95 protein-coding genes (2 of these 95 cut by a window edge) are annotated in these 115,343 nt (G+C 54.3%); 55 read left to right on the top strand and 40 right to left on the bottom strand.

Annotated elements, in window-relative coordinates; all coding sequences use genetic code 11:
- Positions 1-574, top strand: the 3' portion of a protein-coding gene (locus AC5DDB_RS18630; RefSeq protein ID WP_491741261.1) for a mechanosensitive ion channel family protein. 428 nt of this gene lie to the left of the window's left edge; 574 of the gene's 1,002 nt are visible here — the last part of the coding sequence; its start codon lies off the left edge, out of view; it ends in the stop codon at positions 572-574.
- A 50-nt stretch (positions 575-624) separates the two neighbouring features.
- Here AC5DDB_RS18630 and ruvA read toward each other — a convergent pair whose 3' ends face one another.
- The 9 genes from ruvA to AC5DDB_RS18675 form a co-directional block, all read right to left on the bottom strand.
- Positions 625-1,251, bottom strand: a complete 627-nt coding sequence (ruvA, locus tag AC5DDB_RS18635; RefSeq protein ID WP_491741262.1) for a Holliday junction branch migration protein RuvA — start codon at positions 1,249-1,251, stop codon at positions 625-627.
- A gap of 26 nt (positions 1,252-1,277) precedes the next feature.
- Positions 1,278-1,802, bottom strand: coding sequence for a crossover junction endodeoxyribonuclease RuvC (gene ruvC / locus AC5DDB_RS18640; protein ID WP_491741263.1), 525 nt, complete (start codon positions 1,800-1,802; stop codon positions 1,278-1,280).
- A gap of 49 nt (positions 1,803-1,851) precedes the next feature.
- The gene (cysS, locus tag AC5DDB_RS18645; protein ID WP_491741264.1) at positions 1,852-3,402 is read right to left on the bottom strand and encodes a cysteine--tRNA ligase; all 1,551 of its coding nucleotides are present in this window, start codon (positions 3,400-3,402) and stop codon (positions 1,852-1,854) included.
- A gap of 82 nt (positions 3,403-3,484) precedes the next feature.
- Positions 3,485-3,988 (bottom strand): 2-C-methyl-D-erythritol 2,4-cyclodiphosphate synthase, encoded by a 504-nt coding sequence (gene ispF / locus AC5DDB_RS18650; protein WP_491741265.1) that lies wholly within the window; start codon positions 3,986-3,988, stop codon positions 3,485-3,487.
- A 216-nt stretch (positions 3,989-4,204) separates the two neighbouring features.
- The gene (locus AC5DDB_RS18655) at positions 4,205-5,803 is read right to left on the bottom strand and encodes a DUF1080 domain-containing protein (protein WP_491741266.1); all 1,599 of its coding nucleotides are present in this window, start codon (positions 5,801-5,803) and stop codon (positions 4,205-4,207) included.
- Between the two features lie 175 nt (positions 5,804-5,978).
- Entirely contained in the window at positions 5,979-6,521 is a 543-nt protein-coding gene (locus tag AC5DDB_RS18660; protein WP_491741267.1) for a heavy-metal-associated domain-containing protein, read from the bottom strand.
- A gap of 104 nt (positions 6,522-6,625) precedes the next feature.
- Positions 6,626-7,711 carry an ABC transporter permease gene (locus AC5DDB_RS18665; RefSeq protein WP_491741377.1) on the bottom strand — a complete coding sequence of 362 codons (1,086 nt, stop codon included), beginning with the start codon at positions 7,709-7,711 and terminating at the stop codon, positions 6,626-6,628.
- A gap of 75 nt (positions 7,712-7,786) precedes the next feature.
- The gene (locus AC5DDB_RS18670; RefSeq protein ID WP_491741268.1) at positions 7,787-8,767 is read right to left on the bottom strand and encodes an ABC transporter permease; all 981 of its coding nucleotides are present in this window, start codon (positions 8,765-8,767) and stop codon (positions 7,787-7,789) included.
- A gap of 157 nt (positions 8,768-8,924) precedes the next feature.
- Positions 8,925-10,841, bottom strand: coding sequence for a peptide-binding protein (locus AC5DDB_RS18675; RefSeq protein ID WP_491741269.1), 1,917 nt, complete (start codon positions 10,839-10,841; stop codon positions 8,925-8,927).
- Positions 10,842-11,326: 485 nt separating this feature from the next.
- On the opposite strand from AC5DDB_RS18675, the gene AC5DDB_RS18680 reads away from it, so the two are divergent.
- The 7 genes from AC5DDB_RS18680 to AC5DDB_RS18710 all read left to right on the top strand — a co-directional run bounded on the left by AC5DDB_RS18680 (position 11,327) and on the right by AC5DDB_RS18710 (position 18,508).
- Positions 11,327-11,938, top strand: coding sequence for a prepilin peptidase (locus AC5DDB_RS18680; RefSeq protein ID WP_491741270.1), 612 nt, complete (start codon positions 11,327-11,329; stop codon positions 11,936-11,938).
- 54 nt (positions 11,939-11,992) lie between these two features.
- Complete coding sequence (locus tag AC5DDB_RS18685) at positions 11,993-12,415, top strand: TadE/TadG family type IV pilus assembly protein (RefSeq protein WP_491741271.1); 423 nt, start codon at positions 11,993-11,995, stop codon at positions 12,413-12,415.
- Between the two features lie 151 nt (positions 12,416-12,566).
- Positions 12,567-13,562 (top strand): Flp pilus assembly protein CpaB, encoded by a 996-nt coding sequence (cpaB, locus tag AC5DDB_RS18690; protein ID WP_491741272.1) that lies wholly within the window; start codon positions 12,567-12,569, stop codon positions 13,560-13,562.
- A gap of 101 nt (positions 13,563-13,663) precedes the next feature.
- A complete protein-coding gene (locus AC5DDB_RS18695) occupies positions 13,664-14,902 on the top strand; it encodes a pilus assembly protein TadG-related protein (RefSeq protein WP_491741273.1) in 1,239 nt (412 codons plus the stop codon).
- Positions 14,903-14,917: 15 nt separating this feature from the next.
- Positions 14,918-16,324, top strand: coding sequence for a TadA family conjugal transfer-associated ATPase (locus AC5DDB_RS18700; protein WP_491741274.1), 1,407 nt, complete (start codon positions 14,918-14,920; stop codon positions 16,322-16,324).
- A 71-nt stretch (positions 16,325-16,395) separates the two neighbouring features.
- On the top strand, positions 16,396-17,259 hold the full coding sequence (locus AC5DDB_RS18705) for a type II secretion system F family protein (protein ID WP_491741275.1): 864 nt from the start codon (positions 16,396-16,398) through the stop codon (positions 17,257-17,259).
- Positions 17,260-17,392: 133 nt separating this feature from the next.
- On the top strand, positions 17,393-18,508 hold the full coding sequence (locus AC5DDB_RS18710; protein WP_491741276.1) for a type II secretion system F family protein: 1,116 nt from the start codon (positions 17,393-17,395) through the stop codon (positions 18,506-18,508).
- Between the two features lie 148 nt (positions 18,509-18,656).
- Here the strand turns inward: AC5DDB_RS18710 and AC5DDB_RS18715 are convergent, their stop codons facing one another.
- Complete coding sequence (locus AC5DDB_RS18715; protein WP_491741277.1) at positions 18,657-19,925, bottom strand: DEAD/DEAH box helicase; 1,269 nt, start codon at positions 19,923-19,925, stop codon at positions 18,657-18,659.
- A 262-nt stretch (positions 19,926-20,187) separates the two neighbouring features.
- Between AC5DDB_RS18715 and AC5DDB_RS18720 the strand changes: the two genes are divergently transcribed.
- On the top strand, positions 20,188-20,772 hold the full coding sequence (locus AC5DDB_RS18720; protein ID WP_491741278.1) for a hypothetical protein: 585 nt from the start codon (positions 20,188-20,190) through the stop codon (positions 20,770-20,772).
- 180 nt (positions 20,773-20,952) lie between these two features.
- Positions 20,953-22,509: a serine/threonine-protein kinase gene (locus AC5DDB_RS18725; protein WP_491741279.1), complete on the top strand. Its 1,557-nt coding sequence runs from the start codon at positions 20,953-20,955 to the stop codon at positions 22,507-22,509.
- Between the two features lie 4 nt (positions 22,510-22,513).
- Here the strand turns inward: AC5DDB_RS18725 and AC5DDB_RS18730 are convergent, their stop codons facing one another.
- Positions 22,514-24,601 carry a prolyl oligopeptidase family serine peptidase gene (locus AC5DDB_RS18730; protein ID WP_491741378.1) on the bottom strand — a complete coding sequence of 696 codons (2,088 nt, stop codon included), beginning with the start codon at positions 24,599-24,601 and terminating at the stop codon, positions 22,514-22,516.
- 801 nt (positions 24,602-25,402) lie between these two features.
- Here AC5DDB_RS18730 and cax point away from each other — a divergent pair.
- Complete coding sequence (gene cax, locus AC5DDB_RS18735) at positions 25,403-26,611, top strand: calcium/proton exchanger (protein WP_491741280.1); 1,209 nt, start codon at positions 25,403-25,405, stop codon at positions 26,609-26,611.
- Here the strand turns inward: cax and AC5DDB_RS18740 are convergent.
- The 3 genes from AC5DDB_RS18740 to AC5DDB_RS18750 all read right to left on the bottom strand — a co-directional run bounded on the left by AC5DDB_RS18740 (position 26,608) and on the right by AC5DDB_RS18750 (position 29,602).
- Positions 26,608-26,850: a hypothetical protein gene (locus AC5DDB_RS18740; protein ID WP_491741281.1), complete on the bottom strand. Its 243-nt coding sequence runs from the start codon at positions 26,848-26,850 to the stop codon at positions 26,608-26,610. The genes cax and AC5DDB_RS18740 overlap by 4 nt on opposite strands.
- Positions 26,851-27,117: 267 nt before the next feature.
- Positions 27,118-28,809 (bottom strand): ATP-binding protein, encoded by a 1,692-nt coding sequence (locus tag AC5DDB_RS18745; RefSeq protein ID WP_491741282.1) that lies wholly within the window; start codon positions 28,807-28,809, stop codon positions 27,118-27,120.
- A 277-nt stretch (positions 28,810-29,086) separates the two neighbouring features.
- Positions 29,087-29,602 carry a hypothetical protein gene (locus AC5DDB_RS18750; protein WP_491741283.1) on the bottom strand — a complete coding sequence of 172 codons (516 nt, stop codon included), beginning with the start codon at positions 29,600-29,602 and terminating at the stop codon, positions 29,087-29,089.
- A gap of 194 nt (positions 29,603-29,796) precedes the next feature.
- Between AC5DDB_RS18750 and AC5DDB_RS18755 the strand changes: the two genes are divergently transcribed.
- Both AC5DDB_RS18755 and AC5DDB_RS18760 read left to right on the top strand, forming a co-directional pair.
- Positions 29,797-30,612, top strand: coding sequence for a BtpA/SgcQ family protein (locus AC5DDB_RS18755; protein WP_491741284.1), 816 nt, complete (start codon positions 29,797-29,799; stop codon positions 30,610-30,612).
- 258 nt (positions 30,613-30,870) lie between these two features.
- A complete protein-coding gene (locus tag AC5DDB_RS18760; RefSeq protein WP_491741285.1) occupies positions 30,871-32,328 on the top strand; it encodes a BBP7 family outer membrane beta-barrel protein in 1,458 nt (485 codons plus the stop codon).
- 93 nt (positions 32,329-32,421) lie between these two features.
- Here AC5DDB_RS18760 and AC5DDB_RS18765 read toward each other — a convergent pair whose 3' ends face one another.
- Positions 32,422-33,663, bottom strand: a complete 1,242-nt coding sequence (locus tag AC5DDB_RS18765; protein WP_491741286.1) for a L,D-transpeptidase family protein — start codon at positions 33,661-33,663, stop codon at positions 32,422-32,424.
- 334 nt (positions 33,664-33,997) lie between these two features.
- Here AC5DDB_RS18765 and AC5DDB_RS18770 point away from each other — a divergent pair, with 334 nt between their 5' ends.
- The 3 genes from AC5DDB_RS18770 (at position 33,998) to AC5DDB_RS18780 (ending at position 38,922) form a co-directional block, all read left to right on the top strand.
- The gene (locus AC5DDB_RS18770) at positions 33,998-35,410 is read left to right on the top strand and encodes a MotA/TolQ/ExbB proton channel family protein (protein WP_491741287.1); all 1,413 of its coding nucleotides are present in this window, start codon (positions 33,998-34,000) and stop codon (positions 35,408-35,410) included.
- 132 nt (positions 35,411-35,542) lie between these two features.
- Positions 35,543-37,732 carry a hypothetical protein gene (locus tag AC5DDB_RS18775; RefSeq protein ID WP_491741288.1) on the top strand — a complete coding sequence of 730 codons (2,190 nt, stop codon included), beginning with the start codon at positions 35,543-35,545 and terminating at the stop codon, positions 37,730-37,732.
- Complete coding sequence (locus AC5DDB_RS18780; protein WP_491741289.1) at positions 37,729-38,922, top strand: hypothetical protein; 1,194 nt, start codon at positions 37,729-37,731, stop codon at positions 38,920-38,922. Before AC5DDB_RS18775 ends, AC5DDB_RS18780 begins: the two co-directional genes overlap by 4 nt.
- 322 nt (positions 38,923-39,244) lie before the next feature.
- On the opposite strand, the gene AC5DDB_RS18785 is transcribed toward AC5DDB_RS18780, so the two are convergent.
- Genes AC5DDB_RS18785 through AC5DDB_RS18795 form a run of 3 tightly spaced genes read right to left on the bottom strand, consistent with a single transcriptional unit; the run spans position 39,245 to position 43,974 of the window.
- Positions 39,245-40,126, bottom strand: coding sequence for a tetratricopeptide repeat protein (locus tag AC5DDB_RS18785; RefSeq protein ID WP_491741290.1), 882 nt, complete (start codon positions 40,124-40,126; stop codon positions 39,245-39,247).
- Positions 40,127-40,160: 34 nt separating this feature from the next.
- A complete protein-coding gene (gene purL / locus AC5DDB_RS18790; RefSeq protein WP_491741291.1) occupies positions 40,161-43,082 on the bottom strand; it encodes a phosphoribosylformylglycinamidine synthase subunit PurL in 2,922 nt (973 codons plus the stop codon).
- 34 nt (positions 43,083-43,116) lie between these two features.
- Positions 43,117-43,974 (bottom strand): prephenate dehydrogenase, encoded by an 858-nt coding sequence (locus AC5DDB_RS18795; protein ID WP_491741292.1) that lies wholly within the window; start codon positions 43,972-43,974, stop codon positions 43,117-43,119.
- A 157-nt stretch (positions 43,975-44,131) separates the two neighbouring features.
- On the opposite strand from AC5DDB_RS18795, the gene AC5DDB_RS18800 reads away from it, so the two are divergent.
- The 4 genes from AC5DDB_RS18800 (at position 44,132) to AC5DDB_RS18815 (ending at position 50,286) form a co-directional block, all read left to right on the top strand.
- Positions 44,132-45,115 carry an aldose 1-epimerase gene (locus AC5DDB_RS18800; RefSeq protein WP_491741293.1) on the top strand — a complete coding sequence of 328 codons (984 nt, stop codon included), beginning with the start codon at positions 44,132-44,134 and terminating at the stop codon, positions 45,113-45,115.
- A gap of 163 nt (positions 45,116-45,278) precedes the next feature.
- Positions 45,279-48,032, top strand: coding sequence for a HEAT repeat domain-containing protein (locus AC5DDB_RS18805; protein WP_491741294.1), 2,754 nt, complete (start codon positions 45,279-45,281; stop codon positions 48,030-48,032).
- A gap of 8 nt (positions 48,033-48,040) precedes the next feature.
- Positions 48,041-48,841, top strand: coding sequence for a hypothetical protein (locus AC5DDB_RS18810; protein WP_491741295.1), 801 nt, complete (start codon positions 48,041-48,043; stop codon positions 48,839-48,841).
- A gap of 11 nt (positions 48,842-48,852) precedes the next feature.
- Positions 48,853-50,286, top strand: coding sequence for a sulfatase family protein (locus AC5DDB_RS18815; RefSeq protein WP_491741296.1), 1,434 nt, complete (start codon positions 48,853-48,855; stop codon positions 50,284-50,286).
- 13 nt (positions 50,287-50,299) lie between these two features.
- On the opposite strand, the gene AC5DDB_RS18820 is transcribed toward AC5DDB_RS18815, so the two are convergent.
- Positions 50,300-51,916, bottom strand: coding sequence for a calcineurin-like phosphoesterase C-terminal domain-containing protein (locus AC5DDB_RS18820; protein WP_491741297.1), 1,617 nt, complete (start codon positions 51,914-51,916; stop codon positions 50,300-50,302).
- A gap of 194 nt (positions 51,917-52,110) precedes the next feature.
- A complete protein-coding gene (locus AC5DDB_RS18825; RefSeq protein WP_491741298.1) occupies positions 52,111-52,857 on the bottom strand; it encodes a phosphatase PAP2 family protein in 747 nt (248 codons plus the stop codon).
- A 191-nt stretch (positions 52,858-53,048) separates the two neighbouring features.
- On the opposite strand from AC5DDB_RS18825, the gene AC5DDB_RS18830 reads away from it, so the two are divergent.
- Positions 53,049-55,286: a hypothetical protein gene (locus tag AC5DDB_RS18830; protein WP_491741299.1), complete on the top strand. Its 2,238-nt coding sequence runs from the start codon at positions 53,049-53,051 to the stop codon at positions 55,284-55,286.
- 167 nt (positions 55,287-55,453) lie between these two features.
- On the opposite strand, the gene pyrH is transcribed toward AC5DDB_RS18830, so the two are convergent.
- The 3 genes from pyrH to rpsB all read right to left on the bottom strand — a co-directional run bounded on the left by pyrH (position 55,454) and on the right by rpsB (position 57,956).
- Complete coding sequence (pyrH, locus tag AC5DDB_RS18835) at positions 55,454-56,215, bottom strand: UMP kinase (RefSeq protein ID WP_491741300.1); 762 nt, start codon at positions 56,213-56,215, stop codon at positions 55,454-55,456.
- A gap of 75 nt (positions 56,216-56,290) precedes the next feature.
- Positions 56,291-57,127 carry a translation elongation factor Ts gene (tsf, locus tag AC5DDB_RS18840; protein ID WP_491741301.1) on the bottom strand — a complete coding sequence of 279 codons (837 nt, stop codon included), beginning with the start codon at positions 57,125-57,127 and terminating at the stop codon, positions 56,291-56,293.
- Positions 57,128-57,218: 91 nt separating this feature from the next.
- Complete coding sequence (rpsB, locus tag AC5DDB_RS18845) at positions 57,219-57,956, bottom strand: 30S ribosomal protein S2 (RefSeq protein WP_491741302.1); 738 nt, start codon at positions 57,954-57,956, stop codon at positions 57,219-57,221.
- A gap of 530 nt (positions 57,957-58,486) precedes the next feature.
- Between rpsB and AC5DDB_RS18850 the strand changes: the two genes are divergently transcribed.
- Positions 58,487-60,463 (top strand): hypothetical protein, encoded by a 1,977-nt coding sequence (locus AC5DDB_RS18850; protein ID WP_491741303.1) that lies wholly within the window; start codon positions 58,487-58,489, stop codon positions 60,461-60,463.
- A gap of 60 nt (positions 60,464-60,523) precedes the next feature.
- On the opposite strand, the gene AC5DDB_RS18855 is transcribed toward AC5DDB_RS18850, so the two are convergent.
- On the bottom strand, positions 60,524-61,171 hold the full coding sequence (locus tag AC5DDB_RS18855) for a hypothetical protein (protein ID WP_491741304.1): 648 nt from the start codon (positions 61,169-61,171) through the stop codon (positions 60,524-60,526).
- Between the two features lie 210 nt (positions 61,172-61,381).
- Here AC5DDB_RS18855 and AC5DDB_RS18860 point away from each other — a divergent pair, with 210 nt between their 5' ends.
- The 3 genes from AC5DDB_RS18860 to AC5DDB_RS18870 all read left to right on the top strand — a co-directional run bounded on the left by AC5DDB_RS18860 (position 61,382) and on the right by AC5DDB_RS18870 (position 63,238).
- Positions 61,382-61,867, top strand: a complete 486-nt coding sequence (locus AC5DDB_RS18860) for a hypothetical protein (protein ID WP_491741305.1) — start codon at positions 61,382-61,384, stop codon at positions 61,865-61,867.
- 208 nt (positions 61,868-62,075) lie between these two features.
- Positions 62,076-62,729, top strand: coding sequence for a bifunctional 4-hydroxy-2-oxoglutarate aldolase/2-dehydro-3-deoxy-phosphogluconate aldolase (locus AC5DDB_RS18865; RefSeq protein ID WP_491741306.1), 654 nt, complete (start codon positions 62,076-62,078; stop codon positions 62,727-62,729).
- Entirely contained in the window at positions 62,726-63,238 is a 513-nt protein-coding gene (locus tag AC5DDB_RS18870; RefSeq protein ID WP_491741307.1) for an NUDIX hydrolase, read from the top strand. The genes AC5DDB_RS18865 and AC5DDB_RS18870 overlap by 4 nt, the downstream gene beginning before the upstream one ends.
- On the opposite strand, the gene rnhA is transcribed toward AC5DDB_RS18870, so the two are convergent.
- Together rnhA and infA are read right to left on the bottom strand one after the other, a co-directional pair.
- A complete protein-coding gene (gene rnhA, locus AC5DDB_RS18875; protein WP_491741379.1) occupies positions 63,232-63,735 on the bottom strand; it encodes a ribonuclease HI in 504 nt (167 codons plus the stop codon). The two genes, AC5DDB_RS18870 and rnhA, sit on opposite strands and share 7 nt — an antisense overlap.
- Before the next feature lie 40 nt (positions 63,736-63,775).
- A complete protein-coding gene (gene infA, locus AC5DDB_RS18880) occupies positions 63,776-63,994 on the bottom strand; it encodes a translation initiation factor IF-1 (protein ID WP_166825324.1) in 219 nt (72 codons plus the stop codon).
- 213 nt (positions 63,995-64,207) lie between these two features.
- On the opposite strand from infA, the gene AC5DDB_RS18885 reads away from it, so the two are divergent.
- From AC5DDB_RS18885 to AC5DDB_RS18895, 3 genes are all read left to right on the top strand, one after another.
- A complete protein-coding gene (locus AC5DDB_RS18885; RefSeq protein ID WP_491741308.1) occupies positions 64,208-64,381 on the top strand; it encodes a Flp family type IVb pilin in 174 nt (57 codons plus the stop codon).
- Positions 64,382-65,092, top strand: a complete 711-nt coding sequence (folK, locus tag AC5DDB_RS18890; protein ID WP_491741309.1) for a 2-amino-4-hydroxy-6-hydroxymethyldihydropteridine diphosphokinase — start codon at positions 64,382-64,384, stop codon at positions 65,090-65,092.
- A 160-nt stretch (positions 65,093-65,252) separates the two neighbouring features.
- Positions 65,253-66,698 (top strand): Gfo/Idh/MocA family protein, encoded by a 1,446-nt coding sequence (locus tag AC5DDB_RS18895; RefSeq protein WP_491741310.1) that lies wholly within the window; start codon positions 65,253-65,255, stop codon positions 66,696-66,698.
- 83 nt (positions 66,699-66,781) lie between these two features.
- Here AC5DDB_RS18895 and AC5DDB_RS18900 read toward each other — a convergent pair whose 3' ends face one another.
- The 5 genes from AC5DDB_RS18900 to AC5DDB_RS18920 all read right to left on the bottom strand — a co-directional run bounded on the left by AC5DDB_RS18900 (position 66,782) and on the right by AC5DDB_RS18920 (position 72,778).
- Positions 66,782-68,095, bottom strand: coding sequence for a DUF1501 domain-containing protein (locus AC5DDB_RS18900; RefSeq protein WP_491741311.1), 1,314 nt, complete (start codon positions 68,093-68,095; stop codon positions 66,782-66,784).
- 133 nt (positions 68,096-68,228) lie between these two features.
- The gene (locus tag AC5DDB_RS18905) at positions 68,229-70,937 is read right to left on the bottom strand and encodes a DUF1549 domain-containing protein (RefSeq protein WP_491741312.1); all 2,709 of its coding nucleotides are present in this window, start codon (positions 70,935-70,937) and stop codon (positions 68,229-68,231) included.
- A 55-nt stretch (positions 70,938-70,992) separates the two neighbouring features.
- Positions 70,993-71,616 (bottom strand): hypothetical protein, encoded by a 624-nt coding sequence (locus AC5DDB_RS18910; RefSeq protein WP_491741313.1) that lies wholly within the window; start codon positions 71,614-71,616, stop codon positions 70,993-70,995.
- Positions 71,617-71,618: 2 nt separating this feature from the next.
- Complete coding sequence (locus AC5DDB_RS18915) at positions 71,619-72,248, bottom strand: hypothetical protein (protein WP_491741314.1); 630 nt, start codon at positions 72,246-72,248, stop codon at positions 71,619-71,621.
- Positions 72,245-72,778, bottom strand: a complete 534-nt coding sequence (locus AC5DDB_RS18920; protein ID WP_491741315.1) for an RNA polymerase sigma factor — start codon at positions 72,776-72,778, stop codon at positions 72,245-72,247. The genes AC5DDB_RS18915 and AC5DDB_RS18920 overlap by 4 nt, the downstream gene beginning before the upstream one ends.
- Before the next feature lie 239 nt (positions 72,779-73,017).
- Here AC5DDB_RS18920 and AC5DDB_RS18925 point away from each other — a divergent pair, with 239 nt between their 5' ends.
- Both AC5DDB_RS18925 and AC5DDB_RS18930 read left to right on the top strand, forming a co-directional pair.
- Positions 73,018-73,731, top strand: a complete 714-nt coding sequence (locus AC5DDB_RS18925; RefSeq protein WP_491741316.1) for a hypothetical protein — start codon at positions 73,018-73,020, stop codon at positions 73,729-73,731.
- A 39-nt stretch (positions 73,732-73,770) separates the two neighbouring features.
- Entirely contained in the window at positions 73,771-74,814 is a 1,044-nt protein-coding gene (locus AC5DDB_RS18930; protein WP_491741317.1) for a DUF2891 domain-containing protein, read from the top strand.
- Here AC5DDB_RS18930 and gyrA read toward each other — a convergent pair.
- Positions 74,802-77,597 (bottom strand): DNA gyrase subunit A, encoded by a 2,796-nt coding sequence (gene gyrA / locus AC5DDB_RS18935; RefSeq protein WP_491741318.1) that lies wholly within the window; start codon positions 77,595-77,597, stop codon positions 74,802-74,804. The two genes, AC5DDB_RS18930 and gyrA, sit on opposite strands and share 13 nt — an antisense overlap.
- Positions 77,598-77,971: 374 nt before the next feature.
- Here gyrA and AC5DDB_RS18940 point away from each other — a divergent pair, with 374 nt between their 5' ends.
- Together AC5DDB_RS18940 and AC5DDB_RS18945 are read left to right on the top strand one after the other, a co-directional pair.
- On the top strand, positions 77,972-79,219 hold the full coding sequence (locus AC5DDB_RS18940; RefSeq protein WP_491741319.1) for a hypothetical protein: 1,248 nt from the start codon (positions 77,972-77,974) through the stop codon (positions 79,217-79,219).
- Positions 79,220-79,294: 75 nt separating this feature from the next.
- Positions 79,295-79,897 (top strand): hypothetical protein, encoded by a 603-nt coding sequence (locus tag AC5DDB_RS18945; protein WP_491741320.1) that lies wholly within the window; start codon positions 79,295-79,297, stop codon positions 79,895-79,897.
- Here the strand turns inward: AC5DDB_RS18945 and AC5DDB_RS18950 are convergent.
- The 3 genes from AC5DDB_RS18950 to glpK form a co-directional block, all read right to left on the bottom strand.
- Positions 79,852-81,510, bottom strand: a complete 1,659-nt coding sequence (locus AC5DDB_RS18950) for a serine/threonine-protein kinase (RefSeq protein WP_491741321.1) — start codon at positions 81,508-81,510, stop codon at positions 79,852-79,854. The two genes, AC5DDB_RS18945 and AC5DDB_RS18950, sit on opposite strands and share 46 nt — an antisense overlap.
- An 84-nt stretch (positions 81,511-81,594) precedes the next feature.
- Entirely contained in the window at positions 81,595-82,710 is a 1,116-nt protein-coding gene (locus tag AC5DDB_RS18955) for a Gfo/Idh/MocA family protein (protein WP_491741322.1), read from the bottom strand.
- Between the two features lie 110 nt (positions 82,711-82,820).
- On the bottom strand, positions 82,821-84,311 hold the full coding sequence (gene glpK / locus AC5DDB_RS18960; RefSeq protein WP_491741323.1) for a glycerol kinase GlpK: 1,491 nt from the start codon (positions 84,309-84,311) through the stop codon (positions 82,821-82,823).
- Between the two features lie 222 nt (positions 84,312-84,533).
- Here glpK and AC5DDB_RS18965 point away from each other — a divergent pair, with 222 nt between their 5' ends.
- The 3 genes from AC5DDB_RS18965 (at position 84,534) to AC5DDB_RS18975 (ending at position 88,156) form a co-directional block, all read left to right on the top strand.
- Positions 84,534-84,698 carry a hypothetical protein gene (locus AC5DDB_RS18965; protein ID WP_491741324.1) on the top strand — a complete coding sequence of 55 codons (165 nt, stop codon included), beginning with the start codon at positions 84,534-84,536 and terminating at the stop codon, positions 84,696-84,698.
- A 27-nt stretch (positions 84,699-84,725) separates the two neighbouring features.
- On the top strand, positions 84,726-86,618 hold the full coding sequence (locus tag AC5DDB_RS18970) for a PSD1 and planctomycete cytochrome C domain-containing protein (protein ID WP_491741325.1): 1,893 nt from the start codon (positions 84,726-84,728) through the stop codon (positions 86,616-86,618).
- A gap of 122 nt (positions 86,619-86,740) precedes the next feature.
- Complete coding sequence (locus AC5DDB_RS18975) at positions 86,741-88,156, top strand: DUF1501 domain-containing protein (RefSeq protein ID WP_491741326.1); 1,416 nt, start codon at positions 86,741-86,743, stop codon at positions 88,154-88,156.
- A 104-nt stretch (positions 88,157-88,260) separates the two neighbouring features.
- Here AC5DDB_RS18975 and AC5DDB_RS18980 read toward each other — a convergent pair whose 3' ends face one another.
- The gene (locus tag AC5DDB_RS18980; protein ID WP_491741327.1) at positions 88,261-89,253 is read right to left on the bottom strand and encodes a cytochrome-c peroxidase; all 993 of its coding nucleotides are present in this window, start codon (positions 89,251-89,253) and stop codon (positions 88,261-88,263) included.
- 608 nt (positions 89,254-89,861) lie between these two features.
- Between AC5DDB_RS18980 and AC5DDB_RS18985 the strand changes: the two genes are divergently transcribed.
- The 12 genes from AC5DDB_RS18985 to AC5DDB_RS19040 all read left to right on the top strand — a co-directional run bounded on the left by AC5DDB_RS18985 (position 89,862) and on the right by AC5DDB_RS19040 (position 101,979).
- Entirely contained in the window at positions 89,862-90,542 is a 681-nt protein-coding gene (locus AC5DDB_RS18985; RefSeq protein WP_491741328.1) for an ABC transporter ATP-binding protein, read from the top strand.
- Positions 90,539-91,870 (top strand): ABC transporter permease, encoded by a 1,332-nt coding sequence (locus AC5DDB_RS18990; RefSeq protein WP_491741329.1) that lies wholly within the window; start codon positions 90,539-90,541, stop codon positions 91,868-91,870. Before AC5DDB_RS18985 ends, AC5DDB_RS18990 begins: the two co-directional genes overlap by 4 nt.
- 233 nt (positions 91,871-92,103) lie before the next feature.
- Positions 92,104-92,862 carry a hypothetical protein gene (locus AC5DDB_RS18995; protein ID WP_491741330.1) on the top strand — a complete coding sequence of 253 codons (759 nt, stop codon included), beginning with the start codon at positions 92,104-92,106 and terminating at the stop codon, positions 92,860-92,862.
- A gap of 59 nt (positions 92,863-92,921) precedes the next feature.
- Positions 92,922-93,704, top strand: coding sequence for a hypothetical protein (locus AC5DDB_RS19000; RefSeq protein WP_491741331.1), 783 nt, complete (start codon positions 92,922-92,924; stop codon positions 93,702-93,704).
- 54 nt (positions 93,705-93,758) lie between these two features.
- The gene (locus tag AC5DDB_RS19005; RefSeq protein ID WP_491741332.1) at positions 93,759-94,985 is read left to right on the top strand and encodes a hypothetical protein; all 1,227 of its coding nucleotides are present in this window, start codon (positions 93,759-93,761) and stop codon (positions 94,983-94,985) included.
- 51 nt (positions 94,986-95,036) lie between these two features.
- A complete protein-coding gene (locus AC5DDB_RS19010) occupies positions 95,037-96,221 on the top strand; it encodes a hypothetical protein (RefSeq protein WP_491741333.1) in 1,185 nt (394 codons plus the stop codon).
- Between the two features lie 102 nt (positions 96,222-96,323).
- Positions 96,324-97,427 carry a histidinol-phosphate transaminase gene (gene hisC, locus AC5DDB_RS19015; protein WP_491741334.1) on the top strand — a complete coding sequence of 368 codons (1,104 nt, stop codon included), beginning with the start codon at positions 96,324-96,326 and terminating at the stop codon, positions 97,425-97,427.
- A 738-nt stretch (positions 97,428-98,165) separates the two neighbouring features.
- Positions 98,166-99,140, top strand: a complete 975-nt coding sequence (locus AC5DDB_RS19020; RefSeq protein ID WP_491741335.1) for a hypothetical protein — start codon at positions 98,166-98,168, stop codon at positions 99,138-99,140.
- A 69-nt stretch (positions 99,141-99,209) separates the two neighbouring features.
- A complete protein-coding gene (locus AC5DDB_RS19025) occupies positions 99,210-100,286 on the top strand; it encodes a threonine aldolase family protein (protein WP_491741336.1) in 1,077 nt (358 codons plus the stop codon).
- 112 nt (positions 100,287-100,398) lie between these two features.
- Positions 100,399-100,653: a hypothetical protein gene (locus tag AC5DDB_RS19030; RefSeq protein WP_491741337.1), complete on the top strand. Its 255-nt coding sequence runs from the start codon at positions 100,399-100,401 to the stop codon at positions 100,651-100,653.
- A 408-nt stretch (positions 100,654-101,061) separates the two neighbouring features.
- The gene (locus AC5DDB_RS19035) at positions 101,062-101,310 is read left to right on the top strand and encodes a flagellar biosynthesis anti-sigma factor FlgM (RefSeq protein ID WP_491741338.1); all 249 of its coding nucleotides are present in this window, start codon (positions 101,062-101,064) and stop codon (positions 101,308-101,310) included.
- Between the two features lie 174 nt (positions 101,311-101,484).
- Entirely contained in the window at positions 101,485-101,979 is a 495-nt protein-coding gene (locus AC5DDB_RS19040; RefSeq protein WP_491741339.1) for a Fur family transcriptional regulator, read from the top strand.
- A gap of 54 nt (positions 101,980-102,033) precedes the next feature.
- Here the strand turns inward: AC5DDB_RS19040 and AC5DDB_RS19045 are convergent, their stop codons facing one another.
- Positions 102,034-102,954 (bottom strand): prepilin peptidase, encoded by a 921-nt coding sequence (locus AC5DDB_RS19045; protein ID WP_491741340.1) that lies wholly within the window; start codon positions 102,952-102,954, stop codon positions 102,034-102,036.
- A 195-nt stretch (positions 102,955-103,149) separates the two neighbouring features.
- On the opposite strand from AC5DDB_RS19045, the gene AC5DDB_RS19050 reads away from it, so the two are divergent.
- The 4 genes from AC5DDB_RS19050 (at position 103,150) to glnD (ending at position 108,473) form a co-directional block, all read left to right on the top strand.
- On the top strand, positions 103,150-104,595 hold the full coding sequence (locus tag AC5DDB_RS19050) for an ammonium transporter (RefSeq protein ID WP_491741341.1): 1,446 nt from the start codon (positions 103,150-103,152) through the stop codon (positions 104,593-104,595).
- A 190-nt stretch (positions 104,596-104,785) separates the two neighbouring features.
- A complete protein-coding gene (locus tag AC5DDB_RS19055) occupies positions 104,786-105,124 on the top strand; it encodes a P-II family nitrogen regulator (RefSeq protein ID WP_491741342.1) in 339 nt (112 codons plus the stop codon).
- Positions 105,125-105,237: 113 nt separating this feature from the next.
- Entirely contained in the window at positions 105,238-105,576 is a 339-nt protein-coding gene (locus tag AC5DDB_RS19060) for a P-II family nitrogen regulator (protein ID WP_491741343.1), read from the top strand.
- Between the two features lie 209 nt (positions 105,577-105,785).
- Complete coding sequence (gene glnD, locus AC5DDB_RS19065; protein WP_491741344.1) at positions 105,786-108,473, top strand: [protein-PII] uridylyltransferase; 2,688 nt, start codon at positions 105,786-105,788, stop codon at positions 108,471-108,473.
- Between the two features lie 5 nt (positions 108,474-108,478).
- Here the strand turns inward: glnD and AC5DDB_RS19070 are convergent, their stop codons facing one another.
- Positions 108,479-109,444: a type I phosphomannose isomerase catalytic subunit gene (locus AC5DDB_RS19070; protein ID WP_491741345.1), complete on the bottom strand. Its 966-nt coding sequence runs from the start codon at positions 109,442-109,444 to the stop codon at positions 108,479-108,481.
- A 195-nt stretch (positions 109,445-109,639) separates the two neighbouring features.
- Between AC5DDB_RS19070 and AC5DDB_RS19075 the strand changes: the two genes are divergently transcribed.
- Positions 109,640-109,837, top strand: coding sequence for a hypothetical protein (locus tag AC5DDB_RS19075; protein WP_491741346.1), 198 nt, complete (start codon positions 109,640-109,642; stop codon positions 109,835-109,837).
- 25 nt (positions 109,838-109,862) lie between these two features.
- Here the strand turns inward: AC5DDB_RS19075 and AC5DDB_RS19080 are convergent, their stop codons facing one another.
- Together AC5DDB_RS19080 and AC5DDB_RS19085 are read right to left on the bottom strand one after the other, a co-directional pair.
- On the bottom strand, positions 109,863-110,231 hold the full coding sequence (locus AC5DDB_RS19080; protein ID WP_491741347.1) for an STAS domain-containing protein: 369 nt from the start codon (positions 110,229-110,231) through the stop codon (positions 109,863-109,865).
- Positions 110,232-110,371: 140 nt separating this feature from the next.
- Positions 110,372-111,538, bottom strand: a complete 1,167-nt coding sequence (locus AC5DDB_RS19085; protein WP_491741348.1) for a S1C family serine protease — start codon at positions 111,536-111,538, stop codon at positions 110,372-110,374.
- A 376-nt stretch (positions 111,539-111,914) separates the two neighbouring features.
- Here AC5DDB_RS19085 and priA point away from each other — a divergent pair, with 376 nt between their 5' ends.
- The 3 genes from priA to AC5DDB_RS19100 all read left to right on the top strand — a co-directional run.
- The gene (gene priA / locus AC5DDB_RS19090; protein ID WP_491741349.1) at positions 111,915-114,155 is read left to right on the top strand and encodes a replication restart helicase PriA; all 2,241 of its coding nucleotides are present in this window, start codon (positions 111,915-111,917) and stop codon (positions 114,153-114,155) included.
- Positions 114,156-114,316: 161 nt separating this feature from the next.
- Positions 114,317-114,982, top strand: a complete 666-nt coding sequence (locus AC5DDB_RS19095; protein WP_491741350.1) for a succinate dehydrogenase cytochrome b subunit — start codon at positions 114,317-114,319, stop codon at positions 114,980-114,982.
- Between the two features lie 108 nt (positions 114,983-115,090).
- Positions 115,091-115,343, top strand: the 5' end (the start) of a protein-coding gene (locus tag AC5DDB_RS19100) for a fumarate reductase/succinate dehydrogenase flavoprotein subunit (protein WP_491741351.1). 1,682 nt of this gene lie beyond the right edge of the window; only the first 253 of its 1,935 coding nucleotides appear in the window; the start codon lies at positions 115,091-115,093; its stop codon lies off the right edge, out of view.

A 115,343-nucleotide genomic window follows, 5' to 3' on the forward strand; every position in this document is an offset into this window, starting at 1 on the left:
GATGGGTGGGGTCCGTGGGGATGTCATTCAGCTCGATCTGACGCAAACTACGATCATGGAAATGGGCCAACCGCCGTCTGTTCAGAATGCGACGCCGGAAATTTGGGTCCGTTCCAGGCAGTACACCGGCCGGGTCGTTAGTATTCCCAATGCCAAGGTGTTTGAAGAACCGGTTTATAATTACTCGCGTGAACTTCCATTCCTTTGGGAGGAGTTGTCGGTACCGGTTTCCTACAGCGACGATCGGCACAAGGCAGAAGAGATACTTTTGAACGTCGCGAGTCGCCACGGCGTGAAAGCGGCTGACTTGGACAAAGACGCCATACAGGAACTTTCGCGACTGTATCCGGTTGAGAAACCGTCTCTCGAGCCTACCGTATTTTGGCGTCTCACCGATAATTGGCTCGAATTGACCGTGCGATTTCTCACGCGTCAGTACGGTGTTCGAACCGTGAAAGATCGGATGAGTCGTGATCTCATCGCATTGTTCGACGAGTCCGGGATCGGAATTGCGTCGGCCACATTTGAAGTCGTCGGACTACCCAAGTTGCAAATCGAAGGAAAGTCTTCGTAGGGATTACGCTTCAAAGCTCGAAGCGATCAGTAAGTCCCAGTGATCCACAGTTACTGTCGTTGATTCTGGTAGATCACGCGGATGAGTTCGTCCGTGGATTTGAACTTCTTTTTGCCTTCAATCGCCTGTTCGATTTTGTCGTGGGCATCTGTCTCGGAGTGGCCAAGTGCGACGAGTGCTTGAAAGGTTTCGCTGAGGATATCACGCCCGGTGGCATCGTCGGACTCGGGAAATTCCTGTCCGACGATTAACGCGAAGCGGGCCATCTTACGCCGGAGTTTCGCCACGATTCGTTCCGCCACCGCGGGCCCGACACCGGGCAATGTCGTTAGCTGTTTGACATCTTGTTCCTCGATCGCTGTCGCGACCTCCGCCACCGGCCGAACCATCGCACGGAGTGCTTTCTTCACACCGACGCCATCAACCGAACAAACCATCTCGAAGAATTGTTTCTCGGCGTTTGATAGGAAGCCAATCATTCGTGGGGTGAGGCGACCGGATTGAGGGTTGCCCTCGAGGTATTCGATCGTCCGTAAACTGACTTCGTCACCGATCATGCCTTGGACTTGGCGACGGACGAATTCCGGCACATAGACTTCGTATTCAAACGCTCCGACCGCAACGATTGCAGAGTCGGACTCTAAGGAGACGAGTTTGCCGGTAATTCGCGTAATCAACGAACCGAACCTTTTGAAGGAATTCTTTAAACTGTGCGAAGGCTGTGGTACATGCAAAGTGCGATCGCGGCCGCGTCGGCCACATCGTGGGGTTCTGGGACCACATCGATGCGTAACTCATTCTGAATCGCGAACTGCATCTGTTCTTTGGACGCTTTCCCGCTGCCTGTCAGAAGCTTTTTAACGTGCGTTGGCGGAAAGTGTACCACTGAGACGGAACGCTCAGCAGCAACCATTAGAATGGCTCCCCGAGCATGGGCCATCAGCAGCGCGGACTTGGGATTTCGACCCAGTGAGAATACCTGTTCGATAGCCATGACCTGCGGAGCGTAATCCTCGATCACGTCTCGAATTCCCGAACCGATCTCCAGCACACGTTGGGACAATGGCAAGTCGGCATCGGAGCGAATTACCCCGGCTTCGCGAAGAACAGGGCCACGGGATGTTCGCTCAATAACCGCGTACCCCGTTCGACGTAATCCCGGATCGACACCCAAGTACCGCTGCACTTTGACGTGCGATTTCGACTGAATCGGTTCGGTAAAGGCCATCTGCACCACCAAACTTGTAGGGGACCGAGTGACCGGAAATGGGCAATGATCAGTCTCGCCGCCAAATCGTCTCGCCGGTGCGGTCCTCTAATGTTACGCCGAGCGCCGTGAGGCCATCACGAATTCCATCAGCGACGGCAAAATTCTTGCTCTTACGGGCATCCGCACGGAGTTGAATCAAGAGTTCCATCAGCTGGCCGGCAAATTCATCATCGGCACCTGCACCAGACTTCTGAACGGATTCTTGAAAGACCCCTAGCGTACTTGTGAGTTCCTTTAGCAGTTGCATAGCAGCGACCAAAGAGTTCCGCACGTCGTCGCTGACCGCTTGGCCTTTATCCATGCCATGTCGGTTGATTAAGCCATTGATCGATTTGCGAAGCTCGAACAACACACCGACGGCTCCACCGGTATTGAAGTCGTCGTCCATCGCTTCCCAGAACCGTTCGCGGAAATCATTCAGTTCGGCAACGAACTCAGGATCACCCGTGAGTGTGACGGTTTCGCTTCTTGTTTTCGACGCTTCGAGCGTATAGAAACTTTGGCCGGTAACTCGTTCGAATTCTTCGAACAGACGATAGAACCCGTCCAGTCCTTTTTCTACTTCGGCGATTCGTTCGAGGCTGAAATCAATCGGGCTGCGGTAATGTGTTCCGAGCAGAAAGAACCGCACCGTTTCTGGAGTATGGTGCGGAAAGACCGCTTCTTTGATCGGTTTGGCACCTAGACTCCCGGACATTTTCCCGGCGAGTTGTTCTTCCGGAGAGTCGCCAGTTCGATCATGTCCGCCGCCGACTTTCCCCTTCTGCCCACTCTCCTGCATCAGTCCATTGTGTAGCCAGTATTTTGAGAACGGCTTGCCGGAGCAACTCTCCGATTGCGCGAGTTCGTTCTCGTGGTGCGGGAACATTAGGTCCAGACCACCGCCGTGGATATCGATGGTTTCACCAAGCAATTTCGTGCTCATGGCGGAGCACTCGATATGCCAACCGGGGCGGCCGGGACCCCAAGGGCTGTCCCAACTTGGTTCCCCGTCACGCGACTTTTTCCACAATGCGAAGTCGGCAGGATGGCGTTTGCGATCGTTGGCTTCGACACGTGTGCCTGCCATCATCGCGTCAATGCTCCGTCGGCTCAGTTTGCCATAGTCGTCGTCACTGTTGACGGCGAAATAGACGTCGCCATCCAGTGGGTAGGCATGTCCTTGATCGACCAACCGGCCGATCATTTCCAGCATATTGCCGATGTGGTCGGTGGCCTTGGGAAACTTGTCGATGGTATCGACGTGCATCAATTGCAGGTTTTCCAGGTAATCGGCCGTCATCTTTTCGGCGAGTGCTTCGACCGATGTGCCCAGTTCGTTCGCTTTGTTGATCAGCTTGTCGTCAATGTCCGTGATATTCACGACCCATTCGACGTTGTACCCGCTATAGACGAGGTATCGTTTGATCGTGTCGAAGATGACTGGTCCGACCATATGCCCGATATGAGCGGGTTTGTAGACGGTCGGCCCGCAGAGATACATTGTCACCCGATTGGGGTCGAGTGGCTGAAAATCTTCTTTGGTGCGGGTCAGAGTGTTGTAAACGCGAAGTGTCATCGGTCCTTGAATCCCAATTCAAAATCATCCGTTGTTTTGACGGTAGTAACGAGTGTTCCACTCGGAGGCGGCGTCGTGGATACTAGAGCGCACCCGAACCTGCTCGAACAATCAAGACGGCCACCTGGGCGGCGATGGCTTCTCCACGACCAATTGGACCGACGGATTCGCCGGTTTTGGCTTTGACGTTGATCGCTTCTGGCTCGACACCAAGTAATTCGGCAAGTTTCACTTGGATCTTTTCTTTGTATTCGCTGAGTTTCGGCCGCTGAGCCGAGATGATGCAGTCGAGGTTTCCGACATGCCAATCGCGTTCGTGGAGCGTCATTAAGGTGGCAACTAACAACTCCGACGACTCGGCATCTTTCCAGCGTTCGTCAGTATCCGGGAACCACTCGCCAATGTCTCCAAGACCAGCGGCCCCCAGTAGGGCGTCGATTGTCGCGTGTAAAAGCACGTCACCATCGCTATGAGCGACCGGCCCGAGGTCGAACTTGATCGGTACACCACCGATGATCAAAGGGCGACCTTCTTCCAAACGATGCAAGTCGTTCCCAAAACCGACTCTGATATCGAGTTGCGCCATCGAGAGACCAATAAACTGTATAGGGGTTATGGACGCAGCGGAGCATCACAAACGGCCCGAATCATAACACTGAAACTGTTTTCTGACAATAAGGTTGCGGAGATGGTTCGGCCGTGGTGGCGATCACTGCGATGTCAGCGTTTTTATTGACGAATCAAAAAATCCCGACGAGAGCCAGCCGGCTTGCATCGGGATTGCGTGTCCGTTTGGAACTGCTTAGCGGTTCCAGTCTTCAATCATCTTTTGGATTCGGGCGGCATTGAAGTTTTGAGGTTGGTCATAATCTTGATTTCGTTGCAAATCTTCGACTGTCACCGAACCTGCGGGCACGCCGTCTTGGGGGACTTCTAAACCTGCACACCAAACAATTGCGTTGAGCATCAGTTTGCGGAACTGGTCATGACCCCAGTTCCAGTGGAAATGTCCGCCCGTGAAACCGAAGCCGCGGCCACCGTCTTTGCGTTCGGTTGCCCAAGCAGTATGTTGACTTTCACCCGCCGCGACCGCCTTCCGCACGGCCGGGTTACCACTGTGTGCACCATCCGGGCGACTGAGTGTCGATTCCGGTGGCAAATCGCTGAGGATCGGCGTCACGCCGGCCATTCCTTCGCGAAAACGCATGTGATAGTACCATTCGTCATTGATATTGAACGGCTTAACGCCATTGGTTGTCGGGTGCGACGGGAGTTCGGAGAAGTTAGCGGTCCAGTGCGGGTTCACAGACCAATCAGTCTCGAAGTAGCCCCCGGTGTAGTCCAACAATGCCTCACCGGATGGTCCCTTGGGAACCTCCACGGCGTAATGGATGGTGACCAACCCCACGCCTTCGCTCATCAACTCTTCGAGTTTCTCGAGGTGTTGATTCATGGGATGTCGACCGCCGCCGTCGGCGTAGATCACGATGCAATCTGCGTCGTCCAGAACCGAATCATCTTTGGGCCACCCGTTGGTGATCACGGTTGTCGAGATGGGAAGTCCGCTGGATTCCAGTGCCGAAGCCAGCAACATACAGCCAGCTTTATGTTCGTGCGAACCGTAGCCATGACTCGGCGTACCAGCCACGAACACGACCTTCTTCGTCTCACTGGAAGTGCTTGCCGATTTCTTCGAAAGCGGCTTGAGTTGGATATTCTTGAATTGCACCTTCATCGGCGGGCCTGCGTGCAATTGCAAGGCGAGCAAGCCGGATTGGCGTCGTTCTTTCTCGTCTTCATCGGTCACTTCGACGGTCTTCGCACCGTTGATGTAGTGCGTAAAATGGAAACCGTTGGCAACGATCCGGTAACTGTTCCAGCCGTCTTTGTTGATCTTCGCCTGAATATCGGCGGACTTTCCGAACTGCTCGACGAGCTCGACTTTGAATTTGCCGTCTTTGCGAGTGAGTTTGGTTTGTTCGCCGCGTTTGCCGAGAATGCCTCGGAATTTCTCGCCGTACAAAATGCCAGAATACGTGTCGCCCGAGTCGATGTCGGCTTGATATCCGCCAATTCGCCACTGGTCAGCAGCATTGTCGAGCTTGAAACTCCGATATTGAATTCCCGAGTTGCCGCCTTGAATCCGGTAATCTAAGGTCAACTCGAAGTCTGAGAGTTCACCGTCTTCCCAGACGATAAAGGTGTTGCCTTGCGTGGGGTTGTCTGGGGTCGTCTTCCCGGTGATTGCACCGTCTTCGACGCTCCAAAATTTCGGATCGCCACTCCATCCATCAAGCGTTTTGCCATCGAACAATTGGCGACTACCTGGCTCGTCCGCGGTTGCGACTCCACCGCAAACGACCGCAATCAGCAGCGCGAGTTTCATCATGCGCTTGTGCATCCAACTCTCCCTCGTCAATTAGGTTCGGATATGAAGAAATCCCTCGCGAGTTGTGGGCATAGCGGACGTGGTGTTCCGCTGCGCGTTCACGCGAGGGATTAGCATTGTGCCGCCAACAACGGTGCGGAATCAACTCAGCGACCGGAATTGACAGAGTCGCTCGTTCGAGAACCGTCTATTCCTCTGCGACGGTTCCGTAGTAACCACCTTTCATCAATGCTGCGAATGCATCACTAAACGAAATTTTTTCACCGGTGAGTTTGACGGTCTTCTCTTCGCGATCGATGGCAATTTTTGCGACGCCATCGACATTTTGAACGGCCTTCTTCGCACCGACCACGCAACCGCCACAGCACAGGTGCACTCCCTCAAACACGATCTCGCTTCCCGACGCATTCTTTTTCACGCCCGCGTCTGGAAAGGCGATGAGTTTGTCACCGTAAGTGGCAGCACCGCCGAAACCGTTGTCCGCAAGGGCTTCCACACCGGATTTTGCAGCTTCCGCATCGGCTGCGGAAAACGTCACGACTTTGGAATTTCGATCTGCGGAGACATTCGAAACACCTTTGACTCCATCTAACGCGTCGGCGACATCTTTCACGCAACGCCCGCAGCAGAGGTGAACTCCTTTAACCGTCACATCGGCGGCTACGGCAGAGTCGGCGACCAACGACATCGATGTCATTGCAACGGCAAACACAGTGGCGAGAATTCGCATAGGGCCCTCGATTTGCTCAAGTGGAAAAGTGAAATGCAACAGTAACTCTTTACATGTTCCACGATTCCAACGGGATGTCAAATGATTGGCGACTACTTATGGATTCAATCGGAATCGCGAAGTCTCGGATCGGTCGCTTCCTGAATACCTTCACCGATGAGGTTGTAACTGAGGACCGCCATGAAGATCGCGATTCCCGGAAAGACGATCAGCCACCACATTTCCAAATGGCTGCGCCCGTCCTTCAAGAGTTTCCCCCAACTGGGTTCCGGGGGAGGAGCACCGAAACCCAGGAAACTCAGACCGCTCTCGATGAGAATCGCCGACGCAATCCCGAATGTGATCGGAACCAGCACGGGAGCTAAACTATTCGGAAGGATATGGCGAACAATGATGCGGGTTCGTCCCAGCCCGAGCGCACGAGCAGCGGCGACGAATTCCATCTCCTTCAATCGCAAAAATTCGGCGCGAGTCAGGCGTGCGATTCCGGTCCAGCGTGTGCAACCGATGACCGCCATCAGGTGCCAAATTGTGGGACGCTCGACGATCGCAAGCAAAGCCAATATCAAAACGAGAGCGGGAATACAAAGAACGATCTCGATGATACGACTTAGTAACATGTCCGCCCAACCGCCGGCATAGCCCGCGATCGCACCAAAAGTCACGCCGATAACTGTTGCAATCCCCATTGAAACAAAACCCACCAACAGCGCAACTGTGGTGCCATGAACCAACTGGGCAAAGACATCCACTCCACGAGTGTCGGTGCCCATGAGGTTCAAGCGATTCGGGTGCCCATCGCCACCGGTCGGGTTGCCGGGCATATCGGGCCACTCGTTGTCATAGACGCGACGATAAGGGTCCTGATACACAAGCGGCCAAATCGCCCAGCTCTCTGGATCTTTGGCTTTCAGATTTTCCGGGTAACGTCTGCGGAACTTGTCCCGTGCAAAGACGGGGTTCTCCCAGGACGAGTTGAAGTATCCCATTGCAGGGAAGTAGATACTGCCTTTGTACTTCACGATGATCGGCCGTGTTCCGACGATTGCCGGCGCGAACATCGCAACGAGCGTAAGACAGCCGACGAAAACCAGAGCCGACATGGCGAGTTTCCGACGACGGAATCGAGTCCACGTCTCGGCCCAAAACCCGCGAGACGTAGTCTGTCTCGCCCGAGTTTCGGGAGGCAATGTTTCCGTGATCGTTGCCTGTTCACTCATAGTCTTCAATGACAAACTCAGAATGATGAATCTGGTAGTTGCCTGTTAGGAAACCCGAACGCGAGGATCAACAACAGCGTACAACAAGTCGGCTAGCAATTGGCCAAGCAGCGTGAGGATCGCAAAGATCAAGGTCAGTCCCATGACGATGGTGTAGTCACGGGCATTCAAAGCTTCGAAATACAGTTGCCCCATGCCAGGCCACTGAAAGATCCGCTCAATGATAACCGCACCACTTAGCAACGATGGAAGCGTTAACCCGATCAGTGTGACGAACGGCACGAGCGTATTTCGGAATGCATGCTTCACAAGAACTGTAATCGGCCCGAGACCTTTTGCGACCGCGGTTCGCACATAGTCTTGGCGGATCACTTCTTGCATATTCGAATAAACAAACCGACTGTAGTACGCCAAACTTCCGTACGTAAAACAGACGACCGGCATCAATGCATGTTCAAAGATATCTTTGATTTTTCCAAAGAACGAAAGACTCTCGTAGTTATCGGAATGCAGTCCGTATAGTGGTAGCCAATTGAGTTTCTGGAAAAATAGAATCTGTAGTAACAAGGCTGCTACAAATGACGGGAACGAATACAGCATATAAAGACTTGTGCTGAGAGTTCGTTCGTCGAGTTTGCCACTTCTCATCGTGGCAAAGAGCCCCATCGGGACTGCTAGGATATAAGTTAAGAGCAGGGAACTCACTGATAGCAACAGTGTCGGACCGATCCGTTCGCCGATGAGTCGAGCCACCGGCACTTTCTGTGCAAACGAGCGACCGAGATTTCCTTGAACGACTTCGCCGAGCCAATAGAAATAAGCTTCATACCACGGCTTATCGAGTCCGAAATCCTTCTCTAGCCGTTTGATGTCGGCCGGGCTCAGCATTTTACTAGGGTCTGCGGTGGCCATGTCCATGGTTAACGGTGTGCCCGGCATGCTGCGGATCAAACCGTAGACAATAAACGTGATCGCAAAGAGCGTGATCACGCTGAGCAACATTCGTCGAACCAAGTACGAAAACATAGACGTTCGGGTTCCATGTCAAATCGAGCACAAGCGACTTGAGCGGTGTTGGTTATCGGAGCGGGAATGTTCCCACTCCAATAAACCCAACCTTGTTTCACATCGCTTGAAAACGAAAACCTAGCGTTCTGAGCATTGAACGGTGGGTTTATCCTTGTTACTTCGCCGGCTTCCAGATAGCAAAGAAACCCGGATCATAGTGGTAGGGACCCCGCGGGCTAAAGTAGTAGCCCCGAAGATCTTTATTGAAGGCATAGAAGGCGTTGCGGTAGAACAACCAAGTGTACGGTTGATCCTTCCATAGCAGTTGATGGATCTTCCGGTAGATGTCGGCCCGTTTCTCGCGGTCGAACTCGCGTTTGCCTTGTTCGAAGAGTTTGTCGACTTCTTTGTTGACATAGGAACCGTAGTTCCGACCGTTCTCAATGGCTTTCGTCGTGAAAATGTTCTCGGACGTGTCCGGGTCGACGCCGGAACCCCATCCCCCGTATGCCGCGTGGAAGCGATGTTCAAGCATCTGTTGTTGAAGTACTGTCGACTCCAACGGTTTGACGTTGCAGACAATACCGATCCGGTCCAGGTTTTCTTTGAGAAGCGTGCAGATCTTGATTCGCTCGTCGACAGCACTGCAAATCACTTCGAATTCAAAGGGTACCAGTTCGCCGTTGATTTCCTTATCGCGAATGCCGTCACCATCGGTGTCTTCCCAACCGGCTTCATCAAGTAGTTTCTCGGCTTTCACCAAGTCTTGTTTATAGGGCTTGGGAGGATTCTTAGGGGCCATCCAAGAGGTCGGGTGGAAAGTGCCGACACTCGGTTGATGCAACCCATAGAGGAGCTTGTCAAGAAGTTCATCGTGATTAAACGCATAGGACATGGCCTCTCGGACCTTGCGGTCCTTGAAGTATGGTGTTTTCAAGTTCCAAAAGAAGTGGAAACCAGTCCATTCGTTCGCGGTGACTTTTGTATTGAGCCGATAGAAATCGGAGTCGTTCGTTTGTGTCTGCCATTGCTCGGCGTTGAGTAGAAGTTCTTCGACCTCGCCTTCTTTGATCGCCAGGACAGATGTACCTTCGTCATCGATGATCTTAAAACGGACGGTCTTGAAGTACGGTTTCGAACGAACTTGCTGACCCTCATGTTGGTACCAACCCTCTCGGCGAGTAAGCACGATTTCCGAATTGCGTTTCCGAGACTGAATAACGTACGGCCCGCCAGTGACGGGTTTGTTCTCGTACTTCACATGATAGTCGCTGTTCTGTAGTGTCGGGTCGTCTTTGAGCGACTTCTCGTAGATGTGCTTTGGAATGACAGGGAAGTTGATATTCCAGACATTCGTCGCGAGTGATTCCTTGTGGAAGAACACAAGCGTGTAGTCGTCGTAGGCTTCGACCCAGCGAATTTCATCCGTTCCCGAGCGTACGGCGGGCACGGGAACATCGGGGTTCATGATCGTCTTGAACGAGAAGACGATGTCGTGTGCGGTGATCGGTTTCCCGTCGGACCAGGTCAGGTCTTTCCGCATGACGATCTTGTCGTACATGCGGTCTTTACTGGACTGCCACGAAACGACCGTGTCTTTCGCGGCATACGGTTGCATTCGCCAATCGAACGAAAACAGCCCAAAACCGGTTAACCCCATCACATCAAACTCCGTTGTGGAGCTGATAAAGAGCGGGTTTGTGCTACGAACATCACGCGGAGATTGCCGGATGATTTCCGCATCCCAATCCACGTCGTCTTCGTTTTCCGGGGGGCGACCGAGTGCGTCGAGAATCTTGTCGTTGTTCTCGGGAGAATCGTTTTTCAGCGAGAGCGCTTCCTCGACGGTGGCAATGGGCTCTTTGTTGGCCCAGTATTCTTGAAGCAATTCGCGACCGTCCATCACGGGGCGGTCTTCCCATTCGGCTTTCTTATCCAACTCGGCCAACGTGGGGGGATCGAAATCTTCGAGCAGAACTTCCGATGGCGTATCAGATTCGGGGTCATCGTCGGAGGATTGGCTGCAACCAATTCCGATTAGCAACAACCCAATTGCCCAAACCAGTCTGACCTGACGCCATTCGCTCATCATCGTTCGATCCTTCTCAAGCCGGCATTCATCCGAAACATGACAAGACCCGATTGTGGCAAACGACTTACGTCGCCGCAAGCGATTGGGACCGCTCGAATCGGCAAATCGACAAGTCTAGGCAGTGAAGTCTGGTTCACCTCAGGCGTAGTAGTCTTAGTCAAGAACGGTTCCTCGCGATGCCGTCACCGAAGGGGATTCGTATCAGCAGACGGTGCATATTTTCAGCGTGGTGATACTGGAGCCAACGCATCTCCGGCAACTTACTTCGGTTGTGACGGAGTTATGGGCTATGTCAACTGCGGGGAATGCACAGTTGGAACAATCCGCAAAGCATGCATGAATTGAGGGCATTGGCGGGAATGCGGTCTTTTCGCAACATTGCTCCGTGCCGGGCGAAATAGTGGTGATATGTTTGTATCGACGGATCTGACGCATTTTCCCTCAGGAAGAGTTTGTGGCATTTTTGCATCGAGAGTCTTCGGACCATGCCGGAACTCGGACTCACGTACTTGTTTGTCTTCCTGATCGCGGTTGGTGGTTTCACGCTGCTGACCACATATTGGGATCTATGGCATCTCAAGATTCCTAACAAACTCACGCTGCCCATGTTCGCTGCCGGGTTGGTGTTCCAACTCGTGTTCAACGGATGGAGCGGACGGGAACCGGAAGTCGGCCGTGTGGTCGTCGGTGGAGCCGGTTTAGGCAGTGCACTGCTCGCGTTTCTGATCGGCTTCGGCATCATTTTCGTGCTGTGGATGATCGGCGGTGGCGGTGGTGGTGACGTCAAGCTCATGGGCGCTCTTAGCGTTTGGCTGGGTTACTGGATGACGCTACACGTTCTTGCCGTGGGAACGGTGGTCGTGATGGTTGTCTCCTCACTGACGTTGCTGTGGAGCGTGTTCCGACGCGGAGCCCGCAAGACCAAAGAAAAATACATTGCCACCGGCAAAACCCACGGACGAGACGCTGCCAAACGCAAGCTGGAAACCATCAGCGAGAAACAAGGTCGTCGATTGATGACCTTCGCTGGTGCAACGGCAATCGCGACTTGGATTGTTGTGGGATGGCATTTGTATCGGACCAACCCCTTCGCTTGAGCGTTGTGAAGAATTCCATCACGTCGCAAGCGAGTGAAGAAAAGAATTGAAACCATGAACGTCCAAACTTCCAGAATTCCGCCAAGAACTACGCGACCGCGTCGCGGCGTGATGAGCATGGAATTGGCAATGTTGTTGCCGATTCTGATGGTCATCATTGCGGGGATGTTCGAGTTCTCGATGTTGTTCTACGCCCGTGGCGACGCAATTGAAGCCGTCCGCTTGGGCGCACGGTTCGCCGCCATGCCCGGAGCGACGGAAGATGAAGTGAACGAAGTCGTCAAACGATCGCTCAAGCCCCGTTTGGCGGCCAACGCGATTGTGGGTGTCGATTGGGGCGAATTCACCGGAGAGCCGGTGGCCGTCGGCATTTGGATTCCGACGAAAGACATCGCCCCGAACTTACTGTGGCCGATCGGTTTCGACTTGGACGAGCAACGTCCGTTGTACGCCGAAGCTCATGCGGTCATGGAATAAATTTGAAGCGAACACACCAGGAGCATCAACTCAGCGAAAACGGGTTGAACACGTTGCAGGGAGCGACAACCTGAATCAGCCGTCCGATGGCGGCCGAACTTAACCAACACCCCGGGGACCCCGGGAGTTTCGATGACGCAGCGAGTCGCGAATGAAACCGCGGCGTCATCGCCAACCGGAGAAGCTGAACGTGAAAAAACTCACCCCAGCACTTGTGACCCTGCTCATGCTCGGCGTCGTCGGGCTGTTGATCGGGGTGTATATCTTCAAGAAATTAACCGCGAGCGAACCCGTCGCCGATGCCCCGCGGACACGTAATGTGCCAATGGCCATCGCCGACATCGAACCGGGCACGCTGATCACCGAAGCCCATTTGGGCCAAGGTCCTGTCCTGACTGACGAAATGGAACGCGACACACTATTGAACAATCGCGTGATTGTCGGTCGTGTTGCGAAAACGGAAATCAAACGAGCGATGGCAATTCGTTCGGGTAACTTGTACCCGCCGAACGAAGGTCCTTCACTCGAAGTCGCCGAAGGCATGCGAGCTGTTACGGTTGTTGTTGGGCCAAATGACGACTTGGTCGACGGTCTGGTTCGTGTGGGCTCGTATGTTGACATGCTCCTCACACCGAACTCCGGCGACGATCCTCGGATGCACGGCGGTACCACATTGACGTTGCTCAAGGGAATCAAAGTCCTCGCCCTCAATCGCACGATGCGAAGCAACAACCGTGTGGATCGTGGCGGCAACACTGCAACGTTGGAACTCACGCCCGAGCAAACCAACATCGTGGTGCAAGCCGAACAAGGTGGCAACATTACCTTGGCTTTGAACCCTGATGGACGCAACGGAACCGGTGTGAGTGTCAGCAGTGACGATCGAGCTACACTCGATGAAATCCTCAATCTGGAACCACTGCCGAAACCGGTTCCCCCGTTCGCTACGGAAATCTTCAAAGGCGGTGCACGTGATGTCCTTCGCTTCCGTGATGGCGAGCGAACCGATGTCAACCGTGTCAATCCGCAAGACGATCAACCGCAAGTGAATCCGTTGACCGTGAAGCGTGAGCAGCCTGTCGCTGATACCAGCACGAAGCCGGTGAGCCAATCCGTTGCTCTCGAGCGGTTCGTTCGCTCGCGATAATCGAACATGAAACACGACAAAGTCGGGTCTGCGGTGCGGGCCAATCCAGTTGAAGTGCAGCAACATCAGTCAGTGATCAGAAAACGCATCGGATAGCAGAAATGATCTCTTTTCGTTCGAAACCGAAAACGCATCAGCGCACAGAGCGGACCCATCGCCGGTCCGGTTTGCTGACGCCGGCGTTCGGACTTGTGTTGCTTAGCATGATGATCATCTTCGCATTGCTCATCGATGGCATTTGGCTGGACAACGCCCGTTTGGAACTTCAGCAGTCGGCCGATGCAGCGGCTTTGGCCGCCGCAAGCGAGTTAGCAAATGATGACTTGCTGCGAGACCACATGGATTGGGAAACCCGCTTGGAAGCGGCTCGACAATCGGCAGCGGAAATCGCTCGACTCAACCTCGTTGGTGGTCGGTCATTGAAGCTGGACACCAGCGAAGACGGCGACTTGTGGTTTGGTCGGCTCGTCACGAATGACGAAGGCAAGACGACCTTTCTCAGCACCGAAACTGCGCCACGGACCGTGGTTGTCAATGGACGACAGTCGCTACGAAATGGCAACCCAATCGGAATGCTGCTGCAAGATGCCATCGGCAATTCCGCTGGTGAACTCAAGCTGCGTGCGGAAGCGAGCATCGACAATCTGATTATTGGCGTGCGTCCCCTGCCTGCAACCACCGTGCCCGGTCTGCCACTCGCGATCAATTTGAACATGACGTTCAGCGATCGGCTCAGTTGGGAGTCGGCGATCGATATCGGACTCGGCGAAGACAATTGGAGTTACGATCCGGTCACACGATCTGTTTCCAACACGCCCGATGGCATCAAGGAAATCATCATTCGCAGCAAGGCGGACGATGAAGACACTACCGATGCCAACGTGCAACTCGTCGACCTAGATACTGAACTCAGCGACTTGCCGTTGTTCCATCAAATCCAAGAAGGTTGGACGGCGAAATCGCTTGAGCGGTTTGGCGGTCAGTTGGTGCTTGGTGATGAGAACATTGAAGTCGTCTCCAGTGCGGTCATCAATGACGATGTGCAAGAGTCTCTCGATTGGGTCAAGGGAGAGGCTCGTATCGTGTTGTTGTACGACCAACTGACACCGTCTGGAAGCAATGGTTTTGGAACGATCCGCGTCGCCGGATTCGCAGCCGGTCGGATCGTGGCCATCATCCGCAAACCGGACAACAGTTGCGAAATCACGTTTCAACCTGCCGTCATTGCGACCCGAACCGCGGTCCGTGCGGACGGCGTTTACTCACTCGGCGAATTGACCGACGCGGAACGAGCTGCGTTGGAGAACCCGTACATCTACAAAATATCTCTCACTCACTGAGTTGGAAGCAAGATCATGGTGACTGACGTCAAAACGCCGATCAATGGCGAAACTCGTTTGAGTGCGGACAATCGTCGCGAGTTCCAGAAACTCAAAACGCGATTGCACAGCCGCATGGTTGATGCTATCGATTTGTCCAAAGCGGGCGAACTCGAAGAAGACAAACTTCGCGAACAACTTCGCAACCTCGCGTCACACATGTGTTCGCTCGAGCAAGTTCACTTGCCGGCGCAACAACGCGAAACGATGGTCCGCGAGATCATGGACGAAATCTATGGTTTCGGTCCACTGGAATCGCTGATGACCGACCCGAACGTCACCGACGTGCTCGTCAACGGTCCCGACCGTGTGTTCGTCGAACGCAACGGGATGCTCGAACCGACCGACGTGCGTTTTGCCGACGAAGCCCACTTGCTACAAGTCATTCAACGACTGGTCTCGCGAGCCGGTCGGCGGATCGATGAAGTCTCGCCGATGGTCGACGCAAAACTGCCGGACGGATCGCGACTTAACGCCGTGATCCCGCCACTGGCGCTCGCCGGCCCGACGGTTTCGATTCGTCGCTTCGCCAGTCGCGGCATTCTGTTCGAAGACATGGTCGAGAAAAATTCACTCGCCCAGGAAATGGCGGACTTCCTCTCGGCAACTGTCAAAGGCCGACTGAATGTGCTGATCAGTGGTGGTACCGGGGCCGGGAAAACGACGCTGCTCAACAACCTGAGCCGTTTCGTTCCCGTGACCGAACGGGTTATCACCATCGAGCAAACCGCCGAACTTCAGTTACAACAACCCGACGTCGTCGCACTCGAAATGCGACCGGCGAACGTCGAAGGACGTGGCGAAATCGATCAGCGGGAACTGCTCAAGAACAGCCTGCGGATGCGACCCGATCGCATTATCGTGGGGGAAGCACGTGGAGGTGAGGTGTTGGATTTGCTGCAAGCGATGAACACCGGTCACGACGGTTCGATGAGCACCGTTCACGCAAACGACACCCGTGACGCACTCGACCGACTCGAATTGATGATCGCGTTGTCGGGGGTGGAATTGCCCACGAACGTGGCTCGTCAGTACATCGCATCCGCCATTCAGATTCTCGTGCATATCACGCGACTTGCGTCCGGGGAACGGAAGGTCATGCGGATTTCGGAACTCGCGAAGTCCCGCGACGGCATCTACAACATCGAAGACATTTTCGTCTACCGCATGGCTGGTTACGACGAGAACGGCCGGGCACAGGGAGCGTTTTACGCGACCGGTTACGAACCCGATTGCCTGCGACGTCTGCACGCCGCCGGTATCGAGTTGCCGCCGGAAATGTTTGCCCCACGTGAACTTCGCAATGAGTCAGCTACTAGCCTCGACGACGACTCCCATGATGAATCGGTGATCGAGTCGGACTTCGGCGACGGCGTCGAGTGATTCCCGACGAAAACAAATATACGGAAACCTCACGATCTTTCCCCAAAACATGATCGCCCAAGGAGCCACGCATGGCGACTGAAACAATTCATTATCCGCCGATCATTCCGCAACCCGGCTTCGCCGACATTGTGCGGGAAGATGTGACGTACTCCGTGAGCGACAGTCACACCACGAGTGATCGGGTCAATGGCTGGTTCGAACGACTGACGGTTCAATCGGGACTGGAAATGTCTCCGATGATGCTGCTCGCCTTGTGCGGCCTTTCCGGGTTGGCTTTGGGGGGAGCAATGTTCGTCTTTCAGGAGAACGTGTTGACGACCGCATTCGCTGCGGCTGTTGGCTTCGTGCTGCCGATCTTGGTTGCGATGTTCGTTCGCAGTCGTCGTCAATCGCAGATTCTTCGGCAAATGCCAGAGATGATTGGCGAATTGGCACGGGCGGCTCGAACGGGGCGGAGTTTGGAACAGTGCATCGAAATCGTGGCCGACGACACCCCCGCGCCGCTTGGAGCGGAGATGCGTTTGTGTGATCGCCGCATGCGGATGGGGGTTTCGCTTCCGAAAGCGATTCAACCTTTGCCGGAACGTACTGGCGTGGTGAGTCTGAACGTGTTGGTGACCGCACTTTCCGTGCATCACCAGACTGGTGGCGACTTGATTACCGTGCTCGAACGATTACAGGCCACCATTCGTGACCGCATTACATTCCTGGGCCGACTAAAGACCGCCACATCAGCAAGTCGGGCAACCGCGATGCTGATGCTGATTCTACCGCCGGCAATTTTGATGTTCTTCGTCATCCGCGACTCGGAGTACCTCAATAACCTGATGGCCTCGGGTTGGGGTTGGTGGATGACCTTGGCCGCGATTGTCTTGCAAGTCATTGGCACGGTTTGGGTGATCCGAATCCTCCAATCGAGCAAACGAACTTAGACGGAGGGGCGTCGAGACGCTCCGTTGCAACGACACAACGATGAAATCGCGTGTTCTGCTTCGCTACAGGCTACTTAGAAAACTGATCGCAACTTCTTGCGAGATTTGAATATCGCCTACAAAGGGACTTCCTATGTTACCTCCCTGGATGTTAATCGCCTTTTATACCGTTCTCGGACTGGCGATCGTCCTTTTGCTCGCACGTATGTTTCGCAAACGGAAACAACGGGCGGAATCGGCGAGCGCCGATGCAGAAGTGCCGGCCGAGGCGATTCAGTTCGACGACGCAGACATCACTTACAAACCCGCAGGACCGGTGACGTGGAACGAACGTCATTTGTTCCGTGACGGTTTCGGCAGTGCCCGACGTGATCGCAGCGAAAATCCGCTGCCGAAACTCGAAGCGGGTGACGTTCCGACTTCGGATCAATCCGACTACATGCTCGGCCCGGTGACACCGGTGCTGGCCGCGATGTTGCCGGAGAGCGAAGCGAAGAAGAAAGTCATCAAACGCGAGTTGCTCAACGCCGGGCAATACAATCCGCATGCCTACGACAATTTGGCTGCGCTTCGTTATTTAGGGATCATGTTGCCGTTGATCGGCATCGGCATCTTGCTGATTGTGCTGCCCACGCAACTGGAAGTCTTCGCGATTGCACTGATGCTCGTGTTGCCGTTAATGGGGTGGGCACTTCCGCGTTTGGTTATTCGTGGTCAAGCCCGTGACCGCATGAGTGAAATCGCCCGCGGTATGCCGGATATGCTCGACATGCTCAACATGTGTGTGAGTCAGGGCATGACCGTGACAACGGCTCTCAAACGAATCAGTCAAGAGATTCGCCCGGTGTATCCAGCGTTGTCGCGTGAGTTGCAGATCTTGGTGGAGCAAGCTCACTTGGGTTCTTTGGAACAGGCACTGCGTAACTTTGCGGATCGTGTCGACCTGCCCGAAGTGCACTCGTTCGCCACGCTACTGATTCAAACCGAACGCATGGGGAGCAGCGTGTCGGCGGCACTCACAGATTACAGCGATAACATGCGGGAAACACTTCGGCAACGAGCCGACGAAAAAGCAAACCAAGCGACATTCAAACTGCTATTCCCGACAGTGTTGTGCTTGATGCCAGCGGTGTTCTTGTTCCTCCTCGGACCAGCGATGATTTCCCTGAACGACTTCTTCCAAGGCGATGGAGCCGAATTGTTGGACAACTCCTCGCAACAAATCCAAGAGTTCCGTGAAGAAGCGTAAACCATTCCGGAGGAAACCGGGAATGTCAACGGCTCTGCTGGACACTGGCAGACTCGGTGCATCCCGAAATGACATCAGTACCAATGACTCAGCCCCGCGTTTCGAACTCGCGGGGCTTTTTCTTTGCGTCGTACTTTTCGTCGAATACTTAGTCAATCGACCAAGCTTTTCCACGATCGTTGAGTGTGTCGTTGACCTTCGGCCGCGGTGCCCGTGATTGGAAGGCGTCGTAGTCAGGGAGTTTATACTCGTTGAGGAGTTGATTCACCCGGACTTCGATACTCGTGAGCTGTCCGCCTTGTTCACGGGTGACGAGTGTAATCGCCCGACCGCGTTCCGAAGACGACAACCGACCCGTACGGCCAATGCGGTGCACATAGTCGTCGTGATACTCGGGGATGTCGTAGTTCACGATATGTGAAATGCCGCTGATGTCGATGCCACGACCAACGACGTCGGTAGCAATCAACAACCGCACGCTTCCATCACGGAACTTCTTCATCACACGATCACGTTTCGACTGCTGCAAGTCACCGGTCATCATGGCAACGCCGGGAAGTTTATCGGCGAAGTGTTTATAGATGCGTTCGGTGCCCCGTTTTGTGCGGGCGAAGACGATCGCTTGTTGCGGCCGTTCTTTAAGCAACAGCCTGACGAGGAAACCGAGTTTGCGTTCTTCGTCCACCGTGGCATAAAATTGCTCGATGGTTTCGGACGCGGAAATCCCGTCCTGCGAGAGATCCACACGCTGCGGATCTTGCATATACCGGTGAGCTAATCGCTCGACCGATGGTGGCATCGTCGCAGAGAGCAACAGCGTTTGCCGATCCGTCGGACATTGCCGAAGGATCTTTTCGATGTCGGGTCGAAAACCGATGTCCAGCATACGGTCGGCTTCGTCAAGCACGACGAATTCGATATCGCCGAGCTTCAGATTGCCTCGCCGCATCAAGTCGATGACTCGGCCGGGCGTACCAACAACGACTTGTGCACCCCGTTGGATCGCACTAATTTGCGGCCCCATCGAACGTCCGCCCACCACGGTCACGACTTCGCAGTCGAATTCCTGAGCGAATTTTCGGAACTCCTCAGCAACTTGCTCGCTGAGTTCCCGCGTGGGAGCCAACACAATCGCCTGGACGCCTTTGAATTCGAAATCAATCTGTTCCAAGATCGGGATTGCGAAGGCGGCAGTTTTTCCAGTTCCGGTTCGGGCTTGGCCGGTACAATCCGCACCGGTCAATGCGATGGGAATCACGGCTTTCTGGACGGGGCTCGGTTCTTTGTAGCCAATTTTCTCTAACGTTTTGAGCATCGGCTTGCTCAGCCCCAATTCAGCGAATCCAGTTTGCGGTGGCTTCCGAGCCGAACGCCGTTTTGGGGAGCGATTCGTTCGCGGTTGTTTAGCAGTACTCACAGTGTCCTTCAAATTTACGAAAAAGGCGGCGATACCTCGCCAGACATTTGGAATCATTCATGTTCTAGAATACTGAACGCCGGTCTGGACGTCAATCGGACTTGAACCGGAGCAGGTTATGGCACGACGAGGAATCACGTTTTACGTGCGTGACGTCGGTTTTGCTGACGATCCATCTAACTCGGTCAAAATTCTGACGTGCCTGCTCGAAATACGGTAAGATTGTCGGGATGAATCACGGGAACGAACGGGGGTAAATACCATGATGCGAGTTCTGTTGAGTGCTCTTGCCGGTGCAATTGTATATTTTATTTGGCAAATGTTGGCGTGGATGATGCTCCCGATTCATGGTCCGACTATTTCCTCTCTGCCAAACGAGGCTGCTGTCCGTGATGTCCTGGTTCAGCAAAATGTGGACTCGGGCGTTTACATCGTCCCCTTCGGGACCAACGAGGAAATGGCAGATCCGGACTCCGAGTTCATGAAACGCCATCAAGAGGGGCCGATCTTTGCGATTTACTATCACAAAAGTGGACTCGATCCGATGATGATGTCCGTCATGCTGACCGGGTTCGTCGTTGATTTCCTCGGCGTTCTTCTAGCCGCGACTCTGCTTGCGTGTGCGAGTGACGCACGTTGTTACCGAACCTACTTTGCACGAGTCGGTTTTGTGACGGGGCTGGGCGTGTTCCTGGGACTCATGGGGCATATGACCTATCACATTTGGATGCACTTCGATCTCTATTACACTGTTATGTTTGTGGTCGATGTCGTCGTCGGTTGGTTCCTCGTCGGGCTTGTGGTTGCCACAATTGTTCGACCAAAGAAGCCAATCGAAGCCACATGATGCTCGAATGCACCGAAGCGTACTAACGCGTATTTTCGGAGTTGTTGGACACATCGCCGCTCCGCTTTGCCCGAGTTGCCACTCGCAACCAGTTTTCCCATCCCTGACGGTTCCGGAGATCCCATCAATATGACATCAGCGATGTAATAAGCCACGTTCTTGTTCGATGTGAGTCCTGAAATGCTTGTCGAAAGTGACCAATCCGTGCAGCGGCGGTGTCCGAGTTGCCAAAATGAGTTCGATCTCGAACTTCCCACGGAAGCCTCGACAACTTGCAATAACTGCGGGCATACAGTGGTTCACTCGGTCGAGCAGTCCGGTCCTGAAACGATCGCAGTCAGTCTTTCGGACGACATCGGTTTTGATCCGTCCCTGACGAGTGCCGGCAAGGGGGCTGCCACTTGTTTCAATCCCGCACCGCAATCCGTTCTGCCAGAATCGGATCGACTCGGGCATTTTCGGCTGGAAAAACTTTTGGGTGAGGGTGGGTTTGGCTGTGTCTATCAGGCCCGCGATTTGAAACTTGACCGGATGGTGGCAATTAAATTGCCTCGCAATGGGCAATTGACGGAAAAAGAAACCACGCAGTTTCTCAAAGAAGCCCGTGCTGCAGCCCAACTGCGACACCCGAACATTGTTGGCGTCTATGAGGTCGGCCAATGCGATGGTTCGGTTTACATTGCGACAGATTTCATTGCCGGGCAGCCGATGGATGATTGGCTCGAAAATCATCGTCCTTCGCATCGGGAAGCGGCGGAGTTATGCCGAACGTTGGCGGATGCGCTCCATCATGCCCACCAACGCGGAGTCATTCACCGCGATTTGAAACCAGCGAATATTTTGCTCGATGAAGACATGCAACCGCACATTGCCGATTTCGGTCTGGCGAAACGCGAGTACGGCGAAACGTCGATGACGGCGGCTGGTGTCGTCATGGGAACGCCGGCGTACATGGCTCCGGAACAGGCTTCCGGTCAGTCACACCAAGCGGATGCCCGCACCGACATTTATGCGTTGGGCACGATGCTCTTCGAAATGTTGACCGGCGAACGGCCGTTTCGCGGCTCAATGCAAGCGTTGCTCTACCAGGTTGTGAGTGCCGAACCACCATTGCCACGCACGATCGATGATTCCATTCCCGAGGATTTGGAAGCCATTTGCATCTGTTGCTTGGCGAAAGACCCGGACCATCGTTTCGCGTCCGCACGGGACTTGGCCGACGCATTGACGGAATATCTCGAAGAAGATCGGGTTTCCATTCCGATCCCGACTGTCGCCCCGGAACCGAATTCGAATTTTGCTCTCGAAATATGGAACCAATATCCGGTCGTCTCGGCGATCGCGGTGGGCTTAATGGTCATGATCGCCGCGGGAGGCCTGGCATTCGCGTTTAACACATCGACCCGTGAAGATCAGAAAACAGCAACACAACCTGTGACGCGTCCGGTGACGCCGAAATCCGCCGGGACTCCGATCGTGCCTCAGATTCGGCAGACGTTGAGCGAGCAATCCACAAATGGCGTTTCGATCGATCCCGAACTTGAGGCGGCACTCGAGACCGTGGAACAACAACAAGCGGAACTTGGTCCCCATGCGGCTCCCGAAGCCGGGATGGTGGGGTCGTTGATCATGGGCGAGATGACCGGCAACCACGACGGCGACTCACTCAGCGATCAACGACAATTCCTACAACGCATCAAGGGCCGATTGGGGAACCTCAATCACTCGCTCAAGTAATTCGTTACTTCAAATCCATCCCGAGATTCTTCACCAGAAACGCCCACTGGTCAGCAATCTCCTCGATGATTTTCGATGTCGGTTTGCCTGAACCGTGACCAGCTTTCGTTTCGATGCGGATCAACACCGGCGAGTCGCCTTTGTGGTATTCCTGCAATCGGGCAGCGAATTTGAAACTGTGACCGGGCACGACGCGGTCGTCGGTGTCGGCAGTGGTGATGAGTGTCGGCGGATACTCAGTTCCCGGTTTCAAATTGTGATACGGCGAATACTTGTATAACGCCTGAAATTCCTCGGGATCATCCGCGGAGCCGTAATCGTCGACCCAAAACCGACCCGCTGTGAATTTGTGGAACCGCAACATGTCCATCACGCCGACCGCGGGGAGTGCTGCGCCGAAGAGGTCCGGGCGTTGGGTGATAGCCGCTCCGACGAGCAACCCACCGTTTGATCCGCCTTGAATCGCCAGCTTCGACGATGTTGTGTAGTTGTTGTCGATGAGCCATTCACTCGCGGCGATGAAGTCGTCGAAGACGTTTTGCTTGGTCAGTTTTGTGCCGGCTTTATGCCAGTCCTCGCCGTACTCGCCGCCGCCACGCAGATTCGCCATCGCGAACATGCCGCCCATTTCCATCCACGCCAATCGGCTGATAGAAAAACTCGGCGTGAGTGAAATCGAAAACCCGCCATAACCGTACAACAGGGTCGGATTGTTACCGTCGAGTTTCAGGCCTTTCTTGTAAGCGAGGAACATCGGGACTTTTGTGCCGTCTTTGCTCTTGTAGAAGACTTGCTTGACCTCGAACTGTTCGGGATCGAAATCAACGTCCGCCTGCCGTAGTTTCGTACTCTTTCCGGTAATCAAATCATAGCGGTAGGTACTCGGCGGAGTCGCAAAGCTGGAGAACGAATAAAACGTCTCGGTGTGCCCTCGTCGACCGCTGAAACCACGTGCGGTTCCGATCCCCGGAAAGGCGACATCGCGGACGTGTTCGCCTTGCATGTCGTAGATTTTGACAGCCGTTCTTGCGTCTTCCAAATAACTAGCCACAAACATGTTGCCCACGAAGTTCACATCGTCGAGCGCATTTTCGGATTCGGGAATGATGACCTGCCAATTCTCACGCGACGGCTTACGGATATCGATCGCGATCAACCGCTTGAGTGGGGCTTCCCAGTCGGTGACGAAGTAGAACACTTCGCCGTCGTTGCCGACAAAACTGAATTCCTGCTCGAAGTTGTCGATCAAGTCCACCGGTGCTGCATAAGGTTCGGTCAGGTCACGATAGAGAATGCGATACCGATCGTCAGTCCCCTTCCAAACGGTGAGCACCAAGTACCGGCCGTCTTCCGTCACTGATGTACCAAAGCCCCAGGTTGGTTCATCGGGTCGATGGTATACCAGCACATCTTGGTCTTGTGATGTGCCGATGCGGTGATAGTAAATCTTTTGGTTCAAATTAAGCGATTGAAATGCTTCCCCTTCTTCGGGGGCATCGAAACGCCCATAGAAAAAACCTTTGGAATCGCGGGTCCAAGTTGCACTGCTGAACTTCACCCATTCGATCTTCTCGTCCAACACGGATTTGGAGGCGATCTCCATCACCCGCCAGGTCCGCCAATCGCTCCCGGCTTCTTGTATGCCGTAGGCGAGGAAGCGGCCATCGTCGCTGAACGCCAAACCCGCGAGTGCCACGGTGCCGTCTTCGGACCACTCATTTGGATCGATCAGAACCGTTGCCTCGCCATCAAGCGAGTCCTGCTGATAAAGCACATCTTGGTTCTGCAGACCGTCGTTTTTGAAATAGTAATACCGACCGCCACGTTTGAATGGCGCAGAGTATTTTTCGTAGTTCCAAAGCGTTGTCAGTCGCTCTTCGATCGCGTCGCGTTCGGGGATCGCCTTGAGATAACCGAATGCAATTTTGTTCTGTTCCTCGACCCACTTATGGACATCATCCGAGGTGCGGACGTCGTCTTCCAACCAACGGTAAGGGTCGGCAACACTCATGCCGTGATAGTCATCCGTCTGATCGACTTTTTGGGTCTTGGGGTAATCGAACGACTGCGCGGATAACGGGTGATCGGTCATAAGCCCAGCTAACACAATCAACAAAGGAACATAATGAGAAACAGCCACGGTCAATCCTTCCCGACGGCGATGGCAAAACAGGAATTGCTCAGAACGTGTCAGACCTGAGCACGGAAACATCCTAAAAGATCGTTCCACGTTCGGCGAGTGAACCGGGTTAACCGTTTTGTAAAACGTGAATTGGCCTTTCCGTTCGAATCGATTCGTCTGGAACGCATTCTCAAAAAAAATACGAATCGATTCTCAAATTCCTCTTGCCCCTGCCGTGAGATTTGTAATCATGCTTGTGTTGGGCGTGCGAACGCAGCACGCGGGACTATCGCCCGTGATGTGATCGGACATGGCGAGCTGATCGAAACGGGGTGTCTTCATAGAAAGGAGGTGATCGAGTGACTTGTGATTGTAGTAGCCAACCTGGAGGTGGCGCCGCTTGAACGCCGGTAACCGGCGGGTTGCCGTTCGGCAGCCACCACTCACTCGGATCCTGATCGTCTCCTTTTGTTTCCGTTCCCGCGTTTTTCCTGCTGGCTTGACCAGGGAAATGGGTACGAAGACATCTCGATCTTGATACGAGACACACAAAGGCTCGGCTTTCGGTTTCGACCGGAAGCCGAGTTCTTTTTTTGCGCCCACTGAGATCGTTCGAAGTTCTCCACCACGATAGACATCGGCCTGCGTCATCATTAGCCTGGGCGTCTAAAGATGGTATGAGGCAAGAACTTCGATGGATGCAGACACGCAACGTCGTGTCATACGTGCTTGGAATGATAGACCATTGAAACCACGATTCGTGAGTGCAACATGGACTGGCTGAAACGCGTCGGTTGGCTGAACGTGATGCTGATTTTCGTTCCGATCTCTCTGATTATGCATTGGACGGGCGGGTCCGGAACGTGGGTGTTTGTGACTGCAGCACTTGGCATCATTCCGCTTGCCGGATTGATGGGGAAGAGCACGGAGATGCTCGCCGAGCGGTTCGGGCCGGGAATCGGCGGTCTGATGAACGCCTCTTTCGGCAACGCCGCTGAGCTAATCATTGCCGTCATTGCGCTGCGTGCCGGTAAGATTGAAGTCGTGCGTGCCTCACTGACCGGGAGTATTCTTGGCAACATTCTCTTGGTTTTGGGAGCAAGTCTTTTCGCAGGCGGTTTGAAATACAACCGGCAAAAGTTCAACGCGACCGCGGCGGGGATGTCGGCGACATTACTTGTTCTGGCCGCCATCGGACTGATCGTTCCGGCTGTGTTTCACGGAATTCTTGTCGGGCAGGGCACCGAACATCTCACTGCCTTAGAGCGAGATCTCAGTTTGGAAATTGCGATCGTGCTGTTCGTCGTTTACGGGTTGAATTTGGTGTTCAGCCTGAAGACGCATAAGCACCTTTATTCGCCGGGCAGCCATTCGTCGAATGATATGCCTTCGGACGAAGATACCTCGAATCCTGCCATCCCTCATGAAGCCGACGAACATTGGCCGCAGTCGGTTGCAGTGACCGTTCTGCTGGTATCAACGATTGCCGTCGCGATTGTTAGCGAGGCGATGATTGGAGCAATCGAAGAAGCCCGCGAAGCATTTGGTTGGACCGAACTTTTTGTCGGCGTGATCGTGATTGCAATCGTCGGGAATGCGGCAGAGCACTCGTCCGCAATTCTGATGGCCATGAAGAACCGCATGGACTTAGCGGTGCAGATCGCGATCGGCTCTTCGTTGCAAATCGCGTTGTTCGTCGCACCGGTGTTGGTGCTCGTCAGTTATTTGCCAGGCTTCCCGGCGTTGAACTTAATCTTCGCACCGTTGGAAGTGGTCGCGGTCACCTTGTCTGTTTTGGTGGTCGCATTGGTGGCGTTCGATGGGCGATCGAACTGGTTTGAAGGGCTGCTGTTGCTCGCAGTCTATGTGATACTGGGGATCGCCTTCTTCAATCTGCCAGAGAGTGAAGAACACCACACGAAACCCGCCGAAAGCGAGGAAACGGCACAGGCGATCGAGCGCTGCTACAGTTTCAGCTAGAACGATTCTTCGGTCACCAACTCGGTCTGGGCGGTTCGAGTTTCGGTTTGAGCAGGTCTCGGCTCGATCGAGACGAGGCTGATTCCGTCCGACTCGTGTGGACTCAATGCGGCTCGGGCAGTCGTCCAGGCTTCCTCGTTACCGTCGTCGTAGCCGGCTTTATAACCACTCGACCATGTCCAGTAGCCTGCCCAAACGAGTCCGAAAAGAGCGAATGCCGCCAGATTAAATCGGCTCATATCGTCAACCCTTCAATTCATCGCATCCCCAGAATGCGTTTTGTGAATTTTTTATTAACGCTTTGCGAAAAAATCGTGGATAACAAACTTTACGCTGCTTACTGGGGTGGGTCAACACTGATCGGCGACGCCCGATCTATGGATCAGTGAATTCATCGATGGCGTCTCCCAATTTGCGGGTCACACCTGTTCTAATTGTGAACATGTCGCTGTGCGTACGCCAAGACACATCGATCAAGCAGAGAGGGAAGACAGTCTGTGAGCTGTCTAGCCGATGGTGGTGCGACCGTCTTCGCTACGGTCTTCGTCATCCAATCGTGGCCAAGCCAGAACGAATTGGCAGCCTTCGTTGGGTTTGCTCTGCACGGTGATTTCGCCACCATGCTCGCGGAGAATTTTCTGGGATACGGCCAATCCCAGCCCCGTTCCACGTGCGCCTTTGGTCGACTCGAACAGCTGAAAGATTTTGTCGAGTTGCTCTTCGGGGATGCCCGGACCGTTGTCGGCAATGGCGACGAATACCGACTCGCTATCGGGATCGTAACCCGTTTGAATGCGAATCGCTGCACCGGGGCGATCTTCCACCGCGTCGATCGCATTGATAACGATATTCAGTACCGCGCGATGAATTCCCTCGGAATCGAACATCGCGGGTGGAAGGTTTTCGTCCAGATGAATATCGAACTTCACACCACACTCGTCGGCACGAGCCTGCATCAACTCGATCACGTCACCCACGGTCTCGTTCAGGTTCGCTAACTCTAACGCCGGTTGACGATCCTTGCTGAACGTCAACATGTCCATCACGAGGTGGTAGATCTTGTTTTGATTCTTCTCGACAATTCCCCAGCCTTTACGAACCAGGTCTTCGTTGTGATCGTTCAACCCGGTATCGATCAAGTAACTGCCACCACGCACGCCTTGCAGAATATTTTTGATGTGATGGCTCAGCATCGCGATGGTTTGGCCCATCGCTCCGAGCCGCTCCGCCTTCAATAAGGCGGTCTGATACCGATTGTTCTCCACGGTCAACGCGACTTGACGCCCAACCGCTGCCAACAAGCGGAGTTGGTCTTCGGAAAACTGATCGCCACCATCATCACTGAGCACATGATTGTCGGTGGACGTGATATCGACGTACACGACTCCGTGGGTGACATGATGTCCGGGAACCGGCACGCACATCGCTTCCCGAATCCCCGCCCGAACGATACTTTCCCCTCGCGGAAATCGACGGTCGCGACGGGCATCGGACGTGCGAACACTTTGCCCTTTACGCAGCACATAATCGACGATGCTGCGGGAGACCGGCATGCGACTCGGATCGCCAGACTCCGAACGATAGCTCAATGCCTGTGGAACGAGTTTGCCGTCCTCCGTGGGGGAATCCAAGAGGATACAACCGCGATCGGCACCGACTGCTTCCAATGTCAGATCGAGCATTCGACGCAGTAACTGCCCGAGTGACATCGAGGACTGGACGGCTTCCTCGCTGATGCGGTAGAGCGTTCGCAAATTCTGGAGGGATCGTGCGACCGATCGGCTATCCGAGCCACGAGCTTGGCGAAGCAATGTGTCGCCGGCGTTCTGCTCGAGTTCGGTTACAATGCTCGACTGCGGTTCTAACTCTGCACGCAAATCGACCTTGAAGGCACTCTCGTCAGCGGTGGTATCTTGAAATGCGAGTTGCGTTCGTCCGATTTGGACGCGGTCGCCGTTTCGCAAGACTTTCTTACGGATGGGAATGCCATTGACGAGCGTTCCGTTGGAACTGCCCATGTCTTCCAGGGTACATTTCTCGCCATCGTAGCGAAACATGGCGTGCGATCGCGAAACCTCCGTATCGAGAATACGGATTCCACTGCGGGTGCCCCGACCAACCACGATTGGCTCTAAACCAATCTCGAATCGAGCCCCCTGGTCAACTCCTTGGACAACCAGCAATGTCGCTTTGGTCACGACACGGTCCCTCGGTACGTTGCGTCAGACATGGGCAAACCGAGTTTGCACGGTGTCGTTCGCGAATCTTTGGTGTTAGGAATCATCATGACGTGATCGGAATCCATGCTGGCCCAACGCATGGGAACTAAACAATAATCGTGCGATCCGTCAACAATCTCGAGGCTATGATGATCTGCCTAATGTACCAAGCTGGTCCGCTGACTGCAGCGCATGCAATGAAAAAATACAGATTTGGCGGCGATTTCTGCCGGAGTCGACAAATCGAAATTCGGTCTTAGGCCGCCCGATTTTGCTGGGAACTGTCATCCGCCAGCAAGTCTTCAATGGCTTGAATCAGTTCGCCATAGTGAAATGGTTCGGCCAGATAACGTTCGGAAGTGGGGGGGGCGTCGGTGGCGGAAACGTTTCGCGAGCTGCGAGTTCGTTCCATTCGGCCGATAATCACCCGCGGCACATCGGACGTGCCAGACTCCGACGTTGTGCGAGAGTTGGACGCTTCATGTAGCACAACCACATTCGCGTTCTGTTCCGCGTCGGTGTGTCGGTTCGTATCGGCTTTGACGCGGTCAATTTCCAGTCCACGTGGCTCAAAAATGGCTCGCAGGACTTCTGCCGTTTCAGACTGCCCGTCCACGACGAGAAGTCGTTTTCGGCTGTCGGTCGGCAGCGGGAGACATTCCGGGGACGGAGCGATTGCTTGCGATTCTGAAATCACAAATAACACCTTCATCATGACGTTCTGGGACGAATGACCGAGATGCGGTCCGTTGTCCCATGGTGGAACCTCCATGTTCCAGTTCGCTCGCCGATCCGGCCCCCCAGTCGTCGAGCGAGCGGAAAGATAGCGAGAACCTGAAGATGGCTCAAGTCGAATGTGAGCCGGTTTCACACGCTGTCATCGGGCGAATGTTCGGACGCTGCTGCTTGGAATTATCTTGCGTTACAATATCCCTGCAAATCATCGCTTTTAAAAGAAACGCTGGTATGTCGAAACTCTTGCTCAATCTAGACGCTCCGAAATCTCCTCAGATTATTGGCATGGTGCATTTGCGTCCGTTGCCAGGGACGCCGCAGTTTGATAGTGATTTTCAGGCAGTCATCGACTCCGCCGTGACCGATGCCATCGCACTTGCGGCCGGGGGCGTCGATGCCGTGATGATTGAGAATTTCGGCGATGTGCCGTTCTATCCGGGGCGTGTTCCCGCGATCACCGTGGCAGCAATGTCGGTGGCGGTGCGGCAAATTCGTCTGGCGATTGACGTTCCGTTGGGTGTCAATGTGTTGCGAAACGATGGAGAATCGGCTTTGGCCGTTGCTGTCGCGACGGGAGCGTCGTTTATTCGTGTGAATGTCCTTACAGGTGCCCGTGTAACCGATCAGGGTTTGATTCAGGGAATTGCCCATGATTTATTAAGACTGCGTCTGGAACTGCGGGCCAACGAAATCCAAATTCTGGCAGATGTCGACGTTAAGCATTCGGCTGCACTCGCAGTGCGTCCGTTTCAGGACGAGCTAGCCGACCTGATGCATCGTGGCGGCGCGGATGCGGTCATTGTTTCCGGCTCGGGCACAGGTTCAGAGACATCTCCGCAGCAAATTAGCGATGCCCTGCAGATCGCCGACGGTCTGCCGATCCTCGTCGGCAGCGGCGTGACGATGGAATCACTTTCGACAATGCCATCGGGCATTAGCGGATTCATTGTCGGAACGAGTTTCAAGCACGAGGGACATGTGCACCAACCTGTTGATCAGGAACGAGTTGCTTCATTCGTGCGAGCCACACGCGAACGCTGGAGCTGAAACACTAGCCCCGTTTGCGGTGATTTCTGTCAAATCAGGTAGTTTAGACAAAGCCAACGGCCCATGACGCGTGAACGGGCTGATTCGGTTGTATCTCCAATTGGTTGACGTGTGGGAAATGCGTGTGATTGTCCGATATTCCTGATGCATACGGTTCATTCCGTACGATCCGTGTGCCTCTAAAGATTCGCATAATCGGAGCGACCCAATCTGAACCATGTTCAGGAACCGCTCCCGTTCTGACCAGGAAGAAACCGCATGCCTGCCCGCACCACTAGATGCGTTCTCCTCGGACTGTGCCTGTTTCTGCCGGCAGCCGTGTTTGCTCCGGACCTGATGGCTCAGGGAGGAGTTTACAATCCTGCGATGCCTCCTTCGATGGGAACCGCTTCGGTTTCGACCGATGCGTCCGGCGAGGAATTCGACGCAAGTCAATTCGCTCCCGATGGCGGCTATCCCGGCGGACCGGTCATGCCAGACCCAACCTACACGTTGGCACCTCCGGGAGAGTGGTGGCCAGCACCTTCGTTCTGGTCCATCTTCACCAAGAAAGTGTTGCCGAACTCGGAAGTTCGGGTCGAGTGGTTGAACTATCAAATCGACACCTTCGGCAGCAAAGTCATTGGTGCTCAAGGTTTTGAGAACCGCGACGTCCGTTTGGTGAATGACGTTAATACTTTTGGTCAAGTCCCGATTGTCGCCGGTGGACAGCAAATCGCGACGGTGACCGTGACCGATCTGCAACCCGTTGCCGCTCCGACGACACAACCGCTCAATCTCGAAGACTCGAACGGTTTTCGGCTCACACTTGCTCTACCGTTGCGTGAGGGAATGGTCGAGTTCGCTTACATGAACATTCCTCGTGTCGACGACCGGGTCGCCGGACCTCGATACACTCCCAGCACGGTGTTTGCCGGCATCGGGCCGAATGCGTCACTAGTCGCATCTGTTCCGGGAGACTTTCCGCAGCTGGAAAACAACGCGGTTTACACCATCATCCCGATCACTGTGAATGGGCAACTTGTCGACCCGGAAGATGCCATCATCGACGCGGTTGACGGTGACTTGTTTTCCACCGACGGCAATGGAACCGCTTTGATTTTCGATCAAGCCTATCGAGCTAAGTTCACTAGCGAGTCTTGGGGGTTTGAGGGGAAATGGTTCGGGGATTGGTCTCCCAATAATACAGGTTTGTACTTCTATCCCATGATCGGTGCTCGGATCTTCAATATCGAAGAGCAATTCGGTCAAGCCGGTTTGACGAGCATCGGTGGTCAGCGAACGGTGCAAATCGATTCCAACACCGAGAACACTCTGTTCGGTCCTCAGGTTGGTTTCCGCTTTGAGGCTGAAGTCTGGAAGTTCACCTTCGGTGCGGAACCCCGCATGATGGTTGGTTTCAACAGCTACGAAGCATCGGTCGGGAACTCGAATGTTCGCTTCCCCGGCGATCCAAGTGTGTTCGACGAAGAAGACGACCTGAAGTTCTCGAGCCTGTTTGAAGTCGGTCTGTACGGCAAGTTCGATATCACGCACAACATCACACTGATGGGCGGATACAACTTCATGTACCTGCCGAACGTCACCCGGCCGGTCGACAACATTCGCTACAACTTGAACACGAATTCCCCGGTAGCTGACATTCGTTTGGACAAGAAGGAAGAGGACATGCACCTCGAAGGTCTGTCCGTGGGCTTGGAGTTTCGATTCCGCTAAGCCGTCGAATCACCTACCAAACAAATCAACCGCCGGTCTTTTCAGACCGGCGGTTTTTCGTTGATTGATGAGAACAAACGGAACTGTATAGCGTTAGCGACGGATGATGACTTTCGAGCCAACAGACAAGAACGCAAACACTTCCCGGATCGATTCATCTCCCAGACGCACGCAGCCCGCAGACTCCGCGTGCCCGATCGAATTCGGATCAATGGTGCCGTGAATCCCGTAGGAGTCGCCTAAGTCGATCCAATATTCACCCAGCGGATTTTTGGGATCGTTTTGATCGATGACCAAGCCGTTGGGACCGTAATAGGTGGGGTTCTCCAATTTGTTCTGGACGGTAAATTCCCCGACTGGGGTCGAGTGATCTTTTCCGATGCCCACGCGGTAACGCTTCACGACGAAACCGTGATGTTCGATCGTCAATTCGGAGCGATTCAAGTCGACGACGGCTCCGAACGGACCCTTAATGACTTTCAATCGTTGACCGGGACGAATGCGACGAGGGTCCGTTTGATTCAAGTCAGCCAAATAGGACCAAGGCACACTGTAGAGCTTGGCGATCTCGCCGAGATTGTCGCCCGTCTGTACTTCATACGCCTTCATGAAGTGTGGTTGAGGTTGGAAGTAGATGGTTTGCGAGGTGCGATCGATTCGCGTTTGCAACGCATCACGCCATTCGGGATGGTCCCAATAGAGTTTCGAAAGTTCTTTGTGAGCCGCAATAATTTCCTGCGGCCCGCCGTTAGCGAGCAATTCATCGACTCGAGTCAGGATTGGTTGGGCAGCTTCGAAACCCGGTGGCATCGCGACAGGCAAAGTCGCTGGTGGTTTGTTCGTGACTGTGTTTCCTGGCTGAACCGGAGGTGGAAATGGTGACTGAGGTTCTTCGGTGGAAACTGTACGAATTGGTGGTTCGCTGGATGAAATTGGCTGGAAATCCTCCACATGAGCGAACTTACGAGGTTCCTCGGGTGTGACCGGCATGGTTCGCGCGAACGGGGGCGGTTCCGAGTCGGCATTTGGCCGTGCGGGAATCATCGCGGTGTCCACGACCTGATCCGTCGGGATTTCTGGTTCTTGCTGTAACGCGAATAAGGCGTGTTCGTCGGCCAAGTTAAGTGCGTCAAGATGCTGAGGGTGAGAACCGTCTTCGGTACTAGCGGTGGACTCAAATCCCGGTTTTGGGCCGGAATCTCCTAGTTCGACCTCGCTTGTGGGTAACCACTTGAACTGCCATGCAGCGATGAACACCATCACCACAAAAGCTGTGACCCAAATGGCGACCGAAGCCAACGACCGCGAACGACTCGATTGATGCAAACCGGGCATGCCCCGTTCCTCCGTGAACCGGACGAATCCAATAAATACGACCCAATCGGCCGCATTCAGCGACCGGGCGGGACTTTAACACAGATCGCGAATCGGCTCCACAGGGAATTTTTCGCTCCTGTCGGCTCATGTTTCACGCACACGGGCTGCCGATCATAACAGCGAAGAGTGGCGGAGGAGTCGACCGCGAATGTCGTTCTAGGCGTTTTGGGAAATTTGCAAACACGGCTCGTCGGCGTTTCAATCGGAATATTCGCTTCGAATCAACTCACCGACAAAATCGGTCGATCAACCTGATAGAGACCGAACCGGTTGTTACCTCGGAGCGAATCGTATGACCACTTCCGATCGAGCCACAGCGAATGCCGATCCCTACGCCCGTTTTCGGAAAACGAGTTGGTTCTCGACACTCATGAATCAACCGTTGGTTTGGGGGGCGGCTCTCACATTTGGCGTCTATCAGGCGATTCCCTATTTGCCGGCTTATCGGGAGATGGCGGAACGCTACCTGTGTGGGCACCCGCTTGAATACGCGATCATGGCGTTGTTCTGCACTGGCATGGCGACGTTGCTCCTCAAGTCGTTGCGACTCGTCGGTGAACGCGCCGCCATTGCCGCTCGGCCGTTTACGCAAGACACCACCGTCGGTTCCGGTTCCGTGCTAGATGCCTGTCTGAAACTGGAACGCGCGATCGATTTTTTGCCTCGTCGTTGGCGGCACACACACTTGGCGAATCGGTTGGTCGACGTTGCCGAGTACCTCCGCAGCCGTCCGAACGGGCACGGCTTGGAAGACCACTTGAAGTATTTGGCCGACCAATCTGCCGATCGTGTCCATGAGAGCTACGGTTTGGTTCGCACGATCAGCTGGGCCGTACCGATCATCGGTTTCCTGGGGACAGTTATTGGAATTACGTTGGCCATTGCCAACGTAACTCCGGAGCAACTCGATACGTCCCTCAGTGCTGTCACCGGCGGTTTGGCGGTGGCGTTCGATACGACGGCTTTGTCGCTGGCATTATCCTTGGTTTTGGTGTTCGGTTACTTCGTGGTCGAGCAATCCGAACAGCGTGTGTTGGCTCAGGTGGAAGACATCGGGAACCGGCGGTTGGCACCGTTGTGTACTCCGACTGCCGCCTCCAGCGGGAACGAGTTTCTCGATGCACAACACATCGCGTCCGAGAAGATCGTCGCGCAAACCGAGGAACTGTTGTCATGGCAGGGACAGATGTGGCAAGAATCGTTGGAAGCCATGCGGAATCGTTGGACCGAGTCGATTCAACATCAGCAAAACCGGTTCAATGAATCGCTTGCACAGGGCATGTCCGCAACGTTGGCTGACCATGACGAGCAACTCCGCAGCGTCCGTACGGATTTCTTGGAGTCGTTCCGCACCGTCGCCGAGCAATTGCAACAAGTTGTTGCCGAGTTCCGAGAATCCCAATCGCAGTTGTTCGCTCAAACTGCTCAGCATAACGAGCAGGTCTTTGAACGTGGGGCTCAAGCTGTCGATGCGTTGCGATTGGATTTGAATCGACAAGTCGACGCCTTGGGCGAACAGAAAGACGTGCTGTTGCAAGTGGTCACGCAAGAAATCGAACTCAGTCGACTTCAAGACCGACTCACCGAGAATCTCGAAGCGTTGCGAACGACGGAAGCACTGGAGGAAACGATTCACAGCCTCAACGGTGCCGTGCATATGTTGACGGCCCGTGTGCGTTCCACCGACAGCCGCAAAGCCGCTTAGTTTTGGCTGGAACATTCGTGTGCCGTGGTTCCGCGAACCGTGCCGAATTTCGTTGGTCAGGCGACTCCTGACATCCCCACAGATTTGCTCGTCAGGCATTGCCTGATCAATACGGTGAAGGTCGGTTGACTTATGAGCCGCTCAAAAAGCAACACCGAATCCGTTTCGCTGTTTCCGTTTCTGGCGGTGCTCGTCTGCGCAATGGGTGCGTTGATTTTTTTGCTGATCGTCACGACGCGTCGCATACGGACCCAGGCAATTGCCAAGGCTCATCAAGCCCGAGAAGCGGAACAACAAGCGGTCGTTGCGCCGAAAATCGAAGTTGAACCGCCGCCGGTCGAGGAACCCGTCCGCCGGGGACTTCCACCTTGGCCCGGTACGGTATTGTTAGGCAACGTGCAACCGACGCCGTTCGAAGTTCCGTTGCCGGAAGTCGAAGTCGAACCGCCCCGCGAACTGCCACCACCACCGCCGATCGAATGGTTTATCCGTCGTCCGGATCCGCCGGATCCGAATGTCTCACTCCGAGAAAAGCTCGAAAAACTTCGTCAACTACGCACCGCTTGGCAGTCGGAACTCGCACGTCGTTCCGACAGGTCAGCAGAGTTTGCAGCCCGTAGAAAACAAATCGAGCGAGAAATCGAAGAACTCGAGAAGTCCCTACAGCAATCGAAAGTTGCAGCGGCTGCGGATGCTCAACTTGCCAACGAATTGGCCGCGCGAATGGAACGAGTGCGGGGTCAACTCGCGAAGACGGACCGCCAAATCTCAACCACTCGACAAGTTGTCGCGAACTCGCCTACAAAGTTTGCAATCACTCCATTTGATGGCCGCAGCGGAACGAACATGCGGCCGATCCTGATTGAACTGAGCGGACAAGGCGTACGATTTCTTCCCGAGAACATTACGCTGCCACCGGAAAGCTTCGATGGATACACGAACGAAGTCAATCCGCTACTCGCCGGTACACAAGCGCTTTTGAATTACTGGTCGGAAGTGAGTCGACGTTCCGGCGGTACCGAACCCGAACCCTACGTCATGCTCATCGTGCGGCCTAGTGGCGCAGAGTTTTTCAACGCTCGCAATTTGTTGGCGGCATTGGATCGACCGGTCGGCTACGAATTGCTGGAAGAGAATCTGCCATTGGATCTTCCGGAAGTCGATCCGAATGCCGCCGAGGCATGTCGGCAGGCGATCGCGAACCTTCAAACGCAACGACGGCAGTTGCGTCAGTTGTTAGTTGATCGTGGTCCTCGTGGCGGCGGTGATGGTGGTGGTTACGGCGAAAGTGGAGCGACTGCAAGAAATCTCCTGAGTGGTGTTGGCCCCGACGACTTCGGCGACGACGCTGGAAACGTGCCACGACTTCCAGTTGGAATGCAGGAAAATGGCACTGCCGCCGATAAGGCGGAAACGTTTGCCGCGATAGCCAGTCAGCGAGCGAAACGCGGTGCATACGGAGCAGACCCCCGAACCGGCCGCACCAACTCTTCGGCCAATAGTCCGCCGCAATTCAATGGCGGGAACCGCGGATCACAGGGCGAGCGTCGCTTTAACGGTACTCAAAATCAGCCGGGATCGGATACCCAAGGCGGAGGAACACACGTGCCGCCGGCTCCTTCCTCGGATTCGAATGAACCAAGACGACTCTTCGCCAGGAACGGCGGAGTCGGCGATGAACTTGGACAGTTCGGCAGTCTTGATGTCGGTCCGTCTGGAACTTCGGACAGCAATTCGATGGCCGAGTCGCAACGCCAGCCAACCGGAGATCGGACATCCAATGCCGGTCCGAATGCTCAAGGGGGGACGTCCGAAGTACCCACTAATCAAGCCGACTCCAACGCCGACAACCGGTCGCCTTCGGGATCGCCGAACGGCAGTGGCAAACCCAGTCAGTCCAGTCCGAACCAAGAACAGTTGTTGCCAGACTTCGCCACACTTTACCTGCGAAACAAACAACGTAAGACCGAACCGCGTCCGCATCGCTGGGGGTATTCTGATCCTCGGGCGACAATCGGCTTTGAACGTGCCGTTCCGATCGAGGTTTACCCCGATCATTTGATCGTCGGAGACGCATACCTCGTACGCACGGCGAAGGCGGAAACACCGGATCAAATTTCCGTATGGATGCTCGAAGCGATCGAACGCACTGTTCGATCGTGGAGTTGGCCGCCGACCAATATCTATTGGAAGCCGACGATTGATTTCCGTGTCGCACCGGGAGCCGAAAAGTTGTACGGGCAACTCGATCAAACCGCGATCGAATGGGCGTTGCAACGTAAAGTCAGCCGTCTGACCACCACGACGGAGGGGCAACCATGAGCCGCCGCAAACGCCAGTCGTCACTCGAATTCGGGTCAGATTCTTTTCTCGACATCATCGCGAATGTCGTGGGGATTTTGATCATTCTGATTGTGATTGTCGGTGTGCGAGTCAGCCGGCAACCCGTCGTGGAACTCAACATTCCGACCCCGGAACCGGTGGCTGTCGAGTCGCTACCGACGATTCCCGAAGCGACGCCCGAGCCGCCCACGATCACGGCGGCAGAGCCGATCGATCCGGCGTTGACATCGGCGATCATCATCGCGACCGAACCGCCGTTACCGGAACCGCCTCGCAAACCCATGTTGCCACCGGCGATTGCAGAACCAAGACCGGTTCGCTTTGTCCCGCCTTCGCAAGAATTATTGGCGGCGATCGGTGCCACGGAAAAAGAGTTGCTCACCTTGCAAACGCGGTCGCGGGAATTAGCGGACGAAATTCAGAAACTCGATTCCGTGACGACCAACGCGGACATCGAACGACGGACCAAACAGCGACAACTCGAAGAAATCGAGGCGACAACGAAGGACCGTGCGGGTCGATTGGCGGAACTGCAACGAGAATATCGACGGCTCGAAATCGAGTTCGTCGGAAAGCAGCGGGAACTGGCCGCCGTCGAGCAAGAGTCTCGACGCGTCGAGAAAATCAAGCATCGTTTCACACCGGTCAGTCGTGAAGTGAACGGGCCGGAGTTGCATTTTCATCTCAAAGGCGGTCGCGTTTCGACAGTTCCCTTGGAGATGCTCATCGCCCGACTGAAAGATCAACTCGAACGCCAGAAAAGTTTGCTCACAAAGCTTCGACAACATCAAGGTCGCATCGGACCGTACCGTGGATTTCAGATGGACTACGTCGTCGTGCGTCAGTCGCTGTCTGCTTTGGAGCGGGCGAAATTGGGATACGCTGCGGTTCGAGTTGTGCCCGTGTTACTCAAATTTCTGCCGACCGAAGACGCCCCAACGGAAGACGTTCGGCAAGCGTTGTCGCCGGGGTCAGAGTTCATTCGCGAACTGCAATTTGCTCCCGTGGGGGCCACGATTACATTTTGGGTTTACCCGGACAGCTTCGGTCTCTATCGCGAGTTGAAGGCGTTTGCTCACGAAGAAGGATTCACTGTGGCCGCTCGTCCTTTAAAGACCGGCGACGTCATAACCGCATCCCCCTGGGGCTCGAAATCCGCCGGCCAGTAGGTTTCCATACGGTCCGTATCGTTAGGAAATTGCATGTATTAAAGAGGTGGGCATGGGCCAGCGATGTTTGAATGTCCAATCATGCCCATGTAAAACCGTGGGCATGCCACCCACGACGCTATATCGATGCAATTTCCTGCACTGCAGGCTTGTGTAGAAGTGTTTTCAGGGACTTGCGGTCAACTGGCGACTCGCACTTCTAGGTATGATAGCAGTAGCACACAACGTCTTTTGCTGTCAAAAGTTGTGTTGTTCACGAACTCGCAAATGTGATTTCCGAAATCGTGGACCCTTCGCCTCGCCACCGGTCGCTCATCTCGGATCAATACAGGGCCGTGGCAAGTTTTCGACGGTATTTAATGACGAGCGGGGAACTCGTACCGACGAGGTCGAACATCTTTAGCATGCTTGCTCGTGCGTCTTGGCCGATACCGTCAAGATCGTTGCGGACGACTTCAAGACAAATCTGCATGGCTTCCTCGAATTGCCTATGAGCGGCCAGTGTCTCCGCGAGCTGCAATTGAAGTTTGAGGTCTTCGGGATTGTCTGCGACAGCGGAGCGTAGGTCGGTGATGTCGCCCGCTTCCTCGGCAGACGCTCGTAGCTCCAACGCCGACTTGACTTGTTGAGCCTCGGGTTCGAGGAAACCGCGTTTCTCCAAATCTTCAATAATCCGCCAAGCCTCGTCGTCTTTCTCTTGCAAGGACAGAACGCTGGCCAGCGAGACGCGAATCGCATCGTTATCGGGTTCGCTAGACAACGCCTCACGAAACGCTTGCTCGGCTGCAAGTGGGTCTGTCTCGGCCAGTTCCTGACCGCGTCGCAGCAGTTCTTCCGTCGGTGATGGTCCTAATCCTTGCAACCACGCTCGTAATTCCGTCTCGTCTTTCATGCCGACGAATTGGTCAGCGAGCTGTCCATCTTTCAGGGCGAATACAGCCGGGATGGAACTGACACGGAATGCTTGGGCCAGTTCTTGATACTCGTCGATGTTGACCTTAACCAAGAGGAACTGACCGCGGCCTTCAGTGGCCAACTTCTCGAGAATCGGGCCAAGCGTCCGACACGGTTGACACCACGGGGCCCAGAAGTCGATCACGATCGGCAACTCGTGCGAGCGATCGACAATTTCAGTCTGTACGTCAGCGGGCGGAGTTTCCAAAATCCACGATGACGATGATTCAGTAAACGGATCGGATGCCATATCAGTCTCGTTCTGTATTTCAGGGCGACGTGAATCAGTGCCAATCTAACGGCTGTTTCCAACTGGTTTTTAATGCGTCGAGTGATTCGTCAAGAATCGCCTGTTGAGTGTCTCCGCCGGATCGGACGACCAACCGATCGGCCTCGGTGATCGTTCCTAAGCGAACGCAAGGAATCTCGGCGAAGTGCGAGCGGAATTCGTCTTCCCGATCGGTGGGAACTTCGACGAGTAGCCGCGAATTGCTTTCGGAGAACAGCAGTTCCACTGGATCGGTCAGGCCGGATTGTGTCGCGAGTTCACTCAGATCGGCGTCCACTCCCAGTCCGCCTGCGAACGCCATCTCCGCCAGGGCAACGGCCAACCCACCTTCGCTGAGATCGTGTCCCGAGCGGACTAGTCCCTTCCGATTCGCTTCGAAGTACGCTTGGTAAATCTTCGATGCCAACTTCGCATCGAGTTTCGGCACATCACCGCCAGTTTGCTCGGTGACAAGCGCAAAGTGACTGCCACCCATTTCCGGTTTCGTCTCACCAAGTAGGTAGACGGCGTTGCCGGCGGTTTTGACATCCATCGTGATGGCGTGATGCACGTCATCCATTTGTCCGAGTGCGCTGATCAACAACGACGATGGAATCGCGACGGTTTGCTTTTCGCCGTTGTCGTCTTGGAAAGAAAACTCGTTGTTCAGGCTGTCTTTGCCGCTGATAAATGGCGTGCCGAACGCAACGGCGAAATCGTGACACGCCAACGCTGCCCGCACGAGGCTGCCGAGTGTTTCGGCACGTTCGGTGTTGCCCCAGCAGAAGTTGTCGAGGATCGCAATCTTGCTCGGGTCTGCACCAGTCACGATGCAATTTCGAATCGCTTCGTCAATCGCGGACGCCGCCATCCAGTATGGGTCGGCATCGCCAAAGCAGGGATTCATACCGCATGCGATCACCAAACCGCGATTCGATTTCATCAGCGGACGCACAACGGCGGCGTCGGATGGCCCGTCGTTCTGCACACCCACTAACGGCTTCACGACGCTTCCCGCGAGCACTTCATGATCGTACTGGCGGATGATCCATTCTTTACTGCAAACGTTGAGTGAGCCCAGAATCTGGTGCAGATGCCCAGTCCAGTTGTCAGCCTCGACGGTGTTGTTCCACGCTGTATCGGATCCGGCTTCATAGACCGCATCTCGCACGACCGGTGGGCGACCGTCGTGTAGGAATTCCATCGTCATGTCGCCGACGATCGTGTCTCCATATTTCAGGATCAAACGTTCGGTTTCGGTGAATTGGCCAATGATGGTGGCTTCCACACCCTCGGATTCACAGAGGGCGTGCAGTTCGTCCCAATTTTCCGGCGGGACGGCGAGAACCATTCGCTCTTGCGCTTCGCTAATCCAGATCTCGGTGTAAGACAGACCTGCATATTTGAGCGGGGCTTTTTCCAGCCAAACTTCAGCGCCGGTTTTCTCGCCCATCTCGCCGACGGCACTCGAAAATCCGCCCGCACCGCAGTCGGTGATGGACGAATACAAACCGCGATCGCGTGCTTCGAGGATGACGTCCATCACCATTTTTTCGACGACCGGGTTGCCAATTTGAACGGCTCCCCCGGAGAGCGTTTCGCTTTCCTCGGTGAGTTCCGCAGACGAGAACGTCGCGCCGTGAATTCCGTCACGCCCCGTGCGACCACCGACCGCGACGATGTAATCCCCCGGACGCAGTTTCTTCTCGCATTTATCAACCGGGATCATCGCGACATTGCCGCAATAAACCAGCGGATTGCCGAGATAACGATCGTCAAAGTAAACCGCCCCATTGACCGTCGGAATTCCCATGCGGTTGCCGTAGTCTCGAACACCGGCGACCACGCCCTGCATCACAACTTTCGGGTGCAGCACACCAGGCGGCAGACTTTCCGGCGGTGTATTTGGCGGTGCGAAACAGAAGACGTCGGTATTGCACACCGGACGCGCCCCCAGGCCAGTCCCGAGTGGATCGCGAATGACGCCGCCCAGTCCGGTGTTGGCTCCACCATACGGTTCCAACGCGGACGGGTGATTATGCGTCTCGACTTTGAAACAGACGTTTTGCTCGTTATCGAATGTGACAATCCCGGCATTGTCTTCGAAGACGCTCACGCACCAATCATTTTGGCCGAGTTGTTTGCGGATCGTCTGGGTGGCGGCGAAAATCGTTTCCTTCAGCATGTTGTTGAAGGAACGTTCGCCGTTCTCGTCGCGGTAGCGGATCCGTCCGGCAAGGGTTTTGTGAGAACAGTGTTCGCTCCAAGTTTGGGCGACAGTCTCCAATTCGATGTCGGTCGGGTCGCGGTCAAGTTTGACGAAGTGATCGCGGATCGTCTGCATCTCTGCCAAACTGAGGTAAAGCTGACCGTGCTTACTCAGATGCATCAGGGCGTCGTCGTCCATTCCGCGAATGGCGACGGTCTGCAGATCGAAGTTGTACTCGCTGTCGATCGCAAGACTCTCCAACTTCAACGGGCCCCAAATGAACCGTTCAATCGCATCGTTGGAGAGCAGTTTCGCCGCGAGGCGGTCGCGGTCGGTTTCGGTAGCATCGTCATTGAGTGTGTAACGCCGACAAGTCGCGACCGCACCGATGGACAGTTCGAGATCTGCGAGCGCAGCCTGTGCGGTCCGGGCGACGTTGTCGGTCACACCGGGTTTGAGCAACACATTCAGGACCGATTGCGAATCGCCGGCAGCACCTTGCGATCCGACCTGACGGACCGTCCAAGTTTCCACCACCGGATCGGCGAGCAACTCCGTTGCTGCCCTTTCAACATCACCGTCGTTCAAGCGACCGTCTAACAGAAATGATCGGGCGGTGGCAATGCGGTTGATGCTGGACAATCCGAAGTCGCGAGCCTCGGCGAGCACACGTTCGGCTTCGCGGTCTGTTTGCCCGGCGGCGGGGCGAATCTCAATTTCCCAAAGCATGGAAGGTCGGTCTGTGTTGGAGGGTGAAAGTCGTTCAGTCGGTTTTGATGGCATCGCGAATGGTTTTGGCATCCGCGAGAAGTTGAGTCAATGCATCGGCGTCTTTCGCTTCGATGGCATCGCGAAAGGTTTTCCACGTGTCTTCGAAACGGTCGCACGCAGCCAGTAGTTGATCTCGATTTTGCAGCATGATCGCCGTCCACAGTTCGGCATTGCCGGCGGCGATTCGCGTGGTATCGGCGAAGCCGGTCGATGTCAGGTCTTTCCATTCCGTCGGCAAACAACCGGCGAGAACAGACGCAGCCATGTGCGGCAAATGACTTGTTTGGGCCAACGCGGCATCGTGTTCGGCGGGCGACATTCGCTGTGTGGTCATGCCAATCGCTTGCCAAAACTGTTCAATGAAACTCACCCGTGTCTCGGGCGTTTTCATGGTCGGAGTAATCACGCATAATCGGCCGACGAACAAATCGGGGTCCGCGTGTTCGAATCCTTGTTTTTCAGAACCGGCCAACGGATGAGACCCCACAAAACGTCCGGGCAATTCGACATCCATCCGGGTGCAAATACATTCTTTGACGCTGCCAGCGTCGGTGACAATCGCATGTTCGTGGACGATGTCCGCGACGACATTGGCATCACGCACGATGTTGTCTACCGGCGTGCAAACAACGTGTAAATCGGCTTTGATATCACAAGGATTGGTAGAGAATTCGTCAATCAGACCTGCGCCCGCAGCGACTTGCAATCGTTTCGCACTCCGTCCGACACCGTAAATGCAGCCACGATGCCCGCGCGACTTCAGAGCGGCGGCGATCGAACCTCCAATGAGGCCGACGCCGACGATCGCTACCGTTGTGTGGGGAGTGAACTGGTCCGCTGGGTCTGACATGATGCCCGCATTGTAGACACCCCACGATTTCCATGCCAGCGGTGCAGACGGCTTCCTGGAAAGTGGCGGTATTGTTTTCGTCTGACGCTTGAATGTCTTTGCAACGGGCGAGACGATAATAGGCCACGATCCCCAAATCTCAAATGGATTTCTCCTCATGAGTGTTGTCACAATTACCGACGCCGAAACCCAATCTTCCGCAAGAATTGCTGTCCATTTGGGATTCAATTGCTTCGAGTATCACGCTCGATTTGACCAGCAGACCGTCGATGTGCTCGATGCGGATCCGGAATTCGTCGAGGGTAAAGCCCGACCGAGCGGACATGGCATACCGCTGTTGTTCCCGTTTCCCAACCGCATCCACGACAGCGAGTTTGAGTGGGACAACCAAACCTACCGAATGTCTGCCAACGATGTGGGAGTCGATCCGAACGGGCATGCGATTCACGGGTTCTGTTTGGATCGTCCGTGGCGAGTGGTCGAACAGGGCGGCGATTTCGTCGTCGGAGAGTTCCAACTCTCAAAAGATGCTCCCGAACGGTTGGCATTGTGGCCGACGGACTTCATTATCCAGATTCGCTATAGCGTCACGGGCGGACCGCTAAGGGGCGAAGTGACGATCTCGAACCCCACAGATAAGCCGTTGCCCTGGGGGTTCGGCACGCACCCGTACTTCAAACTTCCGCTGTCTCCGGCGAGCGAGCCTTCGCGATGTCTGATCGAATCCCCCGTGACGGAAATGTGGATCACCGACAAATGCCTGCCGACCGGTGAACGTGGCCTGATTCCCGCGGACAAAGACCTCAAAGACGGTGCTTACTTCGACGTGCTGAAACTTGATGACGTCTATACCGGGCTGCAAATGGACTCAAACGGTTTGATCAGTGTGATTTACGACGAAACCGCAGGGTTGCAGGTTGCACAGCGGTGTGATCCGACATTTCGAGAGATGGTCGCGTTCACACCGGCGGATCGAGCGGCGATTTGCCTTGAGCCATACACATGCGTGACAGACGCCATCAATCTCGATCACGCCAACAGTCATTGCGAAACCGGTACCGACGCCGGTCTGCAAGTCCTGGCGGCAGGCGAAAAGACGCGACTTTGGTTCGAGATTTCGGCCGGTCCGGTCTTGGCATGACCATCGTCTCAGTTTCGGTCGAGAAACAATTCCCAATCGCGGTTTACGGTTCACCCGTGTAACTTGAATACGTTCGCGCTATAATAGGTGTCGATCTCGAACGCAACGGCAGCACAACGCGTCGTTGGAGATGGGGTCGTGAAACGTGTTGGAGAGAAAAAACGTGCGAAGAACACTCCTCACCTGCTTGGCGTTTTTCGGCGTCAATTTGACGCTCTTGACCGGAATCACGCTTGGGCAAACTGAGCCGGCAGAGGCGGTTTCAGAATCAAATGCGGAGAAGAAGCCGAGCAAGTTAGAGTCCACGCTCGAAACGTATCGGGAAATCGATGCCGAACTTGTCCGCCTGAAGTTGCTTCCTCAGCCGACCGATACCGAACAACCGGGCGTGTACATCGTGCCGAATGTGCCGTATGTCGGGTATCACTACACCAGTCAGAATGGGCAATCGGTCCGGATGCGGTATGTGGCGTTCGAATTGCTGATCGCCAATACAACTCTGAAGCCGTTGCAACTTTCCCGCGATGACATGCAATTGACGGCCGACGGACAAGCCTATGCTCAGACCGACTTGGATGGGTTTCCAAGTTACGGGTATTCGATCGGCGATGAGTACCGTAGCTTACATCAAATGCTGATGCCGAAATCGCTAGAGATTCCAGCCGGGGAAGTCGGGACTGCCGGTCTGATCTTTCACGGGATGCCGTTCGGTAGCGGTATTCCGAACATGCAATTGACTTTGAAGATCAACGACGAAGTTCGCACGTTGGATATCAATCGATTGTTTCGTGGCAAACTTCGCCTAGAAGTTTCTCGGATCGGTCCTTACGAGTGCCTGGGTGTGCTGACCGTTCATGGTGATTTGAATGGGATCAGCCTCGGAAATTTGGTGGAAGAACTCGACCGACTTGCTCAAGACAAGGTCGCCCGGGTGGTGTTGGAGTGGAAGGACGACACGCCACCGCTTGAAGGCAATCTGATGAATTGGCTGAACTACTCGCTCGGGCTGGTTGGTCAACCGGATTCGCAGCGACACAACAGTTATCCTCAGTTCCCGTCGTTGCCGACCTCGTTGCGAGTCGTACAGATCGCGAATTTGCCGAAGCGAAATCAAAGCAGTATCTCGTCGAATCTCAAGCCGTTCTATCATGAGACAAAAGCCGCCGCGTTGGTGTCGGCTTTACAAACGGCTTATGCGAAGTTGCCGACTGCAGAATTATTGGACGGTTTGCAATCGGGCGATCCCATTCTTCAAGCGGCTGCTCTTCGTGGTGGAGCCGACCGATTGCCGGAGAGTCAACTTCCGATTTTGCTCAAACTCACGGAGTCGGAAAAGGAGTCGTTGCAACAATCCGCGATCGCAGCTTTGGCAAGTCATGGAAATGAGCAGGCGATCGCAAAACTTCGCGAGATTGTGACTGATGCCAATCATCCCCATCGAGTCACAGCGATCGAAGCGCTCGTAGTATCACGGTTCGCTTCGGCCCAACAAACTCTGAAATTATTGCTAGCAACCGGAGACGAAGAAACGCAACGGGCGATCGTCGATGTGCTGGCGCAATATCCGGCGCCGATCTGGAGCGAGGCGATTTACCAATTCGCTCAGAAATTCAATACGGAGGTTGGTCGCTCGGCGTTACGGGCGTTGGCTCAGTTAGGGCATCCTGAATTGGGGACATTGCTTCGCAAGGCGCTTCATGAAGGCAACGAAAAAACGCAGCCGATCGCGTTAGAGTTACTTGCCTCTTCCCAAACCGATGGCAACAGCGAGCAACTCGTCCTTGAGTTTCTGCTCGGGCAACTGAAGGAATCGAAACTGGATTCCCGAATGACACAGATTCTCAGTCGCACAAAGGATCGGCGAGCGATTCCGCTGTTAATCAAGTACATCGACGAAAAAGAATCGAATCGACAAAACGCGATTCAGGTACTCGGACAAATCGGCGATCGGGAAGTGGCTCGACAGATTGCCGACCGGTTTTCGAAATTCGACGACAATGAAAAGCAAATAGCACTGGGAAGTTTGCAACGGTTGCAATCCGATCAACTGTTGGACTGTGTTGCTGTTGTTCTGGAGAACGCGAAGGGGCGAAGCCTCTATCGGACCGCTTGCGATATCCTGCGGAAAGACGGAACGCATCGAGCGGTGACTTTACTTGCCGGTGCTCTCGAGCAGAACGACATTGAAGAACTTTGGGAACCAGCCTCTCAAGCCCTTTGGCAGCACGGTTCTCGTATGGCTCGATCCGCACTCGAAAAAGCGGCTCGTTCCGATCAAGAGAAGAAAAGAACCACCGCGACACGTGCGTTGCAGTATCTCCGAGATCGATCACCGGCTTACCAGTACATCCGTCAGGCGCAGCATTATATTACGCAGAAGAAATACGACGAGGCTGTCGCTCAGTATGCTATCGCGTTGGCCATCGATGAAGATCTCGTTGACGGATACACCGGTCGCGGAAACGTGCGGCTGAAACAAAAAATGTACAAGCAGGCTTTCGCAAACTTTGAGAAAGCCGTCAAACTCGATCCGACCGATTCCGAAGCGGTCATTGGACAGGCCGTTGCTATGATCCATCTGGGCCAAGTCGATGACTCTCTAAAGTTTCTGGAACTCGCCGAGAAGAAAAACGAAGTCGGTGAAGATCGCAAAGAGGTCCACCTTTACAATACGGCTTGCGTTTATAGTTTGGCGGTTGAAAAATGGTTGGCGGAAGCGAAAGAGTCGCCACAGCCGACCGACGAACGCAAAATACAGCTGAATCGAGAGCGGGCTCTCGCGAAATTGAAATCGGCAGTTGAAAAGGGATTTCGAGATGCCCAACTGATCAAGGACGATGCGGACCTCAACGCCATTCGCGATTCGAAAGAGTTCGACGCGATTCTCGAATCCATCAATAATCCGCCCCAGTCTTAGGCTTTCGTGTGAACGACCGGCAACCCCCGCAGGGCGGGCTTCGATTCGAATACAACGGGGTGTTTCTCCCCGAGTATCTTTCGACCGTGTTAATTTCCGTCCCAATTTCCACACTGTTTCTCGTCACCCCGCAACTCGGTGGCCTGCGGAACTGGTTACAGAGTCCGCATATTCCGATCGCGTTCGGTCTCTACACGCTCATCGCGATCGCACTGTTGATACAAACGATTTACTCCCGGCTATTTCGTTACCACGACGTGCAGTTTCAGCCGCAGGAAGATGGTCGGGTCTTTCTGTACGCCGGGTTGCGGACCTTCGACTTGGAAGAGCTTGACTCGGTCCGGGAAACCATTGGCCGAATGTATGGACGCACGGTACGGCAAGTTGAGATCGCAGACGGTCGCGGTTGGCCGGTGCCGGTCTCGGAATGTTTGTTTCATTACGATCAATTCAAACTGACGTTAGCGAGTTTGATTCGTGGTCGCATCGAGACTGATCCCGTCTTGACCGAAGAAGCCGCAGAGAAAATCGGGAATGCATGGGCCGAGCGGCGAGAACTATTTCCACCCGCGACGTCGGCGGCTCAGTTCATCGGCCGTTTTGGTTGGCGGCTAATCTGCTTGTTGCCAGTGGCCTTTATCGATCTGCTGATCAACACGTTCTCGATCATTATTCTCAATGGACTCAAACGCGAAGAATGGATGGTGTATTCCGCGCCGCTAAGTTTGTTGTTGTCCTGCATGGTCGCGCGTTACGTTTACTTCTACCTGTTCACTAGCACCGTTCTCAATAGGCCGCTCGAAACCTAGGGAAGATTCGCATGAAGCGCTCGACTTGTCCTCTGATGGTATTGCTCGCATTTTTGTTGCTTAGTTCTTCGCGTGAAGTGCGGGCGGACGACCGTCCGAACTTCTTGATCATCATGGCGGATGATTGCACATACAACGATCTACCCGTCTACGGCGGACAGAACGCGAAGACGCCGAACATCGACGCACTCGCGTTACGTGGTTTGGTGTTTAACCAAGCGTATCTTGCGACAGCGATGTGTCAGCCGTGTCGAGCGGAGTTGTTCACCGGGCAGTATCCTTTACGGAATGGTTGTTCGTGGAACCACTCGGCAAGTCGCCCCAGTGTTAAAAGTCTGCCCGATTTGCTTCGACCGCTCGGTTATCGAGTCGGGATTGCCGGCAAAGTGCACGTCAAACCTAATGATGCATTTCCCTTCGATGCGGTCGGCGGATTCGATCCGAATTGCGTTCGTCATCCCACGCGAACTCATGACCTGGGACCAACGCGGGAGTACATCTCCGCTACCGACCATGATTCCCCGTTCTGTCTAACGATCGCCCTTGTGGAACCGCATGTGCCATGGGTGATGGGTGACGCTTCCCAGTATCCGCCGCGGAAAATCCGACTGCCTCGCAACATCGCTGACACTTCAGCGACCCGCGAACATTACTCCAACTATCTGGCGGAAATCACCTACATGGATTCCCAAGTCGGTGAGATTCTCAGTTGCTTGGAAGAGTCCGGGAACGCGGATAATACACTGGTTCTATTCACCTCAGAGCAGGGTTCCCAGTTTCCGGGATGCAAATGGACGAATTGGAACACAGGCGTGCATACTGCTCTCATTGCGAATTGGCCAGGACAAGTCGCAGCCGGTCAACGAACCGATGCTCTGGTGCAATACGCTGATATCGCTCCGACATTGATCGAACTTGCCGGCGGCGATCCGGTCCCAGACCGTGACGGAACAAGCTTTGCCAAAGTGCTGACTGGCAAATCACAGAACCATCGGGACTTCGTCTACGGTGCCCACAACAATCTCCCGGAAGGTCCACGTTATCCGATTCGTTCGGTGACAAACGGTCGCTTTCATTACATTCGCAACCTGTTGCCGGAGGAAATTTATATCGAGAAACATCTTATGGGCGGGGGGCGATTGAATAACCCATATTGGGCGACTTGGGTGGGTGTGAATCCCGTACAACGACCCGACGTCTATGAACTGACAAAACGTTACATGCGACGACCCGCCGAGGAACTCTACGACACCACCCAAGACCCCTATGAAATGAATAATCTCATCGACTCGTCTGATCACGCAGACATCCGAGATACGTTGCGAAACGAATTGGATGCCTGGATGACTTCGCTCGATGATCCGGGGGCAGCGGTCGACACCGTTGAAGCGCTAGAAGCCGCCCGGCGTGGAGGACATCTCCACGGGGCGGAGAAAAACAAATAGCGAAACGATGCAATTACTTGGCCGGCTTGCCGACCCGGAATAGTCGTCGGCTTTCGAATTGCTTGCCCGTTTCTTCGGTCGCTCGGACTTCCAGCACGTGAAGTCCGGGTTCGAGGTCGGCGGGCAACGTCGCTTTCCAAAGGTGTGTCGAGTTCTTCGGCTTCGGCAAGTCCCGCCAGTTTTTCGCCGGGAGAAGCTTTTCGTTTTCAAAGGTCTGAATGTATTTCGGATCTGGCTCGGCTGTGTGCGTCATGGATTGCCAAGGGCCGTCGGTCCCCTGACCCGATCCTGGTCGCGTGCGAATTCGCATTTCGACTTGTGTCTTCTCGGAACCGTTGAAGACATTTGCATACACGCTGGTTTCTTCGAGCTGTGTCGTCTCGATGAGATCCGGGGCGTGAATCTGCATCTGATAGTTCTTCGAACGACCCGCTGCCCGGAACTCGAACTCGTAGGTCTGTCCGTTGAACGAGACAATCGAGTAACCGTTCGGTGCACCGTCCGCCATTTGAGTATGCGGGATGCCACGTTCGTCTTTCGCTCCGCTCCACCAACTTCCGGAAACCGTCACATTGACAACGTGGTGGTGTGGTTTCGGACCATGCCAACCGTCTTTGTCGTCGATGTAAACGTGACGGTGGATATGCTCGTGAGCGGAGATCGACATCGAAAATGGTCGTTGTTCGATCAGCCGATACAATTCGTGTCGATCACGTACGTTGACGAGCGGAATGTGCATCATCAAAACGACCAGCTGATCTTCGGGAATCTGTTTCAAGTCATTGCGGATGAACTCCATTTGCTCGTCGCCGAGTCCGCCACGATATTTACCGCGTCCGTTGCCCTCGATGATCCACTCGATGTCGTCGAGCACGAGGAAGTGCACCGGACCATAGTCGAACGAGTAATACGCCGGTCCGAACACGCGTTCGAACGACTCGTCGCTTTGGCGGTCGTGTCGGGCATCGTAATTGATATCGTGATTACCGATGACGTTGTACCAGGGGATTCCCAAGACCGCGATCGCCTGTGCCTGCGGTTCGAACAAGGCAAGATTGTCGAAAGTGATATCACCCAACGTGACGCCGAAGGATGCGTCAGTGCCGACAAGTTCCTCGATCACGTCGTGCGTGATGAAGTCCACTTCCTCTTGGTTCCGTGGCTGCGGGTCTCCGAACATGATGGCTTGGAAGCTGTCAGGCTCGTCTTGTGGATAGAGCGGGAAGTCAACAGACTCCGGCAACGGGCCGGTCGGTGCAACTCCGGGGAATTTCGATTTCGGCGAACCTTCCGGTTTGTGGATGTAATAGAACTGCGGCAAATTGTTTTCAGAAAGCGGAGTTCGCCAATGTCGCGGTTTGATTACGAAGACGATGGAATCGTTGTCGATCGGCAGTTCATATCGGCCATTTTCGTCGGTCTTGACGATCGAGCGACCGTTGGAAACCCGAATATCGGCTAGTCGCGGTTCACCCTCGTCGAGTGTGCCGTTGTTGTTTTTATCGTGAAACACGATGCCGGTAGCTTTTTGAACGGGTTCGTTCTCGGATTTGGGTTCCGATTGAGCCACGCCGCCGATAAACGCGAGCATGGCCACCATCGGAACGAAAAGAATCGCAGCGATTCGCATGGTGGGTGTCCTTCAAAACAGGGAGGTCGTGTCAGTGGTGGGAACATCAACTTTCCCGAATCGCGTTGGTGGCGACGGGGAAATCCATGGGCGGTAACGTCGGGAAGACGTTGAAAGTTCGACCTGCTTATAACATTGGGGCGACAGCGGGAGCAAACAAGCCAAGAGCGGCTTGCCCGGTATTCAATGAATTTTCATCGAATCGCTGTTTTATCAGTGACCGAATCCGCGTCGGTTTCCACGGCTCCACGACTCTGCAAGTGACGGGCAATCAGCCAGCATGTTAGTGCCCAAACCAACCCAGCTGCCCAACCGGCGAAGACGTCCGTGGGGTAATGGACTCCCAGATAGACCCGGCTCACACCGACAATAATCGAAAGACTGGCGGCAACAATCAGTATGTACACCTTCAGCCGGACACGCGGAACAACAGTTGCCAACAATGTTCCAAGCGTAAGATAGACGACTGCCGACATCATCGAGTGCCCACTCGGAAAACTACTGGTCGACGTATGCGACAAATGAGGAACGACATCCGGACGAGGACGCGAGAAGAACCATTTGAGTAGAAAACTGAGAGTCACTCCGGTCGCCGATGCGACCGATAAAAACACCGCCATATGTGCTTTCCGGTCCAACCACAAGTATCCCGCGATAACGATCGTGAAGAACACCAGCCACGCGACACCGCCCAACGCGGTTGCGTCGCGACCGGTTTCTTGGACCCATTTGGGACCGATCGGCTCTGAAGGGTCGTCAGCTTGACGCATCGCCCGCACGATGTGTTCGTCGAAAGCTTGGGTGTCGCCTTCGATCACTTCGGACGCCACCGCGAAGAACCCCCATACCGCCATCAACATCAATGAAAAAGTGGCCAACACCACTGGCTCTCTTCCGCCCAGCCATCGGGTTGCCGATCGAATCCAGTTGAGAATCATCATGAGATCGTTCCAAGTTCGCGCATCTTCCCTGTCGAATTGAGGTTAATGATGCGGCGTCAAAGTGCAATGGCCGGACCGTACTGAAACTCGGCGACCATCCTGCGAATCCGATCTGGTGATAAATCCACCGATTCGCCTAAAATCTCTCGCACGGCTAATGATACTCGGCTCAGACTCGATCGAGGGATTCGATGCGAACACTCACTCTGACAACACTACTGGCTTTGACTTTGGCGACCACCGGATGTTCGTCGAATACTGATGAAACCTCAGAGACACCGAAATCCATGTCCGGCCGATGGCTTATGCGGATGACCGACCTCACAGAGGATGAGGGTTATGTCGACCGGGCCATTGTATTGTTGGAACTGTCGTCTTCGAAAACCGAGCAGACCGCGAAGGTGCTCGAAGACACCTCATTTCTCCGAAAAGTGACGGTGAAGAATCTCCATCTCGGCGAATCCCGAGTCAGTTTCGACTTGGCAGGCCGAGGCCGAACGATTCATTTCGAGGGCAAGCGAAACGGCTCCGTGATTCAAGGGAATGCAAGTTTCGGCGGCGTTCGGGTTGAGCCAGCGTGGTTAGAGTCGACGGAGAAACGCGGAATCTACGACAACGAAAAAACACCGCCATCGAAAGGACTCGAAGAGTACATCCAAGCCGAGCAGTCCAGCGGCGGCGTCTTTGATGCGGAGGGCGGCGTCTTTGATGCGGAGTATGAATTTGCGAAGAAGTATCCCAAGCGACCTTTAACACTTATGGTCTATCGTCGTTTAACGGGAACGCTCGATCAGTACGTTCTGACCGACGAAAAACTGGAAGCGTTTGTGCAAAGTTATCTCGACGCCGCTGCGGAATGGGGCGAACGCATGTTGACGGCGGCTCAACTCGATGTCGGTTGGGAACTGACCTTTCGAGCCAATAAACCCGAACTGGGCGTGCGGTATCTACGACGAGCCGACAAGAACCTCACACCGGAGATGCGAAAAGTCGTCGGTGACGATATCGACTCCGCTTTTCGCCGGGTCGATGCACTCGCCGCGTATGACAAGGCTCTCTCCGGTGACGCGGATGCGTTCCAGGAACTGCAGTCGATTCACGAGACTGCACCCCTCGAACCGATTCCGCTCTACACCGCAGCCGAGGCGGCGATGCAGCTCAGCGAAACCGACATCGCGTTGAAGTTGTATGCACGACTTGCGAGTTGGCCCGCTCTGCAAAACATGTTGTTTCGCGAGGATGTCTGGAACGCCGGGGATCGACTTCTACCGGAGAGTAAACTTCGGGAACTCTGGGTCCGCAAAAATGGAAACACAAAGGGATTGGCAGCTTATCAGCGTGCCGTCTACGAGCAATTACTCGAATTCTTAGCGGATCGAGCGGGAACGACTCCAAAGCGGACTGCCACGAAGAATCATCGGACCGCCGTGATCGAACTGTTTACCGGGACGTCTTGCTTGCCTTGTGTCGCGGCTGAATTAGCGGCCTCCGTCATCGAGCAGGAGTTCCCCCGTAATGAAGTGATCGTGTTGCGTTACCATCAGCATCTGCCAAATATCAATCCTTTGGCCACTCTGCAGTCAGCTCAACGACTTAACGCCTATGCAGGCAGCGAGATGCCAGTGCCGACACTGGTGTTGAACGGCAAAATGATCGAGTCGCCAATCAAGGGCTTTTTGTCTCGGTCCGTCGATGGTGTGCGACAATTGGGCGCAAGTCTACAGCCGATTGTCCAAGAGGAATCGAAGGTCGGTATCCGGCTATCCGCAGAGCTAGATAGTTCAAAACGGATTCAAACCGCCGCACAAGTTTCCGGGTTTGACGAAGACGACGCCGACTCGTTGCGTTTGGTCCTTGTGTTGGCAGAAGACGACCTCGACTTCACCGCAGAGAACGGCATTCGCGTTCACAATCTCGTCGTGCGGAAGATGCTCAGCGGTGTTGGCGGGATGACTGTGGTCGCCGAAGAAGTCTCGCCAATTGAACGCCCCACGATCGAGGAACTACGGACTGAACTCCTCAAGGAATTGGCGACTGCCGAGGAACGGGCGGATCAATTATTAGACGTCAAACCGACGGAACTTTCGCCATTGTGGCTTGTCGGATTCGTTCAGAATATTAAGACGATGGAGATCTTGAACGGTCAAGCGATTCCGATCGCCGGGACGGAACCGATACCGTCCGTCGCACAGGGGGAAACAAAACAACCTTCCGTCGATTTGCCGCCGCTGCCGGGCGATGCCGCAACGTCCGTAACAAGCATCCCCGAAGCACCAGCCGCAGCGCGTTCGCAACGCCCGTTGTTTCCGTCGCTTCCGATGCGAGCCGAAGCACGTCAACCGGCCAAAAAAGGTCCGGCGGTTGCAGAGGAATTGGATCGCAGCGACGAAACATCCACCGGTCCAAAACTGCTCGCACCAGGGAATTAGATCCAAGACCGTTTCAGGATCTTCTGTGTACGCATGACAGAAGACATTGTCATGAATCGGCGGCTGCTTCGGTAATGTTCGGTGTACTGCATCCGTGGTGGACGCGAAACATGCGATTGTTTCTTGTCCGCCACGAGACAGTCACTATTAATTAGCCAAAGCAGTCTCTACGAATCCTGGGTGATATCTTCGGAACGCAAAACCCGTGTGCCGATGCGTTCGCCGGAGATCACACGTTCGATGTTCCCCTCGCGTCCGTAGTTGAAGACGATGATGGGAATGTTGTGTTCCTTGCAGTGATGAATGGCTTGGGCATCCATCACTTTGAGATCTTGCTGCAAGACGTCAGTGTAGGAGATGTCCGAGTAGCGAACTGCATGCGGGTTCTTTTCGGGGTCATCGGAAAACACACCGTCGACCCGTGTTGCCTTGAGAACGACGTCCGCGTCGAGTTCTCTTGCCCGCAAAGCCGCAGCGGTGTCGGTGGTGACAAATGGGCTTCCTGTGCCGGCGGCCAAGATCACCACACGTCCTTTTTCTAAGTGCCGAACACAGCGTCGACGAATAAACGGCTCGGCTACGTTCTGCATGGGAATGGCCGATTGAAGCCGTGTCGGGACTTCGACACTCTCCAAGGCATCCTGCAATGCAAGCCCGTTGATCACAGTTGCCAACATGCCCATGTAGTGAGCCGTGGATTCCGCGACGGTAGAGTTGGTCTGTGAGAACTCGCTTCCGCGAAGAATATTGCCTCCACCGCAAACGATGGCCAGCTGAATGCCTTGCTCGACCACACGCTTAATTTGCGTGCAGATCGATTCAATTTCGCTCATACTGATGCCGCTACCATTGGAGCGACAGAAACTCTCACCACTGAGTTTCAGCAAAACCCGTTTGTACGGGCTTGAGGACTGGGCATCGTCCGACATGTCTGGCTTCCTTGAGTATCTGCGCGTAAAAACAACCGCAAGGAAGTGACTTGCGGTTGTGTGTTGAAGTCTTGCTTATCCGCCAACTCGGCTGGCGTGGAACGATTTGGCCTTGAGGCCATGTTCCGCCAAGGCTTGACTGACCGTTTTGGTGTCTTCCTTGGCGAACGGTTGCCATTCCAGCACGCCTTTTTCGGCGTAAAATTTCTTCATTTGACCATCGACGATTTTCTCGATGATGTTCTCTGGTTTGCCGGTCGCTTTGGCTTCTTCCGACAACCGAGTTCTTTCAGCTTCGACGAGTGCCGAATCGACATCTTCGACCGTCGTATATTCCGGACGCATCGCTGCGACGTGCATTGCGACATCACGGAGCACTTCAGCGTTGGCTTTGTCGCCAGTCGCTTGGAACAACACTCCGGTTTTTCCGTCGTGGTGCACGTACGCGCCAACAGGGCCTTCGAGTTTGGCGACACCAGACACCACGATTTTCTCGCGAATCTTGTTCACCATTTCTTCGAAGACTTCGTTGAGCGTTTTGCCATCGGTTCCGGGTGCAGGTTGAGCGAGCAATTCCTCGCCGGTGGTTGCGCCTGGGCCGTTGAGCAACTGTTCGACGCACATGGTCCCGAAGTTCTTCAGATCTTCGCCACCGGCAACAGGAGCGCTTTCGCATTGGATTTCGACCAATGCCCCGACGCTGCCATCCTCTTTGACGAGGGTGAAAATCCGGCCTTCGGAAGTCTCGTTGTCTGCGCGTTTGACTTTGACCTTCTCGTAGCTCTCACGCAGAATTTGGATTGCTCGTTCTTCGTCACCTTCGGCTTCGACCAACGCTTTCTTGCAGTCCATCATCGGCAGGTCGGTCTTTTCCCGCAGCGCTTTCACGGCGGCGGCGGTCACTTGGGCCATAGTCCCCGGTCTCCTTGGTCTTCGTTTATGGGTGTATGTTGCTATCGACCGGCCAATGCCGGTGAATTTGTATTGCGTCAGGCTTCAAATTTTAGAGCGATGGAACCGGGCGAGGTTCGTCATTCTCCGATTTTTTCTGCTCAGCTTGCGGGCCTTTGCCGCGTTTGATCGAGTCGGTCAGATAATCGAGCATCAGTCGAATGGACCGAATGCTGTCGTCGTTCCCTGGAATCGGCAAGTCGACGGTATCTGGATCGCTGTCAGTATCGATCAGGCCCACGATCTTGGCACCGATGATGTGTGCTTCACGGACAGCGTTTTTCTCTTTGTTCGGGTCGATGACCACCAACGCTTCCGGCATACGGTTCATGTGACGAATGCCGTTGAGGTTGCGGTGAATCTTCTTGTATTCCCGCATCAAAGTGGATTGCATCTTCTTGGAGTACGATGCAAGTTCGCCGCTTTGCTCGAGTTGCTCCAATTCTTCCAGTCGTTGCAAGCGGCCACGAATGGTCCGGAAATTGGTGAGCGTGCCGCCCAACCAACGTTCGGTCACGTACGGCATGCCGCAGGCTTCGGCTGCTTCACGAACTGGGTCGGCGGCTTGTCGCTTCGTGCCGACGAACAGAATCAGGCTTCCCTGAGCGGAGACTTGAGACAGATATTTTTGGGCTCGCAGCAACCCGCGAACTGTCTCTTTGATGTCGATGATGTGAATCAGGTTCCGACGGCCATAGATATAAGGCCGCATCTTTGGATTCCAACGGCTGGTGCGGTGGCCGTAGTGAACACCTGATTCGAGGATGTCTTGAACGTTAATATCCGGCATGGTGCAACTTTCTTGTTCCCGCTCGGGAACGCAACATCAGTCCACATGATGATCAGCTTGAATCAGCCAAATCGTGGGCTAATGGAGCAACGGACTTGGGCTTTCAAGTTGGTTCGAACCCAAGTGAAGACAGAATTGTGGGGAAATGAACCAATTTCCTCTCAGAACGAGTTCGAATCGTAGCGATTGAAGCGTCGCAGGTCAAACCTGCCGCTAGAAGGCTTATGACAAGTACGGTAAGCCGGGAATTTCGAATGGAATGGGAAATTGAGTGCTGCAATTCCTTTCCGACCATGATAAAGTCTTTGTTAAGGCGTGTGTAGTAACGGAATTCGGTGCCTCTCCGATGAGGCGAGCGATGAACATGGCAATTGGGCAACGACTGTCCGACGGTTTGGTCCACATGGATTGGCAATTCCTCGTTCAACCGTTTGATCGGAATGCCTTTTTTGACATCCCATCAGTCGTTTTCATGTTCTCGTGAAATCGGCTGGTCGACATGAATCGTCTCTTTGATATCGCAAAGAAATATGTCGGAAACGTTCATCAATTGCCCCGAGTGCAATACGCTGCTCATGGCCGATACCGGCCAGTGCCCGGCGTGTCGTCACTTGCTAGACGCGTCCAAGTTGGAAAGTGTTGATGTCTTACCGGACGACAACGTATTCAGCACGGGTGCGATTACCGAATGTCGGAATTGTTCGGAATTCAACGGGGTTGGTCTGGTCCGCTGTTGGAGTTGTGGAACATTTCTTCGCCCGGAAATCGAAGAACTCTATAACCGAATGATCGCTGAGCGTCAGCAGATCGAATACCAACCGTTGCCCGAGATCAACGCGGACGGCGAAATCGTACCCGCGTCGGAAGATGCCCTTTCCTCAGATAGTGCGCAAGGTCATGTAGCCACGGTCGAGGGAGAAACGACTTACGGCCAAGCTGTCGACGAGAGAGATCTCGAACTCGATCCGGATTATGCTGAGTTTGTCGAAAGCAATCCTGAAGACGAAGTCGGGCTAGGCGCTCGTATGGAGGCCGCCAAGAAGTCGGCTCCGCAAGAGTCGTCGGACGAAGACGAAGGCACCTATTCGCTTTCGGAAAGCCAGGACAAGACCAAAGAGGCCGAAACCTCCGAACCGGCAGTCGATACAGCGGCTAATGAGTCCGAAACGAGTGATACTGGGGAATCGTCGGAAACGACGTCAGACGCAAAATCGGCGTCGAAGAGTTCCCAACCGACGTCTGATGTGTCTCATTCGGAGGCCACCGGCGGCGACGTGTTGTTCGAAATTGCGTTGGAAGAAGAGAAGGAATCGGTCAAACAACGACGGGTCGCACGCGAACGCAAAAAACGTGGCCGACGACCTGGGCAACCTGGTGCCAAACCAGGGCCTCAACCGAACCGGCCTGTTTCTGCTAAACCGGCTGCGAAGCGTCCCCCGGCCACGCCACGTAAGTTTCCGATGTGGTTGAACGATATCCATCTTCATGAGGCGGATGTCAAGAAGATCAAGCCCAAGGCGGGAAGCCTGGCTACGCAGTTTAAAGAAGTCGATCTAGGCCTATCGTCCGAGCAAATGATCCTTGCCGGTCTGCTGAAGGCGGGCGGATTGTTTTCGCGAGGTGGGGGCGACAAAGACGAAATTCGGCAAGACTACCGAAAGTACATGGAGGTTAAACCTCCGGAACCGCCGAAGCCCGCTGCCTCGGAATCGTCACCTGAAGCCGACGAAAAACCAGCCGAAGAATCCGATCCGAAAGCCGAAGAAAAAACGGACGCGAAAGCAGAGTCATCCGAGGCCAAGGTCGACAAGAAAGCTGAAAAGAAGGCTGCCAAAGAGAAAGCTGCAGCAGAAAAAGCAGCGGAGAAAGCCGCCAAGGAAAAGGCGAAGAAGGAAGAGGAGGCGTTGCCGGTTGGTTGGCACCAGGGCATCTCGGCTGAGGATGTTCGCAAACTCAAGGTTGTTTACCCGGCCCCGTACGTACATGAATCTGCCTTCGCGGGCGCACCAATCTTCGGTGAGGGGCGAATTGGCGTGCTTCTGCCGGGAACGGATGGGATGAAGTCTCAGTATCTGTCATTCGTTCTGACGGACTTCCGCCGATTTTCGGGCGGTTTGGCGAAGCTCTTCGGTCTGAAAGACTTGGGGGTTGTCGAAGGAGTCCCTTTGAGTGACAAAACCGAGAAAGTCCAATGTCACTACAGTGAAGACGAATTCGAAGTCTTGCAGAATGAAACCCTTCCGTTCTACGAGACAGATCCCAAGTTGAATCTTGAACTTGTCGGTCGTCGCTGTGAACACTGCGGGTTGGTAGTTTCTGAAGATGCTCGACGAAAAGAGAAGATCGGCGGGCTGAACGGGAAGGGAATCGCCAAAGCGAAATGTCCGAAGTGTGAGAAGAAATTTGGTTCGATTTCTCTCTACCGCATCGCTGCTCCACCACGCCCCACCGAGAAGAGCAGCAAGAAAGACGCTGACTCGAAAGAATTCGCATCGGTCGGTGGATAAATGACGTTGGCTCGGCTCCACAGGCGGAACCGAGCCGAGATCGCAAACGGTCGGATTGAACTATTCGTCCTTTGGTTCTTCCGTCGCAGGTGGCTTAGGTTCCTCTTCGGTTTCTTCATTCGCACCGAAAGCTTCACGGAACTTGTCGAAGTTCTCGCTAACAGTTTTCTCTTTGCCAGCCATCTTCAAGTAATACACACCCTTCGGCGTTCCTAAAATGACGGCCAGCATACGGGCGTTTGGGAGGCTTTCGGTTTTGCCGAGAATCGGCGGTCCGACAGAGCGGTTGTAAGTGCCAGTCACATCGACGAACACATACTGACCTTGTTCCGCTTTCCCGATAATGATTTTCGACTTCCGTCCTTCGCCGTCAAACTGACCGACCCAACGTTCGATGTTGGCTCGAACTTGGCCGCCACCGCCAGGGAAAGAGAAGATTGCCAGTTCGACTGGCTCTTCATCGCCTTCGGCTGCGGGAATCTCGAATTGAGCAAGCCGCAGTCGACTGCTTGGTTCGGTTTGTTTCCAAGACGAAGGAATCTGCAACTCCAACCCGTCTTTATCGCTTTCTTGCCGCTTCACGACGACCTTTTCCGAGTCGGATTTTTTCTCCTCCGTTGCAGGTGCGTCTTGGGCGGTACAGGGAGGAGTCAGCAGCAACATCCCGGCAAATGCAAAAATGCCCAGGTGAGCGAGATTCGGTTTCATGTCAGCACGAACTTTCAGATTCCATACGGGTGAGTGAGACAAATTCTGTTTCGCCGATTCTCCGAGATTCAAGCACCGATTTCAAGAAGCCCGGAATGATTGTCCAAGAGCCGTCGTGTTTGTCGCAGGCCCGGTTTCCGCCCGTTGCGTGTCCCCACGTGTGGGCGTAGAATACCGCATAAGACACCGTCCTGATAAAAAGATGACACTATGGATTTCGAAAAACGGCTGCAAAAAGCCATCAACCGAGGCGAAACTACGCGACGATTACAGGCCGAGGAAAAGGCCGAGCGTGAGTTGTCCGAGGAAGAGTTGCGAACGATGCATTCGGGCTATCGGCTCGAACTTTCTGAACATATCGAAGAATGCCTGCGGAAACTCGCGGACCATTTTCCCGGCTTCACCTTCTCGACATTGGTGAGCGAAGAAGGTTGGGGAGCGCGTGTCGTGCGTGATGATCTCCGTTTTGAATCGGGACAGAAAAAGACATTGTTCAGCCGCTTTGAGTTGTTCATCCGGCCGTATAGCACCGCTCACATCGTCGAGTTGGTCGCGAAGGGAACCGTGCATAACAAGGAAGTGATGAAACAATCTCAGTATCAATTCCTAGCCGACTTCGACATGGACACTTTCCAATCCATGATCGACCAACGCGTCCTGGAGTTCGCAGAAACATACGCGTCTAAGGCGGCCTGAGTTCGTTTCAATTCGAGTTCCAAAACGCAACTCTCCATGATCTCGGCGGATTCAATCTCAACCTCCGAAACGAGGCCATCGCGGACCGCAAAGTTTCTTGAGGGTTGAGACTTGTCACTCCCAATCTTTCATTTTCTATTCCCTGAGGTATTTGGGATTTCAGGAACCGGAAACGCTCCCGGCTTGTTCCAGCTTCGAAAGTTAAAAGATGTCGCGAATTGATGATCTACAACGAGTGCTCGATCGTGGTCTGGTGGCGATCCTGCGGGCGTCTTCCGGCGAGCGTTTGGTCGAAGTTGCCGAGGCGTTGTACGAAGGCGGAATCGATGTCATTGAAGTGACATTCACGGTTCCCGGCGCTGCGGAAATCGTCGCAGAAGTTTCAAAAAAAATGGGTGACCGAGTCCTCTTGGGAGCCGGTTCGATCTTGGACACGGAAACCGCCCGAGTTGCGATCCTTGCCGGTGCGAGTTACGTGGTGGCGCCGGTCGTGAAACCCGGTGTGATCGCGTTATGTCACCGCTACGATAAACTCGTGATGCCCGGCGCATTTACACCAACGGAAGTGTTGAGTGCTTGGGAAGCCGGCGCTGACGTCGTTAAGATATTCCCTGCAGAGACCGGTGGCCCGGCACATTTGAAAGCGCTCAAAGGACCGTTGCCACAGATCCGCATGATGCCCACTGGCGGTGTTAACTTGGAGACATTGCCAAAATTCGTAGCTGCCGGCGCGTGTGCTGTCGGTTTAGGCGGCGCGTTGGTCGAAAAGTCGGCTTTGGCGAATGGCGATATGAATCGTATCCGCGATTTGGCCGGACAGTACGTGTCGGCGATGCAACGTGCCCGCGAGGAAGACGTATGACCGATCCAACCGAGGATATTTTTGATGTCGTCGATGTAGACGATCGTGTGATTCGGCAAGAACGTCGATCGGTGGTTCATCGCGAGAAGCTTCTTCATCGCGCAGTACACATTTTCGTTTTCAACTCCTCTGGCAAGCTGTTCTTGCAGATGCGATCGAAAACGAAAGACGAATATCCCTCGCGTTACACATCGTCCGCATCGGGACATGTGGATGCCGGGGAATCTTATGAGGTCGCCGCGAATCGGGAGCTGCAGGAAGAACTTGGCATTTCGGGAACGTTGGAGTTCCTCACGAAGTTGCCGGCGAGGAAAGAGTTAGCCAACGAGCACTCCGCACTTTATCGGATCACCACGGACGACACGCTAACGCTCGACTCTGACGAGATTGCAGGCGGCGACTTTTATGGCGTCGCGGAGATTGCCGGGTGGATCTTGCGAGACCCGCACAAGTTCTCGCCACCGTTTTTAGTGCTGTTCGACTGGTATCGTCGCCGGTTCGATTATTGAAGCCCGTTTTCCGCAGCCTCTTGAAACTCCAACGCGGCCGCGACAGCTAACTCGTCACAACGCTCGTTCTCCACGTGCCCATTGTGTCCTTTCACAATGGAAAAGTGCACCCGGTGTTTGGCGAGCAGTTTGTCCAGTTCTTGCCAATACTCGACATTCTTGACAGGTTTGAGCTGCTTGCCCTCTTTGCGTTTCCAGCCACGCGACTTCCAACCCGGCAACCACTCTTTGCTGCCTTTGGCGACGTAAGTGCTATCGGTGATGACCTCGACCGCGGAAAACGCTTTGAGGGCTTTGAGTCCTTCGATGACCGCGGTCAACTCCATCTGGTTGTTCGTCGTCAACGCAGCCCCGCCGGAGGCTTCTTTTTCTTTTCCACTCGCGGGATGACGAAGAATATACGCCCAACCCCCGGGACCGGGGTTTCCGCGGCAAGCTCCGTCCGTGAATAACTGCACTTCCGGCGGCGATTTCTGCGGGAAGTCGTCGTTTCCCATGTGTTCCAGTGGCTCCAGCAAGGTCGCGATTGCAGATTGCTTAGCGTTCCCGGTAAGTGATTCGCCCACGACTGAGGTCGTATGGTGAAACTTCCACGATCACACGGTCGCCCGGGACGATCCGGATGAAGTGTTTCCGCATTTTGCCCGCCACATGGGCCATTACTTCGTGTCCGTTATCGAGTTCCACGCGAAACTGCGTGTTGGCAAGTGCTTCGGTGACCTTGCCCTGAACTTCAATGGCCTCTTCTTTGGCCATATGTATGCTCTCCTTCTTCAAGAAAATATGGAACGGTGGTGTGTTTTGGCGACATCGGCCTCGCTCAGTATATCTGCGCACTCTGTGAGGATAAAGTCGGAAACATCGGCGAAGACCCGAGAAATCTTTTGACGACCCAAAAACTCGGGGTAGGGTTGTCCTAGTCGTGATGTTCGATAGACCCACTTTGTAATCCGTTCGGAAGGCGGGCTCATGCAAGCAATTTCCGCATTTCTTCGTGAAGAGCAAGCCGCGACTGCGGTTGAATATGCTGTGATGTTGGCGTTAATCTTGCTCTCGATCATCGCTGCGATTGGTCAAGTCGGAGGGGCCTCCAACTCGATGTGGGGCAACAACAATACCCAGCTAAAGAATGCCGGTTTCTGAGTGTCGACACGCTGTTTTATTGGATTCGGTGGCAATGTGGGGGATGTTCCCGCACGCTTCGAAAAGTGTTGGCACGCACTGCGCATGTCTGACGGGATCGAAGTCCTTCAAACCAGCCCGATCTACCGCTCTGTTCCAATGGGGCAATTCGCCGGCGATGCTTTCTGTAATGCCGTTGCCGAACTGAAATGCGATCTCTCGCCGCCTGAACTTCTGGCCCGTCTTCAAGAACTCGAACTTCAATTCGGCCGTCAACGAGACATCCGGTGGGGCCCACGAACTCTCGACCTGGACATTTTGCTTTTTGGCAATGAGATTGTTCAATCTCCGAGCTTGATCATTCCACATCCCGGCGTGATCTACCGACGCTTTGTACTCGACCCGCTGTCTGACATTGCAGCCTCGGTTTGTCATCCAGGTTGCAGTTGCACGATTGCGGAACTGCGTTCGCACTTGTTGAAACGACCGTTGCCCGTGGCCATTAACATTTCACCGCCCGAGCAGCGAGACCCCATCGTTCGCCTGGTGCAGTCACGGTTTCCACAGGTGGTTGTGGTCTCCGATTCGGAAGCGGCGGCGCTGACGCTCTTTGCCAATGCACTCGAAGGTTCGCCGCACGTTCTGAAGTCATCGCGTCTGGTCGACTTGTCGATTATCAACGCTGATTGGGAAGCTGCGGCGGTCGACGTTCTCTCCGCAGCACTCGGGTAGCGGTTGAAACGCAACAGTTTTTCTTGATGCGTTGCGGCCAGAGGAACATCAGTTTAGAATCGCACCGTCTTGGAATGGCTTTCACATTCACCGAGAGAAGCGGTTCTCGCTGGCCATTCCCCATCGTTCGTGGTTGATTTGTGTTTCAAGGAGTTGGCCCATGTCGCGTCTGAATCGTCGTCGCTTTCTACAAACTGCAGCCGCCACCGCCGCGGTTTCACCGTTTGTCATCTCGGGAACCAAGTCATCCGGGAACGTGATCGGTTCGAATGAACGGATCAATCACGCAGTGGTCGGGATCAACGGACGCGGGCAAAGCCACATCAGTGGATTCGGCGGCATGGACGACGTGCAAGTCGTTTGCCTTGTCGATCCTGATACACGGTTGTTCGACGCTCGGTCGAAGTCGGTCGAGAAGCACGAAGGCAAAGCCCCGAAGTGTGTGCAAGACGTGCGAGTCGCTCTCGAAGACAAAAACATCGACACGATTTCCATCGCCACACCGAATCACTTGCATTCGTTGATCAGCATTTGGGGATGCCAGGCGGGGAAAGATGTTTACGTTGAAAAACCGCTAAGTCACAACGTCTTCGAAGGTCGGCAACTTGTCAAAGCGGCAAAGAAGTACGATCGCATCGTGCAGCACGGCACGCAGAACCGCTCGAGCCAAGGCTTGGCGAACGTGATCGCCGCCGTGCAATCCGGGCGGTACGGGAAACTCACGGTGTCCAAAGGATACTGCTGCAAACCACGTTGGAGCATCGGCACGAAACCTGTCTCCGCACCGCCGCAGGGCTTGGATTTTGATCTCTGGCTCGGACCGGCTCAGAAGCACGACTACCATGGCAACCTCGTCCATTACAACTGGCATTGGTTCTGGGAATTTGGGAACGGAGACACCGGAAACCAAGGCGTTCACGAAATTGACGTCGCCCGCTGGGCCATTCCGAATGCGACACTGCCCACCAAAGTTTGGAGCCTTGGCGGTCGGTTTGCCTATGAGGATCAAGGCGAAACGCCGAACACGCAAGTCACTGTGTTCGAGTATGGCGACGTGAAACTGCTGTTCGAAACCCGCGGGCTGGTCGGGAAGTACAACCAAGATCGCATGGTCACGAACGAGTTCTTCACGACCGAGGGCAAAATCTCCAAAGACGGAACCTTCACACCGAACGGTGGCGGAAAAAGTGAGAAGGTAAAAGTCGACGAAGACGATCAGCGTGAGAAAGTGACCTCAGGCGGACCGTTCGGTAGCTTTATCACCGCTGTTCGCAGCCGGAAGAATTCGGATCTGAACTGCGATGCTGAAGTCGGGCACTATTCAAGTGCACTTTGCCACTTGGCGAATATCTCGTATCGACTTGGCAAACCGGTCCCGTTCAACGGTCGAACTAAAGGTCTCGGCGAGAACCAACAAGTACGCGAAAGTTTGGAAGCCGTCCGCGAAAACTTGACGGCCGTCGGCGTACCACTCGAGGAAACCGAATACCTGCTCGGTCGCGAATTAGCCTTCGATCCCAAGACCGAGAAATTTGACGACCCCGCCGCCAACGAAATGCTCACCCGAGCTTACCGGGAACCATTTGTGGTTCCAGAAAATGTTTAGCTTCACGCGACCAATGAGAAAAGCCCCGGAATTCGATTCCGGGGCTTCTTTTTGTTGCTGTCAGTTTTGCGATCAGTGTTCGACTATGAGAACAGTTGATCGAGCACGGTGCCTTCGCGAACGATCATCACCGGGCGACCGGTGTTCGTATTGTACTCGTGAGTGTGGTCGATCCCGAGAGCGTGATAGAACGAGGCAGCCACATCGTCGGGAGTGATGGCATCGTTCAATGGCTGCGTGGCTTTGTCATCACTTTCGCCGACCACTTGACCACCTTTCACACCGCCACCCGCCATCAGCATGAACATGCAACGAGGGTAGTGATCGCGTCCGCCAGGATCACTGCGGTTGTTGAGTTTCGGCGTGCGACCGAATTCCCCGGTAACGTAAACCACCGTGGAATCGAGCAACCCTTTCTGAGCCAGACCGTTGAACAAAGCCGCTAACCCGGTGTCGAGTGTAGGCAGCAAGTTGTTTTCCAGACGATCGAAGTTGTTTTGGTGCGTGTCCCAACCGCCGAGGCTCATCGAGACAAACTTCACACCTGCTTCGACTAGTCGAGTTGCGAGTAAGCAGCTCATGCCGAAGGCTTCGTCACCAAACGGAGCCGAGAACGCAGGGCTTTCCTTGCTGATGTCGAAGGCTTCGCGAGCGCGTTTCGAGGTGATCATTGCGTGGGCTTGTTCGCTGAACCGATCCAACCCGTCAAGCAGTTGGCTGTTCTTTTCATAGCCTGCGAACGTCGTGTCGAGTTCCCGCAACAGGCCGGTGCGTTTTTCGACTTCGTTGACGGTTAAGCCGTTACCCAATGACACACCCCGCACGCTGTACGGCGCACCGGCACGTGGTGTGGAACCAGTTACGAGCGGTGCATAACGCACGCCGAGATAACCCGGTTTTTGTTGCGTGTTGTTTCCCACCGCGACGAACGAGGGCAGATCGTTCGGCAAATTTTTCGTCTGCTTGGTCACCACCGAACCGTATCCAGGGAACTCCAGTGATGGCAACGGACGATTCCCGGTATTGACGTATTCGGTCCCCAATTGGTGGGCACCAAGCGTGTGGGAGACGCCCCGCAAAATCGCGAACTTGTCGGCACACTTTGCGAGTTTCGGTAGGTGTTCGCAGAACTCGACACCAGGAGCATTGGTGGCAATCGGATTGAACAACCCACGATATTCATCGGGAGCGTTCGGTTTCAGGTCGAACGTGTCCATGTGCGACGGACCACCGTTCAGGTTGATGAAAATCGCCGACTTCGCCGGTGCATTTCCGCGAACTTCACCAGCTTCGGCCATTCGCAGATAGCTGGCCAAGCTGAGCCCAGTTGTTCCGAGCACACCGGCTTTCAAGAAGTCACGACGTCGAAGACCGTCGCAGTTGAGATGTTTCGCCATGAGAGAAGCCCTTTGATTGGAAGAGTTGGAAAGAGATTTCGAGGAATTGGAAAGTCCGCTGAGCGGACCGTTGGGTCGATGACAGAGACTTGGAAAAGGTCCGCAGAGCGGACCCTACCGTAACGGGACGGCCTCAATGGTTGACAATAAATTCCTTGGTGTTGAGCAATGCCCACAACAAGTCTCGAATGCCGTCGAGCGAATTCTCCGCATTGGCGACGAACTCACGCGACCGGTTCTGTTCTTCCTCAGATGGGAGACGACTCAGCGTTCGCAAGAAGGCTTCATCGACGATTTTATCCCAGTTGGCATTGGCAACTTTGTCATCACGGCGTGACGTATCATCCGCGTTGTCGGTCGGACCGAGCTTGGCGAGTTGCTTCCGGAAACCGGTCAACTGGTCTGTGAGTTTCTTCGCGGCGGCATCGTTGCCGGCTTTCTTGAACTCCGCGATCTTCGACTTCAAACGATCGACATTCTTCCGAATTCGATCGGCTTTGGCTTTGTCTGCACGGACTTTTGCCAGGTCAGCACCCGGTGGGGACAGCTTCAACTCTTTTGCAACCTGACCGAGCCAACCACGACGGTTTTCGATCATGTTGAGGAGTTCGGCATCGTTTTGCATGAAAACGGTTTGCAACAAGCTGGCGTCCATTGACCGATCACAATCGCAATTGCTCTCGCGGATCGAGCGGCCGAAAATCGTCAATGCATAGTTGTTGCCACCACGACTTCGGCGACCGGCACCGGGAATCGCGATTGCTCGACCATCCAGGCTGTCGTGCCATTCCTGGGCGGCTTCATCGGAAGCGGTTGCCAGCGTGAGTGCATCGACTGCAACTTCGGCCGGGATGCGGCGAGGAATCGCATGGCTGAAGTTCTTTTCGTCGAACTGATTGGTTTCGTTCGGCTTCCAAGATCGTTGGTAGGTGTGGCTATTGGCAATGGTGCGGTGCACCCATTTCATGTCGTAACCGCTGGCGATGAAACCTTCCGTGAGGTAATCCAACAGCGGAGCATTGCTAGGAGGGTTCGCCAGTGACAGGTCATCAGGCGGCTCGACGATCCCAACATTGAAGTAACCCGCCCAGACTCGGTTGACGAATGCCCGAGCAAAATACGGGTTGTCACTTTGGCGGAGCCAATCCATTAAGGGTTGACGCGGGTCATCGAAATTCTCGAGAGCCATTTCGTCACCACCCAATACAGACGCTGTTCGCGAACCCGCGTTGTTGCGATTATTGCGTGGCTTCCGTTTTGAGTTTGGATTGCTTTTTGGTTGCGGTTTGACCGCGGTTGTAAAGAGTTCCGAGATGGGCACAATTTTGCCGTCTTGGACGAGTTCTTGGATCTTACGACGCTGTTCGTTACCCCGCAGGTCTTTCAAACCCAAGTCTTTGATCATCTTGTTGTAATCGTCACGCGATTCCGGATTCTGACCGAAACGAGTGTGCGTGAAGAAACCGGTAAAGGCTTTGAAATCGTCTTGCGTCCATTGATCGAACGGATGCTTGTGACACTGGGCGCACTGGATTCGCAGCCCCAGGAATGTGTATGCGAATCCGATCGCTCGGTCTTCGGCCGTGCGGAAATTTCGCCGAGCCCAGTAGTGAGGCATGCTTTCACGGTCGGCGAAACTCTTGTCGGATTTCGAGAAGTAAATCTCGCTCATTTCCCGGCAATAGTCTTGGAAGGACTCGCCCGAATCACGACCATTCGCCATCACCAAACCGGCGGCCAATTCGTCGTAGGGCGTGTTGTCAGCAACGCGTTTGTAGATCCAGTCGTACCAGTTTTGGCTGGCGGCTGAGCGGACTGGTGTGATGTTGTTAAGTTGATCGTCACTATTGCCGGTGATGTCGCATAGTCGAGTCGTCCACCAGGCGGCGTACGCGGGGGTTTCGAGCAGTTCATCGATTTTGCGGGACCGTTTATCGGGAGATGGGTCCGCCAGGAACTCCCGCACTTCGGCAGCACTGGGCAATGTTCCGGTCATATCGAGTCGCACGCGACGCAGGAATTCGGTGTCGCTGGCCACTTCGGAAGGAACCACACCCATCTTCTGCAACTTCTGCACGACAAGGCGATCGATCTCGGTCGGCGTTTGGACCTTCGGATAGTTGGCACCCGCCAACTTGCTCACGGGACGCATCACCGGAATCGGCACCACGCCGTTGTCATAGAAGACGACCACATGTGTATCGCCCGGTTCCCCTGCAGTGACCAAACCAGTCGCGGAAATGTCGGCGACTGTGTCGTTATTGGTTTGGAAACGGGACATGTCTGTCACGTCTTCGCGGCTTCCATCCGACCAAACCGCAACGACTTTCATTTGCTCGGTTTGACCTTCCGAACCGAAGATGATTTCACTCGGCGAAACATCGAGCCGAACAAATTCCGGAGTCTCTTTCGTCACGCTTTTGGCGCCGTTTTTGACCCAAGCGAGGAACACCTTGTGCTCCCAGCTACCGGGTTCGTAACGTTCGCCGCCTTCGTGGATTTCCACCATCGTCGGCTTTTGGATAAAGAGGCTGTCTTCCGGTTTGTCGAGATTCACCCGCGGCTCGTCACCGGATGTCAGGTTCTCGTGATCCATCTTGAAGTCGTAACCGAACAACGAGAGACGAAAGCCGCCTTGTCCCTGGAATGACCCGTGACAAGCGCGTCCATTACAACCCAGCCGACTCAACAGCGGGACGATGTGCTTGCGGAAATCGGGGGTCTCGTCGTTGTCGGTGGCGAAGCGTTGGCTGATCGGGCGGATGACTTCATCCGCGCCGATACCATCCACTGCACCGGCGACAACCGCCAGACTAAGCGTGAATGACAAGAGAACTTTCATCGAGGTGCCTCTCCTTGTGGAATAGCGACTCAGACAGAATGAATTTGCAGAGAGATCATTGGACGGCGGAATTCTTCGTTTTCACTTGAATCCGTTTGGGGGTTGGTTTCTTGGCTTTCGAATCCATGGGCAAACCGAGGCTCCGACGAATCGCATTGAGTTCCTTTTGCTTCGCCGCCTCCTCATCGACTTTTAATTCCGTGATTTGCTCTAGGATACGATTGAGGCGTTCACGAGCTCGGTTTCGATCCAATTCCATAATTTGCTCGCGATTGCGAACTTTTTCGGCTAACAGTTTATCGATTTGACTGCTGAGCTGAGGATCGTCCGACATTTCCATTTGTGCGACCAACAGCCGTAAACGCGAATCGAGTTTCCATTGTGCGAGCAGTAACACGAACCGATCTGGGGAACGTTCCCGAAAGCGTTCCAGCCGCGTTTTGGTCTCGTGAAGTTGGACAAGGGCTTTGCGATACTCAGCGCGATTGCCTTCTTGCAAACGTTCGATGAGTTCCGCCAATTCCGGATGATGTTGCTGAGCGAAGTCCAACGCGGATTTCTCATCCTCCGTCGACAACTTCGAAGCAGCGGCTTTCGTTTGCGCCAGGCAATCAACTGCTGACCCGAGAAACGCAATGCATAACAGAATTGCAGGGACGACGGTTCGGTAAATTGTCATGATTAATTCTCAATCGACGGACTACGGGAGTCCGCGGATGTTTTGGCATCTTTCGACACCGCCGCGAGCATCCAACCAAACTCATGGCCCGCTTCGATGTCGGTATCAACCGATTCCACTAACTCGGTCCACTCATCGGACGATTCGACTTCCGCGGGTTCGATTTCGAATTCCGAGCGAGTCCAAAACGACAACAATTGCCCCGCACGAGAATCATCAACTTGCGCAAGTCGGGCTTGTTCGTCAGGCTTGCCGGGTTTCCGGTCGGCCGAATTTCGGGGCGGATCGTATTGCGGTTGGAGTTCCGCAATCCGCCTTGGTTGTGGGATCAACCACAGAGTGATCACCACCACACACGCAAGTAAACTTGCTCCGATAAAACCCAAACGTACCCGAAGAGAATCGGCATCCGAACTGGCAATCATCGGCTGTTCGGAAGTTTCTGAATCGGCAATTGCCTGAACCAATTGAACAGCGATCGCAACGGACTCACACCGATTCGGATTGTCCTCCAACGAGTGCTCGAACGCTTCACGTTCCTCGGCTGTCATCTCGTCGAGGACATAGCGAAATGCGAGCCATTGCGTTTCGTCAGACGGCGTTGGGAAGTCGGAATTTTCAGAGGTTGTCATGGTCGATGCTCGGGGGCGATGCGAACCGCTAAATGTTTAAGGGCCGTTCGCATCCGCGTGAGGACGGTTCCCAACGGGATGTTGAGTTCTTCGGCAATCGTGGCGAACGTTTTGTCTTCGTAAATTCGAAGTTGCACCACGCTCCGTTGTTCGGGGGACAGCAACTTCATTGCTTCACGGACAGCATGGGAGGCTTCTTCACGGCTGGCATGTTCATCGGGTGTCTCCTCACCACGATGGGATTGCCAGTCCTGCAACTTCTGCAGCGTTTTGGCGTATGTGTTGTTTCGTCGTCGCAGTTCCAACGCTTCGTTCAAGGCGACCCGGTACAGCCAACCTTTGACCGTTTCCTTACGGACCGTGTCGCCACGTTCGATCGCTTTCGAAAACGTGGATTGCAATGCTTCAACGGCTAAATCTCGGTTTTTCAGCACACCGATCAGGAACGATTCGAGATCATGTGCGTGCTCAGAATACAGCGCGGCAACGGCTGCAGCATCCAATCCCTCCTGTTCAGGTGGATGAGTCAAACTGAACTCCGAATTCGTTATGGCTGGTTAACCAGCCGCTTTAAGAGAAACGATGGACGAGCACCGGAAATTATTTGCGGAAATTCTGGATTTCCAAATTCGCCACCAAATGAAAAGCCCTTAAATTACCTAAAATCCCTAAAATCGTCTTTTCAATACCCCGGTTGTACCAGTTATAACGGATGTAGTAGTGATACCAAATCTGACCGTTGTATCGGTTTTAACGGGGAATGAAGCAAATGGATCGGTTGTCGAAGTTTGTATGTGGGGCGATTTGCATTGGGGGCGTGGCCAGTGCAGTCGCAGGACCGTTGTCTTGGCAAAACGAGCCCGAAGGGACCGGAGTGCCATTATCGATTCGATATCGCCTTCCCGAAGAGGCAATTGAATCACCACGAGTTCGACTGCCTCAGCTGCCCTCATTGTCGTATCCAGAACTTCCGCCGGTACCAGACTTTACGAATGCTCCCGCAGCAGAACCGTTGGCTGTTGAGGAACAGTCAAAGACGGAAGCCATTCGGAATCTCTCGTCGGAGCCGCAGACGAACGACACCTCTGAGCCGGCTGAGCCAGGACACTGGGAGATTGAACGGCGGATCAAGGCTTGGACGCCGGGACGTTACAGTTTCGGGGCTCCCGAACGATTGTGGGTCAGCGAGGCTGGTTCGGACAAGGTCATGCCACCGACCAAGAAATCTAAGAAAGCGAAGGGTAAAAAGTCAAAAGTCATCGAATCTGCCCCGATCGAGCCGGAAGGTGGGGATGCAACCGTGGTCGAGGTTGGACCTGCAATGGACTTTGTCGTTCCGGCTCCTTGCACCGAGTGTGCAGGTTCCTCCACGCCACTTCGCCCGGTTGCGGACTATCCAATTCCGTATCCACCGATCACCGGTCGACTACCTGGACCGGTGAAAGCCCGTGTGAACTACGGTTTGCCACGTCCAGTGTGGTAGACTTCTGCGATCATGTCCTTCTGAGTTGGGAGTGATCGTTTGAAGTCGTTTTCATTGTCAGCCGATCTTGCGGAGCGATGCTGCCGGTTGGCGCTGAACTGCGTCGACCGGGAGTATCCCAACCACATTCAGCATGTGCTTGCGAGCTCCGCCGATGTCGGCACGCCCGCACAACTAACGCCGATTTTCTTCGGCTGTTTCGATTGGCATTCGGCGGTCCATGGCCATTGGACACTTGCCCGCATTGCCCGGTTGTTCCCGACGCTTCCGGTTTCGAAATCAGCCTACGACGTGCTCGAACGACACTTTAAACATGACAAGGTCGCTGGCGAAGTCGCTTACCTGTCACATCCTGATCGATCGGGATTCGAGCGTCCCTATGGCTTGGCTTGGCTGTTGCAACTCTGTACTGAACTGCGGGAATGGCAATCCGCGGACGCAAACCGCTGGGCGAATTTGTTGGAACCGCTTGAGACGCTCGTCGTGACTCGCTTGGTTCAATGGCTACCAAAATTGACAGCACCAATCAGGTCCGGCGAACACAGCCAAACGGCGTTTGCATTCGGATTGATCTGGGATTGGGCCGTTATTGCAAACCGGAACGATGTGCGATCACTGTTAACAGAGTGTGGTCTGCGTTTTTACTTCGAAGATCGAAACGCACCGGTTGCATACGAACCGTCGGGACACGATTTTCTCTCGCCGTCTCTCGCGGAAGCAGATTTTGTCCGGCGAATTCTGCCACGAACCGAGTTCGCAAACTGGCTCACAGAATTCCTGCCATCGTTCGATCAACCGGCTTCGAAACCGTTTGTGATTCAAACTGTCGGCGACGCCAGCGATGGGAAGCTGTCGCACCTCGATGGATTGAATTTGAGTCGCGCGTGGATGCTCCACGGCATCGCACATGCGTTGCCCGAAAGCGATGTCCGAAGACCACGGCTAATCGAGTCGGCCCAGGAGCATGCGGATTTTGGGAGTCGAAGCCTCACCGGCGAACATTACGCCGGCGGGCATTGGCTCGGCAGTTTTGCGGTCTATCTTTTTTCCAATCGTGGGCTTCCGCCCAGTCAGGATTCCTGATCGTCCTGTGTCTCGGTTTCGTCAGTTGTTTCGACGGTTGGAGCTTCCTCGGTCGATTCCGTTTCTACGACACTTTCCGGACTTTCTTCCGGTTCGTCGTCGATCAAACTGGCCGCAACTTCGTATGGAATTCGCGCCGTCGAGACGAGTTGGTCGCCATCATCAAGTCGAATCACTCGCACGCCTTGCGTATTCCGACCGACCTGGCTGATATCCCCAGCTCGGATCCGCTGAATCTTGCCTTTGGCGGTAATCATCAGGACTTCGTCTTGGTCGGAAACGGAAAGCACGTCGATCACGGGACCGTTCCGTTTCGTCGTTTTGATGTCCCGCAGACCCTTACCGCCGCGATTTTGTCGACGATACTGGGCATTCCCGCTGTAGCCGGATGATTCCTCAATGGATTCTTCGTCCGTTTCGATGGCATCCTCAGTATCGTTGTCTTCTTCGGACGAAACATCGCCGGGACCGAATGGCGTTCGCTTACCGTAGCCATTCTCGCAAACAGTCAGAAGGGTGTGATCTTCCGCGGGGATCGCCATTCCGATCACGAAGTCTGACTTGCCGAGTTTGATACCTTTGACACCGCGAGTCGCCCGCCCCATCGCCCGGGCATCAGATTGGGAAAATCGAATGGCCATTCCGCCAGCGGTTGCCAACAAGACGTCGTCGTCATCACCGACGATTCGCACATCGATCAAGCGGTCATCGTCGTCCAAATTGATCGCGATCAAACCGCCTTTCAACGGACGACTATAGGCCGAAAGCACCGTCTTTTTGACGATGCCGCCAGCCGTCACCATGATCAAGTAGCGATCTTCCGCGAATTCCCGGACGGCCAAACACTGTTCGACGCGTTCGTTTTCATCGAGTTGCAGTAAGTTGATCAATGCCCGGCCTTTAGCCGTTCGACCTTGAAGTGGCAGGTCGTAAACCTTGGACCAATAGACCTTTCCACGATCCGTGAAGAACAAGAGGTAATCGTGGGTGCTAGCGACGAATAGGTGTTCGATGGGGTCATCGCCGTCACTCTTCGCACCAGCGATACCACGTCCACCACGGTTCTGCGCTTGATAAACGGAAAGCTGCGTTCGCTTCACGTAGCCGCGTTGCGACAACGTGACGACCATCGGTTCTTCGGTAATGAGTGCATCGCGATCGACGTCGCCGAGTTCCTCGTCCGAAATGTCCGTCCGACGCTTCTCGCCATATTTCGATTTAAGGTCTTCCATCTCGCCGCGAATCACGGCGCGGATATTCGCTTCGTCGGATAGAAGTTCGAGATACCCTTTGATGTCTTCCAGCAGTTTCTGGTGTTCGCCGCCGAGTTCCTCGCGTTCGAGGTTGGCGAGCGAGCCCAACTGCATCGAGACAATCGCCTCAGCTTGACGAGTTGTCAGGCTGTAGTTCAGAGCCTCTTCATTCTCCAGCGAGAACAAACGGAAGCCTTCGGTGCCGAGGGCTCGTTCAACCATTTCGCGTGGGATGTCAATCTGTGTAAGTCGTTCGCGTGCCTGAGCCCGGCTCGAAGAATCTCGGATCGTTTGGATGACTTGATCGATGTCGAGTTGGGCGATCAACAAGCCCTCGACAACATGCTTCCGCTTTCGAGCTTCGCCAAGCAAATACTCAGTCCGTCGACGAATCACATCGATGCGGTGTCGTAGGAACTCTTGGATTAACTCCTTGAGGGTCAACGTCTTCGGACGGTTGCCGACCAACGCGAGCAAGATCATGCTCACGGTTACTTGCAAGGGCGAGTACTGGAACAGTTGCGCCAACACAACTTCCTTGTCGGCGTCTTTCTTCAGCACAATGTGCAAACGCACTTGCCACGACGGAATTTTGCGGTCGGTCAGGTCGATGACTCGCGCAATACCTTTGACGCGATCCTCTTTCGCAAGCGCTTCGAGCTTCTCACGGATACGGTCGCGAGTTTCGAGATAAGGAATCTCGGTCACGACGATGACATCGCTACGGCCGTCAACTTCGAAGTGAGTCCGGGCGCGAAGTGTGATTGTGGAACGTCCGGTTTGATACGCCTGCCGGGTTCCGAATCGGCCCATGATGATGCCGCCGGTCGGAAAGTCCGGTGCTGGAATGGCTTGCATCAACTCATCGACACTGACCTCGGGATCGTCGATGAGCATGATCACGCCGTCACACACCTCCGCAGCATTGTGCGGCGGAATGCTGGTGGCCATCCCGACAGCGATCCCGTTCGAACCGTTGACCAACAAGTTCGGAAACCGGGATGGCAACACGACCGGTTCGGTCATGCGTTGGTCGTAGGTCGGGACGAAATCGACGGTTTGTCGCTTCAAGTCATGAAGCATCTCTGATGCAACCGCCGACAATCGGGCTTCAGTGTAACGCTGTGCAGCAGGCGGCAGACCGGCGAGCGAACCGAAGTTACCCTGCTTGTCGACCAAAGGCGACCGCATGACCCAGTCTTGAGCCAACCGAACAAGAGTCGGATAAAGACCTTCACTTCCGTGTGGGTGGTAGTTCCCGCTCGTATCACCGGTGATCTTCGCACACTTGATCCGACCAGAATTCGGGCCGAGGTTCAAGTCGTTCATCGCGACCAGAATCCGCCGCTGCGACGGTTTCAAGCCGTCGCGGGCATCAGGCAACGCTCGACTGATAATCACGGACATCGCATACGTGAGATAGCTGTCCCGCATCTCATCTTGGATGTCTAATTGCTGAATTCGGCCACCACTAGGCGTGGGGAGATTGCTTGGATCTTCGTTTGCGGGAGGTTCGTTACCGTCGGCCAAGTTTTTGGCTCCTTTTCGCTAGATTCAGTCAAAACCTAGCCTAACTCGTTGTCATTCAAAATGATCAGGAAATTATAAAAAATCTAAGATCAAAATTCAACACAAACCGTTGATAAAACAATGACTTCCGTCAAAAAGTGTGAGCTAATTTGGCCCGACGGCTACCTAGTTTCACTAATCGATCGATTACCCGGAATCGATCGGGTTTCTCTGTTCCGAATGACACTGCAAATCCGTGATCCACTGCGAATTTCCGCGAGGGCAAACGTCAAATCCACCGGCACCTTGTCTGGGGTAGGTTAGGCTTGAGGGGTACGCCGGGGCGTCGATTGACCAGGCATGAGATCGTTAGCCAACTGAAAACGGAATGCTCGATGAATTTGGATTTCTTTTCGAAGCACGATGTGAAAATCTATGATCAAAGTCGTCGACAACGACATTGGGGCTGGTTGGTCGGTCTCGGTTTGGGCCTTTGTGCAGGTCCGGGAATCGCACAAGAACCGGCTCCTTTGAATTCGCTGCTTCTACAATTGCCAGCGCCGGATGCCGAGCCGGCTGCCGATGAAAAGGCTCCCGCAGTGGCGTCCGAGCCGAAAGTCGAAGAAGAACCCGCCCCGCAACCCTCACTTCAGGCACGTGCTGGGAAGTACTCCGAGCAAATTTCAAAACTCCGACGACTCAAAGAAAGCCTGATTAATGCTCCGACGACAACCGAACGCATCGACTTACAGATCGAAGCGTTGACCGATTTGATCCAAGCCGAAGCGCAAGAATATCTGGACATCGCAGCGACACAATCGGACCCCGCCGAACGCGATCGCCAGCTCAAGGATTTGGTGAGCAACCGCTTGTACGCCGGCACACCAGCGGCTGAGGAAGCTGGTGACATCTTGCAGAAGCGGAATGTCGACGGAAAACTGTATCCCGACGTTGCAGCAGCCGACGCGGCACGCGCGAAAATCGAAGCACAAGACGAATTGGATCGAGAGAAAGCCGAACAAACTGCAACAGCGGAGCTAGAGAAACTTGCCGATCCGGACCTTAAAGCCGACTTACAACGGGCACTCGAAAATCTAGCCAATGAACGATTGAAGGAAATACGTCGACTGGCTCCCGGTCAGCAAGTTTGTAAACTCCGAGAGTTTATCAATGACTTTCCGGGAACCCGAGCCGCGGTGCTTGCGGAGCAGTGGATTACTCTACGGAACCAGGCCACCGAGCAGGTCGGGCAAGCGAAGCTCGTTCAGGCCATGCGAGCACCGTTGCGGTACGACCAGCGATGGCGGCGGTTGAAGGAATTGGTCCGCGATCTCCCCCAGACATCGGCGGCAGTCGAAGCACAAAGTTTGCTCAATCAGCATGCAACGACGTTACCAACCACCACGATTTGGAATCATTGGTCGGGCACCATTCGACTTTCCGTTGAGACGCTTTACGACGGAGAAACCGTGCACCGCTTGCAGCCCGGAGAATCGGTGGAAGTTCCACTCATGTTTCCCGCGTTGTTACGGGTTTCGGTCAATGACGAAGTCGAACCGCTCCGAATCTTCCCGGGCAACACGATTGGCTTACATCCTCGGCCTTCCGTGTCGAGTACAGGTTATTCCACGCATCGTTGGTAAGATTTTTTGCCGCTGTTCCGAACGAATCGCTTGCCGCCCTCTTCTGACCTGCGTATGACAGAAGAGGAGGTCAACATGTTTTCGAACTCGGATAGCAGCGCATTGTGGGCTTGGTCACTGACGATCATTGGCATCTTGTTGTCCTTGTCTTCGTTGCTCGGCCAACAGATGAAAATTCTTCTACTTTGCGTTGGTGTCGCGTTGATGCTACAAGCGATACCGGTGTGGTTGATCGGACAGTATTTAGGACGCGTGCGTCGGCGACGAGCTTTGGAATTTGTGGAGCAAATTGGCGGTAAGATCGGAGTCCGACTCGCGGCCGACCCGCTTCATGTGTTGTCCGTCGATTTGTCGAGAACCGAGATCCGCAATGCCGACTTAGACGTTTTGTGTGGTCTGTCGGCGTTGGAATCGCTGAATTTGTCGCAGACAGAGATCGACGGTGAAGGTGTCGAATTCCTGAGTTCGCTACGGCGACTCCACGACATCGATTTGAGCCAAACCCGCCTGGGCGATCACGGATTGAAACGACTGATTTCTTTGCCAATGTTGCGGAAAGTGCAGTTAGGGCAAACTGAGATCACAGCCGACGGTTTGGCCGACTTCCAGTGGCATCGTGCGGATGTGGATGTTTATCCGCGGGGATTGCTATCGTCGTTAGAGAGCGTGGGCGACTGATTCCACGTGTGAACTTGGTCGGGTTGCGAAGACGTAGTTTCGAATTCTTCGCTGTCGAGTCGACGTTCCGCCTCCCGCACATAGGCCGCTAGTTGCTTGTCAATTTTGCTGATGTCCTCGTGAGGAAATTGTCGCAGAAGTTCTTCTACACGAGCGGGTTGTCCGTTGAGACTCGCCAGGACGATCATTCCTGCCTGACCTCGAATGGCAGATTCGTCGACCAACGGCGGAACGCCGCGTTCTACGAGCAACTGAAATACGTGTCGGGCTTTTTCAAGTTTGAGCGTTCGGAGGTACAACAGGCCGAGTTGTTCGTACGCATCGAGTCGGACCTGGGCATCGCTTTCTGAATCAAATCCGGTGATGACTGCCATCCAGGCGTCTTCGTCATCCCGAAAACCTGGCTGACGAGCCAGTTCCAGTTGCTTTGTTGCGGTATCTAACGGTGGAACGTCGGTGGATTTCGTGGGCATCGTTGCCAGCGGCGGTGCAGGACGCGTCAACCAACCGATGCCAATGCCGGTCGCGAGCAGTAGCAAGCACAATCCAAAATATGCAGCGAGCAACCATCCCAGAGAGAGTTGTCCTAGCCGCTGCATCACCGATTTCTTCGGCGTCACTGGGCGGTAGTCGAATCCGGAAAGCGTCAGTAACGCGGGATCGATGTTCTGCTTGAGAGCCGCAGCGATTTCTTTTAAATCCCGCAGAACCGTACCGGCATCGGGGTATCGATCGGCAGGCTTCTTGGCCATCAATCGATGGACAACATGACATAATGCTGGCGGCAGGTCGGGACGTCGTTCGAGGAGGCTTTCGGGTTCGTCGTTGAGATGTTGAATCGCCACGCTCATCGGGGTCTCACCCTGGAACGGAGGACGACCGGCCAGCATGTGGTAGCAGGTGACACCTAGCGAGTACAAATCACTCTTATGACTGACTTTATGGCCTTGGACCTGCTCCGGACTCATGTAGAGTGGTGTGCCCATTGTGGTGCCGATCTGCGTCAGTTCGACGGCGGCACCGTCTTCGGGCGCCGCAAGTTGAGCCAGACCAAAGTCGGCAACTTTGACGATTCCTTTCCGTGTGACCAGCATGTTTTCCGGTTTGACGTCCCGATGTACGATCCCCACGCTGCCGGCTTTCTCCAACGCGGAGGCCATCTGCTTCATGAAATGAACGGCCAACGCTACCGAAGGCGGGCCCTTCCGTTTGATGTATTGCTTGAGATTGAGTCCTTGGACGTACTCCTGAGCGATAAAGTGAAGTCCGTTTTCTTCGCCCACGACGTACACTTGGACGATGTTCGCGTGAGACAATGCCGCCGCCGCATGGGCTTCCCGCTCGAACCGCTTCAACGCCAGGTCGTTCTCGCCGACGTCTTCCCGAAGAATTTTGATCGCTACTTGCCGATGTAATGACGTTTGGTCTGCCAGGTAGACTTCCGCCATCCCGCCACGACCTAACAGCCGTAGCAGGCGGAACTCGCCTAACATCGAACCGGGTGGCAATGCCTGGGCGGACGACGATGTGGAACGTTTCGAGGAGAACGAAGACTGTAACGAGCCGGAGCGGTCATCGGCGTCGGTTGTCGATTTAGCTCGCGACTCGTTCAACGTTTTGATCCCAGGCTAGTGGATTGTGTTGCAACGTGCGATTCCATTCTAGGCAAACAACCCGACTCACGGGAAGGATTGACCTTACTGCAGGGTGAACTCCGGCAATTTCACCAAGTCGCCACCCGCCAGTGCGGATTCATGGGCACATAGGCCAACACACGTCCAGTTGGCGGCCGTGACCGCGTTCGGCCAAGGGTCACGATCCTCGATAATGGAAGAAAGCATTTCGTTGACCATATGCGGGTGCGATCCGCCATGCCCTCCACCTTGGATAAACGACAAATGGTCAGCGTCTTCAATAGACTGCGTGAATTTTTGGATCGGTTCGGGCAACAAGTGGGCGTAATCCGGGACTTCGATCTTCTCAGCGATCTCCGGTTCCGGCTTCTTCGCCGTGTGCAAGACGTGCGGTTCGTTTTCGATCAAAGTCCACTCGAAGCTCTTCTTGGAGCCGTACACGTCGAAACTTTCTCGGTACTGACGAGCGGTGTCGTAAAGGAATCGCCAGATGTGAGCGGCGATATCGGTATCTTTAATTTTGATATGACAACTCTCGACGGCGAAGCGGTTGCCGGACTTCTTCGCAATATCATCCCGCACGACACCGGAACCGAAGCAACTTACCGTTTCCGCCCGTCCATCGACCAAACCTAAAACCGGACTGACGACATGCGTTGCGTAGTGCATGGGAATCATTTCTTCCCAGTAACTTGGCCAGCCGTCCATGTCTTGCGGGTGCGAGGCTTGCATATACTGAATCTGCCCGAGTTCGCCTTTCTCGTAGAGTTCTTTGATAAACAGGAACTCCCGGCTGTACACGACGGTTTCGGCCATCATGTATTTCTTGCCGGTGTCGGCAACGGTTTGGCAGACTTTGTCGCATTCCTCGATCGTCGTCGCCATTGGCACGGTGCACATCACATGCTTGCCGGCCTTCAGGGCTTCGATGCTCATCCAGGCATGGTCGGGAATCGGACTGTTGATGTGCACGAAATCCACTTCGGGATCGGCCAAGACGTCTTCGTATTGCGTTCGACGGTTCGCAATCCCGAAACGGTCGCCGACTTCGTTTACACCGGCTTCGCTTCGACGGCAAATCGTGTGCACGTTCGCCCGGGGGTCGGCTTGATAGATCGGAATGAATTCTGCACCGAAACCGAGACCAATCATCGCGACATTTAACGGCTTTTCATTCATCGAAACGACTCCCTAGACCGGGGTGTATATTGTGTGGGAACCGATAGAATAACGCTCTTTCGACGCAGATGCATCCGTGCGGACGATCCTTTGCGAAACGCTCGGCGATTTCAATCGTCCCAGTCGAAACACCGGGTCACGGCGTTTTGCCATTGTTTGTACATCCGATCGGCTTTGTCTCGCGAGAGGTTTGGTTGGAACTCCTGGTCCAACGCCCAATTGGTGCGAACGTCATTACGGTCTTCCCAAAACCCGACCGCCAAACCGGCCAAATAGGCTGCCCCGAGTGCGGTGGTTTCCTGCACGACGGGACGTTGCACCGGGACGCCGAGCAGGTCGGCCTGGAATTGCAGCATCAGATTGTTAGCCGATGCACCACCGTCAACCTTGAGTGTTTGCAACGTGACGCCGGAATCGATTGACATTGCATCCAGAACGTCACGGGTTTGATAGGCCATCGATTCTAATGCCGCCCGCGCGATGTGCGCCTGCGTTGTGCCACGCGTGATGCCCAATATCATGCCTCGACCGCCCTGGTTCCAATGCGGTGCTCCCACACCCGTGAACGCGGGAACGAAAACCACGCCTCCGGTGTCCGGCACTTCTCCGGCGAGTGGTTCGATGTCCGGAGCGGAGTCGATCATTTTCAGTCCGTCTCGCAGCCATTGCACCACCGCACCCGCAACGAATGTTGCACCTTCCAAACAATATGTGATCTTCCCGTCGATCCCCCAGCCAATCGTCGTGAGTAAACCATGCTCCGACTTCACCGCCTCCGATCCGGTATTGAGTAACATGAAACACCCGGTGCCGTAGGTGTTCTTGGCATCGCCGACATCGAAACACCCTTGGCCGAAGGTCGCCGCTTGCTGATCCCCTGCAATGCCCGCAATCGGGATCGGTCGTCCAAACAGCTCCGGTTCGGTCTCCGCAACGACACCGCTGCTATCGATCACTTCTGGTAACATCGCCCGTGGGATGTCGAGAATGCCGAGAAGTTCATCGTCCCAATCCAAAGTATGGATATTGTAAATCAGCGTGCGGCTGGCGTTTGAATAATCCGTGACGTGTTTCCGGCCACCGGTTAATCGCCAAATGAGGAAGCTGTCGACCGTGCCGAAAAGAATCTCGCCACGTTCGGCTCGTTCGCGGAGTCCGTCAATCGTATCGAGCAGATGCTTGATTTTCGTGCCCGAGAAGTACGCATCGACCACAAGTCCGGTCTTCTCGCGAAACACTTCTTCGTAGCCGTCGGCCTTGAGTTGGTTACAAATTTTTGCGGTCACCCGGCTTTGCCAGACGATCGCATTCGCAACGGGTTTGCCTGTGTCACGTTCCCACAGAATCGTGGTTTCTCGTTGGTTCGACAGGCCAACTGCGGCGATCTCTGCGGGATCGATACCAATACTGTCGATGACTTCCCGAGCGACTTCCAGTTGTGAAGACCAGATCGCTTCGGGATCGTGTTCGACCCAACTCGGTCGCGGATAGATTTGCTCATACTCTTTCTGAGCGACACCGATCGGATGCCCATCGCGACCGAACAAAATTGCCCGGCTAGACGTGGTTCCCTGATCAAGAGCAAGAATACAACCAGACATCGAGCGGCTCCTTCAATGGTGATGAGGCACACGATTGTGCCGATCCGATCGTCGCGATGCAACCGCCGTGGATAACGTTTCCAAGTTCTGTTTTGCGGAATCTTATCCTGGAATAGATCACCGCCACACGCATGATCACGGACCGCCATGACACGCTCTGGCAAGTCGGCTTTCGCTCGGTTAGCATGAACGCTTCAGGAATCACCAAGGGGAACCGGTACGATGAGATTCTTCAAGCAGAATCGCAATTGGGGGCTTACCCTCCTTGCCGTTTATCTCATCCTGGCCGGTCTCAACTCACTGGTCGGCTTGCACAACATTCTACCTTTGGAATTACTCGCGGTGGTGATGCTGGCCGCCGGTGTCCTGTTGCTGATGGGCCGTTAGTCAAATTCTCGATGAATGAGTTCGAATATGCGTTCGCTTCGGTTCGGTGTGTTGGTGCTGCTTGGCGTTTCGTCGGTCATCAGTTACGGATTTGCGGCAGAGGACGTCGACTTCGCACACGATGTGCTGCCGATTTTGAAAACGCACTGTGCGAAGTGTCACACGAACGGCACATACAAAGGTGGCCTGAATCTCGATACCCGTGAGGACCTCCTGAAGTCGAAAGTCGTCACAATCGGCCAGTCGTCGAAGAGTGAATTGGTCAACCGGGTGGTCGCGGTCGACACTGAAATTCGTATGCCACCGGAAGGGGCGGCATTATCGGACAGGGAAGTCGATCAACTCAGAAGATGGATCGACACGGGTGTGTCCTGGCAAGAAGGGTTTTCATTCAAAGAGGCAGTCCCGACACGACCACTAAGTTTGCGACCGCAAAAACTGACTGCGGAAGAACCGGCCAATATCGCGTTGGATCGGCTCCTGAAAAACTATTGGCAGAAGAATGACATCACGCCGCCGCCGATCGTCGATGATGCCACTTTCCTGCGGCGGGTGTCGCTCGACCTGGTTGGTCTGCTGCCGACTTCCCGAGAATTGCTGGAGTTCGTCGCGGACAAATCCACGGACAAACGCAATCGAAAAGTGCGAGAATTGTTGGCTCGCGATGTGCAATACGCCGACCATTGGTTGTCCTTCTGGAACGATCTGCTCCGTAACGATTACGCCGGGACCGGGTACATCGACGGCGGTCGCAAACAGATCACAGGATGGCTGTATCGATCGCTTTACGAAAACAAACCCTACGACGAATTCGTGCGTGAATTGTTGAATCCATCACCGGATTCGGAAGGTTTCATCCGAGGCATCAAGTGGCGTGGCCGCGTGAACGCCAGCCAAGTGCGAGAAATTCAATACGCCCAGAACATCACGCAGGTGTTCTTGGGAATCAATCTCAAGTGTGCTTCCTGTCACGATAGTTTCATCGATCATTGGAAACTCGAAGACGCCTACAGTTTGGCGGCGGTGATCAGCGAAAAGCCGCTGGAAATTCACCGCTGCGATCAACCGACCGGTCACACCGCGACCGCGAAATTTCTCTTCCCGGAGTTGGGCGAATTCGATCCCGAACTTCCATCCAAGGAACGACTCGCCGCGGTCGCCGAGTTGATGACCAGCGAGAAAAACGGACGCTTGCCACGCACGATCGTGAATCGACTTTGGCAGCGATTGTTCGGACGCGGTTTGGTGCACCCGGTCGACATTATGGCGAACTCGGCATGGTCGGAAGAGATTCTCGATTTCCTCGCCATCGAGTTGGTCAAATCCGACTATAATGTGAAAGAGTTGCTCGCATTGATCGCCCTTTCGCGGGGTTATCAGAGTGAAAGCGTCAGCACCGATGGTGAAACGGCTACCGCGAAGGATTACGTATTCCGTGGCCCACGAATCAAACGCATGACGGCCGAGCAATACACCGATGCGGTTTGGCGAATCACCGGCACTGCACCAGCCACTCCGACAAAGCCGATCGAGTTGGTCGATGATCACAAAGCCGAACCTGTGCGGGCGGCGCTTGTGAACTCCGATTCTCTAATGCGATCGCTAGGCCGCCCCAACCGCGAGCAAGTCGTGACGACGCGTCCCGATAGTTTAACGACGCTACAAGCATTAGACCTGAGCAACGGCGAAGATCTCTCACGCCTAGTCAACCGCGGTGCGGATGGTCTACGAAAACAGCATCCCGATTGGAGTTTTGATCAATTCGCCAACGAGCTTTACCTGTCCGCATTGTCGAGAGCACCGACCATAGCGGAGCGTCGGATTGCGCAGGAACTCATTGGCGAACCGGCCACGAATCTTGGGCTGAGCGATTTCCTCTGGTCTCTATTCATGCTCCCGGAATTCCAAGCGATTCGGTAGGTATTTGGTAGAGTGCGTGTCACGCTAGGGAATACACCTTCATCGCAGAACTGCAAATGAAGTGCGTTACGCTTTGCGACACGTGCGCTATAAATGACGAAGACTTGTTGAGGTCAATAACCATGCAACGACGTAAATTTCTCCAAACGATGTCGGCTGCTTCGCTCGCGGCGATGGCTTCCGGTGCACCGCGAAGCTGGGCGGCAGAGGAACCCGTTGCCCACCCGGAACCGAAAGCCGACTGTCTAATTCTGCTTTGGATGGCTGGTGGAATGGCGGCACCGGATACGTTCGATCCGAAACGCTATTTGCCCTTCGAACAAGGCTTGCCGGTCGAACGCGTGATGAGCACCTTCCCATCGATACCCACCGCGATCGATGGCGTGGAAATCACGGAAGGCTTAGAGAACATTGCGTCCGTGCTTGATCGCGGCACCTTGATTCGCTCCCATGTGTTACCCGACTTGGGGCACATCTTGCATTCACGTCACCAGTACCATTGGCACACTGGGTACGTTCCGCCGCAGACTGTCGCTGCCCCACATTTGGGGGCGTGGATCAGCAAAGTCCGTGGGCCGAACAATCCGGCGATCCCGGCATTTATCGATGTCGGACAACGACTTGAGGGCGTCGGCGAGAAAGAAGAACTTAAGGCGTTCCATCAAGCCGGTTTCTTCGGCACGGAGTACGGACCATTTCTGTTGCCGTATCCGGACCAAGCCATCAACGCGCTACGTCCGCCGCAGGGCATGACCAACGATCGGTTCCGCAACCGCTACCAACAATTTCAAAAGCTGGTGCAAGCCAGTCCGCTCGGAGAGTTTGGCAGCAGTTACCAGCAGGAATCCATGATGCGGTCCATCGAGAACGCACATCGGTTGTTGAATTCGCCCGACCGCAAGGCGTTCGACATCACCTTGGAACCGAAGGAAAGTTACGACCGTTACAACACTGGTCGGTTTGGGCTGGGATGTTTGCTCGCTCGGCGGTTGGCCGAGTCGGGCGCGAGATTCATCGAAGTCACCACCGAATACGTGCCATTCTTGCATTGGGACACCCACGAAAACGGTCACACGACCGTCAAACGGATGAAGCACGAAATCGACCGACCGATCGCTCAACTCATTCGCGATCTCGACGAACGCGGAATGCTCGATCGTACGCTCGTCGTGTTAGCCAGTGAATTCAGCCGGGACATGATGATCGAAGGCGTCCCCGGCAGCACCGCACGAGACCAATCCCGGGCACGGACGGACAAGTTGACAGAGATGAAGCAGTACGGTTTGCACCGGCACTTTACCGGTTCGAGCAGCGTGTTGATGTTCGGCGGGGGTATCAAACGCGGTGCGGTTTATGGCGAAACCGCTCCCGAACGACCGTGCTTGGTGACGAAGAATCCCATCTCGCTCGAAGACATGCACGCCACCATTTACACCGCAATGGGCATCTCCCCCAAGACCGCATTTGACGTCGAGAAACGCCCGTTCTACGCGACCAAAGACGGACACGGAAAAGCGGTGATGGAGCTGTTCGCTTAACCTCTCGCTTCAAAACTGACAGCAACAGCGCATGGAGTGGGGCAGACATTCTTGTCTGCCCCATCTGATCAAAGTATGACGTGCGGTTTCGAATCGAGCCGCGTCTATTTCGGCAGTTCCGGCGCTTCGTGGTCGGGATAATTCTCGCTGGAGAGTCCTTCTTTCATGAAGGTGACCAAGTCTTTTTTCTCTTGGTCGGTCAGTCCCAGCGGGAAGATTTCTTCGTCGAGATACGGGTTGTTGACGCCACCCTTGTTGTAGTGCTCGACAACTTCTTCCAGCGTTTTCAGGCTGCCATCGTGCATGTAGGGAGCCGAACGGGCGATTTCTCGCAGCGTCGGGGTTTTGAACGAACCGGTGTCGCCTTTCAATTTGCTGATGGCGTAACGGCCGACGTCTGGATCTTCCTTGTCCATTCCGATCCCGACATTATGGAACGCGTTATCGGTGAAGTTCGGTCCGGTATGACAGCTTGCACAAACGGCTTTGCCAAAGAAGAGTTTCATCCCACGCTGTGCGGATTCCGACAACGCACTCTTGTCGCCGGCCTTGAATTTGTCGTAGGGAGCGTCTCCGGAAACGATTGTTCGTTCGTACGCGGCGATAGCTTTGCCAATGCGTTCGTCGGTGATCTTCTCGTCACCAAACGCTTCTTTGAACATTGCGTGATAACCGGGCACTTCGTTGAGGCGTTCAAGTGCCAAGTCCATCGTCATTTTCATTTCGATGGGGTTTTGAATCGGGCCCAGGGCCTGTTCTTCCAGGCTCGATGCTCGTCCGTCCCAAAACTGCATCTTGTTGTAGACCGAGTTGATAATCGTCGGTGCATTCCGTCCACCGAGTTGCCCGCCGACACCGGCCGATGTACTGCGACCATCGCTCCACCCCTTCTTCGGGTCGTGACAAGTTGCGCAAGAGATCGTGCGGTCCTCGCTGAGTCGTTTGTCAAAGTACAAGGCTTTGCCGAGCTTGATTTTGGCTTCCGTAACCGGATTGTCCTCAGGGTGGGCAATTTCATCCAGACCCGCGGGCACATGGATTTCGAACAGCGATTCCTGTGCGATAGCGTCCTTCCCAATGACGATAGCAAGAGCCACCAAAAACCAACTGTAGAATTGTGAGTTTGATAAATTCACAGACCTAGCGACCTTCATAGTGTTGTTGTCCGCCTCGTTGAAAATGGTCAATCGAATAACTGGTAACGAATCAATGTTTACGTACTTGTAGCCGGAAAGACTACAACATCGCAACTGCTTGGGTGTTCAGAAACCCAATGCTATTTTAGAGCCCTCGCCTTGCAAAGTCTGCAGGCCGATTGCCAGTGACCGGAAGCCAACACGCAGTGGCAACGAAGATTGTCGCACATGCAACTGACCGGGCAATGAATAGTAATTGTCGCTAGACTCTTGGACACTTCGCTGACTCGCTCGGCGGGATACACATCTTCTATCGGACCACGGCCGCGGAGTCGTCTGGTTGCTATAAAGCACGCGATCATTTTCATCGCCATCAACAATTTGCTTTTCGCAGAACCCAGTTTATTGCCATTTGGCGAGGTGGTATTTGTTCAGTTCAGGGATGAGTTAGCGTCTCCAAGTTGCATCTGCATGGGGAATTCAGGAAACTTCTCCGAAGCTGTCTGTATGTCGCGAAGGATTGGACGGCTGATGAGACATGTTCTTAGAAAACAATCATCGGAGACTCGATGTCCTTATTGTTGGATCAGATCCGCAAGGGTTATCCCCAACCCGACGGGAGCCGGATTGAGGTGCTCGATGTGCCGCATTTCGAGATGCAGCGGGGCGAGCAAGTTGTGCTGGTCGGTTCGAGCGGTGGCGGAAAGACGACGTTACTCAATGTTATATCAGGGATTACGTCACCAGACTCTGGCACGGTCAAGATCGATGACTACGATTTGACCACGATGCCGGAAGTCAAACGCGACCGATTTCGCGCACAACGGATCGGTTTTGTCTTTCAGACATTTAATCTGTTGCCCGCATTCACGGCGTTGGAAAACGTCGTGCTTGGGATGAGTTTCGCAGGTGGTGGAAGCGACCGAAAACGAGCGGTCGAACTGCTGAATTCTGTTGGACTAGGGCATCGACTGGGAAATCGGCCCGGGCAACTATCCGTTGGGGAACAACAACGTGTCGCGATCGCGAGGTCGTTGGCGAATCAACCGTCACTGTTGTTAGCCGATGAACCGACGGCGAATGTCGACGTCAAGAATCAGGACAACATCCTCAAACTCATCCGCGAAGCGTGCAATGAGCGGAATGTGTCGCTCCTGATGGTGACCCACGCCCCGGAAGTGGCTGAGCAGTTCGATCGAGTTGTCCGATTGGAAGAGGTGAACCGCGTGGCGGCGGAGGCGGTTCAATGAACGTATTTCAAATCGCTTTTCGCAGCATTCGACAACGTTTCGTGCCCTCCGCATTAACAGGTCTCAGTGTCGCACTCGGCGTAATGTTGATGGTGGCCGTCTTGGTCACTTATTCGGTCGTCAGCAATGCCTTTCAGCAGCGTTCGATCGACTATGACTTGGTGGTCGGAAAGCAGGGCGGTGAATATCAATTGGTACTCAGCACGATTTACCGGTTGGAAACACCGCCGGCACCGATTCCGTTTCGGTACTATCAAGTGCTGAAAAATCGGCCTTCGCTGTTTTACGAAGGAGTTCCCGCTCCCGAAGCCGCCGTTCCGATTGTTATGGGGGACACGACCCAGGAAGGCAATTTCCCGATCGTGGGCACCACTCATGAGTATTTCACCAATAACTACGCGCCGGAGCGGTCTTTCAAACTGAAAGGGACCGGTTTCACCGATTCGTTCGACGCGATTATCGGATCTCAAGTTGCCGAGCAGAACGGCTGGGACATCGGCTCGACATTCCAGATCCTACACGGCGGAGTGAACGCTCACATTCACGAAGAAAAGTTTACGGTCGTCGGTGTTTTGCAACGCACCGGAACCGCGAACGATCGCACAGCGTTTGTTCAGTTGAGCGGTTTCTATTCGATTGCCGATCACAATGACACGACCTTGGTCGAAGCCAAACGTCGTGAACAAGAGTTCTTTGGCAGCGATTACGATCGAATTGTGGCAGAGTCGGAAAAGTTTCCGGACACTGACGTCAGTGGCTCGGCGATTCCGACGGCTCGCAAGGCGGTGACGGCCATTCTCGTCAAATATCCCCGAAAAATGTTGACCGTGCCGTCAACGCTCTCGGGCATTATGAAGAAGGGCCACCGGGCTCAAGCGGTGAACCCGAACTCCGTCATGCGACAACTGATGAACCTAATCGTCGGGAATGTCGCGATGGCGATCGTGGTGATGACGGTGCTCGTTATCATTGTCTCGGGCATCGGCATCTTTGTGAGTATCTACAATTCCATGTCCGATCGACGCCGCGAGATCGGCATTATGCGAGCACTTGGTGCTCAACGTCAGACGGTCTTTTCCATTATCATGGCCGAGTCAATCCTGCTTTGCTTCGGTGGCGGGCTGATCGGCGTGTTGTTCGGGCACGGCTTGGTGTTCCTTGGGGCACCCATCGTGGAAGCCAAAACCGGGTTGGCGGTCGATCCGTTGACGTTCCATACTGCGGAATTCTACTTACTACCCGCATTGCTACTTCTCGCGTCTTTGGTCGGCTTTGTGCCGGCATTGACCGCGTATCGCACGGATGTGTCGCGTGCACTGGTCGAGTAAACAGTGCAAAAACCGTAGGATCCAACAAATCGGAGAGAATTGACGTAAGAAGAGGCGAAACCGACATCCTGAAGGCGTGTTGTGTCCTGATCAGGGACAAATTCCGCGTGAAACACCGTGGAAGCCTGGAATTCTGCTGGTAAGATAGCGGTATTGTTCGATTCTCTTCTTTCGTCGATCAGTCGAAGTATCGATTGGCGACCGTCTGGCCGTCCGTTGAGGAATGTAGAACCATGACACAATCACTGTCACCCCCGAAACCTGAAGTGGAATCGGTCGTCGACACAACACAACCAGTGCAAACCCCGGAGTTCAGTCCGTCTGAACGAAATGATTTCGAATACCGACCGATGTCGCTATGGGCGTCTGTTGCGTTGTTTCTCGGGCTTTGCTCGTTCGCGGGGTTGATTTCCGTCACGGGATTGATTGTCGGTGTCGCTGGGGTTTTGGTTAGCTGTATCGCGATTTTCCGAATCCGCAGCGCCCGAGGCGAGTTGAGCGGAATTCCGCTGGCAGGGACCGGACTGGTTTTGGCACTCGGGTTTACCTCCGTTGGAGCGATGATCCAGTATCAAGATTATGTCAATGAGCTTCCCCCCGGTTACAAACGCGTCAATTTCCCGAAAGACATTTCCGCGAAAGAGTTCGTGTTGAAGCGTGAGGGCGACAAAATGTTCTGGGACCTGCACCCGGAAGTGGAACCTTTGGTGGATCAGAAGATTTTCATCAAGGGATACCTATGGCAGTCTCGCGTGTCGCAACATATGAGCGAATTTGTGTTGCTTAAAGACAACGGCAAATGTTGCATGGGTGGTGACCCTAAGCCCTACGATATGATCGAAGTCCACATGCAGGGTGGCAAAACGTTCGACTACACGGACGGGTTGGTTTCTGTCAGCGGAGTTTTGCGAGCGAACATGCGGCCCAAACCGGGTGAAGCGATATACACGCTTGAAGCCGACGCCGCCGAACGTGCGAAGACGGTATTTTAGACCTGAACGACTTGGCATGGCTGACGGGTGACTCACCTATGGTCAGCGGAGGAACAAGGATGGATTGGAAAGCTTGTTGGATGATTGCACTTTGTGTCGGCTTCCTCGGATGTGGGAAGTCGCAGGAAGGCGATTTCCACACGTATTCCACCGATAACACTCCGGCGGACACGAAAACGTCTGGCGATGAAGATCGCAAGACGACCGAGAATTCCAACGTCTCGGCCGAAGACGAACAATTCCGACCTATTGAGACTCAGGAGCCTTTAGACCTCTCGACAAAACAAGTGACCTCTGACTCGTTGCCACCGACGGCTCCTGCGATGGCCGAGAAACCTGACAAGCCGAAACCTCAGAGCACGGTCGATGCGGCTTCGCTGCCGAAAGAGCCGGAACCACTGGAGATCAAGGTTCTGGTTCCTCATAAAGAGTTTCAGGAAGTTGGCCCAGAGAATGCAATTCGTGTCAGCTATGACGACATCGATTTGCTCAAGGTCCTCAATATGGACCCCGTCCCGGCCGATTGCGTCAAGTACTTTCCGGACTGGCTGAAGAACCTCGATGGCAAACGGATTCGATTGCGTGGATTCATGTATCCGCCATTTCAGGAAACCGATTTGCCGTTCTTCGTTTTGGCCCGTGACAATGCCATCTGCTGTTTCGGTCGCGATCCCAAACGCTACGACGTGATCGATGTCACAATGCGTGACGGTGAAACGACAGATTACATCGCCAATCGGCCATTCGATGTCGTCGGTGTCTTCCACATTGCTCCGGAAACCTCGCAAGGGCAGTTGTATCAGCTGTATTTGATCGATGACGCAATCGTTATCGAACCGTAAAAACACCTTCCCGCCAATACCACTCCAACGCCCCGTTGCCAGGAGTTTCGCAAGATGCGTTTATTGAACCTATTCTCGGCGATTGCCCTCACAATCGCACTCGCAACCAATGCTGTGGCTTGTCCGTTCTGCAGTGCTCCCTCGCTGACACTCAGTGAACAAGTCGATGCGTCCGATGAGGTCGTTCTGGTCAAGTGGGTGTCTGCTCGCAAGGCGTCCGCATCGAGTTCGAGCGAAACGAAGACGAACGCCGAGATCGATATTCCCGGTCGTGCGAATGTCAAAACCACTCCCGCGAAAACGGTCTTCGAAGTTGTCGAGATCATTCGGTCCAAGTCCGGTCTCAAGGCAGGCAAAACGATTGAGCTTCCGCAATATCGTGAAGCCAATCAAGGCGACTGGTTCGTATTGCTCGGCACGGAAACGCCGGTCGGGAAAGCTGTGGAATGGGGCACTCCGTTGGAAGTCGACGAGGCCTCCTTTGGCTACATCAAGTACGCTCCTGATGCGAAAGCTCCGACGCAGCAACGCTTGAAGTACTACGTCAAATATCTGGAATTCCCCGACGAACTCGTCGCGGGAGACGCCTACGCCGAATTCGCCAATGCACCCTACGAAGACATTGCCGCGGTTAAAGACACGTTTCCAAAAGATCGCGTACGGACATGGGTGTCCAATCCCGAAACGAACGTCACTCGGTTGGGACTCTACGGATTGATGCTCGGTCTGTGTGGGGAAGAGGCCGACATCAAATTGATGAAGGATAAGATCACTGAGGAAACCAAGGACTTTCGCCTGGGTATTGATGGTGTGATGAGTGGTTTTCTGTTGCTCACCGGTCAAGACGGTTTGAAGATCATCGAAGACACCAAACTCAAACCTGGCGTGGATTGCCCATTTAGTGAAACCTACGCCGCAATGCAGGCCGTCCGGTTTATGTGGACCTACGGCGATGGCGTAATCAGCAAAGAACGGTTGAAGGAATCGATGCGAGTCTTGCTCGATCGACCGGAACTTGCCGACTTGGTCATCACAGACTTGGCACGCTGGAAAGATTGGTCCGTGCAAGACCGATTGATGAAACTCTACGGTTCGAAGGGCTACGAAATTCCCGCCGTGAAACGGGCGATTGTGCGGTACATGCTTGTCAGCGCGAAAGGCGATGATGAAAGCGACGACGTGCCAAAGCATGTCGAGAAAGGGAAACAATACCTCGACGATCTTCGTGAACTCGACCCTGCCATCGTAAAACAAGCCGAGCGATTTTTGATTGTCAAATAAGCTAAAACCGTGTCAATGCTCGCTGTTAGTTCCCGGAGGGACCAGAATATTTTGAAGTTTGACCGACTCGTTGCCTTTCTTGTTTTGTTCGGCTTCACGTCGATTGCGTCAGCGTGCCCGTTCTGTGCACCGACCGATCCGACGCTGAGCGAACGCGTTTCGCAGGCTGATGCCGCGTTGTTGGGGCAATGGGTCGATGCGCAAAAGTCTGACGGAACCACTGGGGATCAAACCAAGTTCGCGGTGCTATCGCGATTGAAATTCCCGGAGAAAAAAACGCCGGACTCGATTCAAGTACCGCAGTTTGTACAGGGCAAAACAGGGGATTTGTTTCTGCTTCTCGGGCAATTGGATCCGGATTCCGGTTCGATCATTCTCTGGGAACGTCCCGAGGCAATCACTGAAACGGCTTTTCAGTACGTCAATCAGGCTCCGGCCCCCGAGTCGGCTCCATCGGAACGGCTTAAGTATTTCCACCGATTCTTGGAATTCCCGGATTCACTGATCGGTGACGACGCCTATGCAGAATTCGCGAAAGCACCTTACGAAGCGGTGTTCGCGGCTCGAAACAGTTTCTCGCGAGAAAAACTGCGGAAGTGGCTGACATCGGACGACGTTCTCGCCCCAAGGCGTGGTCTCTATGGTTTGATGCTTGGCTTGATCGGGAATTCCGAAGATGCCGCTCTGCTCAAGCAGTTGATCGATGACAAATCGGATTCGGTCCGGTTGGGAATTGACGGGGTCATGGCTGGTTTCGTCCTGATTCACGGAAACGATGCCCTACAGTATCTTCGGCGAACGATTTTCGAGGATCCGCAGTCACCGATTACCGATGTGCATGCCGCGATGACGACGATGCGGTTTTTGTGGAGTTCTGGACCGCCGGATGTTTCTCGGGAATCGATCAAAGAGACCGTGCGGGCTGTTCTCGACCGTCCAGCCGCAGCCGATATGGCAATTGCCGACCTGGCACGATGGAAGGATTGGAGCGTTCAGGACCGACTGATGAAGATTTACGAACGCGAAGACGCTGAAAATCCCCTGGGCCAGATCGCGATTCGTCGGGCCATCATTCGATATCTGTTAGCCAGTTCGCTCGACGAAGGTGATACCGGGACGATCCCCGAGCATGTGACGCAGGCCAAACAATATCTAGACGAAATTCGCAAGACCGACCCTCGTGGCGTTGCCGCCGCGGAACGAATTTTTGGCCGACGAAGCTTGCAGTCTGATTGACTTTAGCTGGCCGGTGACATACTGAATGAAACTGATGATAGCCTCGGTGGTCGGCTGCCGGGGCTTGTTTCTTGGACGACACCTTACTGCGAACGGCGACTGATGAGTCTATTTCGAGATGCGATCGATCGAATCGAGGGATATGTCCCCGGTGAACAACCGCAAGACACAGGTTGGGTGAAACTTAACACCAACGAAAACCCATATCCGCCGTCGCCGCGTGTCGTCGATGCCATCAAACATTCGGCCGAAGGTCGGTTGAATCTGTATCCCGATCCTCTCGCCAAGCGTTTTCGTGAAGTTGCTGCCCCGTTGTTTGGAGTCGATCCCGACTGGATTCTTCCCGCCAACGGCAGCGATGAAAACTTAACGATTTTAGTACGTTCGTTCGCCGATCCGGGCGAAACGATTCGCTCACCGTATCCGAGCTACATTCTTTACGAAACGTTGGCTGGAATTCAGGACGCGCGACACGAGCGGTTGAGTCTGCAACCAGATTGGAGTTTCAGCGACAAAGCGTTTGCCGAGGCCCAGAACAGTCGTTTGGTGTTCGTACCGAATCCGAATTCGCCGTCGGGTAATCGCTGGAGTGATGAGACGATTCTCCGATTGGTTCCGGAGAATGGTGTTTTTGTGCTTGACGAAGCATACGGAGATTTTTGTGAATCTCCGCACCATGCGGAATTGATCCGAGACACCAATTCGCTCGACGAAACCGCAGGGCGGATTGTCATCACCCGGACACTGAGCAAGTCTTACAGTTTGGCCGGGTTGCGGTTCGGCTTCGCGATTGCACGACCGGAACTGATCGCAGGCATGCGAAAAGTGAAAGATAGTTACAACTGCAACACCTTGGGGTTGGCAGCCGCCACTGCAGCATTGGAAGATCAGGAATGGATTAAGTCCAATGTGGCGAAAGTCCAAGCAACGCGAAAACGACTCTCCGATGCCTTGACCAAGTTCGGTTTTCAAGTCGTTCCGAGCGAGACGAATTTCGTCTGGGTCACGCATCCGTCGCGAAGTCATTCTGAGATCTTCAACGATTTAAAATCCCGAAAGATTTTGCTTCGATACATGAAGTTCCCAGGGGCGTTTCCGGAGTCGGCAATTACAGAGGGTTCCGTTTTCGATGGATTGCGGATTACCGTCGGAACCGATGCCGAGATCGATCGCTTACTGGCCGAACTCGAATCGATTTTGTCATAACGCAAGAAAACCCGGATGGAACCGAAGTTCCATCCGGGCGAGAGAGAGTCAGACACCAGCGGCCGGCTCGAGAAGCCGAGAATTTACTGGAGTCGTCATGTCTTCAGCAGCAATTAGTCAAGCAGACCGAACAAGCAGCACTTCTTTTCAGGAGCGGCACAAGTTGGCTCGCAAACGCTGACGCAAGAAGGAGTCGGAGCACAGCAGCTTGGTTCAACGTGGCAGCATTTTGGAGCAGGTGCACAGCAGGTCGGCTCGCAAGCAGGAGCACAGTTGGCAGGAGCACAAGCAGCGGGAGCACAGCAGGTCGGTTCAACGTGGCAGCACTTCGGAGCCGGAGCACAGCAGCTAGGCTCTTCGCAGCACATTGGAGCCGGAGCACAGCAGGACGCTTCTTTCTTGAAGCAGTCGAAAAGACCGGCATTGGCCGAGCTAACGCTACACAACAGCATCGCAGCAGAAAGGGTCATCCACTTCATATTGACGCAACTCCTCGAGGGGTTCTGAGTTGAACAGTCGAAACTTAGGGCGAAAACGTCGCGTTTGCGGTGTTTCCGATGGTGAGATTTTTGCTTCACTGTTCTTTTTGTCTTGGTGAGCAACACACACAATATTTCGTCCAGATCGGGGTGATTCGCACAGCCAATTGTTTCAGGATTTGCCCGACTTCCAGCCGCGGTGCCACACGCGCCGATTGTGCCGATTATCCGATCACCTGGGGCCTGAGTCGTCTGGTTGATGGGCGAAATCGCTACAATTCTTCAGTTTTATCTCGTTGACAACAAACACCTTATCACTATGGTTCCCGCGTTGACTCCGCTGTTGATGACGCTCGCGTTGACTTTACTCATTGTGCCTCTCGTTCGCGCATCGATGGCCGTTCGGGGGACCACTCTCGTGGGAGCTGCCGGCTGGAGTTGGGTGGCCTGGGGTGTTTGGCTTTCGACCTGGGTTGCGGATGGGGTTTTCCATTGGGATTCGGCCTTTGTCGAACTTGGGTGGTACACGGCTGCTTTATTAACTGTTTGCCCGGCGTTGTCGATTTTGGGAGCCAAGCGACCCGGGGCACGGGTGTGGACCTTGTTCGTCGTGTTTCCATTTCTACTCGTCTTTACTTGGCCGTTGCTCGCTGACTGGGTTCGCGATGCCACTTTGCAATCGTTCCAGGTCGAATTGCCAATGCGTCTCGGGTACGTGCTGGTCCTGGTGATGGGCTTTGGAAACTATGTGGGAACCCGCTGGACGCTACCGGCAATCTTGATCGCCGGAGCGGCCGGGACCCTGATGTGGACATTCGAGGTCCATCGCATTCCGAGCGAATCGGATGGTGAGATCTCTACTCGAATGATCGCTACCGGAGTTTTGTGTCTGTCTGGTGCTGTCGTTTGGAGAATGAATTCTCGGGTTCAACCCTGTCAGCAGGGATTCGACGAATTCTGGGACCGCTACCGCAATACGTTCGGAATCGTTTGGGCCATCCGATTTATGGAACGAGTGAATGCGACGGCCGAGAAAGAACAGTGGTCTGCCCGCTGGGAATTGGATCGAATTGCTTGGCAAGAAGTTCCGGAAGATGAGCGTCGGCATACGCTAGAACGCATGGAACATACCGTCCGCTGGCTTGGCCGACGTTTTGCCGACCCCGAATGGCTGGACAGACTAATTCCGAACACGACGCCTAGTAAGTCTCTGCCTGATGAGACACCGAGTTGAAGGATTCGGCGGCGATGGATACAACGAAAGCACGCTCACCCGTCTCCTCCTGCCTACAACGATTGTCACATGACAGACTCCGAGATTAATTTATTCAGTGACACCGTAACTCGTCCGACGCCGGCCATGTATGAGGCGATTGTCTCGGCACCGGTTGGTGATGATATGTCGGGTGATGATCCGACGACGAACGCCCTCGAAGCCGAAATGGCGGATTTGCTGGGGAAAGAGGCAGCGGTGTTTGCCTGTACGGCGACGCAGGCGAATCAAATGGCTGTCCGCGTGCATTGTCGGCCCGGTGATGAATTACTGATCCACCCCACCGGCCACATTTCGAACTATGAAGCTGGTGGACCGGCGGCATTGTCCGGGGTGAGTTGCCGATTTGTCTCCGGCCCGTATGGCATGCCGGATATGGAAGAGTTGCAGTCGATGGTGCGACCGCTCGATCAGCATTTTACTCCGACGCGTCTTTTATGCGTGGAAAACACGACCAACCTGGGTGGCGGACGGGCGTGGCCGTTGGATCGACTGCAAACAGTCACGAACTGGGCTAAGGATCAAGGATTCAAAACCCACATGGACGGTGCCCGGTTCTTCAACGCAGTGGTCGCTCTCGGATGCGATCCCCGGGAGATTGCTCGGCATGTCGATACGGTGACGGTGTGCTTCTCCAAGGGACTAGGTTGTCCGATGGGAGCAATTTTGGCCGGCGACGAAGCAGATATCGCCGAGGCTCGCCGGTATCGGAAATTGTTTGGCGGTGCCCTGCGACAATCGGGCGTGGTGGCGGCAACGGCACGTTACGCGATTCAGCACCATGTTGAACGCCTGAAAGAAGATCACGCCAATGCAAAGATTCTCGCCCAGGAACTTGCCAAAATCGACGGTGTCAAAATCGATCTGGATGCCATCGAGACCAATCTGGTGTTTTTCGAGATCGATCCGGCCATCGGAACGGCTGCACAACTATCGGCGGAATTGCATCGTCGGGGGTTACGGATCGGGGCACTTGGGAGATATCGGCTGCGTGCGGTGACGCATTTGGATGTCGATCGAGATGACGTTTTGATGGCCGCGCGAATCGTGCAAACCGCCATCCGCGAAGGACTTTCCGCGGACATCACACCTGCTGTTCAGTACTAGTGGGACCAAAAATCGTATTCGTTGAATTGAGGCTTGGCACCTTACTGAAGTCACGCAAACCTTGGCAAGCACTCTAACATATTCTGTCTTTGCTTTTGGCTGCGTCATTTCGATGACGAATTTCTATCTGACCTTTATTCGCTATCCACTTTATCGTATTCGCGGTGGCAAGAAACGCGATTACCGATTTGTTTCCGGCTTCCCGATAATCGGTTCACTGTCAATCCTTCTCTCACTCGGGTTCGTGCAGATGCCAGTTTACCTTCGGTGGTTCGGCGCAGTTTGTGCGATTCTCGACACTGGCGGCTTGCACTGGTTCCTCGTTGTGATGGTCTATGAGTCACGCGTCAATGGAAAACGCGAATAAACCATCTCGTCAGAAACATGAAGCGGGCTCGGAAATCTGAGGTGTCTTAACCATTCGATGACAAGACATCCACGAATTATTGATTGCCGGACATATTGGGCTGGCGGATCGGCGTTTCGATTGCCGATACCAGTATTGCACGTCCATGGAATCGTTGGGACGCTGCCCGATCGGCCTTCTCCGCAACATGATCGTTGCCGACGCCGATTACCCGCTGGAGCGGAGTCTCTAATGTCCCAACGAAACCCCCGGTTGAACCGGACCCCCCAATTGCGGTACAATACCCGTGTGAATTCTTCCGTGAATGAACGGAAGGAACCTCTCGCCGGTACGAGTTCTCGCAATTCTGGGAGTGCTGACATGGATGTACGAGGCACCGGGTCCTCACCCATTGTGCGCCCCGTAAATATGCCCAAACCCACTTCCCCCGAATCCGCCGCACGTCAAACTCCTACATCGGGAGCAAGCAATGCGGACGGTGATCAGATCGAAATCTCTGCGGAAGCCATTGGCAAATCCAACGCAGAGAACAATTTGCGTCAACAACGACTCGATGCCATCAAGGCTGCGATCGATGCGGGAACGTATGAAACTCCCGATAAACTCGAGGCAGCCTTGGGAATGCTATTTGGCGAATTAGGGCTCGACGAAGATTGAGTCTGAAAAAACTTGGCCTCCAATTTGAGTTTTCGCCACGATCGGTAATAATACATTACCTTTCGCGTTAGAAGGATTGGCATTGCCAGTTACCGCTGGCGATGAATCCCTTGGGCATCTCGATTCGAGTTGCAAATACCCACATCTCCAAGAATTACCGACGAAGTAGGCAGGATGAGTGATTTGCCAACCGTCACTGTGGCGGTTTCTCCGATTGACAAGTTCCGTGAGTATTTGGCCACTCAAGGGATGCGGCTGACGCATGAACGATCGGTAATTGTCGAAGATGTTTTCTCCCAGCACGAGCATTTCGATACCGACCAAATCGTCGAACGATTGACGCCAGGCAAAACCGGGCGACGAGTCAGTCGTGCGAGTGTCTATCGTACCGTCGGCTTGCTGGAAGAAGCCGGACTCATTCGAAAGGTCGCTCGGAATAACGAGCGGGATGTCTACGAGCACGACTACGGCTACCCGCGACACGATCATTTCATCTGCGATCGTTGTGACAATCTCATTGAATTCGAGAATGACCGCGTGGCGGAACTGATCGAAGAATTGGCCCGCGAGACTGGGTTCCGAATGACCGGTCACCGCTTGGAAGTTTACGGGATTTGCCAAGAGTGTTCGCGACCGCGAAAGCGTAACCCGAAACTCGATTTGCTTTAAAGCCAATTGCGATTGACCTTAGCAGCTGTGGTCTCGCGAACGCAGAATGACGGTTTAGCGTCGTTTGGTTTGCTCGAACGGTATTGCTCGGAACGTGCGGACAATCGCTAGCAAAACACAGAAAGCGGCGACGGCGACAGTCGTCAGAATTGCAAGGCTGATCCAATCGCCGAACGTGGTTCGAAGCGGTGTCCACAGCCAACGCCAGCTGTACAAGACCATGACTGCTCCAGCCGCCAGATACGGACCGTAACCGACGAAACTACGGCCCGTTACAATGCCGGACGCGATTGCAACAAAGAGCCCGGCAAGCGGTGCCAGTGCGAACGCGAACAGCACGGGTTGCCAGCCTACAAAGCTACCAATCATTGCCATAATGGTCACGTCGCCGAACCCGAGTGCTTCCCGACCCAGGATGACGCGAGCGATCCAACGGGTGACGGCCACGATCAAACCACCGGCAAGCAATCCGGTCATGCTCCAGGCAAACCCGTGCCAGTGCGGGTATTGTTCGACCCAGTCGGGAATGTACGCACCGCGGTAACCTAATACCGCCTCATTCCAATCGATCCATATCGGTACCATTTCCAGTTGACCACTCACCGTTGCCGCTGTGATTCCGATGACCATCCCCGGAATCGTGATTGCATCGGGAATCACGTAATCACGCATGTCTGTGACGACGGAGGTCATCAGTAGAGCGATGAGGACAAGATGGTAACCGAGTCGTAGGAACTCAGCCGTCTGACTGAGATTGATTGACTCGATCTCCTGGCATCGCCCGAGGAGAACCGACCATGCAAGGGTTGCGAAAATGCCGGCTGTCGCGATTGGTAACAGCACTGTCATCGCGACCGAGTAAGGTTGTGGAGGTTCGATATCAGCGGTGAGCCACCGCCCCCAGGAGATTGCTCCCCAACCTGCAAACAGGCCGCAAACAGTTGCCAATACAATTGGTAGTGTCGAATCGGTCATGAGTTCCAGCTTGACTACCTTCGGAGGTGTATTGCAATTTTTCCCGGTTGCTCGGCACGCCCATTGCTATTTTGGGAGATGGCTTTTTCTATCGTGATCGGTTTGCAGAGCAAATGACGGTCGGGTATGGTCCAAAGCCACTTCGATAGACAATCTAACTCTCTTGCTTCCACCGAACGCGCTCAAGGAGAAGCTGTGAAACACACCATTCGATGGCTCACGTTATGCCTGCTATTTGCAGGGTTTTCCACATCACCCGTTATTGCCCAGGAATCGAACGGTAATAGCGATGGCGATTTAACACAAGCAAAAACCGAAACAACTGCCGAGTCTGAAGTTGTTCCTGAGTCAGAAAAACCGCCGCGACGAGCGGAAGGGTTTGACAGTGCGGACACTGCCTGGATGCTTATTTGTTCGGCACTAGTGCTTATGATGACAGCACCTGGGCTGGCGTTGTTCTACGGGGGACTGGTTCGTAAGAAAAATATCCTGGGAGTGATGATGCAATGCATCTTCCTCATGGGCACTATGTCGATTGTCTGGGCACTTTGGGGTTACAGCTTAGCTTTTGGCAATCATTCGCTCGGTGGATTCATCGGAGACGGCCACTTTCTCTTCATGAGCAACGTTCTGCCGTATTTCGACACCGATGCGGGTCAAGCGGTTTATCCAATGGCTGGGGCCATCCCGGAATTGGTTAATATGGTGTTCCAGATGATGTTCTTCATCATCACTCCCTGCCTAATTTGCGGTGCATTTGCCGAGCGGATGAAATTCAGTGCGATGGTCGTCTTTTCCATCCTCTGGGGGACTTTCGTCTATTGCCCGATTGCACATTGGGTTTGGGGCGGCGGGTATTTCAGTTCCGGTCAGCCGCTGCACGCATTCGACTTTGCGGGTGGCACGGTTGTCCATATCAGTTCTGGCGTCTCAGCCCTACTGTGTGCGGTGATTATCGGGAAACGGCTGGGGTTCAACCAGGAACCGATGCCGCCTCACAATTTGACTTACACCTGTATCGGGGCCGCTCTGTTGTGGGTCGGTTGGTTCGGGTTCAACGCGGGGAGTGCGGTTGCCGCGGATGTGCTTGCAGTCAATGCATTCGTTGCCACGCACTTGGCTGCGTCTGGCGGAGTCATTTCTTGGGCCGGTGCGGAATGGTACTTGCGAGGCAAGCCCAGTATCCTTGGTGCATGCTCGGGAGCCGTGGCCGGATTGGTTTGCATCACGCCGGCGAGTGGCACCGTGACACCGCTTTCTGGAATTCTTCTCGGATTAATTGCGGGGCTTGCCTGTTTTTGGGCATGCACTTCGCTCAAGTCAAAATTTGGTTATGATGACTCTTTGGATGCCTTCGGCGTTCACGGAGTTGGTGGGACCGTCGGGGCTCTGTTGACGGGAGTCTTCGCAACACGGGCCGTGACAGGTGACGATCACCCGATTGGCTTGTTGGAAGGGAATGTCGCACAAATGGGCCCACAGTTAATCAGTATTGTTGCCGCCGGTGGCATTGCATTGATTGGAACCTTCGTCATCCTCAAGGTGATTGATGCTACCATTGGGTTGCGGGTTTCCCAGCAAGACGAAATTCAAGGTTTGGACCTCAGCCAACATGGCGAGGAAGGTTACATATTTCTTTGATCGGAGCTTGTTTTCAGTCGTTGAGTTTCCTAAAGACTTCGGCAATCCGCAGGCATACGAAATGAACTTCGCCATGTCTGTCGGTTTGCCGGTGATCTGAGTAAAGTAAACGACTGCGATGTGAGTTTTCGAACAAACGTTTGTGTCGTGTATATGATGTGACGAGAGAGTCATCCGTGGAGAAGTACAGATGAAGAAAATCGAAGCTGTCGTTCGGCACTTTAAGTTGGAAGAAGTCAAAGACGCACTAACGGGCATGGGCATTCAAGGCATGACTGTCTCGGAAGTCCGTGGGTTTGGTCGTCAGAAGGGGCACAAGGAACAGTATCGTGGCGCTGAGTACACGGTCGACTTCCTGCCGAAAGCCAAGATGGAAGTTGTTGTCTCCGACGACCAAGCAGCTGATGTCATCGAGACCATTCTGCGGACTGCACGCACTGGGCAAATTGGTGACGGTAAGATTTTCGTCTCGACCTTGGACGAAATGATTCGCATCCGAACGGGTGAGACCGGTCAGGAAGCTTTGTAGATCGAAATGTTGGATCGTCAATCGTTGAGATTGAACACCTAAGAATACACACATCTGTCATTTCATGAAACGAGCGGGTGGCGCTTCCCGTGAGTTCACGAGGAGTTATTGCAATGAAAAAGGTTGAAGCAGTCATCCGTCACTACAAATTGGAAGACGTCAAGGACGCCTTGACCAAAGCCGGCATTCAAGGAATGACGGTTTCGGAAATCCGCGGTTTTGGTCGCCAACGTGGCCACAAAGAACAGTACCGTGGTACCGAGTACACCGTTGACTTCCTGCCTAAGCTGAAGTTGGAAGTCGTGGTGTCCGACGACATTCTCAGTAAAGCCGTCGAGACAATCATGACGACCGCTCGGACAGGGCAAATCGGCGATGGAAAGATCTTCGTCACCGACTTGGCTGATGTGATTCGTATCCGGACCGGAGAGTCCGGCGCCGAAGCCATCTGAGCGACCTGGAAACGGCTAACAGGAGACGATTGTGGCCCATGGTCACTCTCGGATTCGCCGAATGTTCGTGATAGAAACGGACTGGAAATGCAACAAGTCCTCCAACCGTCCGGTCCCTTTTGGACCGGTTTTTTTTTCGTCCTGATCTTGTGGAGCGTACGTGATCTCTTCGAGCGATCGACAACGAGTCTCACTTGGAGAATGGTGAGATGAGCGGGGCGATCACATCCACCGATCAAATTCTGACCGTTCTCAAGCAGCGGCGTCAGAGTATTTCCGATCTGCGTGAACGCTGTCGGCAATTGTTTCAGCGTGGTGCGACCGGTATCCAGGTGGCATCGTCGTTGTCGGAAGGCATGGACCGAATTCTGACACGGTTGGTCGAAGACGAATTCGCGAATCTCGGTGAGGCTCAGCAGCAAGCGATCCGGGAAAATGCAGCCGTCGTTGCGGTGGGGGGAACCGGGCGGGGCGAGCTTTGTCCGTATTCCGATATCGATCTACTTTTCCTTTACGATCCCTCAGCTGCGGTCCCTTTTAACGATTTTAGTGCCATTGTCGTGCGTGCCTTATGGGACGCAGGGGTGCAACTTGGGCATTCGGTACGCACAGTCAAGGAGTGCGTCATTCTCGCCAAGAGCGAGCCGCAGATTGCGACGGCTTTGGTCGAAATGCGTTCGTTGTGGGGGAGCGAACGACTCGTCAACACGCTGCGAAAACAATTTGAACGAAAGGTGATTCACCGACGACTGCGAGCGTTCGTAGATAGCTGTATCGAGGCTCGCGGTTCTGAGCGGTTAACGCATGGTAATACGGTTCAGCAACTCGAACCGGACCTGAAATCCTCACAAGGCGGACTCCGCGACTATCATTTGCTGAGATGGTTAGGGTTTGCCTTGTTCGGCGAGCGAGATGTCGATTCCCTCAAGTTGAACGGATCGCTCACACGGGAAGAAGCGCATGATTTGCTCGCAGCGTACGAGTTTCTCCTCAAGATTCGTATCGATATGCACTTCCATGCGAATCGTGAACAAGATCGACTGACGCGAGACGAACAGTTGCGGATTACGAAGGCCAGGAACATCCAGGCCACTCCCGCACAGCGACCGGTCGAAGTCTTCATGCAGCTCTATTTCCGACATAGTTCTGCACTCTCGGAAATTGTGATGCGGTTCGTGAATCGGCATTGCCCGAGAACGTTGCAAGATCGGCTTTTGGAATTCGCGTTGACTCATCGTGTGAATACGATGTTCCACGCCGGACCCGGTTGGATCGACGTTCTGCCGCGTTACCGAGAGACGGTGCAGTCGAGCTTGTTGGAGATCCTCAAACTCTACTACGCGGCCGCATTGTACGGGCTGACTCCGAAGCCACGACTAGCGGCCGAACTCAAAAACGCGGTGCCGAAGCTAAGCGACGAAATCACGCCGCGAGAAGCCGATATGTTCTTGCAGATTCTCAGCTGCACGACGTATCTGGGAGTGGTGGTTCGTGGTCTGTTCGATATTGGGGTGCTCGAGATTCTCATCCCCGATCTCCGACACGCCCGTTGTCTGCTGCAATTCAATCAGTATCACAGTTACACGGTCGACGAACATACTCTCAAGGCGATCGAATGCTGCATTGAATTCGAGAACGACGAAGATCATCTTGGTCGAGCATATCGCGCGATTCAGCACAAAGAGATCTTACACCTGGCGATTCTTCTGCACGATGTGGGCAAGGGTTACGAGGAAGATCATTGCATCGTTGGCAAACGCATCGCTGAGCGAATTGCCGAGCGTTTCGATCTGCCGGAACATCGGGGCCGGACGTTGGCATTGCTGGTCGAATTACATCTGACGATGGCCGACCTGGCGTTTCGTCGTGACATCAGCGACCCGGCGGTGATCGTGCCCTTCGCCAAAGATATCGGTAGCTTAGACACCCTGCGAATGTTGTTTGTCCTCACCGCTGCCGACATCTCCGCTGTCGGACCAGGCGTGTGGACGGACTGGAAAGCCGGGCTACTGTCCGACTTTTACTGTCGCGGAATGTATGTCCTTAGTGGTCGGAAATTCGAGTATCAGGAACAACAACGCTTCCGCGAAATCTTTGAGTTCGTGTTGCTCTCGTTAACCAGTCACGACGAGAGCCAAGACGATGTTCGCGATTGGCTGACCCAACAGTTGCTGAGTTTTCCGCCGCACTACTTGGCGGAAACGACGAAGCAACAAATCGCGTCCGACCTGAAGACGCTGCGAGTCATCGAGCCTGGCGAGATTCAAGTCAGTGGAGCGTGGAATGACGAGACGGAAATTGTCGAATACCGTCTTATCACTCACGAAACGACCGTGAAAGGGATCTTCCACCGGGTGCTCGGGATTCTTCGATCGAAACGCCTGACGGTGCACTCGGCTCAAATTAGTACGACGGCCGAAGGTTACGTTGTCGACAGTTTCCGCACGAGCGACTACGACTTTGCCGGCGAGGTTCCCGCGGAACGAATTGATGAAATCACTGAGGCACTGCGTACGGGCCTATTGAAGGAACAGCCGGTTGAAGCGATGTTCCAGAAGGCCAGTCGCTACATGAGTCGCCCGCAAGAATTGGTTTCCGAACTCCCAACACGTGTTGTCATCGATAACAACACATCGCCCAAATGCACGATTCTCGACGTGTTCGCCCAGGATCAACCGGGCTTGCTTTATCTGATTTCACGAACGTTGTACGAACTGAATACGTCCGTGGTACTCGCCAAGATTTCAACCCATTTCGACCAAGTCGTTGACGTGTTCTACATCACCGATCAAGACGGCAACAAAATCATCGATGGTGATCGTCTCGGCAAGATGCGTGAGGTCTTAGTCGAACGATTGGAACATTTCGAAGATGAAGGACACCAGGCTTTCAGTTGAGCGGATTAGGGAAGAAACGCTTCGAGCAACGTGAGTTCCGAAGCGGCCGCGATTTCGATATCAGCGCAGCTTGCTGGAACGAGAAACGTTGTGCCGAGGTTGAGTTTTGGCCCGGATGCCAATTCGCCTGATCCTGCCAGCACGCAAAACACGTGAAAACGATCGTCGGTGATAAATTGCCCACGATTACCGGCGGTGATCGTATGACGTCGCATGACAAAATGATCGTTTTGAACGAGGTCTTCGATGCGGTGAGGACCGGATTGTGATTCGATTGGCTGGACCGGATCGACTGGCCCCATATCAAAGTTCGTGCAGTGAACGGCCGAATCGATGTGAATTTCTCGCGGTTTTCCATCAGCACCAAGTCGACCCCAATCGTACAAGCGAAATGTTAGGTCGCTCGACTGCTGAATCTCGGCCAGCACGATACCTTCACCAATCGCATGGATCGTTCCCGCCGGAATGAACACGCAATCTCCCGGTTGCACGCTGACCGTGTGCAAGATTTCTTCCACCGTGCCTGCTTGAAGGTGTTGAGCAAGTTGGTCCGGGCCAATTCCGTTTTGAAGACCGACATATAGTTTGCTGTCGGGTTCTGCATGGACGATGACCCACGCTTCCGTCTTGCCGTTCTCGAGTGGGTCGTAGTGCTTGGCTTGTTCATCGTTCGGATGAACTTGGACCGAGAGTCGATCGTTGGCATCCAGAAACTTGACGAGCAATGGGAATTGTTTCCGACCCGCATGGCGTCCAAAAAGATCCTGGTTGCGTTCGGCAACGAGTTTTTGGAGCGTCCAACCTGCGTACTCGCCATTGACGACGATCGACTGATCTTCGCCGTGATCTGAGACTTCCCAGCTTTCGGCATAATCAGTTTCGGGACCGATCGGTTTGCCGAGTTCCGTGCCCAGCCGTCGACCTCCCCAGCGAATCCGTTTCAAAATCGGCTCGAAAAACAACGGCGGCATCTCACACTCCTCGTGCGACAAAGCGGTTGGTCATTTGGTTTTACAAATCGGGATGGTAGTCGTTTCGCATATTGGGTCAACTGGTGTTTCGAATCCGGTTTGCGGTGATTTCGACGACTTGCTATAGTCCGCGCGCGTACCCAGTTGATCGTTGGGGTCCGGGCCAGCAGTCTGAAGCCAATGTGGGAGGCATCCGTGCCTGAACAGACAATGGAACTAGCGGTCGGCGACATGGTGGTCGTCGGCAATCAAGTGCTAACCGTCATTGACATCGACGGCGACGAAGTCAGCTTTCGCCTCGATAGTCCAGCAAATGCAGACGAACTTGCCCTCATCGAGCAAACCGGGCAACAACCGCCATCGCAAAGCATGACGACTCGCCATGCCAAATAACCTCGACATGCGAAATAACACTGCGTCACACTGATCGCAGTTTGGCGATCGCGTCGCTGCGGGTATCGATCAGGTCCCAAAGTTTGTGCAGGTTCGTGACCTTGAGGACTTCCTTGCAATACGGTTCGAGGCCGCAGATCACCAATTTGCCGTTGTCAGCATTTTCCAGTCGGTTCCAGGCACGGAACAGGACCTCGATAAATGCGGAACCAAAGAAACTGACGTTTGAAAGGTCGAGCACCACCAAGGGCGGTTCGGCGTTTTCGACCGCTGCCAGAATATCGGTTTTCACCTCTTGAAGATGACCTTCCTCAAGCTTTTGATATTCCGGTCCGAGGGTGATGATCGTGATGTCGTCCTGACGGGTGACCTGAATGGAATCTTGGTTCGTCATGGTGATGGCCCGTGCGAGAACAGCATGTGTACTGCCGGAGTATCCCGAGATTAAATCGTTCTCTAATTTTTCCTCAGTGTACGCGATTCAGGGCCACCATTCAATTCGGAAGTTGCATGCGATGGAAGTTTGGTTGTTTCTCACTGCGTGAAGATCGGCAATGCTTGCAGCGTGAGTGAGAGTTCCAATTCCTGACCATCGCGGATCACCAGGATCGAAACTGTGTCGCCGATTTGGTACCGCTCGAGAACCCGGAATAGGTCTTTCGTACCCGTGATCGTCTCACCATCGAATCCCACCAAAAGGTCTCCCAACCGCAAACCATTGGGGAGTTCGATCGTAGGGAGTAATCCCGCTTTGTCCGCTGCTCCGCCCTTGATCACCTTTCGAAATAGCACGCCTTGTCGGTCGAGAATGCCGAGCTGTCGCATCTGGGCGACGTCGGAATCACTCCAGACAAGCACGGACAAACCTGGGCGATCGACAGTGCCAGTACGGATGATCTGAGGGACCGCCCGGTTCACAGCATCGACGGGCACCGCAAAGCCGATACCTGCGTAGGCACCGGATGGGCTGTAAATCGCGGTATTGATCCCAATCAGACGACCAGCACTATCGAGCAACGGTCCACCCGAGTTGCCAGGATTGATGGCGGCGTCGGTCTGAATGACATTGAAAATCGTTCGCTCTGTCACTGATTCAATTTCACGACCGAGTCCGCTGATGACTCCGGTCGTCAGAGTCTGATCCAGTCCGAACGGGTTGCCGATCGCATACACATTCTGACCGACCGCCAAGTCTTCCGAACTGCCGATCAGGATCGGGGACAACAACGATTTCGGCGCATCGATCTTAAGGACCGCCACATCTTTGTCCGGGTCGCTGCCGACTAATCGCGCATCGTGGACAGAGCCATCAAAAAGTGTGACACGAGCGGCTTGCGCCTTTTGAATCACATGAAAATTGGTGACAACGTGGCCGTCGGCGTCCCAAATGAAACCGCTGCCGGTGCCGAGCGATTCACGATGCAGGTTTCGTCCCGCTAACGCAAAACTCGTGACGTGCACCACTGATGGGGCAGCGTTGCGGTAGAGTTCGATTTGCGATGTTTCCGTCTCGGCGAGGTTTCCTCGCGGCGTGACGACTCGGGGTTTGGCATCCGGGTCGTGAAGTGGTGACAGCGGATGATCCATGAATTTCCACGCTGCCAGACCACCCGCCACAAGAAAGAAGAACGTGGCCAGCCACGTCGACACCGATGTTCCGCTAGCGTTCGGGGATTCATCTGGGAAGTCGGAATCGATCATCGGTTCATTCTCCGCGTTATCGGATTGCTGTCTTTGCTTGCGGCAGAAAGTTGTAGTTCCACGACTTCACGATCGAGCCATCTGGAAACGACCTCTATTTTGCAGGAGGCAACCGCAAGTAACAAGAGGACAGATTTCGTGGAAGATAGCCAACTTTGCAGAGATCTTTCGACCGTCACCCTCCGTAATTATCAATAATCGCACAAAACGAACAGTTCTTATGTTCACTTATGTTCGTGTGTTGTGTATAACATGTTGATAGGAATGAAAACTGACGTGCAGGAGGACGGCAATGGTAACTTCCGCAACAACATCTAACCAACCAGAATTATTCCCGGAAACACTGGACCGAGCAAAACTGGAATTCTCTGGCAGGATGCCATGGGAAGTGGCAGAGGCGGAGGACTTGTTGTCAGCCCAGGTGGTTGTGAATCGCCCGGTCGACACAGCATTTTCGTACCTCATCCCCGATCAACTTCGTGAGACAATTCAGCCCGGCCAGCGAGTGCGTGTTCCGTTTGGCCGAGGTGATCGGCAAATCACGGGGTTTTGCGTCGAAGTCGGCCCGGTGCCGGAGACGGATCGTGAGCTGAAGTGGGTGCAGTCGGTTGTGGACGAGGTGCCGTTGATCACCCCGTCGATGTTGGACCTCACCCGTTGGATCGCGGATCGATATGTCTGTAGTTGGGGACAAGTGCTCGAGAGTGTCGTTCCTAACGGTGTCAAACAACGAGCCGGCACGCGATTGATTCGCAGGTTCCAGATCCATCCCGATGCAGAATCTCGGTTGGCGGGCGTGCGATTGTCGGCAAAACAGCAAGCGGTTCTAGCGGTGCTAAAGAGCCAAGACTCTCCAATGCTGTTGGAAGATATCACCGTAGCGGCTAATTGTAGCGCGGGTCCCATTCAGGCGTTGGTCAAGAAAAATCTGGTGATCGCCCACCGGGAGCGAACTTGCGATTTCGTTCCGGATTCGTCTCCCTGCGAACGCAACGATGACTTGAAATTGAACGAGCAGCAACAGACCGCGTTGTCTGCCATCGTGGATTCTCTGCAACAGAAACGGCACGAAACCTTCTTGCTACACGGTGTAACGGGAAGCGGGAAGACGGAAGTTTACATCCAGGCCATTCGTGAGGTTGTCGGTTACGGTCGCCAGGCAATCGTCTTGGTGCCGGAGATCAGCTTAACGCCGCAAACGGTCGAGCGGTTTCAAAGCCGATTCGACTCGGTGGCCGTATTGCATAGTCACCTTAGTGCTGCGGAACGTCATTGGCATTGGCAGCAAATTCGTCGTGGGGCGGTCAACGTGATTGTCGGAGCGAGGAGTGCGGTGTTTGCTCCGGCTCCGCATCTTGGACTGATCGTGATCGACGAAGAACACGAAACCTCGTTCAAACAAGATTCGACTCCCCGGTACCACACGCGAGAAGTCGCCCGAGAGCGGGCCCGCTTGGAGAACATTCCGCTCGTGCTCGGTTCCGCGACGCCGACGTTGGAATCGTGGCGTCGGGCGCAGGAGAAAAAAGATGTACTCCTCAGCTTACCCAAGCGTGTTGAAGAGCGAGCAATGCCGCCGGTTGTTGTCGTCGATACGCGGAACGATCCGCAGGTCGAACGCGGTGACGCTATTGGTCGTGTATTGGAATCGGGAATGCGAACCGCACTTTCCGATTCCGGTCAGGTGATTTTGTTTCTCAATCTACGCGGGTTCTCGCCGACACTGTGGTGTCGGGGGTGTGGAGTTTCCGCAAAATGCCCGCATTGTGATGTCACTTTGACTTGGCACCGCGATCGCAATGTCGCGTTGTGTCACGTTTGCAATTATCAAGCAATCGTTCGCAACTGCCCTGAGTGTGGACATTCGGGAATCCGTCGCCTTGGCACTGGCACGCAACGTCTCGAAGAGGAAGTTCGCCGCAAGTTCCCGGATCATCATATTCTGCGGATGGACAGCGATTCCATGCGTCGACACGGAAGTTACTCCGCAGCCTTGGAATCATTTCGCAATGGCGACGTCCAAATTCTGCTCGGCACACAGATGATCGCCAAAGGTTTGGATTTCCCGAATGTGACGCTTGTGGGAGTCGTCGATGCCGACACCTGTCTTCATCAACCTGATCTCAGGGCAGCAGAACGTACGTTTCAACTGATCTCGCAAGTTGCTGGTCGAACCGGTCGTAGTCAGCGTGGAGGTCGTGTGTTCGTGCAAACTTCATCACCAGCGGAACCCGCGATCGCGTTCGCGGCCAACCATGACTACCACGGTTTCGCCCGACACGAGATGCGACAACGAGCAGCGATGCACGCACCGCCGTTCCGACATTTGGCCCGTGTGATTCTGCGGTCCGAAGACGAAGCCCTCGTGGAGGCGAAAGCCAATGAGTTTGCGGAAGTCCTCAAACAAACCGTTCAAGAAGAATCGCTGCCGGTCTGGTTGTTAGGGCCGGCCCCGGCCCCGGTGGCGAAGGTGAAAGATCAATACCGTTTCCATTTTCAACTTTCGGCCGTCGATCCGGCGGACATTGTGAAACTTTGGCGTCTCGCGGAGGATCGGTTGCCAAAATCGAGTGGATTGGAATTTACCATCGACATTGACCCCATGAACATGCGCTAAAATTCGCGGGTGAATCAGTTTTCCTCAATGAGTTCTTGGGATTGCTAGGCCGTCACGATTGAAGTTGACACCCAGCGACCTATAATCAATCGCAAACAACAATTGCGGATTGACCGACTGAGCTTTTTGCGGGAGAAACAGCGTTGAGTTGGTTCACCAGAATGATGTCGTCTTCCCTTGGCCGGAAGTACGTCATGGGGATTACGGGCCTATTGCTCTGCGGGTTTCTCGTTGTGCATATGGCGGGAAATCTGCTGATGTTTGTGGGCGCAGATGCCTACAACGAGTACGCACACACGCTGCACGGCCAGGAGTGGTTTGTGAAGCTCGCCGAAGGCGGGTTGCTCCTCCTCTTTCTACTCCACCTCTATTTGGCGATCACGTTGAAGAACGTGAACAGTGTTGCCCGTGGTAAGTCCTACGCCGTCAAGCAAGATAAAGACTATGCGGAGAAAGCTCCGTTGCTTGCGAGTCGCTGGATGTTCGTTTCCGGTGTGCTGATCTTGGGCTTCGTGATCGTTCACCTTTGGGATTTTACCTTGCACCTTCGTCCCGATGAGTTTTATCAGGACGCTGACGGCAACGAACTCGAACCATTCGACAAGGCCATCAAAATCCTCACGCAGTGGCATGTGCTCGTTGTTTACGTGCTTGGTTGCTTGCTGTTAGGCGCTCACTTGAGTCATGGATTCTCGTCGGCGTTCCGCAGTCTGGGGTTGAGTCACCCGAAATACAACAGATTGGTGCGGAATTTGGGTTATCTGTTCGCCATTTTATTCGGTTGTGCATTTGCCATCTTCCCCCTTTGGGCACGAACTCAACTGTAGGAATTTGATGCGAATCGCAGCTGCGAACGATTGTCGCGTCTAGAATCCACTCTCACCGTCGTTCCTAGAATGCTCTGGCATTCGGAACCGAAGAAGTAAGTGAATCTCATGTCTGAAATGATCGACACTCAGTTACTCGACGGCAAAGTCCCTTCCGGACCGATGGCCGACCGGTGGACCAAGCACAAGGGCGAGTTGAAACTCGTTTCCCCAAACAACAAACGCAAGTTTGACGTCATCGTCGTCGGTACCGGATTGGCAGGAGCTTCGGCAGCCGCTTCATTGGCCGAGATGGGATATAACGTCAAAGCGTTTTGCATTCATGACTCCCCGCGTCGTGCCCATAGTATTGCGGCTCAAG

Source organism: Thalassoroseus sp., from assembly GCF_984380535.1.

What these genes read in the sequence shown, in the direction of transcription:
- ruvC (WP_491741263.1), bottom strand. Translation starts at nt 1,802, where the DNA reads ATGGCCTTTACCGAACCGATTCAGTCGAAATCGCACGTCAAAGTGCAG.
- cysS (WP_491741264.1), bottom strand. Translation starts at nt 3,402, where the DNA reads ATGACACTTCGCGTTTACAACACTCTGACCCGCACCAAAGAAGATTTT.
- ispF (WP_491741265.1), bottom strand. Translation starts at nt 3,988, where the DNA reads ATGGCGCAACTCGATATCAGAGTCGGTTTTGGGAACGACTTGCATCGT.
- AC5DDB_RS18655 (WP_491741266.1), bottom strand. Translation starts at nt 5,803, where the DNA reads ATGCACAAGCGCATGATGAAACTCGCGCTGCTGATTGCGGTCGTTTGC.
- AC5DDB_RS18660 (WP_491741267.1), bottom strand. Translation starts at nt 6,521, where the DNA reads ATGCGAATTCTCGCCACTGTGTTTGCCGTTGCAATGACATCGATGTCG.
- AC5DDB_RS18670 (WP_491741268.1), bottom strand. Translation starts at nt 8,767, where the DNA reads ATGTTTTCGTACTTGGTTCGACGAATGTTGCTCAGCGTGATCACGCTC.
- AC5DDB_RS18675 (WP_491741269.1), bottom strand. Translation starts at nt 10,841, where the DNA reads ATGATGAGCGAATGGCGTCAGGTCAGACTGGTTTGGGCAATTGGGTTG.
- AC5DDB_RS18680 (WP_491741270.1), top strand. Translation starts at nt 11,327, where the DNA reads ATGCCGGAACTCGGACTCACGTACTTGTTTGTCTTCCTGATCGCGGTT.
- AC5DDB_RS18685 (WP_491741271.1), top strand. Translation starts at nt 11,993, where the DNA reads ATGAACGTCCAAACTTCCAGAATTCCGCCAAGAACTACGCGACCGCGT.
- cpaB (WP_491741272.1), top strand. Translation starts at nt 12,567, where the DNA reads ATGAAACCGCGGCGTCATCGCCAACCGGAGAAGCTGAACGTGAAAAAA.
- AC5DDB_RS18695 (WP_491741273.1), top strand. Translation starts at nt 13,664, where the DNA reads ATGATCTCTTTTCGTTCGAAACCGAAAACGCATCAGCGCACAGAGCGG.
- AC5DDB_RS18700 (WP_491741274.1), top strand. Translation starts at nt 14,918, where the DNA reads ATGGTGACTGACGTCAAAACGCCGATCAATGGCGAAACTCGTTTGAGT.
- AC5DDB_RS18705 (WP_491741275.1), top strand. Translation starts at nt 16,396, where the DNA reads ATGGCGACTGAAACAATTCATTATCCGCCGATCATTCCGCAACCCGGC.
- AC5DDB_RS18710 (WP_491741276.1), top strand. Translation starts at nt 17,393, where the DNA reads ATGTTACCTCCCTGGATGTTAATCGCCTTTTATACCGTTCTCGGACTG.
- AC5DDB_RS18720 (WP_491741278.1), top strand. Translation starts at nt 20,188, where the DNA reads ATGATGCGAGTTCTGTTGAGTGCTCTTGCCGGTGCAATTGTATATTTT.
- AC5DDB_RS18725 (WP_491741279.1), top strand. Translation starts at nt 20,953, where the DNA reads ATGCTTGTCGAAAGTGACCAATCCGTGCAGCGGCGGTGTCCGAGTTGC.
- AC5DDB_RS18730 (WP_491741378.1), bottom strand. Translation starts at nt 24,601, where the DNA reads ATGACCGATCACCCGTTATCCGCGCAGTCGTTCGATTACCCCAAGACC.
- cax (WP_491741280.1), top strand. Translation starts at nt 25,403, where the DNA reads ATGGACTGGCTGAAACGCGTCGGTTGGCTGAACGTGATGCTGATTTTC.
- AC5DDB_RS18740 (WP_491741281.1), bottom strand. Translation starts at nt 26,850, where the DNA reads ATGAGCCGATTTAATCTGGCGGCATTCGCTCTTTTCGGACTCGTTTGG.
- AC5DDB_RS18750 (WP_491741283.1), bottom strand. Translation starts at nt 29,602, where the DNA reads ATGGAGGTTCCACCATGGGACAACGGACCGCATCTCGGTCATTCGTCC.
- AC5DDB_RS18755 (WP_491741284.1), top strand. Translation starts at nt 29,797, where the DNA reads ATGTCGAAACTCTTGCTCAATCTAGACGCTCCGAAATCTCCTCAGATT.
- AC5DDB_RS18760 (WP_491741285.1), top strand. Translation starts at nt 30,871, where the DNA reads ATGCCTGCCCGCACCACTAGATGCGTTCTCCTCGGACTGTGCCTGTTT.
- AC5DDB_RS18765 (WP_491741286.1), bottom strand. Translation starts at nt 33,663, where the DNA reads ATGCCCGGTTTGCATCAATCGAGTCGTTCGCGGTCGTTGGCTTCGGTC.
- AC5DDB_RS18770 (WP_491741287.1), top strand. Translation starts at nt 33,998, where the DNA reads ATGACCACTTCCGATCGAGCCACAGCGAATGCCGATCCCTACGCCCGT.
- AC5DDB_RS18775 (WP_491741288.1), top strand. Translation starts at nt 35,543, where the DNA reads ATGAGCCGCTCAAAAAGCAACACCGAATCCGTTTCGCTGTTTCCGTTT.
- AC5DDB_RS18780 (WP_491741289.1), top strand. Translation starts at nt 37,729, where the DNA reads ATGAGCCGCCGCAAACGCCAGTCGTCACTCGAATTCGGGTCAGATTCT.
- AC5DDB_RS18785 (WP_491741290.1), bottom strand. Translation starts at nt 40,126, where the DNA reads ATGGCATCCGATCCGTTTACTGAATCATCGTCATCGTGGATTTTGGAA.
- purL (WP_491741291.1), bottom strand. Translation starts at nt 43,082, where the DNA reads ATGCTTTGGGAAATTGAGATTCGCCCCGCCGCCGGGCAAACAGACCGC.
- AC5DDB_RS18795 (WP_491741292.1), bottom strand. Translation starts at nt 43,974, where the DNA reads ATGTCAGACCCAGCGGACCAGTTCACTCCCCACACAACGGTAGCGATC.
- AC5DDB_RS18800 (WP_491741293.1), top strand. Translation starts at nt 44,132, where the DNA reads ATGAGTGTTGTCACAATTACCGACGCCGAAACCCAATCTTCCGCAAGA.
- AC5DDB_RS18815 (WP_491741296.1), top strand. Translation starts at nt 48,853, where the DNA reads ATGAAGCGCTCGACTTGTCCTCTGATGGTATTGCTCGCATTTTTGTTG.
- AC5DDB_RS18820 (WP_491741297.1), bottom strand. Translation starts at nt 51,916, where the DNA reads ATGCGAATCGCTGCGATTCTTTTCGTTCCGATGGTGGCCATGCTCGCG.
- AC5DDB_RS18825 (WP_491741298.1), bottom strand. Translation starts at nt 52,857, where the DNA reads ATGATGATTCTCAACTGGATTCGATCGGCAACCCGATGGCTGGGCGGA.
- AC5DDB_RS18830 (WP_491741299.1), top strand. Translation starts at nt 53,049, where the DNA reads ATGCGAACACTCACTCTGACAACACTACTGGCTTTGACTTTGGCGACC.
- pyrH (WP_491741300.1), bottom strand. Translation starts at nt 56,215, where the DNA reads ATGTCGGACGATGCCCAGTCCTCAAGCCCGTACAAACGGGTTTTGCTG.
- tsf (WP_491741301.1), bottom strand. Translation starts at nt 57,127, where the DNA reads ATGGCCCAAGTGACCGCCGCCGCCGTGAAAGCGCTGCGGGAAAAGACC.
- rpsB (WP_491741302.1), bottom strand. Translation starts at nt 57,956, where the DNA reads ATGCCGGATATTAACGTTCAAGACATCCTCGAATCAGGTGTTCACTAC.
- AC5DDB_RS18850 (WP_491741303.1), top strand. Translation starts at nt 58,487, where the DNA reads ATGTCGGAAACGTTCATCAATTGCCCCGAGTGCAATACGCTGCTCATG.
- AC5DDB_RS18855 (WP_491741304.1), bottom strand. Translation starts at nt 61,171, where the DNA reads ATGAAACCGAATCTCGCTCACCTGGGCATTTTTGCATTTGCCGGGATG.
- AC5DDB_RS18860 (WP_491741305.1), top strand. Translation starts at nt 61,382, where the DNA reads ATGGATTTCGAAAAACGGCTGCAAAAAGCCATCAACCGAGGCGAAACT.
- AC5DDB_RS18865 (WP_491741306.1), top strand. Translation starts at nt 62,076, where the DNA reads ATGTCGCGAATTGATGATCTACAACGAGTGCTCGATCGTGGTCTGGTG.
- AC5DDB_RS18870 (WP_491741307.1), top strand. Translation starts at nt 62,726, where the DNA reads ATGACCGATCCAACCGAGGATATTTTTGATGTCGTCGATGTAGACGAT.
- rnhA (WP_491741379.1), bottom strand. Translation starts at nt 63,735, where the DNA reads ATGGGAAACGACGACTTCCCGCAGAAATCGCCGCCGGAAGTGCAGTTA.
- infA (WP_166825324.1), bottom strand. Translation starts at nt 63,994, where the DNA reads ATGGCCAAAGAAGAGGCCATTGAAGTTCAGGGCAAGGTCACCGAAGCA.
- AC5DDB_RS18885 (WP_491741308.1), top strand. Translation starts at nt 64,208, where the DNA reads ATGCAAGCAATTTCCGCATTTCTTCGTGAAGAGCAAGCCGCGACTGCG.
- AC5DDB_RS18895 (WP_491741310.1), top strand. Translation starts at nt 65,253, where the DNA reads ATGTCGCGTCTGAATCGTCGTCGCTTTCTACAAACTGCAGCCGCCACC.
- AC5DDB_RS18900 (WP_491741311.1), bottom strand. Translation starts at nt 68,095, where the DNA reads ATGGCGAAACATCTCAACTGCGACGGTCTTCGACGTCGTGACTTCTTG.
- AC5DDB_RS18905 (WP_491741312.1), bottom strand. Translation starts at nt 70,937, where the DNA reads ATGAAAGTTCTCTTGTCATTCACGCTTAGTCTGGCGGTTGTCGCCGGT.
- AC5DDB_RS18910 (WP_491741313.1), bottom strand. Translation starts at nt 71,616, where the DNA reads ATGACAATTTACCGAACCGTCGTCCCTGCAATTCTGTTATGCATTGCG.
- AC5DDB_RS18915 (WP_491741314.1), bottom strand. Translation starts at nt 72,248, where the DNA reads ATGACAACCTCTGAAAATTCCGACTTCCCAACGCCGTCTGACGAAACG.
- AC5DDB_RS18925 (WP_491741316.1), top strand. Translation starts at nt 73,018, where the DNA reads ATGGATCGGTTGTCGAAGTTTGTATGTGGGGCGATTTGCATTGGGGGC.
- AC5DDB_RS18940 (WP_491741319.1), top strand. Translation starts at nt 77,972, where the DNA reads ATGAATTTGGATTTCTTTTCGAAGCACGATGTGAAAATCTATGATCAA.
- AC5DDB_RS18945 (WP_491741320.1), top strand. Translation starts at nt 79,295, where the DNA reads ATGTTTTCGAACTCGGATAGCAGCGCATTGTGGGCTTGGTCACTGACG.
- AC5DDB_RS18955 (WP_491741322.1), bottom strand. Translation starts at nt 82,710, where the DNA reads ATGAATGAAAAGCCGTTAAATGTCGCGATGATTGGTCTCGGTTTCGGT.
- glpK (WP_491741323.1), bottom strand. Translation starts at nt 84,311, where the DNA reads ATGTCTGGTTGTATTCTTGCTCTTGATCAGGGAACCACGTCTAGCCGG.
- AC5DDB_RS18965 (WP_491741324.1), top strand. Translation starts at nt 84,534, where the DNA reads ATGAGATTCTTCAAGCAGAATCGCAATTGGGGGCTTACCCTCCTTGCC.
- AC5DDB_RS18970 (WP_491741325.1), top strand. Translation starts at nt 84,726, where the DNA reads ATGCGTTCGCTTCGGTTCGGTGTGTTGGTGCTGCTTGGCGTTTCGTCG.
- AC5DDB_RS18975 (WP_491741326.1), top strand. Translation starts at nt 86,741, where the DNA reads ATGCAACGACGTAAATTTCTCCAAACGATGTCGGCTGCTTCGCTCGCG.
- AC5DDB_RS18985 (WP_491741328.1), top strand. Translation starts at nt 89,862, where the DNA reads ATGTCCTTATTGTTGGATCAGATCCGCAAGGGTTATCCCCAACCCGAC.
- AC5DDB_RS18990 (WP_491741329.1), top strand. Translation starts at nt 90,539, where the DNA reads ATGAACGTATTTCAAATCGCTTTTCGCAGCATTCGACAACGTTTCGTG.
- AC5DDB_RS18995 (WP_491741330.1), top strand. Translation starts at nt 92,104, where the DNA reads ATGACACAATCACTGTCACCCCCGAAACCTGAAGTGGAATCGGTCGTC.
- AC5DDB_RS19000 (WP_491741331.1), top strand. Translation starts at nt 92,922, where the DNA reads ATGGATTGGAAAGCTTGTTGGATGATTGCACTTTGTGTCGGCTTCCTC.
- AC5DDB_RS19005 (WP_491741332.1), top strand. Translation starts at nt 93,759, where the DNA reads ATGCGTTTATTGAACCTATTCTCGGCGATTGCCCTCACAATCGCACTC.
- hisC (WP_491741334.1), top strand. Translation starts at nt 96,324, where the DNA reads ATGAGTCTATTTCGAGATGCGATCGATCGAATCGAGGGATATGTCCCC.
- AC5DDB_RS19020 (WP_491741335.1), top strand. Translation starts at nt 98,166, where the DNA reads ATGGGCGAAATCGCTACAATTCTTCAGTTTTATCTCGTTGACAACAAA.
- AC5DDB_RS19025 (WP_491741336.1), top strand. Translation starts at nt 99,210, where the DNA reads ATGACAGACTCCGAGATTAATTTATTCAGTGACACCGTAACTCGTCCG.
- AC5DDB_RS19030 (WP_491741337.1), top strand. Translation starts at nt 100,399, where the DNA reads ATGACGAATTTCTATCTGACCTTTATTCGCTATCCACTTTATCGTATT.
- AC5DDB_RS19035 (WP_491741338.1), top strand. Translation starts at nt 101,062, where the DNA reads ATGCCCAAACCCACTTCCCCCGAATCCGCCGCACGTCAAACTCCTACA.
- AC5DDB_RS19040 (WP_491741339.1), top strand. Translation starts at nt 101,485, where the DNA reads ATGAGTGATTTGCCAACCGTCACTGTGGCGGTTTCTCCGATTGACAAG.
- AC5DDB_RS19045 (WP_491741340.1), bottom strand. Translation starts at nt 102,954, where the DNA reads ATGACCGATTCGACACTACCAATTGTATTGGCAACTGTTTGCGGCCTG.
- AC5DDB_RS19055 (WP_491741342.1), top strand. Translation starts at nt 104,786, where the DNA reads ATGAAGAAAATCGAAGCTGTCGTTCGGCACTTTAAGTTGGAAGAAGTC.
- AC5DDB_RS19060 (WP_491741343.1), top strand. Translation starts at nt 105,238, where the DNA reads ATGAAAAAGGTTGAAGCAGTCATCCGTCACTACAAATTGGAAGACGTC.
- glnD (WP_491741344.1), top strand. Translation starts at nt 105,786, where the DNA reads ATGAGCGGGGCGATCACATCCACCGATCAAATTCTGACCGTTCTCAAG.
- AC5DDB_RS19070 (WP_491741345.1), bottom strand. Translation starts at nt 109,444, where the DNA reads ATGCCGCCGTTGTTTTTCGAGCCGATTTTGAAACGGATTCGCTGGGGA.
- AC5DDB_RS19080 (WP_491741347.1), bottom strand. Translation starts at nt 110,231, where the DNA reads ATGACGAACCAAGATTCCATTCAGGTCACCCGTCAGGACGACATCACG.
- AC5DDB_RS19085 (WP_491741348.1), bottom strand. Translation starts at nt 111,538, where the DNA reads ATGATCGATTCCGACTTCCCAGATGAATCCCCGAACGCTAGCGGAACA.
- priA (WP_491741349.1), top strand. Translation starts at nt 111,915, where the DNA reads ATGCCATGGGAAGTGGCAGAGGCGGAGGACTTGTTGTCAGCCCAGGTG.
- AC5DDB_RS19095 (WP_491741350.1), top strand. Translation starts at nt 114,317, where the DNA reads ATGATGTCGTCTTCCCTTGGCCGGAAGTACGTCATGGGGATTACGGGC.